Source organism: Kitasatospora setae KM-6054 (genome assembly GCF_000269985.1).
Classification (GTDB): domain Bacteria; phylum Actinomycetota; class Actinomycetes; order Streptomycetales; family Streptomycetaceae; genus Kitasatospora; species Kitasatospora setae.
This window is the reverse complement of record NC_016109.1, coordinates 3,944,221-4,059,168: the sequence shown is the minus strand read 5'-3', so window position 1 is coordinate 4,059,168 and position 114,948 is coordinate 3,944,221. Positions and strand designations below refer to the sequence as shown.

The 114,948-nt window shown below is 74.0% G+C and carries 95 protein-coding genes, 1 tRNA gene and 1 pseudogene (1 of these 97 only partly in view); 58 read left to right on the top strand and 39 right to left on the bottom strand.

What is annotated here, in order from left to right; all coding sequences use genetic code 11:
* Both KSE_RS17920 and KSE_RS17915 read left to right on the top strand, forming a co-directional pair.
* Window positions 1-1,050, top strand: partial view of an amidohydrolase gene (locus KSE_RS17920; RefSeq protein ID WP_014136742.1) — the 3' portion only. Its footprint begins 174 nt before the window's first position; 1,050 of the gene's 1,224 nt are visible here — the last part of the coding sequence; its start codon lies beyond the left edge, outside the window; its stop codon occupies window positions 1,048-1,050.
* Window positions 1,051-1,088: 38 nt separating this feature from the next.
* Window positions 1,089-2,579 (top strand): APC family permease, encoded by a 1,491-nt coding sequence (locus tag KSE_RS17915; RefSeq protein WP_014136741.1) that lies wholly within the window; start codon window positions 1,089-1,091, stop codon window positions 2,577-2,579.
* 63 nt (window positions 2,580-2,642) lie between these two features.
* On the opposite strand, the gene KSE_RS17910 is transcribed toward KSE_RS17915, so the two are convergent.
* Complete coding sequence (locus KSE_RS17910; protein WP_106437678.1) at window positions 2,643-3,899, bottom strand: amidohydrolase; 1,257 nt, start codon at window positions 3,897-3,899, stop codon at window positions 2,643-2,645.
* Between the two features lie 56 nt (window positions 3,900-3,955).
* Window positions 3,956-4,363: a universal stress protein gene (locus KSE_RS17905; RefSeq protein ID WP_081539872.1), complete on the bottom strand. Its 408-nt coding sequence runs from the start codon at window positions 4,361-4,363 to the stop codon at window positions 3,956-3,958.
* Between the two features lie 233 nt (window positions 4,364-4,596).
* Between KSE_RS17905 and KSE_RS17900 the strand changes: the two genes are divergently transcribed.
* From KSE_RS17900 to KSE_RS17865, 8 genes are all read left to right on the top strand, one after another.
* Window positions 4,597-5,112, top strand: a complete 516-nt coding sequence (locus KSE_RS17900; protein ID WP_014136738.1) for a universal stress protein — start codon at window positions 4,597-4,599, stop codon at window positions 5,110-5,112.
* Window positions 5,109-5,510: a hypothetical protein gene (locus KSE_RS17895; RefSeq protein ID WP_014136737.1), complete on the top strand. Its 402-nt coding sequence runs from the start codon at window positions 5,109-5,111 to the stop codon at window positions 5,508-5,510. The genes KSE_RS17900 and KSE_RS17895 overlap by 4 nt, the downstream gene beginning before the upstream one ends.
* A gap of 157 nt (window positions 5,511-5,667) precedes the next feature.
* On the top strand, window positions 5,668-6,507 hold the full coding sequence (locus KSE_RS17890) for an NAD-dependent protein deacetylase (protein WP_014136736.1): 840 nt from the start codon (window positions 5,668-5,670) through the stop codon (window positions 6,505-6,507).
* A gap of 281 nt (window positions 6,508-6,788) precedes the next feature.
* A complete protein-coding gene (kdpF, locus tag KSE_RS41260) occupies window positions 6,789-6,878 on the top strand; it encodes a K(+)-transporting ATPase subunit F (RefSeq protein ID WP_014136735.1) in 90 nt (29 codons plus the stop codon).
* A gap of 1 nt (window position 6,879) precedes the next feature.
* Entirely contained in the window at window positions 6,880-8,541 is a 1,662-nt protein-coding gene (gene kdpA / locus KSE_RS17880) for a potassium-transporting ATPase subunit KdpA (protein ID WP_014136734.1), read from the top strand.
* Window positions 8,541-10,616 (top strand): potassium-transporting ATPase subunit KdpB, encoded by a 2,076-nt coding sequence (gene kdpB, locus KSE_RS17875; RefSeq protein WP_014136733.1) that lies wholly within the window; start codon window positions 8,541-8,543, stop codon window positions 10,614-10,616. Before kdpA ends, kdpB begins: the two co-directional genes overlap by 1 nt.
* Window positions 10,617-10,635: 19 nt before the next feature.
* A complete protein-coding gene (gene kdpC, locus KSE_RS17870) occupies window positions 10,636-11,253 on the top strand; it encodes a potassium-transporting ATPase subunit KdpC (protein ID WP_014136732.1) in 618 nt (205 codons plus the stop codon).
* A gap of 105 nt (window positions 11,254-11,358) precedes the next feature.
* A complete protein-coding gene (locus tag KSE_RS17865; protein WP_014136731.1) occupies window positions 11,359-13,932 on the top strand; it encodes an ATP-binding protein in 2,574 nt (857 codons plus the stop codon).
* A 26-nt stretch (window positions 13,933-13,958) separates the two neighbouring features.
* Here the strand turns inward: KSE_RS17865 and KSE_RS17860 are convergent, their stop codons facing one another.
* The 3 genes from KSE_RS17860 to serS form a co-directional block, all read right to left on the bottom strand.
* Window positions 13,959-14,537, bottom strand: coding sequence for a phosphatase PAP2 family protein (locus KSE_RS17860; protein ID WP_014136730.1), 579 nt, complete (start codon window positions 14,535-14,537; stop codon window positions 13,959-13,961).
* Window positions 14,534-15,856 (bottom strand): diacylglycerol/lipid kinase family protein, encoded by a 1,323-nt coding sequence (locus KSE_RS17855; RefSeq protein ID WP_033259941.1) that lies wholly within the window; start codon window positions 15,854-15,856, stop codon window positions 14,534-14,536. Before KSE_RS17855 ends, KSE_RS17860 begins: the two co-directional genes overlap by 4 nt.
* A gap of 165 nt (window positions 15,857-16,021) precedes the next feature.
* On the bottom strand, window positions 16,022-17,317 hold the full coding sequence (gene serS / locus KSE_RS17850; protein WP_014136728.1) for a serine--tRNA ligase: 1,296 nt from the start codon (window positions 17,315-17,317) through the stop codon (window positions 16,022-16,024).
* Between the two features lie 192 nt (window positions 17,318-17,509).
* Between serS and KSE_RS17845 the strand changes: the two genes are divergently transcribed.
* The gene (locus KSE_RS17845) at window positions 17,510-17,932 is read left to right on the top strand and encodes an SRPBCC family protein (protein ID WP_014136727.1); all 423 of its coding nucleotides are present in this window, start codon (window positions 17,510-17,512) and stop codon (window positions 17,930-17,932) included.
* A gap of 130 nt (window positions 17,933-18,062) precedes the next feature.
* A complete protein-coding gene (locus KSE_RS17840) occupies window positions 18,063-18,518 on the top strand; it encodes a MarR family winged helix-turn-helix transcriptional regulator (RefSeq protein WP_014136726.1) in 456 nt (151 codons plus the stop codon).
* Window positions 18,519-18,554: 36 nt separating this feature from the next.
* Here KSE_RS17840 and KSE_RS17835 read toward each other — a convergent pair whose 3' ends face one another.
* Together KSE_RS17835 and KSE_RS17830 are read right to left on the bottom strand one after the other, a co-directional pair.
* A complete protein-coding gene (locus tag KSE_RS17835) occupies window positions 18,555-19,352 on the bottom strand; it encodes an alpha/beta fold hydrolase (RefSeq protein ID WP_014136725.1) in 798 nt (265 codons plus the stop codon).
* 26 nt (window positions 19,353-19,378) lie between these two features.
* Complete coding sequence (locus tag KSE_RS17830) at window positions 19,379-19,591, bottom strand: DUF4287 domain-containing protein (protein WP_014136724.1); 213 nt, start codon at window positions 19,589-19,591, stop codon at window positions 19,379-19,381.
* 118 nt (window positions 19,592-19,709) lie between these two features.
* Between KSE_RS17830 and KSE_RS17825 the strand changes: the two genes are divergently transcribed.
* The gene (locus tag KSE_RS17825) at window positions 19,710-20,615 is read left to right on the top strand and encodes a hypothetical protein (protein WP_014136723.1); all 906 of its coding nucleotides are present in this window, start codon (window positions 19,710-19,712) and stop codon (window positions 20,613-20,615) included.
* Window positions 20,616-20,763: 148 nt separating this feature from the next.
* On the opposite strand, the gene KSE_RS17820 is transcribed toward KSE_RS17825, so the two are convergent.
* From KSE_RS17820 to KSE_RS17810, 3 genes are all read right to left on the bottom strand, one after another.
* Complete coding sequence (locus KSE_RS17820) at window positions 20,764-21,207, bottom strand: iron chaperone (RefSeq protein WP_014136722.1); 444 nt, start codon at window positions 21,205-21,207, stop codon at window positions 20,764-20,766.
* 162 nt (window positions 21,208-21,369) lie between these two features.
* Window positions 21,370-23,622, bottom strand: a complete 2,253-nt coding sequence (locus KSE_RS17815; protein ID WP_014136721.1) for a heavy metal translocating P-type ATPase — start codon at window positions 23,620-23,622, stop codon at window positions 21,370-21,372.
* 53 nt (window positions 23,623-23,675) lie between these two features.
* A complete protein-coding gene (locus tag KSE_RS17810; RefSeq protein WP_014136720.1) occupies window positions 23,676-23,951 on the bottom strand; it encodes a heavy-metal-associated domain-containing protein in 276 nt (91 codons plus the stop codon).
* A gap of 288 nt (window positions 23,952-24,239) precedes the next feature.
* Here KSE_RS17810 and KSE_RS17805 point away from each other — a divergent pair, with 288 nt between their 5' ends.
* The 4 genes from KSE_RS17805 to KSE_RS17790 all read left to right on the top strand — a co-directional run bounded on the left by KSE_RS17805 (window position 24,240) and on the right by KSE_RS17790 (window position 28,239).
* Window positions 24,240-25,181, top strand: a complete 942-nt coding sequence (locus KSE_RS17805) for a hypothetical protein (protein WP_014136719.1) — start codon at window positions 24,240-24,242, stop codon at window positions 25,179-25,181.
* A gap of 72 nt (window positions 25,182-25,253) precedes the next feature.
* A complete protein-coding gene (locus KSE_RS17800; RefSeq protein ID WP_014136718.1) occupies window positions 25,254-26,654 on the top strand; it encodes an MFS transporter in 1,401 nt (466 codons plus the stop codon).
* Window positions 26,655-26,731: 77 nt separating this feature from the next.
* Window positions 26,732-27,547: an endonuclease III gene (nth, locus tag KSE_RS17795; RefSeq protein WP_014136717.1), complete on the top strand. Its 816-nt coding sequence runs from the start codon at window positions 26,732-26,734 to the stop codon at window positions 27,545-27,547.
* Window positions 27,544-28,239 (top strand): NUDIX hydrolase, encoded by a 696-nt coding sequence (locus KSE_RS17790; protein WP_014136716.1) that lies wholly within the window; start codon window positions 27,544-27,546, stop codon window positions 28,237-28,239. Before nth ends, KSE_RS17790 begins: the two co-directional genes overlap by 4 nt.
* A 15-nt stretch (window positions 28,240-28,254) precedes the next feature.
* On the opposite strand, the gene KSE_RS17785 is transcribed toward KSE_RS17790, so the two are convergent.
* Window positions 28,255-29,043: a DUF4389 domain-containing protein gene (locus KSE_RS17785; RefSeq protein ID WP_014136715.1), complete on the bottom strand. Its 789-nt coding sequence runs from the start codon at window positions 29,041-29,043 to the stop codon at window positions 28,255-28,257.
* A 162-nt stretch (window positions 29,044-29,205) separates the two neighbouring features.
* Here KSE_RS17785 and KSE_RS17780 point away from each other — a divergent pair, with 162 nt between their 5' ends.
* Window positions 29,206-30,390, top strand: a complete 1,185-nt coding sequence (locus tag KSE_RS17780) for a MarP family serine protease (RefSeq protein ID WP_014136714.1) — start codon at window positions 29,206-29,208, stop codon at window positions 30,388-30,390.
* A 149-nt stretch (window positions 30,391-30,539) separates the two neighbouring features.
* On the top strand, window positions 30,540-31,238 hold the full coding sequence (locus KSE_RS17775) for a metal-dependent hydrolase (protein ID WP_014136713.1): 699 nt from the start codon (window positions 30,540-30,542) through the stop codon (window positions 31,236-31,238).
* A gap of 457 nt (window positions 31,239-31,695) precedes the next feature.
* Here the strand turns inward: KSE_RS17775 and KSE_RS17770 are convergent, their stop codons facing one another.
* The 3 genes from KSE_RS17770 to nhaA form a co-directional block, all read right to left on the bottom strand.
* Window positions 31,696-32,664: an alpha/beta fold hydrolase gene (locus KSE_RS17770; RefSeq protein ID WP_081539459.1), complete on the bottom strand. Its 969-nt coding sequence runs from the start codon at window positions 32,662-32,664 to the stop codon at window positions 31,696-31,698.
* Between the two features lie 77 nt (window positions 32,665-32,741).
* A complete protein-coding gene (locus KSE_RS17765) occupies window positions 32,742-33,212 on the bottom strand; it encodes a phage holin family protein (RefSeq protein WP_014136711.1) in 471 nt (156 codons plus the stop codon).
* A 129-nt stretch (window positions 33,213-33,341) separates the two neighbouring features.
* Window positions 33,342-34,634 carry a Na+/H+ antiporter NhaA gene (gene nhaA / locus KSE_RS17760; RefSeq protein ID WP_014136710.1) on the bottom strand — a complete coding sequence of 431 codons (1,293 nt, stop codon included), beginning with the start codon at window positions 34,632-34,634 and terminating at the stop codon, window positions 33,342-33,344.
* Window positions 34,635-34,981: 347 nt separating this feature from the next.
* On the opposite strand from nhaA, the gene KSE_RS17755 reads away from it, so the two are divergent.
* Complete coding sequence (locus KSE_RS17755) at window positions 34,982-36,121, top strand: serine hydrolase domain-containing protein (RefSeq protein ID WP_014136709.1); 1,140 nt, start codon at window positions 34,982-34,984, stop codon at window positions 36,119-36,121.
* Window positions 36,122-36,230: 109 nt separating this feature from the next.
* Here the strand turns inward: KSE_RS17755 and acs are convergent, their stop codons facing one another.
* Window positions 36,231-38,186 (bottom strand): acetate--CoA ligase, encoded by a 1,956-nt coding sequence (acs, locus tag KSE_RS17750; RefSeq protein ID WP_014136708.1) that lies wholly within the window; start codon window positions 38,184-38,186, stop codon window positions 36,231-36,233.
* Window positions 38,187-38,590: 404 nt separating this feature from the next.
* On the opposite strand from acs, the gene KSE_RS17745 reads away from it, so the two are divergent.
* Window positions 38,591-39,052 (top strand): C40 family peptidase, encoded by a 462-nt coding sequence (locus KSE_RS17745; RefSeq protein ID WP_051055272.1) that lies wholly within the window; start codon window positions 38,591-38,593, stop codon window positions 39,050-39,052.
* Between the two features lie 61 nt (window positions 39,053-39,113).
* On the opposite strand, the gene KSE_RS17740 is transcribed toward KSE_RS17745, so the two are convergent.
* Entirely contained in the window at window positions 39,114-41,450 is a 2,337-nt protein-coding gene (locus tag KSE_RS17740; RefSeq protein WP_014136706.1) for a SulP family inorganic anion transporter, read from the bottom strand.
* Between the two features lie 444 nt (window positions 41,451-41,894).
* Window positions 41,895-42,881, bottom strand: coding sequence for an ATP-binding protein (locus KSE_RS17735; protein WP_014136705.1), 987 nt, complete (start codon window positions 42,879-42,881; stop codon window positions 41,895-41,897).
* Window positions 42,882-43,093: 212 nt separating this feature from the next.
* Here KSE_RS17735 and KSE_RS17730 point away from each other — a divergent pair, with 212 nt between their 5' ends.
* Complete coding sequence (locus tag KSE_RS17730; protein WP_014136704.1) at window positions 43,094-43,990, top strand: Fic family protein; 897 nt, start codon at window positions 43,094-43,096, stop codon at window positions 43,988-43,990.
* A 423-nt stretch (window positions 43,991-44,413) separates the two neighbouring features.
* Here the strand turns inward: KSE_RS17730 and KSE_RS17725 are convergent, their stop codons facing one another.
* Window positions 44,414-45,217: an HAD family hydrolase gene (locus KSE_RS17725; protein WP_033259913.1), complete on the bottom strand. Its 804-nt coding sequence runs from the start codon at window positions 45,215-45,217 to the stop codon at window positions 44,414-44,416.
* Window positions 45,218-46,022: 805 nt separating this feature from the next.
* Here KSE_RS17725 and ssd point away from each other — a divergent pair.
* The 7 genes and pseudogenes from ssd to KSE_RS46245 form a co-directional block, all read left to right on the top strand.
* The gene (ssd, locus tag KSE_RS17720; RefSeq protein WP_014136702.1) at window positions 46,023-47,123 is read left to right on the top strand and encodes a septum site-determining protein Ssd; all 1,101 of its coding nucleotides are present in this window, start codon (window positions 46,023-46,025) and stop codon (window positions 47,121-47,123) included.
* A gap of 408 nt (window positions 47,124-47,531) precedes the next feature.
* On the top strand, window positions 47,532-48,878 hold the full coding sequence (locus KSE_RS17715; RefSeq protein WP_014136701.1) for a TadA family conjugal transfer-associated ATPase: 1,347 nt from the start codon (window positions 47,532-47,534) through the stop codon (window positions 48,876-48,878).
* 94 nt (window positions 48,879-48,972) lie between these two features.
* Window positions 48,973-50,055, top strand: coding sequence for a type II secretion system F family protein (locus KSE_RS17710; RefSeq protein WP_014136700.1), 1,083 nt, complete (start codon window positions 48,973-48,975; stop codon window positions 50,053-50,055).
* Window positions 50,056-50,182: 127 nt separating this feature from the next.
* Complete coding sequence (locus KSE_RS17705) at window positions 50,183-50,980, top strand: type II secretion system F family protein (protein ID WP_014136699.1); 798 nt, start codon at window positions 50,183-50,185, stop codon at window positions 50,978-50,980.
* Window positions 50,981-51,050: 70 nt separating this feature from the next.
* Window positions 51,051-51,302, top strand: a complete 252-nt coding sequence (locus KSE_RS17700) for a DUF4244 domain-containing protein (RefSeq protein WP_014136698.1) — start codon at window positions 51,051-51,053, stop codon at window positions 51,300-51,302.
* Complete coding sequence (locus tag KSE_RS17695; protein WP_014136697.1) at window positions 51,292-51,684, top strand: TadE family type IV pilus minor pilin; 393 nt, start codon at window positions 51,292-51,294, stop codon at window positions 51,682-51,684. The genes KSE_RS17700 and KSE_RS17695 overlap by 11 nt, the downstream gene beginning before the upstream one ends.
* Before the next feature lie 3 nt (window positions 51,685-51,687).
* Window positions 51,688-52,044, top strand: a pseudogene (locus KSE_RS46245) (Rv3654c family TadE-like protein); the annotation flags it as partial.
* A gap of 261 nt (window positions 52,045-52,305) precedes the next feature.
* Here the strand turns inward: KSE_RS46245 and KSE_RS17690 are convergent.
* Complete coding sequence (locus KSE_RS17690) at window positions 52,306-54,687, bottom strand: DEAD/DEAH box helicase (protein ID WP_014136696.1); 2,382 nt, start codon at window positions 54,685-54,687, stop codon at window positions 52,306-52,308.
* A gap of 222 nt (window positions 54,688-54,909) precedes the next feature.
* Here KSE_RS17690 and bldG point away from each other — a divergent pair, with 222 nt between their 5' ends.
* From bldG to KSE_RS17590, 19 genes are all read left to right on the top strand, one after another.
* Entirely contained in the window at window positions 54,910-55,251 is a 342-nt protein-coding gene (bldG, locus tag KSE_RS17685; protein WP_014136695.1) for an anti-sigma factor antagonist BldG, read from the top strand.
* Window positions 55,252-55,409: 158 nt separating this feature from the next.
* On the top strand, window positions 55,410-55,829 hold the full coding sequence (locus KSE_RS17680; protein ID WP_014136694.1) for an ATP-binding protein: 420 nt from the start codon (window positions 55,410-55,412) through the stop codon (window positions 55,827-55,829).
* Between the two features lie 322 nt (window positions 55,830-56,151).
* Window positions 56,152-56,826, top strand: coding sequence for a hypothetical protein (locus KSE_RS17675; RefSeq protein WP_041293895.1), 675 nt, complete (start codon window positions 56,152-56,154; stop codon window positions 56,824-56,826).
* A 778-nt stretch (window positions 56,827-57,604) separates the two neighbouring features.
* Window positions 57,605-59,155, top strand: a complete 1,551-nt coding sequence (locus KSE_RS17670) for a DUF7059 domain-containing protein (protein WP_014136692.1) — start codon at window positions 57,605-57,607, stop codon at window positions 59,153-59,155.
* 278 nt (window positions 59,156-59,433) lie between these two features.
* Window positions 59,434-59,934, top strand: a complete 501-nt coding sequence (locus KSE_RS17665; protein ID WP_033259902.1) for a DUF3592 domain-containing protein — start codon at window positions 59,434-59,436, stop codon at window positions 59,932-59,934.
* Between the two features lie 359 nt (window positions 59,935-60,293).
* Entirely contained in the window at window positions 60,294-63,167 is a 2,874-nt protein-coding gene (topA, locus tag KSE_RS17660) for a type I DNA topoisomerase (RefSeq protein ID WP_014136690.1), read from the top strand.
* Window positions 63,168-63,245: 78 nt separating this feature from the next.
* Window positions 63,246-66,413 (top strand): dTMP kinase, encoded by a 3,168-nt coding sequence (gene tmk, locus KSE_RS45860; RefSeq protein ID WP_014136689.1) that lies wholly within the window; start codon window positions 63,246-63,248, stop codon window positions 66,411-66,413.
* Between the two features lie 201 nt (window positions 66,414-66,614).
* Complete coding sequence (locus KSE_RS17650) at window positions 66,615-67,820, top strand: DNA polymerase III subunit delta' (RefSeq protein WP_014136688.1); 1,206 nt, start codon at window positions 66,615-66,617, stop codon at window positions 67,818-67,820.
* Between the two features lie 207 nt (window positions 67,821-68,027).
* Window positions 68,028-69,125, top strand: a complete 1,098-nt coding sequence (locus KSE_RS42865) for a hypothetical protein (RefSeq protein WP_014136687.1) — start codon at window positions 68,028-68,030, stop codon at window positions 69,123-69,125.
* Between the two features lie 234 nt (window positions 69,126-69,359).
* Window positions 69,360-70,964 (top strand): alpha/beta hydrolase, encoded by a 1,605-nt coding sequence (locus KSE_RS17640; protein WP_014136686.1) that lies wholly within the window; start codon window positions 69,360-69,362, stop codon window positions 70,962-70,964.
* Window positions 70,965-71,098: 134 nt separating this feature from the next.
* Window positions 71,099-71,761 carry a leucine efflux protein LeuE gene (gene leuE, locus KSE_RS17635; RefSeq protein ID WP_014136685.1) on the top strand — a complete coding sequence of 221 codons (663 nt, stop codon included), beginning with the start codon at window positions 71,099-71,101 and terminating at the stop codon, window positions 71,759-71,761.
* Window positions 71,762-71,878: 117 nt separating this feature from the next.
* Window positions 71,879-71,955 (top strand) — tRNA-Thr (locus KSE_RS17630).
* Between the two features lie 748 nt (window positions 71,956-72,703).
* Window positions 72,704-73,480 (top strand): phosphotransferase, encoded by a 777-nt coding sequence (locus KSE_RS17620; RefSeq protein WP_014136682.1) that lies wholly within the window; start codon window positions 72,704-72,706, stop codon window positions 73,478-73,480.
* Between the two features lie 438 nt (window positions 73,481-73,918).
* Complete coding sequence (gene dcm / locus KSE_RS17615) at window positions 73,919-75,949, top strand: DNA (cytosine-5-)-methyltransferase (RefSeq protein ID WP_014136681.1); 2,031 nt, start codon at window positions 73,919-73,921, stop codon at window positions 75,947-75,949.
* Between the two features lie 117 nt (window positions 75,950-76,066).
* Window positions 76,067-77,539, top strand: a complete 1,473-nt coding sequence (locus tag KSE_RS17610) for an ATP-binding protein (protein WP_014136680.1) — start codon at window positions 76,067-76,069, stop codon at window positions 77,537-77,539.
* Between the two features lie 64 nt (window positions 77,540-77,603).
* On the top strand, window positions 77,604-80,390 hold the full coding sequence (locus tag KSE_RS17605; protein WP_014136679.1) for a Z1 domain-containing protein: 2,787 nt from the start codon (window positions 77,604-77,606) through the stop codon (window positions 80,388-80,390).
* Complete coding sequence (locus tag KSE_RS17600) at window positions 80,387-81,397, top strand: PD-(D/E)XK motif protein (protein ID WP_014136678.1); 1,011 nt, start codon at window positions 80,387-80,389, stop codon at window positions 81,395-81,397. The genes KSE_RS17605 and KSE_RS17600 overlap by 4 nt, the downstream gene beginning before the upstream one ends.
* Window positions 81,390-83,399 (top strand): AIPR family protein, encoded by a 2,010-nt coding sequence (locus KSE_RS17595; protein WP_014136677.1) that lies wholly within the window; start codon window positions 81,390-81,392, stop codon window positions 83,397-83,399. Before KSE_RS17600 ends, KSE_RS17595 begins: the two co-directional genes overlap by 8 nt.
* Window positions 83,400-83,425: 26 nt before the next feature.
* Window positions 83,426-83,923: a very short patch repair endonuclease gene (locus tag KSE_RS17590; protein ID WP_331457824.1), complete on the top strand. Its 498-nt coding sequence runs from the start codon at window positions 83,426-83,428 to the stop codon at window positions 83,921-83,923.
* On the opposite strand, the gene KSE_RS17585 is transcribed toward KSE_RS17590, so the two are convergent.
* Together KSE_RS17585 and KSE_RS17580 are read right to left on the bottom strand one after the other, a co-directional pair.
* Window positions 83,892-85,121: a response regulator gene (locus KSE_RS17585; protein ID WP_014136675.1), complete on the bottom strand. Its 1,230-nt coding sequence runs from the start codon at window positions 85,119-85,121 to the stop codon at window positions 83,892-83,894. The genes KSE_RS17590 and KSE_RS17585 overlap by 32 nt on opposite strands.
* The gene (locus KSE_RS17580; protein ID WP_014136674.1) at window positions 85,118-87,382 is read right to left on the bottom strand and encodes a sensor histidine kinase; all 2,265 of its coding nucleotides are present in this window, start codon (window positions 87,380-87,382) and stop codon (window positions 85,118-85,120) included. Before KSE_RS17580 ends, KSE_RS17585 begins: the two co-directional genes overlap by 4 nt.
* 245 nt (window positions 87,383-87,627) lie before the next feature.
* Here KSE_RS17580 and KSE_RS17575 point away from each other — a divergent pair, with 245 nt between their 5' ends.
* A complete protein-coding gene (locus tag KSE_RS17575; protein WP_033259899.1) occupies window positions 87,628-88,242 on the top strand; it encodes a hypothetical protein in 615 nt (204 codons plus the stop codon).
* A 255-nt stretch (window positions 88,243-88,497) separates the two neighbouring features.
* On the opposite strand, the gene KSE_RS17570 is transcribed toward KSE_RS17575, so the two are convergent.
* Window positions 88,498-89,274, bottom strand: a complete 777-nt coding sequence (locus KSE_RS17570; RefSeq protein ID WP_014136671.1) for a nucleotidyl transferase AbiEii/AbiGii toxin family protein — start codon at window positions 89,272-89,274, stop codon at window positions 88,498-88,500.
* Window positions 89,274-89,594: a hypothetical protein gene (locus tag KSE_RS17565; protein WP_014136670.1), complete on the bottom strand. Its 321-nt coding sequence runs from the start codon at window positions 89,592-89,594 to the stop codon at window positions 89,274-89,276. The genes KSE_RS17570 and KSE_RS17565 overlap by 1 nt, the downstream gene beginning before the upstream one ends.
* Before the next feature lie 244 nt (window positions 89,595-89,838).
* Between KSE_RS17565 and KSE_RS17560 the strand changes: the two genes are divergently transcribed.
* The gene (locus KSE_RS17560) at window positions 89,839-90,204 is read left to right on the top strand and encodes a DUF6907 domain-containing protein (protein WP_014136669.1); all 366 of its coding nucleotides are present in this window, start codon (window positions 89,839-89,841) and stop codon (window positions 90,202-90,204) included.
* 660 nt (window positions 90,205-90,864) lie between these two features.
* Here KSE_RS17560 and KSE_RS17555 read toward each other — a convergent pair.
* From KSE_RS17555 to KSE_RS17515, 8 genes are all read right to left on the bottom strand, one after another.
* The gene (locus tag KSE_RS17555; RefSeq protein ID WP_014136668.1) at window positions 90,865-91,245 is read right to left on the bottom strand and encodes a winged helix-turn-helix transcriptional regulator; all 381 of its coding nucleotides are present in this window, start codon (window positions 91,243-91,245) and stop codon (window positions 90,865-90,867) included.
* A 687-nt stretch (window positions 91,246-91,932) separates the two neighbouring features.
* Complete coding sequence (gene sigJ / locus KSE_RS17545) at window positions 91,933-92,856, bottom strand: RNA polymerase sigma factor SigJ (RefSeq protein WP_014136666.1); 924 nt, start codon at window positions 92,854-92,856, stop codon at window positions 91,933-91,935.
* Between the two features lie 20 nt (window positions 92,857-92,876).
* Entirely contained in the window at window positions 92,877-94,367 is a 1,491-nt protein-coding gene (locus KSE_RS45855; RefSeq protein ID WP_255518957.1) for a M48 family metalloprotease, read from the bottom strand.
* 48 nt (window positions 94,368-94,415) lie between these two features.
* Complete coding sequence (locus KSE_RS17535; protein WP_014136664.1) at window positions 94,416-94,709, bottom strand: hypothetical protein; 294 nt, start codon at window positions 94,707-94,709, stop codon at window positions 94,416-94,418.
* Window positions 94,706-95,980, bottom strand: a complete 1,275-nt coding sequence (locus KSE_RS43830) for an SPFH domain-containing protein (protein ID WP_014136663.1) — start codon at window positions 95,978-95,980, stop codon at window positions 94,706-94,708. Before KSE_RS43830 ends, KSE_RS17535 begins: the two co-directional genes overlap by 4 nt.
* 78 nt (window positions 95,981-96,058) lie before the next feature.
* On the bottom strand, window positions 96,059-98,440 hold the full coding sequence (locus KSE_RS17525; RefSeq protein ID WP_014136662.1) for a hypothetical protein: 2,382 nt from the start codon (window positions 98,438-98,440) through the stop codon (window positions 96,059-96,061).
* A complete protein-coding gene (locus KSE_RS17520; RefSeq protein WP_014136661.1) occupies window positions 98,437-99,381 on the bottom strand; it encodes a hypothetical protein in 945 nt (314 codons plus the stop codon). The genes KSE_RS17525 and KSE_RS17520 overlap by 4 nt, the downstream gene beginning before the upstream one ends.
* A 150-nt stretch (window positions 99,382-99,531) precedes the next feature.
* The gene (locus tag KSE_RS17515) at window positions 99,532-100,215 is read right to left on the bottom strand and encodes a Crp/Fnr family transcriptional regulator (RefSeq protein ID WP_014136660.1); all 684 of its coding nucleotides are present in this window, start codon (window positions 100,213-100,215) and stop codon (window positions 99,532-99,534) included.
* Between the two features lie 273 nt (window positions 100,216-100,488).
* Here KSE_RS17515 and KSE_RS17510 point away from each other — a divergent pair, with 273 nt between their 5' ends.
* Window positions 100,489-101,349, top strand: coding sequence for an SDR family oxidoreductase (locus KSE_RS17510; RefSeq protein WP_014136659.1), 861 nt, complete (start codon window positions 100,489-100,491; stop codon window positions 101,347-101,349).
* Window positions 101,350-101,380: 31 nt separating this feature from the next.
* Here the strand turns inward: KSE_RS17510 and KSE_RS17505 are convergent, their stop codons facing one another.
* Window positions 101,381-101,980, bottom strand: a complete 600-nt coding sequence (locus KSE_RS17505) for a superoxide dismutase (protein WP_014136658.1) — start codon at window positions 101,978-101,980, stop codon at window positions 101,381-101,383.
* Window positions 101,981-102,133: 153 nt separating this feature from the next.
* Window positions 102,134-103,063: an alcohol dehydrogenase catalytic domain-containing protein gene (locus KSE_RS17500; protein WP_033258422.1), complete on the bottom strand. Its 930-nt coding sequence runs from the start codon at window positions 103,061-103,063 to the stop codon at window positions 102,134-102,136.
* A gap of 134 nt (window positions 103,064-103,197) precedes the next feature.
* On the opposite strand from KSE_RS17500, the gene KSE_RS17495 reads away from it, so the two are divergent.
* Window positions 103,198-103,614, top strand: coding sequence for a winged helix-turn-helix transcriptional regulator (locus KSE_RS17495; RefSeq protein WP_014136656.1), 417 nt, complete (start codon window positions 103,198-103,200; stop codon window positions 103,612-103,614).
* A 35-nt stretch (window positions 103,615-103,649) separates the two neighbouring features.
* Here KSE_RS17495 and KSE_RS17490 read toward each other — a convergent pair whose 3' ends face one another.
* Both KSE_RS17490 and KSE_RS17485 read right to left on the bottom strand, forming a co-directional pair.
* Window positions 103,650-104,492, bottom strand: coding sequence for a siderophore-interacting protein (locus KSE_RS17490; RefSeq protein ID WP_014136655.1), 843 nt, complete (start codon window positions 104,490-104,492; stop codon window positions 103,650-103,652).
* 11 nt (window positions 104,493-104,503) lie between these two features.
* The gene (locus tag KSE_RS17485) at window positions 104,504-105,556 is read right to left on the bottom strand and encodes an ABC transporter substrate-binding protein (RefSeq protein ID WP_014136654.1); all 1,053 of its coding nucleotides are present in this window, start codon (window positions 105,554-105,556) and stop codon (window positions 104,504-104,506) included.
* Window positions 105,557-105,729: 173 nt separating this feature from the next.
* Between KSE_RS17485 and KSE_RS17480 the strand changes: the two genes are divergently transcribed.
* The 4 genes from KSE_RS17480 (at window position 105,730) to KSE_RS42180 (ending at window position 108,952) form a co-directional block, all read left to right on the top strand.
* A complete protein-coding gene (locus tag KSE_RS17480) occupies window positions 105,730-106,761 on the top strand; it encodes a FecCD family ABC transporter permease (RefSeq protein ID WP_014136653.1) in 1,032 nt (343 codons plus the stop codon).
* On the top strand, window positions 106,758-107,783 hold the full coding sequence (locus KSE_RS17475; RefSeq protein ID WP_014136652.1) for a FecCD family ABC transporter permease: 1,026 nt from the start codon (window positions 106,758-106,760) through the stop codon (window positions 107,781-107,783). The genes KSE_RS17480 and KSE_RS17475 overlap by 4 nt, the downstream gene beginning before the upstream one ends.
* 50 nt (window positions 107,784-107,833) lie before the next feature.
* The gene (locus KSE_RS17470; protein ID WP_014136651.1) at window positions 107,834-108,661 is read left to right on the top strand and encodes an ABC transporter ATP-binding protein; all 828 of its coding nucleotides are present in this window, start codon (window positions 107,834-107,836) and stop codon (window positions 108,659-108,661) included.
* A 66-nt stretch (window positions 108,662-108,727) separates the two neighbouring features.
* Window positions 108,728-108,952, top strand: coding sequence for a hypothetical protein (locus tag KSE_RS42180; protein WP_014136650.1), 225 nt, complete (start codon window positions 108,728-108,730; stop codon window positions 108,950-108,952).
* A gap of 23 nt (window positions 108,953-108,975) precedes the next feature.
* Here KSE_RS42180 and KSE_RS17460 read toward each other — a convergent pair whose 3' ends face one another.
* Entirely contained in the window at window positions 108,976-111,408 is a 2,433-nt protein-coding gene (locus tag KSE_RS17460; RefSeq protein ID WP_051055268.1) for a lysylphosphatidylglycerol synthase transmembrane domain-containing protein, read from the bottom strand.
* A gap of 118 nt (window positions 111,409-111,526) precedes the next feature.
* Between KSE_RS17460 and KSE_RS17455 the strand changes: the two genes are divergently transcribed.
* Together KSE_RS17455 and KSE_RS17450 are read left to right on the top strand one after the other, a co-directional pair.
* Window positions 111,527-111,805 carry a hypothetical protein gene (locus tag KSE_RS17455; protein WP_033258421.1) on the top strand — a complete coding sequence of 93 codons (279 nt, stop codon included), beginning with the start codon at window positions 111,527-111,529 and terminating at the stop codon, window positions 111,803-111,805.
* 57 nt (window positions 111,806-111,862) lie between these two features.
* Window positions 111,863-112,357 carry an NUDIX domain-containing protein gene (locus tag KSE_RS17450; RefSeq protein ID WP_014136647.1) on the top strand — a complete coding sequence of 165 codons (495 nt, stop codon included), beginning with the start codon at window positions 111,863-111,865 and terminating at the stop codon, window positions 112,355-112,357.
* A gap of 278 nt (window positions 112,358-112,635) precedes the next feature.
* Here KSE_RS17450 and KSE_RS17445 read toward each other — a convergent pair whose 3' ends face one another.
* From KSE_RS17445 to KSE_RS17435, 3 genes are all read right to left on the bottom strand, one after another.
* Window positions 112,636-113,331, bottom strand: a complete 696-nt coding sequence (locus tag KSE_RS17445) for a class I SAM-dependent DNA methyltransferase (RefSeq protein WP_014136646.1) — start codon at window positions 113,329-113,331, stop codon at window positions 112,636-112,638.
* A 41-nt stretch (window positions 113,332-113,372) separates the two neighbouring features.
* Window positions 113,373-114,104 carry a tyrosine-protein phosphatase gene (locus KSE_RS17440; RefSeq protein WP_014136645.1) on the bottom strand — a complete coding sequence of 244 codons (732 nt, stop codon included), beginning with the start codon at window positions 114,102-114,104 and terminating at the stop codon, window positions 113,373-113,375.
* 72 nt (window positions 114,105-114,176) lie between these two features.
* Window positions 114,177-114,914 (bottom strand): hypothetical protein, encoded by a 738-nt coding sequence (locus tag KSE_RS17435; protein ID WP_014136644.1) that lies wholly within the window; start codon window positions 114,912-114,914, stop codon window positions 114,177-114,179.
* Window positions 114,915-114,948 lie beyond the last annotated feature (34 nt).

Below are 114,948 nucleotides of genomic sequence, written 5' to 3'. Positions count from 1 at the left end.
CTGCTGCCCGCGCTGGTCGACGGGCACGCGCACCTCGACAAGACCTTCCTCGGCGCGCCCTGGCAGCCGCACCGCGAGACGGACGGCCTGCGCGGCCAGATCACCTCCGAGCGGCGGCTGCGCCGCGAGGTCGCCGAGCGGGCGCCGGTCGCCGACCGGGCGGAGGCGCTGGCCCGCCGGATGGCCGCGCTGGGCACCGGCTTCGTCCGCTCGCACGTGGACGTCGACCCGGACACCGGGCTGGACCACCTGTACGCGGTGCTGGAGGCGCGCGAGCGGGTGCGCGAGCTGCTCGACGTGCAGCTGGTGGCGTTCCCACAGAGCGGCGTGGTCGCCGAGCCCGGCGTGGTCGGGCTGCTGGACGCGGCGCTCCGCGAGGGCGCCGAACTGATCGGCGGCCTCGACCCGTTCGGCTTCGACAACGACGTGGACGGCCAGCTCGACGCGGTCTTCGGCCTGGCCGAGCGGCACGGCGCGGGCATCGACATCCACCTGCACGACGGCGGCGAGGCCGGCGCGGCGCAGCTGCGGGCGATCGCCGGGCGGACGGCGGCGCTGGGCCTGGGCGGGAAGGTCGCGGTCAGCCACGCGTACTGCCTGGGGCAGCTGGCCGGGCCCGAGCTCACCCGCACCGCCGAGGCGCTGGCGGCGGCCGGGGTGGCCGTGATGACCAACGGGCCGGCCCGGACGATGCCGCCGGTGAAGCTGCTGCACGGGCGCGGCGTGCTGGTCTTCGCCGGCTCCGACAACATCCGCGACGCGTGGTGGCCGTACGGCACCGGCGACATGCTGGAGCGGACCACGATCATCGGCCTGCAGGGCGACCTGATGACCGACCAGGACCTGCGGCTGGCCGCCGAGTTCGCCACCGGGCACGCCGCCCGGGCGCTCGGCGTCGAGGAGTACGGCATCGCCGCCGGCCGGCCCGCGAACCTGCTGGCCGTCGCCGCGGGCTCGGTGCCCGAGGCGGTCGCCGCCCACCCCGAGCGGCTGCTGGTGCTGCACCGCGGCCGCACCGTCCTGGACCGGCTCGACGGCCCGGCCCGCTGACCCCACCCCCACGCAGGACCCCGGAAGGATCCCCCACCATGTCCCTCACCTCCTCCGTGGGCCGGGCCCCCGCCCCGGCCCAGCCGCCCGACCCGGCCGGGGCCCCGGCCGGCCGGCTGGCCAAGGGCCTGATCGGCACCACCGACCTGGTGTTCTTCGTGGTCGCCGCGGCCGCGCCGCTGACCGTGCTGGCCGGCATCGCCCCGTTCGCGATCGGCGTGGGCGGGGCGTCCGCGCCGGCCGCGTACCTGGTCTCGGGCGCGCTGCTGGTGCTGTTCGCCGCCGGGTTCACCGCGATGAGCCGCTACGTGCGCAACGCCGGCGCGTTCTACGCGTACGTGGCGCGCGGGCTCGGCCGGACCCTCGGCGTGGTCACCGCCTACGTGGCGGTAGTCAGCTACAACCTGATCACCCCGGGCGTGGCGGCCGCGTTCGGCTACTTCGCGGCCGGCCACATCGAGCAGCGCACCGGCGCGCACGTGCCGTGGTGGCTGCTGTCCGCCGGCTGCGTGGCCGTGGTCGGCGTGCTCGGCTGGCTGAAGGTCACGCTGTCGGCGAAGGTGCTCGGCGTGGCGCTGGTGCTGGAGGTGCTGTCGCTGCTGGTGATGGAGGGCGGGGTGCTGGCCGACCGGGGGACGGCCGCGCTCGACCCGGTCTCCTTCGACCCGTCGCTGCTCACCCAGGGCGGCGTGGCGGGCATGTTCGTGCTGGTGATCGGCGCGTTCACCGGCTTCGAGGCGACCGCGATCTACGCCGAGGAGGCCCGCGACCCGGCCCGCACGGTGCCGCGCGCCACCTTCATCGCGATCGGCTTCCTGGCGGTGTTCTACGCCCTGGGCACCTGGATCGTGATGGGCGCGTACGGCACCGACGACGCGGTCGCCCAGGCCCGCGCCGACGGCGGCCCCGACCTGACCTTCCGGGCCGCCGAGCGCTTCGTCGGCCTGTGGCTGTCGGACACCATGCACGTGCTGATCATCGTGTCGGCGTTCGCCTCCGCGCTGGCCTTCCACAACGCGGCCGCCCGCTACCTGTACGCGCTGGGCCGCGAGGGCCTGCTGCCGCGCGGGCTCGGCCGGGTGTCGCCGCGGACCGGCTCGCCCGGGCGGGCGGTGCTGGCGCAGTCGGCGTTCAACGCGCTGGTGATCGGCCTCGGCGGGGTGCTCGCGGTCGACCCGTACCTGGTGGTGCTGCTCTGGTCGAACAGCGTCGGCGTGCTCGGCATCATGGTGATGCAGGCGCTGGCGGCGGTCGCGGTGTTCGCGTTCTTCCGCCGGGACCGGCGCGGGCTGTCCGCGTTCCGGGTGGTCTGGGCACCGCTGCTGGCCGCGGCCGGGCTGGCCGTGCTGACGGTGCTCGCGCTGTTCAACTTCGACCTGCTGACCGGGCGTTCGGGGCTGGTCAACTGGCTGCTGCTGGTGCCGATGCCGGTGGTCGCGGCGGCCGGCTGGCTGGTCGCCCGGCGGATCCGGCGCACCGACCCGGCGCGCTTCGCCCGGCTCACCGAGGTCGACGTCGAACGCGACTGAGCGGGCGCGCGAGCGGCGGTGGCCGCCCTCCGACGAGGGCGGGCACCGCCGCTCCGGCGTGCGTCAGTCCAGCAGCTTCCCGTGCTCGGCGACCACCCGGCCGGCCTTCACCACCAGCTCGCGGGCCGGCAGGTCGACCACCACCTGCGGCACGCACTCGCCGTCCAGCAGCTGGAAGTCGGCGGGCGCGCCGGGCGCCAGGTCGGCCCTCGGCAGGCCGAGCAGCTCGGCGCCGCCGTGCGCGGCCAGCTCCAGGCAGTCGGTCAGCTCGGCGTCGGTGCGGGCGTCGGTGGTCCAGCCGAGCAGGTGCGCCCGGTGCAGCATGTCGGCGTTGCCGTACGGGCTCCAGGAGTCGCGGACGCCGTCCGAGCCGAGGCCGACCGGCACGCCGCGCTCGCGCAGCGCGCGGAACGGCAGCACCTGGTGGGCGGACGGGGCGACGGTGGTCAGCGCGATCCCGGCGTCCGCCAGCAGGTCCGCGAGCCGCTCCCGCTCGTCGGCGGGCAGCTCGGGCAGGCAGAACACGTGGCTGGCCGTCACCCGGCCGCCCAGCCCGGCCGCGGCCGTCCGGGCGGCCAGCTCGCGCAGCGGGCCCAGGCCGGCCGCGCCGCGGTCGTGCAGGTGCACGTCCAGCAGGACGCCGTACCGCTCGGCCAGGCCGAACAGCAGGTCGAACTGCTCGCGGCCGTCCGGGCCGCCGCCGTCGAACCCGGCCGGGTCGATGCCGCCGACCGCGTCCACCAGGCCGGTGCGGGCCGCCTCGGTGAGCAGCTCGGCCGCGCCCGGGGCGCGCAGGACGCCGTGCTGCGGGAACGCCACCGACTGCACGTCGAGCTTCCCGGCCAGCCGCCCGGCGGCCTCCCGCAGGCCGGTGGCGCCCGCCAGGCCGTACGCGGGGGCGACGTCCACGTGCGCGCGGACGGCGCGGGTGCCGCGGGTCACGGCGTGCGCCAGCAGGCGGTGGGCGCGCTCGCCGATCGGGGCGCGCTGGTGCTCGTACAGCTCGACGTCGCCGGCCACGAAGTCGGGCAGGCCGGCGGCCGGGCGGCGGCTGTACCAGGGCTCGCCCCAGCTGGTCTTGTCCGGGTGGATGTGCGCGTCGACCAGGGTCGGCAGCGCGATCCGGCCGCCGCCGTCCACCACGGCGGCCGGCTCGGCGCCCGGCGGGAGCCCGGCGGCCAGGACGCCGTCCACGGCGACCAGGTCGGTGACCGGGCCGCCGAACGGGCGGACCTGGCGGAACAGCGTGACGTGCATGGGGGCGCTCCCGGGCGGTGCCGAGGGCGCGGCGGCCCTCTCCTGACAGGTTTCCGGAACCATTCGAACCGGTTTCGCCTGGGCAGTCAACTCGCTTGTAGAGCAAGTGAGTTGACCCTTCAGGCTGCCCCGGTGAGGACGGTTTCCGGCGCCCGGACGGCCAGCACCGGGCAGCGCGCGTGCGACCGGCAGTACCGCTCGGTGCGGGCCCCGCGCATATGGTGGCGGCGCCCGTCCGCGCCGAGCAGCAGCAGGCCGTCCGGGCCGCCGGCCGCCGCGACCAGCGCCGGCCCCGCCGCACCGGCCGCCACCACCGGACGCACCACCACCCCGCCCGGCCAGCCGCCGACCGCGTGCCGCAGCGCCGCGTCCAGCACCCGCCGCGCCGCCTGCTCCGACGGCTGCCCCGCCAGCAGCGGCACCAGCACCGCCCCGCGCCCCGCCGCCTCCACCACCGCCCGGCGCAACGCCGCCAGACTGCCCGGCGAACCGTCCACCCCGACCACCACCCGCACCCGCTCGGCCATCACCAGCACCTCCTCCCTCCAGTGAACGCCGCCGGACGCCGCCCCGGGCCCGCCGGGCGTCAAGGCGGCGTCGGGAAAGCCCGGACCGGCGTCAGGGAGCCGTCAAGGCCGGACCCGGCGGCCGTTCCGGACGGTCTGCTGGTCACCGGGACGCGGACCCCGGCACCCGGAAGCGCCGGGGTCCGCGCGGCCCGTCACCAGCGAACCTGACAGCGGAAGGGAAGGTACGGCGGATGCGCGTCGTGGTCGGAGTCAGCGGATCGCCCGGCAGCCTGGCCGCGCTGCACCGCGCCGTCGCCGAAGCGCGGCGGGCCGCGGAGCGCGGCGGTGCGGCCCAGGTGCTGGCGCTGCACGCCTGGGAGCCGCCCGGCGGCGAGTTCGGCTACCGGCGCTCGCCCTTCCCGCCGCTGCTGTCCGCCGTCCGCGAGGAGGCCGAACGGCGGCTGCGCGAGGCGGTCGCCGAGACCGGCGCCGACCGGGCCGGCGTGCCCGTCACCGCGCTGACGGTGCGCGCCGCGCCCGCCACCGCCCTGCTCACCGCCGCCGACCGGCCCGACGACCTGCTCGTCCTCGGCCCGGCCGGCACCTGGTGGCACCGCGGCCTGCGCGCCTCCGTCCCGGCCCACTGCGTACGCCGCTCCCGCTGCCCGGTGCTGGTCGTCCCCCGGCCCGAACTCGCGCTGCTCCTGGACGGGTTGACCCGCCGCGCGGTCGACGCCGAACTGCGCGACCTGGTCGCCCGCGGATGAGCGCCGCCGCCCCGCCGCCGCGCCTGCCGGTCGACCTGTCCGCCGTCCTCGCGCTGCTCGCGGGCGCCGCGACCGCCGCCGTCCTCGGCCCGCTCGGCGAACTGCGCCCCGGCTGGTTCGCGCTCACCGCCTTCGCCGCCGCCTGCGCCGCCCTCGGCGCCCGCTCCCGCCCCGCCGCCGCGCCGCTGATCGGCCCGGCCGTCTGGCTCTTCCACAACGGCTTCGCCGAACACCGGCACGCCGAACTCGGCTGGTCCGCCACCGAACCGGCCCACCTCGCCCTGCTCACCGCCGCCGCCCTGCTCCCCGCCCTGCTCCCCGCCCGGCGCCCGGCGCGCGGTCACGTCTTGGAAGCGCTCCCAAGAAAGATCCGTACGCATCTTCTGCACCGGAGGTGAACCGAAGTACAAAGGAAGCGGCGGAAGTTCGGGCTGTGGGGGCCGGAACCTCCGCATCCGGAGCGGCCCGGGCGGTGCGTGGGGGCACCGCTCGGGCCGCACACCCGTCCGCGCCGCCCGCCCGCTCCGGCGCCGTTCGCGGCCGGGGCGTTCCACAATGGACGGCATGAGCGCGTACGAGGACGGACTCCCCGAGGTGGCCCGGCTGCTGGACGGCGGCGGGGTGGTGGTGCTGAGCGGGGCCGGGCTGTCCACCGAGTCGGGGATCCCGGACTACCGGGGGCCGGACGGGGTGCGCCGCAACCGGGCGCCGATGACGTACCAGGAGTTCCTCGCGGACGAGCCGGCCCGCCGCCGCTACTGGGCGCGCAGCCACGCGGGGCGGGCGGTGATCGCCGGGGCCAGGCCGAACGCCGGGCACCTCGCGGTGGCCCGGTTGCGGGCGGCGGGCCGGGTCTCCGCGGTGATCACCCAGAACGTGGACGGCCTGCACCGCGCGGCCGGCACCCCCGACGCGGTCGAGCTGCACGGCGGCCTGGACCGGGTGGTCTGCCTCGACTGCGGCGCCGTCACCGCCCGCGCCGCCCTCGACGAGCGCCTCGCCGCCCTCAACCCGGCCTTCCGGGACGCCGGTTCGCGGATCAACCCGGACGGCGACGTCGAACTGCCGGACGGCCTGGTCGCCACCTTCACCGTCGCCCCCTGCGCGGCCTGCGGCGGCGTCCTCAAGCCGGACGTGGTGTTCTTCGGCGAGAGCGTCCCCAAGGACCGGGTCGAGCACTGCTACCGGTTGGTCGACGAGGGCCGCGCCCTGCTGGTCCTCGGCTCCTCGCTCGCGGTGATGTCCGGCCTGCGCTTCGTCCGCCACGCCGCGAAGACCGGCAAGCCGGTCGCCATCGTCACCCGCGGCACCACCCGCGGCGACGACCTCGCCACCACCCGCCTGGACGCCCCGCTCGGCGCGACCCTGACCGCGCTGGCGGCCGGCCTGGCCTGAGCCGGGAGGGCGCCGGGGCGCGGGCCGGGAGAGCGCCGGGGAGCGGGCCGGGGGCGCGGGCGGCGTCAAGGGGGCGTCAAGGCTGCCGGGGCGGCCGTATGGGGGGCGTCAGGGGACGGGGGAGCGGGGGTTCGCGCTGCTTGGCTCGGGGGTGCCGGCGGAAAGCGCCGGCGTCCGCTCCGAACCACCTTGGTGGATGCCATGTCAGACCTGATCTACGTCGGTGTCACGGTCGCCGTGTTCGCCGTCATCGCCCTGATCGCGCGGGGGGTGGAGAAGCTGTGAGCGCCGAACACATAGCCGGTCTCCTCGTCGCCGCCGCACTCGTCGGCTACCTCGTCCTCGCGCTGATCCACCCGGAGAAGTTCTGACATGGGTCCCACTCTCGCCGGGTGGCTGCAGGCGATCGCCCTGGTCGGCGCGCTGGCCCTCTGCTACCGCCCCCTCGGCGACCACATCGCCAAGCTGCTCACCTCCGCCCGCCACCTGAGAGCCGAGAAGGCGCTGTACAAGGTGGTCGGCGTCGACGCCGACGCCGACCAGCGCTGGCCGGTGTACCTGCGCTCGGTGCTGGCGTTCTCCGCGCTCTCCGTGCTGTTCCTGTACGGGCTGATCCGGCTCCAGACGCACCTGCTGCTCAGCCTGGGCGTGCCGGAGATGGCCGCGCACCAGGCGTGGAACACCGCGATCTCGTTCACCACCAACACCAACTGGCAGTCGTACAGCGGCGAGTCGGCGATGGGCCACCTGGTCCAGATGGCCGGCCTGGCGGTGCAGAACTTCGTCTCGGCGGCGGTCGGCATCGCGGTCGTCGCGGCGCTGATCCGCGGCTTCACCCGCAACCGCACCGACCGGGTCGGCAACTTCTGGGTCGACCTGACCCGGATCTCGCTGCGCCTGCTGCTGCCGCTCGCGGTGCTGTTCGCCCTGGTGCTGGCGGCGAACGGGGTGGTGCAGAACTTCCACGGCTTCGAGCAGGTGACCACCCTGACCGGCGGTCAGCAGTCGCTCCCGGGCGGGCCGGTGGCCTCGCAGGAGGTCATCAAGCTGCTGGGGACCAACGGCGGCGGCTTCTACAACGCCAACTCGGCCCACCCGTTCGAGAACCCGACCGGCTTCACCAACCTGCTGGAGGTCTTCCTGCTGCTGGTGATCCCGTTCGCGCTGCCGCGCACCTTCGGCCGGATGGTCGGCGACCACCGCCAGGGCTACGCGATCGCCGCCGTGATGGGCCTGTTCTGGACGGCCTCGGCGGTGCTGATCACCTTCTTCGAGCACCAGCACGCGGGCAGCGCCCTGCAGGCGGCCGGCGCGGCGCTGGAGGGCAAGGAGCAGCGCTTCGGGGTGGCCGCGTCCGGCCTGTTCGCGGCGTCCACGACGCTGACCTCGACCGGCGCGGTGAACTCCTTCCACGACTCGTTCACGCCGTTCGGCGGCGGGCTCACCGTGTTCGACATGATGCTGGGCGAGATCGCGCCCGGCGGCACCGGCTCCGGCCTGTACGGGATGCTGATCCTGGCGGTCGTGGCGGTGTTCGTCGCGGGCCTGATGGTCGGCCGCACCCCCGAGTACCTGGGCAAGAAGCTCGGCGGCCGGGAGATGAAGTTCGCCTCCCTGTACATCCTCACCACCCCGGCGATCGTGCTGATCGGCGCGGGCACCGCGATCGCCCTGCCCGGCGAGCGGGCCGGGATGCTGAACGACGGCGCGCACGGCTTCTCCGAGGTGCTGTACGCGTTCACCTCGGCGGCGAACAACAACGGCTCGGCGTTCGCGGGCATCACCGTCAACACCGACTGGTACGACACGGCGCTGGGCCTGGCGATGGTGTTCGGCCGGTTCCTGCCGATGGTGTTCGTGCTCGCGCTGGCCGGCTCGCTGGCCCGCCAGCGGCCCGTCCCGGCGGGCGCGGGCACGCTGCCCACGCACCGGCCGCTGTTCGTCGGCCTGCTGTCGAGCGTGATCCTGATCGTCGTCGGCCTCACCTACTTCCCGGCCCTGGCCCTCGGGCCGATCGCAGAAGGTCTCCACTGATGTCCGTCACCGCCCCTGAGGTTCCGGGCCGCGCCGCGGCCGGCCTGCTCGATCCGAAACTGCTGCTCGCCTCGCTGCCCGACGCGGTGCGCAAGCTCGACCCCCGGGTGATGGTGAAGAACCCGGTGATGTTCGTGGTCGAGGTCGGCTCGGTGGTCACCACCGTCGCCGCGATCGCCGACCCGTCCGTCTTCGCCTGGGCGATCACCCTGTGGCTGTGGCTGACCACGGTCTTCGCCAACCTGGCGGAGGCGGTCGCCGAGGGCCGCGGCAAGGCGCAGGCCGACACGCTGCGCCGGGCCAGGACCGAGTCGGTGGCCCGCCGGCTCACCGGCTGGCCGTCGTCCGGGGCCGAGGAGGAGGTGCCGGGCACCGCGCTGCGCTCGGGCGACCACGTGGTGGTCGAGGCCGGCCAGGTGATCCCCGGCGACGGCGACGTGGTCGAGGGCGTCGCGTCGGTGGACGAGTCGGCGATCACCGGCGAGTCCGCGCCGGTGATCCGCGAGTCCGGCGGCGACCGCTCCGCGGTGACCGGCGGGACCAAGGTGCTCTCCGACCGGATCGTCGTGAGGATCACCTCGGAGCCCGGCAAGACCTTCATCGACCGGATGATCGCCCTGGTCGAGGGCGCGGCCCGGCAGAAGACGCCGAACGAGATCGCCCTGAACATCCTGCTGGCCTCGCTGACCGTGGTCTTCCTGGTCGCGGTGGTCACCCTGCAGCCGATGGCGGCGTACGCCGGGGCCCCGCAGTCGACGATCGTGCTGGTCGCGCTGATCGTGGCGCTGATCCCGACCACGATCGGCGCGCTGCTCTCGGCGATCGGCATCGCCGGCATGGACCGCCTCGTCCAGCGCAACGTGCTCGCCATGTCGGGCCGGGCGGTGGAGGCCGCGGGCGACGTCAACACGCTGCTGCTCGACAAGACCGGCACCATCACCCTCGGCAACCGGCAGGCCGCCGAGTTCCTGCCCGCCGCCGGGGTCGGGGTGGCCGAACTGGCCGACGCGGCCCAGCTCTCCTCGCTCGCCGACGAGACCCCCGAGGGCCGCTCGATCGTCGTCCTCGCCAAGACCGGGTACGGCCTGCGGGCCCGCGCCCAGGGCGAGTTGGCGCACGCGGTGTGGGTGCCGTTCACCGCGCAGACCCGGATGTCCGGCGTCGACGCGGACGGCCGCGAGGTCCGCAAGGGTGCGGCCGGTTCGGTCGCCAACTGGGTGACCGGGCACGGCGGTTCGGTCGGCGAGGACGTCGCCGCGCTGGTCGACGGGATCTCCGCCGCGGGCGGCACCCCGCTGGTCGTCGCCGAGCGCGACGGCGGCGGGGGCGTGCCGCGCGTCCTCGGGGTGATCCACCTCAAGGACGTGGTGAAGGAGGGCATGCGGGAGCGCTTCGAGGAACTCCGCCGGATGGGCATCAGGACCGTCATGATCACCGGCGACAACCCGCTGACCGCCCGGGCCATCGCCGAGGAGGCGGGCGTCGACGACTTCCTCGCCGAGGCCACGCCCGAGGACAAGATGGCCCTGATCAAGAAGGAGCAGGAGGGCGGCAAGCTGGTCGCGATGACCGGCGACGGCACCAACGACGCCCCCGCGCTCGCCCAGGCCGACGTCGGCGTCGCGATGAACACCGGCACCATGGCGGCCAAGGAGGCCGGCAACATGGTCGACCTGGACTCCAACCCCACCAAGCTGATCGAGATCGTCGAGATCGGCAAGCAACTGCTGATCACCCGGGGCGCGTTGACGACCTTCTCGATCGCCAACGACGTCGCCAAGTACTTCGCGATCATCCCGGCGATGTTCGCCGGCGTCTACCCGGGCCTGAGCCGGCTCAACATCATGGGCCTGCACAGCCCGACCTCCGCGATCACCTCGGCGATCGTCTTCAACGCCCTGGTCATCGTCGGCCTGATCCCGCTCGCCCTGCGCGGCGTCACGTACCGCCCCAGCGACGCCGGTTCACTGCTGGCCCGGAACATCGGGATCTACGGCCTGGGCGGCCTGGTCGTCCCGTTCGTCGGCATCAAACTCATCGACCTGGTCGTCCGGTTCGTCCCCGGCCTCAACTGACAAGAGAGGAGAACGAGACATGCCCGTCTTCCTGCGCACCCACCTCACCGCGCTGCGGATGCTGCTGGTGATGACCGTGATCCTCGGCATCGCCTACCCGCTGCTGGTCACCGGCATCAGCCAACTCGCCTTCCCGGCAAGGGCCAACGGCTCACTCGTGAAGAGCGACGGCAGACCGGTCGGCTCCGGCCTGATCGGCCAGACCTTCGACCTGCCGAAGGCCGACGGGGCCGCCCCGGACGCCCCGGCCCAGCCCGACCCCAAGTGGTTCCAGCCCCGCCCGTCCGCCGGCGGCTACGACCCGACCGCCTCCGGCGCCTCCAACCTCGGCCCGAACAGCGCCGACCTGCTGAAGGCCGTCGAGGAGCGCCGGGCCGCCGTCGCCGCCTTCGACGGCGTCGACCCCGCCACCGTCCCGCCCGACGCGCTGACCGCCTCCGGCTCCGGCCTCGATCCGCACATCTCGGTCGCCTACGCCCGGGAGCAGGTCAACCGGGTCGCCCGCGAACGCAGCATCCCCGCCGAGCAGTTGAACCGGCTCGTCGACCAGCACACCGACGGCCGCTCGCTCGGCTTCCTCGGCCAGGGCGGCGTCAACGTCCTCCGGCTCAACCAGGCCGTCGCCGACCTCAAGTGACGGCACGTCAGTTCCCCGCGCAGGCCGGCCCGGACGCTCCCCCGTCCGGGCCGGCCGAACGCGTCCCCCGCCGACTCCCGCGTTCCACAGCCGAGAAGAGCCGCCATGCCAGCTGACCCCAGGCCCCGGCCGCACCCCGAGGACCGCCGGCCCGGCCGGCTGCGGGTCTACCTCGGCGCCGCGCCCGGCGTCGGCAAGACCTACCGGATGCTGGACGAGGCGCACCGCCGCCGGGAGCGCGGCACCGACGTGGTGGTCGGCTGGCTGGACACCCACGACCGCCCGCGCACCGCCCGCCTGCTCGACGGACTGGAACAACTCCCGCGCGCCACCCGGGAGTACCGGGGCGCCGAGTTCGCCGAACTCGACCTGGACGGGCTGCTCGCCCGCCGCCCCGAACTCGCCCTGGTCGACGAACTCGCCCACACCAACGTCCCCGGCGGCCGGCACGCCAAGCGCTGGCAGGACGTCGAGGAACTGCTCGCCGCCGGCATCGACGTCGTCACCACCGTCAACATCCAGCACCTCGAATCGCTCAACGACGTCGTCCAGAAGATCACCGGCGTCCCGCAGCGCGAGACCGTCCCGGACGAGGTGGTCCGGCGCGCCGACCAGATCGAACTCGTCGACATGGCCCCGCAGGCGCTGCGCCGCCGCCTCGCCCACGGCAACGTGTACCGGGCCGAACAGGTCGACGCCGCGCTCGCCCACTACTTCCGGATCGGCAACCTCACCGCGCTGCGCGAACTCGCCCTGCTCTGGCTGGCCGGCCGGGTCGACGAGGGCCTGCGCGACTACCGGGCCGCGCACCGGATCGACCGGGTCTGGGAGACCCGCGAACGGGTGGTGGTCGCGCTCACCGGCGGCCCCGAGGGCGTCACGCTGATCCGCCGCGCCGCCCGGATCTCCGACCGGGCCGCGGGCGGCGAACTGCTCGCCGTGCACGTCTCCCGCAGCGACGGCCTGGCCGGCGCCTCCCCGGGCCGGCTCGCCGAGCAGCGGCGGCTGGTCGAGTCGCTCGGCGGCAGCTACCACTCGGTGGTCGGCGACGACATCCCCGAGGCGCTGCTCGCCTTCGCCCGCGCCCGGGACGCCACCCAGCTGGTCCTCGGCACCAGCCGGCGCGGCCGGCTGAACCGCTTCCTGACCGGCCCCGGCATCGGCGAGACCACCGTCGACCGCTCCGAGGACATCGACGTCCACATGGTCACCCACGCCTTCACCGGCCGCGGCCGGCTCCCCCCGCTGGGCCGCCGCCACTCCCGCCGCCGCACCCGTTCGGGATACGCGGCCGGGCTCGCCGTCCCCGTGATGCTGACCGCCGCCCTCTCCCAGGCGCACCACGCGCTGAACCTCACCACCGACGCGCTGATCCTCCAACTCGGCGTCGTCGCCGTCGCGCTGCTCGGCGGCGCGGTCTCCGCGCTGCTCGCCTCACTGGCCGCCTCGCTGCTGCTGAACTACTACTTCATCCCGCCCGTGCACACCTTCACCATCGGCGAGGCCAACAACTTCATCGCGCTCGCCGTGTTCGCCGCCGTCGCCCTGTGCGTGTCGACCGTCGTCGACCACGCCGGACGGCAGACCGCCCGGGCCGCCCGCGCCACCGCCGAGGCGGAGACCCTCTCCACCCTGGCCGGCTCCGTGCTGCGCGGCGCCGACGCCGTCCCCGCCCTGCTGGAACGCACCCGCACCTCCTTCGGCCTGGACACCGTCACCCTGCTCGACCGCGCCACCGGCCGGGCCCTGGACGCCGTGGAGAGCCCCGTGGAGAGCCCCGCCGAGAGCCCCGCCGAGAGCCCCGACACCACCGCGACCGCCGACCCCGTCCACACCACCGACCTGCCCGTCGGCCCGGACGCCCTGCTGCGGCTCACCGGCCGCCGCCTGCCCGACACCGACCAGCGCGTCCTCGCCGCGTTCGGCGCCCACCTCGCCGCCGCCCTGGAACGCGACCGGCTCGCCACCGCCGCCGCCGAGGTCGAACCGATCCGCGCCGCCGACCGGATGCGCACCGCCCTGCTCGCCGCCGTCAGCCACGACCTGCGCACCCCGCTGGCGGCCGCCCTCGCCTCGGTCGGCTCGCTGCGCAGCCCGGACGTCGACTTCTCCGCCGAGGACCGGGCCGAACTCCTCACCCTCGCCGACGAGTCCCTGCACCGCCTCACCCGGCTGGTCGACAACCTGCTCGACCTCAGCCGCCTCCAGGCCGGCGCCCTCACCCCGCACCTGCGCCCCACCCACCTGGACGAGGTGCTGCCCGCCGCCCTCGACGCGCTCGCCACCCCCGACGCGCCCGTCCGCAGCGCCGTCACCGAGGCCGTCCCGCCGGTCCTCGCGGACCCGCCGCTGCTCGAACGCGTCCTCGCCAACGTCCTCGCCAACGCGCTGCGCCACAACCCGCCCGGCGCCCCCGTCCTGGTCACCGCCTCCGCCCACGCCGACCGGGTCGAGATCCGGGTCGTCGACCGCGGCCCCGGCATCCCGCCCGAGGACCGCGACCGGGTCTTCCTGCCCTTCCAGCGCCTCGGCGACACCGACAACACCACCGGCACCGGCCTCGGCCTCGCCCTCTCCCGCGGCCTCGCCGAGGCGATGGGCGGCACCCTCACCGCCGAGGACACCCCGGGCGGCGGCACCACCATGCTCCTCACCCTCCGCGCGGCGGAGACCCCCTGAGCCCTGTCCGGGCGACCCGGGAGCGGTCAGCGGCCCGGCCACCACTCGTCGACGCCCGCCACCACGCTCCCCGCGACCGTCCCCAGCAGCGCGCCCGCGATGACGTCCCCCGGATAGTGGACGCCGGTGTGCACCCGGGAGTAGCCGACCGAGGTGGCCAGCAGACCCAGCGGGGCCGCCGCCCACGGCAGCACCGAGGCCACGCCGGCCGCGAACGCGAACGCGGACGCGGTGTGCCCGGAGGGGAACGACGCCGACTCCGGCATCGGCACGAACCGCGCCTGCGGCACCTTGCCGGCCTCCCGGTCCGGCCGCTTGCGCCGGGCCAGCGACTTGCCCAGCAGGTTCGCCGTCGCCGAGGCCACCGCCACCGACGCCAGCCCGACCGCCGCCGCCCGGCGCGGCCGGCCCGGCACCAGGGCCAGCCCGCAGGCCAGGGCGATCGAGATCTTCGAGTGGTTCGCGGCGGTGGAGAGCTGCCGCAGCCGCTCGTCCAGGGTCGGGGTCGGCGTCGCGGCCACCGCCGCGTACACCGCCAGGTCCACCGCCGACAGGTCCTCCACCACCCGCCGCCCGGTCGGCACCCACTGGTTCAACGCCTTCACCGCACACCGCCGTTCGTGTCCACCCGGCCCGACGCGAGGTGCGCCAGCCGGCTCCATCTCAGGGGCGGCACGGGCGCCACCGTGCCCGGCCGCTCGCGCGGGACCCGGACCCGCAGCGCGCCGGGCCGGATCACGCAGCGCACCGGCACGTCCAGCTCCAGGGCTTCGCCGTCCACCGCGACGGGGATGGTCGCGACGTCCGCCGTCACCACCACCTCGCGGCCGACCAGCACCGTCACCGCCTCCGCACTCGTACCACGCAGCGCCAGGTCCGCGGCCTGCGCCGCGCCGTCCACCCGGACGCCCAGCACGCCGAGCCGCCCGAGGTCCATCCGGGAGCGCCGCCCGGGGTCGAGCAGGTCGCCCGCGTCGTACGGGTTGTTGCTGACCAGCACCGCCTGCGGGTCCTCCAGCCGTTCCCCGCCGGTCTCGGCGGTCAGCCGCGCGCCCGCGTAGCCGACCAGCAGGTCCGGCAGCATGGCGAGGACCGTGGCGGCCTTCGCGTCCCGGTACTCGGGGTTGCGGACGACCTCCGCGTAGGTGCCGAACGAGACGTTGTTGACGAAGGCCCGGCCCGCGACCTCGCCCAGGTCGACCCGGAGCTCGACGCCGTCGGTCAGCGCGTCCAGGCAGCGGGCCGGGTCGTTGCGGTCCAGGCCGAGGTCGAGCGCGAAGTGGTTGCGGGTGCCGGCCGACACCACCAGGAACGGCAGCCCGTGCCGGGCCGCGACCTGCGCGACCAGCGCCTGGGTGCCGTCGCCGCCCGCCACCCCCAGCAGGTCGGCGCCGTCCGCGACGGCCCGCTCGGCCAGCTCGGTGACGTCCTGCTGGGCGGACGGGTCGAGCAGCACCACCTCCGCGCCCAGCTCACGGGCCCGCCCGGCCAGGTCGAACTTCTCGACCTTCCCGCCGCCGGACTTCGGATTCATGATCAGGACGGGGCGGCGCGGCGGATCGACCTCCCGCTCCGGCATCTCCCGGGTGTGCCGCGCCGAGCGCAGCGCCGCCCGGGCCAGCGCCAGGCCGACCGCCCACAGCGCCAGCGCGCCCAGCACCCACGGCCACGTCCCGCCGCCCACGTACAGCGCCAGCGCGCCCGCCGGGGCGGCCACCGCCAGCAGCACGCCGAACCAGCGCACCGGCCCGCGCCGCGACAGCGCCCACCACACCCCGACGGCCATCAGCACCAGGGCCGCCGCCCCGACCGCCACCACCAGGGCCCCGCGCAGCCCCGCCCCGGCGGCCAGCAGCAGCACCGCCGCCAACCCGCACCCGATCGCCGCCCTCGCCAGCCACACCGGCTTCGCCGCCTCTCCCATCCACCGACGGTAACGCGGTGTCAGCTACCCCGCCCGGCAGGACGCACGCCCTCCCCGTGCCCTTTCTCCGCTCTTCCCGCCGCGCCCCCGCCCGGTGCCCGGACACGCCGACGGCGCGCGGCACCGCGCCGCGCGCCGTCAACTCCCTTGCCGCTCCGGCCGGTCCTACTCCTCGACGGGGGTGCCGTCGGCGGCGATCCGGGCGAAGCCGAGGTACGGGTGCAGGGCCTTCGGCAGCAGCACCGAGCCGTCCGCCTGCTGGTGCTGCTCCAGCACCGCCGCGATGGTGCGGGCCAGCGGCAGGCCCGAGCCGTTGATGGTGGCGGCCGGGGTCGGCTTGCCCTTCTCGTCGCGGGTGCGGATACCGGCCCGGCGGCCCTGGAAGGTGCCGAAGTCCGACACCGAGGAGATCTCCCGGTAGGTCTCCTGACCAGGCAGCCACACCTCCAGGTCGTAGGTCAGCTGCGCCGAGAAGCCGGTGTCACCGGCCGCCAACGCGACGACCCGGTAGGCGAGTTCGAGCTCCTGCAGGCAGGCTTCGGCGTGCGAGACCATCAGCTGCATCTGCTCCCGGGCCTGCTCGGCCGCGCAGATCCGCACCATCTCGACCTTCGAGAACTGGTGCATCCGGATCAGCCCGCGGGTGTCCCGCCCGTAGGAGCCGGCCTCCGAACGGAAGCACGGGGTGTACGCGGTGAGCGCCAGCGGCAGCTCGGCCGGCGGGACGATCTCGTCCGCGTACAGGTTGGTCAGCGGCACCTCGGCGGTCGGGATCAGGAACAGGTCCCGGTCCGCGACGCCGGTCTTGAACAGGTCCTCCTCGAACTTCGGCAGCTGGCCGGTGCCGGTCATGGTGCGCCGGTTCACCAGGTACGGCACGGCGTGCTCGACGTACCCGTGCCGGCGGGTGTGCACGTCCAGCAGCAGCGAGGCGATCGCCCGCTCCAGAGCGGCGCCGGCGCCGCGCAGCACGCTGAAGCGCGAGCCCGACAGCTTGGCGGCCCGGCCGAAGTCCAGGATGCCCATCGCCTCGCCGAGGTCGACGTGGTCCTTGGGGGTGAAGTCGAAGCGCGGCGGCTCGCCGACCCGGCGCAGCTCGCGGGCGTCCGCGTCGGAGAAGCCGTCGGGGGCCTCGTCGTCGGGCAGGTTGGGGATGGTCAGCAGCAGGTCGGTCAGCTCCTGCCGGACCTGCTCCAGCTCCGCCTCGTTCTGCTGGACCTGCTCCTTGAGCGCCCGGGCGGTCTCCTTCAGCTCGCCGACGTCCCCGCCCTGCTTCGCGGTGCGCTGCACCTCCTGGGCGACCTGCTTCGAGCGGGCCCGCAGCTCGTCGCCGGCCTGGATGCCGCTGTTGCGGCGGGACTGCAGCGCCTCCAGCGCGGACAGGTCGAGCGTGTAGCCGCGACGTGCCAGAAGCCGGACGGCTTCGTCCCCCAGGTCGATCAGGACGCGGGCATCATGCATCGGAGTCGGTTCTCCTCTGGTCTGTCCCAGCGGCTCCCGCCGGGTCGAATTCGTCCCGACCGTAGCAGGGCGGGGGAAAACGGTGCAGTGCCTTTCCGGGCCGCCGTCCGCCGTCCGGGGCGCCCCTTGCAGAGATGATCCCCGCAGGGATAATCTCCGCATAGATGAAGTCGAGTGCAAGGGGGAACCGCCATGTGGCAGCACGAGTACACCGCCGAGACCGCCGCCGCTCCGCACGCCGTCTGGGCGGTGCTCAGCGACCTGGACCACTGGACGGACTGGGACACCTCGATGGAGGCCGTCGCCCTGGACGGCCCGTTCGAGGTCGGCGGCACGGTCACGATGACCCCGATCGGGCAGGAGCCGATCGTCTCCGTCATCACCCGGATCGAGCCCGGACGCGCCTACGCCGACCGCACCGGGTTCGGCGGCGCCGTGCTGGACTTCTCGCACACCCTCACCGCCCTCCCCAACGGCGGCACCCGGGTGGTCCACCGCCTGGAGATCACCGGCCCGGACGTCGACCGGCTCGGCCCCGAACTCGGCCCGATGATCACCGAGGACTTCCCGGAGGCGATGGCCGCCCTGCTCGCCCGCGCCGAGCGGGTGGCCTGACCGCCTGAAACGTACGACCGCCCGGAACGTACGCTCCCCAGAGCGCACGACCGCCCCGGACGACCGCCCGCCCGTGACGACCGCCCGGAACGCACGACCCGACCCACCGGAACCCACGAAGGAGCGCGCCATGGACGGACTGGTCGAAGGCCCGGCTAACAGCCCCGGCTTCTGGCTGTGGCACACCACCCTGCGCTGGCAGCGCGAGGTCGCCGCCGCCCTCGCCCCCTACGACCTGACGCACCCGCAGTTCGTACTGCTCTCCTGCGCCTGGTGGCTCAACGAGCAGGGCGCCGTCCCCAACCAGCAGGAGCTCTCCGCGCAGGCGGGCACCGACGTCCGGACCACCTCCCAGGTGGTCCGGAAGCTGGAGGCCAAGGGCCTGCTCGACCGCACCACCGATCCGGACGACACCCGGGCCCGCCGCCTGCGCATCACCCCGCGCGGCACCGCCCTCGCCCGCGCCGCCGTCCCGACCGTCGAGGCCGTCGACCGCGCCTTCTTCGCCCCCGCCGCCCACGGCACGCCCGCCCTTGACGGCGACGGCCTCAGCCGCCTGCTGCGCCGCCTGGTCGACGCGCCCTAGCCCGGGGGAGGGGCCGGCCGGCGCGGCCCCCGCGGCTCAGCCCCGGGCGATGAACCCGGCCACCATCGGCCCCAGCACGTCCGGCGCGACCTCGTGGGTCTGCCCCGCCAGGGTGCGGTACTCCGCGCCCGCGGCGGCGGCCGTCGCGGCGGCCGCGTCGCGCAGCAGGGCCGGGCTGTCCCCGCCGTCGGCCACCAGCACCGGCACCGGCAGCCCGGCCAGCAGGGCGCCCGGCACCGGCGCGCCCTCCGCCCCGTCCAGCACCTCAGCGTCGTTGACCAGGGTCGGCGCCACCGCCACGAAGGCCGGCCAGACCGGCGACTCGCGCAGCTGGGCGACCATCGGCTCGGGCGAGCCGACGAAGGTCATGAACCGGGCCACCGCGTCGCCCGGCTCGCCCGCCAGCACGTCCCGCTCGACGCCCGCCCGGTACTCCTTGAACCGGGCCCGCTGCTCGTCGGTGGTGCTGAACGGCGGCTCGTACGCCACCACCCGCTCCACCCCGATGCCGGACCCGGCCGCCCGCAGCGCCAGCGCCGCGCCGGAGGACACGCCGAGCAGCGTCGCCCGGCCGCCCGCCGCCGCGACGACCGCCGCCAGGTCCTCCACCTCCCGCTCCACGGCGTACGGCCCGCCCGAGCCGCTCTCGCCGCGCCCGCGCCGGTCGTAGCTGAACACCCTGTGCGCACCGGCCAGTTCGGCGGCCAGCGGGCCGGAGGGGCCGAACGCGCGGTGGCACATCGCGCCGTCCACGACCACCACGGCCGGGCCGGCGTCACCCGCCACCTGGTAGGCGATCCGGGTGCCGTCGGCGGAGGTCACGTACTCGGTCATTCCCACTCCCTGCTGGATGTCGGTGGTCACTTGGCGGCGGCGAGGTGGTACGCGACCAGCGCGTTGGCGTGGCCGTGCCCCAGCCCGTACTCGGACTTCAGCCAGGCGACCAGCTCCATGTGCTTGGTCAGCGGCGAGTCGCCGATCAGCTGCTGCCACTCGGCGATCGGGCGCCCGTACTTCTTCTCGATGGAGGGGAAGTAGCTGGCCGGTCCCTTGACCTGCTGCTCGGTGCTCATCTCGCGCGTCTCCGTCCGTTCCGCCTGCTCCGTGCTTGCTGTCACAGGAGAAGACGGGCCGCCCCGGCGGAACTCATCGGTCCTCGCGGAACTTTTTCCCGGCCCGTACGGTCGGGCCATGGCACGCATCGACGACAGCACGATCGAACGGGCAGCCGACTACCTGTGGACGGCGGGCCGGGTCCTCGAACAGCGGCGTTTCGCGCACCTCTTCGGCCCCGCCCCAGACCCGGCCGGTGTCCTGGCCGCCCTGGACGCCTACCGCACTCCGGACGGCGGCTGGGCGTATGGCCTGGAACCCGACGTCCGGGGGCCCGCCGCCCAACCCCTCGCGGCCGGCGCGGCCGCCCGGATCCTCGCCGAGGCCGGCGCCCTGGACGGCCCGCGCGGCACCGAACTCTGCGACTGGGCGAGCACCCTGACCACCGGGCGGGGCGGCGTCCCGGCCGTCCTGCCGAGCCTGCGCGACTACCCGCACCCGCCCTTCCTGCCGATCGCCGACGACCCGCCCGCCGAACTGCTCTCCACCGGCCAGATCGCCGCCCCGCTGCTCCGCTCCGGCCTGCGCCACCCCTGGCTGACCGGCGCGGAAGCCTTCTGCCGCCACGCGATCGAGACCATCGGCACCACCCACCCGTACGAGGTGATCACCGCCGTCGGCTTCCTCGACGCCGCCCCCGACCGGGCCTGGGCCGCCGAACAGGCCGCCCGCCTCGGCGAGGCGGTCCGCGAACAGCGCCTGGTGCTGCTCGACCCGGCCCACCCCGAGCGGGTCCGGCTCGCCCCCGGCTACGCGCCCGGCGAGTTCCACCTCCCGCACGACTACGCGCCCCACCCGGACAGCCTGGCCCGCGCCTGGTTCACCGACACCGAGCTCGAACGCGGCCTCGACCACCTCGCCGCCCGCCGGCTCCCGGACGGCGGCTGGCCGATCAACTGGGCCCGCTGGTCCGCCGCCACCGAGAACGAGGCCCGCCCGGGCGTCACGCTGTCCGCCCTGCTCACCCTCCGCGCGTACGACTGACCGCCCCGCGCGCTCGGAGCGCGCGGCGGGGGCGGCGGGGGCCGTCCACCGTCCACGGCTGGACGTCAGTCAATTGACGAACGCAAGCGCGACCGGCCGTCATCAGTTCATTGATGACGGCCGGTCGGGTTGATTCATATCCGCCCGTTCAGGAGACGGCGCGCTTCAGCAGCTCGGTGATCCGGGCGGCCTCCGCCTCGCCCAGGTCGGCGATCGCGAAGTAGGTCGGCCACATCGCGCCGTCGTCCAGCCTGGCGTTGTCGCTGAAGCCGATCATCGCGTAGCGGGACTTGAACTTGGCGGCGCTCTGGAAGAAGCAGACCGGCTTGCCGTCGGCGTTGTTGTAGGCGGGCATGCCGTACCAGGTCTTCGGGGCGAGCTCCGGCGCGGCCTCGGCGACGAGTTCGTGGAAGCGCCGGGCCAGCACCCGGTCCTCCTCCGGCATCTCCTCGATCTTCTCCAGCAGGTCCTTCTCGGCCTCGGCGGCCTTCGCCGCGGCGGACGCCCGCTTGGACTCCGCCTTGAGCTCCTTGGCGCGCTCCTTCATCGCCGCGCGCTCGTCCGCCGTGAAACCCTCGTGCTTCTCCGCCATGACCGGTCCTCCCGTTGCCGTTCCCGTTCCCTGCTGACGTCTTCGATCCTAGGAACGGAGGGCCCTCCCCGGCTTCTCGGAAACTGACCGGGTCCGGCCCGGGACGATTCCCGGGCCGGACCCTGTGGCCGTGGCTGTGGCCGTGCGGTTCGGCGGTTCCGCTCAGCGGGCCCTGAAGGTCCGCAGCCGCAGGCTGTTGCCGACCACGAAGACGGAGGAGAAGGCCATGGCGGCGCCGGCGATCATCGGGTTGAGGAGTCCGGCGGCGGCGAGGGGGAGGGCGGCGGTGTTGTAGGCGAAGGCCCAGAACAGGTTGCCCTTGATGGTGGCGAGGGTGCGGCGGGCGAGGCGGATGGCGTCGGCGGCGGAGCGCAGGTCGCCGCGGACGAGGGTGAGGTCGGCGGCTTCGATGGCGGCGTCGGTGCCGGTGCCGAGGGCGAGGCCGAGGTCGGCCTGGGCGAGGGCGGCGGCGTCGTTGACGCCGTCGCCGACCATGGCGACGGTGCGGCCCTCGGCCTGGAGGCGCTGGACGGTGGTGACCTTGTCCTCGGGGAGGACTTCGGCGATCACGTCCCGGGCGGGGATGCCCACCTCGGCGGCCACCGCTTCCGCCACCAGGCGGTTGTCGCCGGTGAGCAGGATCGGGCGCAGGCCCAGGGCGCGCAGTTCGGCGACGGCCTCGGCACTGCTCGGCTTGACGGCGTCGGCGACTTCCAGGACGGCCCGGGCCGCGCCGTCCCAGCCGACCGCGATGGCGGTGCGTCCGGCCCGCTCGGCGGTGGTCTTGGCGGCGGCGAGGGCGGCGGGCAGGTGCTGGGCCCGGTCGGCGAGCAGTGCTTCGCGTCCGGCGACGACGGTGTGGCCGTCGACGGTGCCCTGGACGCCGAGGCCGGGGATGTTGGTGAAGTCCTCGACGGGGGGCAGGTCGCCGAGGCGTTCGCGGGCGGCGGTGGCGATGGCTTGGGCGATGGGGTGTTCGGAGGCGTGTTCGAGGGCGCCGGCCAGCCGCAGCGCCTCGTCCTCGGTGGTGCCGTCGGCGGTGTGGAGGGCGAGCAGGGTCATCCGGCCGGTGGTGACGGTGCCGGTCTTGTCGAGGAGGACGGTGTCGGCCTTGCGGGTGTTCTCCAGGACTTCGGGGCCCTTGATCAGGATGCCGAGTTGGGCGCCGCGGCCGGTGCCGACCAGCAGGGCGGTGGGGGTGGCCAGGCCGAGGGCGCACGGGCAGGCGATGATCAGCACCGCGACGGCGGCCGTGAACGCGGCGCTCCAGCCCTCGCCGGTGCCCAGCCAGTAGCCCAGGGTGGCCAGCGCCAGGGTGATCACGATCGGCACGAACACGCCGGAGATCCGGTCGGCCAGGCGCTGGGCGGCGGCCTTGCCGTTCTGGGCGTCCTCGACGAGTCGGCCCATCCGGGCGAGTTGGGTGTCGGCGCCGATCCGGGTGGCCTCGACGACCAGCCGGCCGCCCGCGTTGACGGTGGCGCCGGTGACGGTGTCGCCGGGCCCGACCTCGACGGGGACGGACTCGCCGGTGAGCATCGAGGCGTCCACGGCGGAGCTGCCCTCGACCACGGTGCCGTCGGTGGCGATCTTCTCGCCGGGGCGCACTACGAACCGGTCCCCGACCGCCAACTGCCCGACCGGCAGGCGGACCTCGCGGCCCTCGCGCAGCACGGTGACGTCCTTGGCGCCGAGTGCCAGCAGGGCCTTCAGCGCGGCGCCCGCGGTCCGCTTCGAGCGGGCCTCGAAGTAGCGTCCGGCCAGGATGAACGCGGTGACGCCGGCCGCCGCCTCCAGGTAGATGTTCGAGGAGCCGTCCGAGCGGGCGATGGTGAACTCGAAGCCGTGCCGCATCCCGGGCATGCCCGCGTCGCCGAAGAACAGCGCCCACAGCGACCAGAGGAACGCGGCGCCGGTGCCGAGCGAGACCAGGGTGTCCATGGTGGCGGCGCCGTGCCGGGCGTTGGTCCAGGCGGCCTTGTGGAACGGCCAGGCGGCGTAGGTGACCACCGGGGCGGCCAGGGTCAGCGACAGCCACTGCCAGTTGTCGAACTGGAGGGCGGGCACCATCGCCATCGCGATCACCGGCACGGCCAGCGCGACGGCCGCCACTAGGCGCTGCCGCAGCGGCGCCAGTTCGTCGGCCGGTGTGGCGCCGTCCGCCTCCGGCGCCGCGGCCGGCGGCTCGGGGAGCGCGGCGGTGTAGCCGGTGGCCTCGACGGTGGCGATCAGGTCGGCGACGTCCACGGGCCCGTCGACGACCACCTTGGCCTTCTCGGTGGCGTAGTTGACGCTGGCCCGGACGCCGTCCATGCGGTTGAGCTTCTTCTCGATCCGCGCGGCGCAGGACGCGCACGTCATGCCGCCGATGCGGAGTTCCACCTCGGTGGAGGCGGGTGCTGCCTGGGTGGTCATCAGGGCTCCTCGTGGTCTCTCCCCGGACGGCGCCGGGGTGCTGCGGGTGTCTCTCAGGCCCGGCCGGTCAGCTCGTAGCCGGCCTCGTCGACGGCGGCGCGCACGGCCGAGTCGTCCAGCCCGGCCGCCGAGTCGACGCTCACCAGGCCGTTCCGCACGTCGACCCGGACGGCCCGCACGCCCTCCAGCGCGCCGACCGCCTTGCCGACGGCCTGCTCGCAGTGGCCGCAGGTCATCCCGGCGACGGTGAAGACGGTGGTGACGGCGGCCGGGTCGACGGTCGCGGTCTCGGTGGTGGAGCAGGTGCCGTTGGTGGAGCAGCAGGACATGGGAACCTCCGGTGTGGTCCTCCAATACCCAGTGGGGGTATCGGCTCTCGTGTCTCCAGTTATACCCCCGGGGGGTATGCAGCGCAAGCACTGATTCCGCCCGCCCCGCTCCTGGGGGAATTTCCGACCCCCATCGCACCCCGCCTGAGCTGCATCGATGCGGGCTGTGCGGATGCCGTCGCCCCGCCGCCCTGGTTGACGCATACCCCCCAGGGGTATCTACTCGCTGCGTCGGAACGCCCCGGAACCTCCGGGAGCGACCCCGCGCCACACCCACGGGAGCGCACCATGAACACCGCCCTCAAGGTCACCGTCTTCACCGCCGGCCTCGCCGCCGCCTTCACCGCCGCCTACGGCGTCGGCCACGCGGTCGGCCCCGCCCCGGCCCCCGCCCGGCCGCACGCCGCCCACGCCGCGCACGGCGCCCAGGGCGAGGAGCCCGCGGCCGCCCGCGGCGACCACCAGGTCGGCGGCCTGCAGATCGCCGACCGCGGCTACGTCCTCAGTCTGCAGCGCACGATCGTCCCGGCCGGCGGCCCGACCGAGCTGAGCTTCCGCGTCCTCGCCCCGGACGGGAGCCCGCTCACCGAATACCGGCCGTCGCACGAGAAGGAGCTGCACCTGATCGTCGCCAACCGCGACCTCACCGACTTCCAGCACCTGCACCCCGTCCGCGCCGCCGACGGCACCTGGACCGCCCCGGCGACCCTCCCCGAGGCCGGCGACTACCGGGTCTTCGCCGACTTCACCCCGGCCGCCGAGACCGACCCGCTCACCCTCGGCGCCGACCTGCGCGCCGCCGGCGACTACCGTCCGGCGGCCCTCCCGCAGACCGGCCGCACCGTCACCGTCGACGGCTACACCCTCACCCTCGCCGGCGAGCTGACCCCCGGGCGGCCCGGCCGCCTCGCCTTCACCGTCTCCCGGGACGGCCGCCCGGTCACCGACCTCGACCCCTACCTCGCCGCGTACGGCCACCTGGTCGTCCTGCGGGCCGGCGACCTCGGCTACCTGCACGTCCACCCCGAGGGCGCGCCCGGCGACGGCGCCACCGCCCCCGGCCCGGAGGTCGACTTCACCGCGACCGCCCCCAGTCCGGGCGAGTACCGCCTCTTCCTCGACTTCCGGCACGGGGGTGCCGTCCACACCGCCGCCTTCACCCTCACCGCCGGCGCACCCGCGCCCACGGGCGCCCCCGCCTCCGCCTCCGCCCCGGCCCACCAGCACTGACGGGCCCCGTTCGGCGCACCCGCCCGTCCCCCGCATACCCCCTCCCGGTATATCTGCAGAGGAGCCCCGACCATGTCCGACCCCAGCGCACCACCCGCACCGCGCCGTTGGACGGCGCTCGCCCTGATCGCCCTCGCCCAGTTCGTGGTCATCATGGACACCTCGATCATCGGCGTGGCCCTGCCGGAGATGCGCTCCGCGCTCGGGTTCTCCCAGGAGAACCTCTCCTGGGTCTTCAACGCGTACGTGATCGCCTTCGGCGGCCTGCTGCTGCTCGGCGGCCGGCTCTCCGACCTGTTCGGCGCCCGGCGGGTCTTCGCCACCGGCTGGGCGGTCCTCGCCGCCGGCTCGCTGCTGGCCGGCCTGGCCGGCACCGCGGGCGTCGAACTGGCCGGCCGCGCCGTCCAGGGCGCCGGCTCCGCGCTGATCGCCCCGGCGGCGCTCGCCCTGCTGATGGCGCTCTTCGGCCCGCGCCCGACCGAACTGCCCCGGGCCATCGCCCTGTACGGCGCGGCCGCCCCGGCCGGCGGCACCGCGGGCGTGTTCCTGGGCGGCCTGATCACCCAGTACGCCAGCTGGCCGTGGGTGTTCTGGATCAACGTGCCGGTGGCGCTGGCCGTGCTCGCCGCCGTCCCGGCCGTGCTGCCCGCCGGGACGGCCCGCCGCGGCACGGTCGACTGGCTCGGCGCGGCCACCGTCACCGCCGGACTGGCCGTCACCGTCTTCGCGATCGTCCGCGCCCCGCAGGCGGGCTGGGGCTCGGCCGGGACCTGGCTGGTGCTCGGGGCGGGCCTGCTGCTGACCGCCGGGTTCGTGCTGCTGCAGTCCCGCCGCCGCGAGCCGCTGATCCGGCTCGGCATCTGGCGCGCGCCGAACCTGGCCGGGGCCAACCTGGCACAGCTGCTGATGGCGGCGGCCTGGATCCCGATGTGGTTCTTCCTCAACCTCTACCTGCAGCAGGTGCTCGGCCTGGGGGCCTTCGCCTCGGGCGCGGCGCTGCTCCCGATGACCGCCGCGATCATGCTGATGATGATCGTGCTGGCGCCCCGGCTGATCGCCCGCTTCGGCCCCAAGCCCCTGGTCGTCACCGGCCTCGCCGCCCTCGCGGCCGGCATGTACGGGCTCTCGCTGGCCTGCCCGGACGGCAGCTTCGCGGTCGACGTGCTGCCCGCCTCGCTGCTCGCCGCGGTCGGCATGTCGCTGGCCTTCATCCCCTCCCTCGGCACCGCCCTGGCCGTCCCCGACCCCGCCGAGGGCGGCCTCGCCTCCGGCATCGTCAACACCTCCTACCAGGTCGGCTCCGCCCTCGGCCTGGCCGCCATGACCGCCGTCGCCGCCGCCGACGGCGCCCGCGACCTCACCGACCCGGCCGCCCTCACCCACGGCTTCTCCGCCGCCTTCCGCGGCGCCGCCGCCCTCGCCCTCCTCGGCGCCCTGGCCTCCCTCCGCACCCTCCGCTCCCGCCCCCGCTGATCCCCACCGCTCCGGCGGCGGCCGGGCCGTGGCCGATTCCCGGCCGTGGCCGGGCCGCTTCGGCGTAGCCTTCGTGCATGGCAGAGAGCAAGGCCGCGAAGGCCGGGCGGAAGAAGCCCGAGACGCACCTGGGGATGGTGCGGCGGGCCCGCAGGATCAACCGGGAGCTGGCGGAGCTGTACCCGTACGCGCACCCGGAGTTGGACTTCGACGGGCCGTTCCAGCTGCTGGTGGCGACGGTGCTGTCGGCGCAGACCACCGACCTGCGGGTGAACCAGACGACGCCGGCGCTGTTCGCGAAGTACCCGGAGCCGGAGGACCTCGCGGTGGCGGTGCCGGAGGAGCTGGAGGAGATCATCCGGCCGACCGGGTTCTTCCGGGCGAAGGCGAAGTCGCTGATCGGGCTGGCGATCGCGCTGCGCGACCGCTACGACGGCGAGGTGCCGCGCACGTTGGAGGACCTGGTCACGCTGCCGGGCGTGGGCCGGAAGACCGCGAACGTGGTGATCGGCAACGCGTTCGGCGGGGCCGGGATCACCGTCGACACCCACTTCGGACGCCTCGCCCGCCGCTTCGGCTGGACGGTCGAGGAGGACCCGGAGAAGGTCGAGGCCGACGTGATGGCGATCTTCCCGAAGTCGGAGTGGACGATGCTCTCGCACCGGGTGGTGTTCCACGGCCGCCGGGTCTGCCACGCCCGCAAGCCCGCCTGCGGGGCCTGCCCGATCGCGCCGCTGTGCCCGTCGTACGGGGTGGGGGAGACCGACCCGGAACGGGCCCGGAAGCTGCTCAAGTACGAGCTGGCCGGTCAGCCCGGCCAGCGGCTGCGGCCCCCGGCGGACTTCCCGGGTGAGGCGGCGGCGGGCGCGGCGGGTGTGGGGGAGGGCTCGTGACGGCGCCCGCGCTGGTCCGGGACGGCCTGCCGGCGTGGCTGGTGCCGGTGCGGGAGGCCGCCGAGCGGGCGGTGCCCGAGCAGTTGAGCCGGTTCCTGCCGCCGGCCGAGGGCGGTCGCCCGTCCGCGGTGCTGATGCTGTTCGGCGAGGGCCCGGCCGGTCCCGACCTGCTGCTGATCGAGCGGGCCCGCAGCCTGCGGTCGCACGCGGGGCAGCCGTCGTTCCCGGGCGGCGCGCTGGACCCGGAGGACGGCGACCCGGCGGGCGGCGGTCCGCTCGCGGCGGCGCTGCGCGAGGCGGTCGAGGAGACCGGCCTGGACGCGTCGGGCGTGCAGCTGTTCGCCCGGCTGCCCGCGCTGTACATCCCGGTCAGCGGGTTCGTGGTGACGCCGGTGCTGGGCTGGTGGCGGGTGGAGTCGCCGGTCGCGGTGGTCGATCCGGCGGAGACCGGCGCGGTGTTCCGGGTGCCGCTGGCCGAGCTGGCCGATCCGGCGAACCGGGCGAAGCTGCGCCACCCGTCGGGGTTCACCGGCCCGGCGTTCCAGGTGGCGGGCCGGCTGGTGTGGGGCTTCACGGCCGGGGTGATCGACCGGGTGCTGCACTTCAGCGGCCTGGAGCGGCCCTGGGACGACCGGCGCACCGTCGAGCTGTCCGAGGAGGCCGTGACGCTCGCGCAGCGCCACGGCTCCTGACCCGGGGCCGGGCCCTCAGCGGTTCGGCGGCGCCGTGGTCGACACGCTGCCGCCGTCCTCGTACGAGTCCCAGTCGGTGGTGACCGAGCTCGCCGCCGACCCGATCACCCCGAGCACCAGGTAGACCACCAGCAGCGCCTTCGCGGGCCCGGTCAGCACCAGCGGCCGGGTCGCGGAGCGGGTCGGCTCGGAGTCGGCCGGGTCGCCGAACACGGCCTTGGGGTAGGCCGGGGTGAGCAGCAGCAGGTACGCCTGGAACCGCATCCAGTAGCGCAGCACCGCCGCGGTGGCCTCGTAGAGCGCCTGCGGCATCCGGCCGAGCACCAGGACGATCAGCCAGCTGACGAAGGACAGCGCCCACCAGCCGGTCAGCAGCAGGCCCTCGACGATCGCGGCGGGGATCGCCAGCAGCAGCCGGAAGAACACCGCGAGCCGGTTCAGCGGGCCGCCGGGGCGCAGTTCGATCCGGATCGGGTGGTCCAGGGCGTCGAACCGGAACGGCGGGTAGCGGTCGGTGAGCAGCAGTGAGGAGCCGTGCACCCGGGTCGCGTAGCCGAGGTAGCCGCTCAGCCAGTCGGCGGCGAAGCGCGGCAGCCGGCCGCCGAACAGGGCGCCGAACCAGCCGATCACCACGACGACGAAGGCGACCAGTGACAGCACCCACAGCACCACGTACTGCGGGACCAGCAGCAGCAGGCGGAGCAGGACGGTGAGCCGGTTCTGCGGGCCGGGCGGGGGCATGTCCAGGGCGGGCTGGAACTCGGTGCGGTCCACCACGGGGACGTCCCACCTGGGTTGTTCCACGGTTCGGCTCCTGATCGCCGGTCGCGCCGGCCGGCGCGGCGCAATGGTCGGATGGTCAGACCGTCCCAACTTCCGGGGCCGGGCCGCCCGCCGGGTTGACCCGATCGGGCGACCGCCGGGGAGCGCTGTCCCCCGCCTGGCGGGACGTGGGAGGGTGTTCGGGTGAATGTCCTGGATCTGCTGCTGATCGCCGCCGCGCTCGGCTTCGCCGTGTCCGGCTATCGGCAGGGGTTCGTGGTCGGCGCGCTCTCGGTGCTGGGGTTCCTGGGCGGCGGCCTGGTCGCCGTCCAGTTGCTGCCGCTGCTGCTGCGCCACCTCTCGCCGGGCACCACCGCGTCGGTGGTGGCGGTGGTGGTGGTGATCGTGCTGGCGGCGATCGGGCAGGCGGTCACCACGCACTTCGGGTGGAAGCTGCGCGGCCGGATCGGCCGGGGCAGGGTGAAGACCCTGGACGCGGTCGGCGGCGCGCTGGTCAACGTGCTGTCGATGCTGCTGGTGGCCTGGCTGATCGGCTCGGCGCTGGCGGGCACCTCGCTGCCCACCGTCTCCAAGCAGGTCCGCAGTTCGACGGTGCTCGGCACGGTGCAGGAGGCGCTGCCGGACAGCGCCCCGAACTGGTTCTCCGACCTGAGCCAGGACCTGGCCCGCAACGGCTTCCCGCAGGTGTTCAACCCGTTCGAGCAGGAGCCGATCACCGAGGTGGAGCCGCCCGACCCGGAGCTGGCGAACAGCCCGGGGGTGCTGCGGGCCAAGGGCTCGCTGGTGAAGGTGCTCGGCACGGCGACGGCCTGCGGCAAGACCCTGGAGGGCTCGGGCTTCGTGTTCGCCCCGCACCGGGTGATGACCAACGCCCACGTGGTCGGCGGCGTCGACGAGCCGACCGTGCAGATCGGCGGCACCGGGCAGCTGTACGACGCGACGGTGGTCCGCTACGACTGGCAGCGCGACATCGCGGTGCTGGACGTCCCGAAGCTGAACGCCCCGCCGCTGTCCTTCGCGGGGGAGGCCCGCTCCAACGACTCGGCGATCGTCGCGGGCTTCCCGGAGAACGGCGCGTTCAACGTCCAGCCCGCCCGGGTCCGCGGCCGGATCCAGGCCAACGGCCCGGACATCTACCACCGCGGCCAGGTCGTCCGGGACGTCTACTCGGTGCGCTCGCTGGTCCGCCAGGGCAACAGCGGCGGCCCGCTGCTCACCCCGGACGGGCAGGTGTACGGGGTGGTGTTCGCCAAGTCGCTGGACAGCTCCGACACCGGCTACGTGCTGACCGCCGCCGAGGTGCGGGAGGACGCGGTGCAGGGCGCCGGCGCCGCCGGGAAGGTCAGCACCGAGGGCTGCGCGCTGTGACCGGCCGGGCGCCGGGCCCGTCCCCGCTGGCGCCGAACACGCTCTGACGGACCGTCCGCCGCTCCTGGTAGCGTCGGCCGAGCTCACCCGAACGGCCGAACCGGGCCGCCCGCGGCAGGAGCCCTCCGGGAGGTCGGACACACGTCATGATGGGTCACTCGCACGCGGTCAGCGGCGCTCTGCTGTTCGCGGCCACCGCGCCGTTCGTCCCGCCGCTGATCGGCATGCACCTGCAGCCGGCCGACGTGCTGATGGGCACCGTGCTGTGCGCGGGCGCGGCCCTGCTGCCGGACCTGGACCACCACGACGGCACCATCGCCAACTTCCTCGGCCCGGTCTCCAAGGTGCTGTGCCGCTTCGTCGGCTGGGTCTCGGGCGGGCACCGGCACGCCACCCACTCGCTGCTGTTCGTCGCGCTGATGGGCGCGGGCAGCTGGGCCGGGATCACCTTCGTCGGCCGCTGGTTCACCATCGGCCTGTCGTTCTTCCTGCTCGCGATGGCGATCAAGGCGCTGCGCCTGCACCCGCCGGGCCACGGCGCCGCCTCCTGGGCGACGGTGGTCGGCCTGGCCGCGCTCGGCACCTTCGGCATGCTCACCTGGCTGCCCAACGCCCCGGGCTGGCTCCCGTACGCGGTGGCCCTGGGCACCCTGGCGCACCTGCTCGGCGACTGCCTGACCAAGCAGGGGTCGCCGCTGCTGTGGCCGCACAAGGAGCGCTACGAGATCGTGCTGATCAAGCGCACCGGCAACGACATGGAGACCAAGGTCCTGGTGCCGGTGATGACGGTGGCGACCTTCGGCCTGCTGCTGTGGTCGACCGCGATCTCGCCGGGCGTGCTGGGCTGAGCGCCGCCGCCCGGACGGTGCGAACGGCCGGGGCCGGTACGGAACTCCTCCGTACCGGCCCCGGCCGTCTCCGTGTCGGTCGGCCCTGCGGCCCTCCGCGCGGACCGGGCCCGCGCGGGCCGGGGGCGCTGTCACCCCTCCCGGCGGAGCCGGGCGCCGACCCAGCGGGCGCGCCGTCCGATGATCCTGGGAATGCCGAGCCGGTATCCCGCGCCGCGTGGCGTCCGCCCGGTGGGCTCGTCGGGCCACTCCGGCTGCGGGGCGTGCTGCTGCGAGCTGCTGCTGCCACGGCGGCGTCGGCGCGGCTGGGCTTCTCGATCGGGCATCCAGGTCATACCGGAGGGATTCCCCTGGGCCGCCCGGAGTAACCGCCGCCGAGCCCGCCGACTGGCCTATGCGCTTGTCATATGAACGCAGCCAACTGGACCGGGACGGGGGACGGTTGGCCCCCGGCCGCTCAGTCCCCCTGGTGCTGCCGGACCCACTCGATCAGCTCCGCGGTGAACTCCTCCGGGACCTCCTCGTGCGGGAAGTGCCCGACCCCCGGCAGCAGCCGCCACCGGTACGGCGCCGACACGAACTCGCCCGCCCCCAGCGCCGTCCGCGACAGCAGCACCGGGTCGGAGGCGCCCTGCACGTGCAGCACCGGCGCGGTGATCTGCTTCTTCATCCGCCGGGCGAACTGGATGCCGTCCGGCCGCGCCATCGACCGCATCAGCCAGCGGTACGGCTCGATCGAGCAGTGCGCGGTGCTCGGCACCTGGATCGCCTTCCGGTACGCCGCCACCGCCTCGGCGGGCAGCATGTTCGGGCCGGTCCAGGCCCGCAGGTACTCGCCGACCAGCGCCCCGTCGTCCGCGACCAGCCGGCGTTCCGGGATCCACGGCCGCTGGAAGCCCAGCACGTGCTCGAACGCGGCGATCTGCCGGCGGTCGGTCAGCAGCGCCCGGCGCAGGTGCCGCGGGTGCGCGGCCGAGACCACCGTCAGGCTGCGGATCACCGAGGGGCGCATCACCGCCGCCACCCAGGCCAGCGTGCCGCCGGTGGCGTGCCCGACCAGGTGCGCCTGCCGCTCGCCGAGCGAGCGGATCACGCCGGTGACGTCCAGCGCCAGGTTGCCCGGGTCGTAGCCGCGCGGGGTGCGGTCCGAGCCGCCCATGCCGCGCAGGTCCAGCGCGACCGCCCGGAAGCCCGCCGCGGCCAGCGCCGTCAGCTGGTGCCGCCAGGCCCACCAGTACTCGGGCCAGCCGTGCACCAGCAGCACCAGCGGGCCCTCGCCGAGCTCGGCGATGTGGAAGCGCGCGCCGTTCGCCGCCAGGTCCCGGTGCGTCCACGGTCCGGCCGAGCGGACCTCCCACGGCTCCCCGGGCGCGGGCGGGACGGGGACGGGAGTGGTCTCATCCACTGGCTTCTGGTCCAACGACATACCCGCAGCCTGTCACATCCGCACTCCTCGCACCCGCCCGGCACTCACCCACGCGCGCAACCGTTACCGGCCGGTGCTCACCGGATCCGGCCCAGCGCCCGGTCGATCTCCTCCTTGGTGGCCGGCCGCGGCCGGGCGTTCTTCAGCACCTCGGCGGTGGCCTGCGCGCCGGCGATGGTGCGCTCCGGCTTCTTGATCTTCTTGAAGTAGCGGATCATCATCACCGCCAGCAGCGCGGCGATCAGCACGTACGCCCCGCCGACGATGGTGAACGACCAGCCGGTGGTGATGCCCAGCGCCTGCAGGCCCCAGGCGAAGCCGAAGGAGAACATCGGGACGGCCGCCAGCGCCACCACGCCCGCCACCACGCCGGCCGCGGTGCCGATGCCGCCGCGCACCACGTCGGCCTTGATCTCGGCCTTGGCCAGCGCGATCTCGTCGTGCACCAGGCTCGACAGTTCGGCGGTGGCGTCGGCGAACAGCTCGCCGACGGTCCGCTCGCCCTCGTGCGGGGTGCGGCCGTTGGGGGGTGCGGCTCCTGCGGCCATCGGGAGGTCTCCGTTCGACGGGCTGGGGTGAAGCGTCCTGAGCGTGCGTCACGCGAGTGCGTGTCAGCTCAGCATCATGCCCCTACCGGCGAGTCGGACACCACTCCGGGTCCCCGCCCGGGGGGTGTGTCACCGCTGCTGTTGGTACACATCGGGGATGCCGTCGCCGTCCTCGTCCCGGTCCTCGTCCGCGCACAGCTGCCGGTAGTACCGGTTGCGCCGCTTCAGCAGCAGGGTGCCGACCACCGCGCAGGCCAGCGAGCCGACCAGCACGGCCTCCTTGCACAGCGCGGCCAGGTGGTGGTCGTCCGGGAAGGCCAGGTCGCTGATCAGCAGCGAGACGGTGAAGCCGATGCCCGCGACGGTGGCCAGCGCCACCATGTCCGACCAGGTCAGCTGCGGGTTCAAGGCGGCCCGGGTGTGGCGGGCGGCCAGCCAGGTGCCGCCGAAGATGCCCACCGACTTGCCGACCAGCAGGCCGATCACGATGCCCAGCGGGGCCGGCTGGGTGAACACCTCGCCCAGGATCTCCGCCGACACCGGCACGCCCGCCGCGAACAGCGCGAACACCGGCACCGCCAGCCCCGCCGACAGCGGCCGCACCAGGTGCTCGATGTGCTCGCCGGGGGAGTGCTCCTCGCCCTCCTCGCGGTGGCAGCGCAGCAGCAGGCCCATCGCCACGCCCGCCACCGTCGCGTGCACCCCGCTCTCGTGCATCAGCGCCCAGATCACCACCGCCAGCGGCACGTACAGCCACCAGCCGCGCACCCCGCGTCGGTGCAGGAACCAGAACAGCACCAGCCCGGCCAGCGCGGCGCCCAGCGCCCAGAACTCGATCCCGGACGAGTAGAAGACCGCGATGATCAGGATCGCGATCAGGTCGTCCACCACCGCCAGGGTCAGCAGGAACGCCCGCAGCGCGGACGGCAGGTGACTGCCCACCACCGCCAGCACGCCCAGTGCGAAGGCGATGTCCGTCGCGGTCGGGATCGCCCAGCCCGCCGGATGCCCGTTCGGCGCCGCCGCGTTGACCACCGTGTACAGCACCGCCGGCAGCAGCACCCCGCACACCGCCGCCACCACCGGCAGCGCCGCCGCGCTCGGCGTGCGCAGCTCCCCGGCCACGAACTCGCGCTTCAGCTCGATGCCCGCCACGAAGAAGAAGACCGTCAGCAGCCCGTCCTGCGCCCAGGACTCCAGCGGCAGGTTCAGGTGCAGCGGCCGACTCGGCCCGACGGTGTACTCCAGCACCGCCTCGTACGCGTGCGGCCACAGGTTCGCCCAGAGCAGCGCGAGCGCGGCGGCGGCCAGCAGCAGCACGCCGCCGACCGTCTCGGTGCGCAGCGCGTCGGTCAGGTAGCGGCGCTCGGGCAGCGACAGCAGGCCGAGGAACTGGCGGCGGTCGTCGGACGGGCTGGCCACGGTGGTGGACCTCCTGGGGCGGCGGCGTGCGGACACACGGGTGGTGCGGTGCCGACCAGACTTCCCGGCGCGCCTCAGGTTCTTGATGGTTCCTTGACATCCTACGGCGCGCGGCAAGCGGCCAACCGGTTCGCCCTACTGTATGGGGGTTCGGGAGGGTTCGGCGGGCGGTCCGCGGCGCGCCGGTCCGGACGGGTCCGGCGGCCGGCCGGGTCCCGAGGCCGGCCGCCGGCCGTGGCCGGTTGACCCGGATGGGTTCGGCCGGATGCGGACGATCCGCCGCGTTCCTAGGGTCGGCCGCAGAAGCGGGCCGCCGAACGGGCGCCCGCCCCGTCGTGGAGGAAGCGATGCCCACTCAGGAGACCGAACCCATACCGGTGCAGGCCGCGGGTCCGCAGGAGAGAGGAGCCGTGGGCGCCGACACCGCCCAGCCCCCGTTAGCCGATCCGGACCTCGACCACCTGCTGCGCCCGCTGTTCGCCGCCGCCGCGCCCGAGGGCGGCCTGGCCGTCGCGGTGATCCGCGGCTCCGAGCGCACCGTCGCCTGCCGCGGCTACGCCGACCGGGCCGGGGAGCGCCCGGTGCGGGCCGACACCAGGTTCGAACTCGGCTCGGTGACCAAGACCTTCACCGGTCTGCTGCTCGCCGACATGGTCGCCCGCGGCGAGGTCGGCTACGACGACCCGATCGACCGCTACCTGCCGCTCGGGGCGGTGCCCGGCTACCCGCACGAGCGCCCGATCACCCTGCTGCACCTGGCCACCCACACCTCCGGGCTGCCCCGGCTGCCGGTCGGCCTCACGCCCGCCGCGGTGCCCCGCTGGTTCACCAGCCCGTACGCCACGTTCAGCGCCGCGCACCTGCTCCGGGCGCTGCCCCGGACGCCCGTGCGCGGCACTCCGGGCACCCGGGTGCGGTACTCCAGCCTCGGCGCCGGACTGCTCGGCCTGGTGCTGGAACGGGCCGCCGGGCAGCGCTACCAGGAACTGCTGGCCGGGCGGGTCTGCGAGCCGCTCGGGCTGGTCGACACCTCCTGCGGCACCGGCCGGGACGAGACCACCGGCTACCGGCGCGGGCGCTGGATCCCCTCGTTCAAGGTCCCGGCGCTGCCCGGCGCGGCCGCGCTGCGCTCCACCGCCGACGACATGCTGCGCTACCTGCAGGCGCACCTCGCGGTGGACGCGGTGCCGATCCCGGAGCGGACCGGCGCGGCGGCCAGCCTGCGCACCGCGCTGCGCGAGGTCTGCCTGCCCCGGGTGGCCCGGCGCGGCTCCGGGCAGCGGATCGGCCTGAGCTGGCAGCACCGCCCCGCCGAGGAGGACCGGGAGGTGGTCTTCCACCAGGGCTCCACCGGCCGCTGCACCGCCTTCGTGGGCTTCGACCGGGCCGCGCAGACCGGCCTGGTCGCACTGGCCGGGCCGCTCGCCACCGGGCGCCGCCGCTTCGCCCAGACCGCGTACGACACGCTGCGCGCGCTGGCCGGCTGACCCGCCGGTCGACCTGCCGGCCGGCCCGTCCGCCGGTGGGTCCGTGGAACGGACCGGGCCCCGCTCCGCTGCGCGCGGAACGGGGCCCGGTGCGGTGCCCGGCGGTGGATCAGCCCTCGGCGCCGGCGGCCGGCAGCTGGGACTGGATCAGGTTCATCACCGAGGAGTCGGCCAGCGTGGTGGTGTCGCCCACCTCGCGGCCCTCGGCGATGTCGCGCAGCAGGCGGCGCATGATCTTGCCGGAGCGGGTCTTCGGCAGCTCGGAGACCACCTTGATCTGCTTCGGCTTGGCGATCGGGCCGAGCGTCTTGCCGACGTGGTTGCGCAGGTCCGCGATCAGCTCCTCGCTGTCCGCGGCGGTGCCGCGCAGGATCACGAAGGCCACGATCGCCTGGCCGGTGGTGGCGTCGGCCGCGCCGACCACGGCGGACTCGGCGACCGCCGGGTGGCCGACCAGCGCCGACTCGACCTCGGTGGTGGAGATGTTGTGGCCGGAGACCAGCATCACGTCGTCCACCCGGCCGAGCAGCCAGATGTCGCCGTCCTCGTCCTTCTTGGCGCCGTCGCCAGCGAAGTAGCGGCCCTCGAAGCGCGACCAGTAGGTGTCGACGTAGCGCTCGTCGTCGCCCCAGATGGTGCGGAGCATGGACGGCCACGGCTCGGTCAGCACCAGGTAGCCGCCGGAGCCGTTCGGCACCTCGCGGGCCTCGTCGTCCACCACGGTGGCGGCGATGCCCGGCAGCGCGCGCTGGGCGGAGCCCGGCTTGGTCTCGGTGACGCCCGGCAGCGGGCTGATCATGATCGCGCCGGTCTCGGTCTGCCACCAGGTGTCGACGATCGGGGTCTTGCCCGCGCCGATGTGCTCCCGGTACCAGACCCACGCCTCGGGGTTGATCGGCTCGCCGACCGAGCCCAGCACCCGCAGGCTCGACAGGTCGAACCCGGCCGGGATGTCGTCGCCCCACTTCATCCAGGTGCGGATCAGGGTGGGCGCGGTGTAGAGGATGGTCACGCCGTACTTCTGCACGATCTCGAACATCCGGCCCTGGTGCGGGGTGTCCGGGGTGCCCTCGTAGATCACCTGGGTGGCGCCGTTGGAGAGCGGGCCGTAGACGATGTACGAGTGGCCGGTGACCCAGCCGATGTCGGCGGTGCACCAGTAGACGTCGGTCTCCGGCTTGAGGTCGAAGACCGCGTTGTGGGTGAAGCTGGCCTGGGTGAGGTAGCCGCCCGAGGTGTGCAGGATGCCCTTGGGCTTCCCGGTGGTGCCCGAGGTGTAGAGGATGAACAGGGGCTGCTCGGCGTCGTGCGCCTCGGGGGTGTGCTCGGCGGACTGGCCGTCGACCAGCTCGTGCCACCAGACGTCGCGGCCCTCGGTCCAGGCCACCTCCTCGCCGGTGCGGCGCACGACCAGGACGTTCTCCACGCCGTCGACCTTGGTCAGCGCCTCGTCGATGGCCGGCTTGAGCGCGGACGGCTTGCCGCGGCGGTAGCCGCCGTCGGCGGTGATGACGAGCTTGGCGTCGGCGTCCTTGATCCGGGAGGCCACCGCGTCGGCGGAGAAGCCGCCGAAGACCACCGAGTGCGCCGCGCCGATCCGGGCGCAGGCCAGCATCGCGACGACCGCCTCGGGGATCATCGGCAGGTAGACGGCGACCCGGTCGCCCTTGGCGACGCCGAGCGACTCCAGGGCGTTGGCGGCCTTGGAGACCTCGTCCTTGAGCTGCGCGTAGGTGATCGCGCGGCTGTCGCCGGGCTCGCCCTCGAAGTGGATGGCGACCCGGTCGCCGTTGCCGGCCTCGACGTGGCGGTCCACGCAGTTGTACGCGACGTTCAGCTTGCCGTCGGCGAACCACTTCGCGAACGGCGGGTTCGACCAGTCCAGGGTCTCGGTGGGCTCGACCGCCCAGCTCAGCCGGCGGGCCTGCTCGGCCCAGAAGGCCAGCCGGTCCTCGGAGGCCTGCGCGTAGGCGTCGGCGGTGACGTTGGCGGAGGCGGCGAGCTCCGCGGGCGGGGCGAAACGCCGCTCCTCCTTGAGCAGATTGGCCAGGCTCTCGTTGCTCAACGCGCACTCCTCATCGAGTCTCAAATACCGGGGAACCCCGTGCGGAGGGATTGTCCCGTGTGTCCCAGCGCACAGCTCACCAGGCCAACGGCTCCGTTGACAAGAGCTGCCGGGAAATTGGTGTAGACCTTTGATCGAAGCAGGGCTCCGCCGCAGGTGGACGCGGGCCCGGCCGCCCGGCCGACCCTCCCGACGTCTTCCCGTCCCCCGGGCCGGTCAATCCCGCACGGTGCCTTGACGCCCCGGCTCGCCGGTACTCCACTGCGAGTGAGCATGCCATCACCGTGCGAGACGAAGACGGGGGTACCACCATGCCCGACACCCCTTCCCCCCTCCCTCTCCCCACTCCTTCCTCCGGTCCTTCCTCCTCCGCGCCCCTCCCCGGCGACTTCGCGGTCGTCCGGATGGGCGGTAGTAGCGGCCGGCTGATCCGGATCGGCCAGTTCCTCAACGGCGACGGCTTCGCCGACTACGAGCACGCCTTCGTGTGCGTCGGCGACGGACAGCTCGTCGAGGCCCAGCCCGGCGGCGCGGTGCTCCGCCCGCTCTCCGAGTACGACGGCCGCCCGGCGCTCTGGTCCACCGGGCGGATCCCGCTCACCGATGAGCAGCGCGCTGCCGTTGCCGCGGCCGCCCGCTCCTGCCTCGGCACCCCCTACAGCTTCGCCGACTACCTGGCCCTCGCCGCCGTCCGACTGCACCTGCCGGGCGGCGCCCCGCTACGGCGCTTCGTCGCCAGCACCAAGCACATGATCTGCTCCCAACTCGTCGACCAGTGCTACCAGGACGCCGGGGTCCACCTCTTCACCGACCACCGCTGGCCCGGCTACGTGACCCCGGCCGACCTGGCCCGGCTGCTCTCCTGAGCCTGGCTGTTCTCCTGGCCCCGGCCACCGTTCCTGTCGGTGGCGGCCGGGGCGGCGGTGCTCAGGCCGCCAGGTCCTGCTCCGGCTCGACCCGCGCGTGCACCGGGGCGAAGCGGCCGGTCCGGGCGTCCAGCACGTACGCCTGCGCCGTCGCGAAGTCGAAGTACATCCCGACCAGCCGCAGCGAGCCGTCCGCTACCCGGCGCTCCACCGCCGGGTTGGCCAGCAGTTGGTCGAGCTGCTGCACCACGTTGGTGACGCAGAGCTGCTCCACCACGTCCACCGCGGGGCGGCCCTCGAACTCGGCGGGGGCGCGCCGCAGGCGGTCCAGCGAGCTGCGGCCGTTGCGCAGCCAGCGGGCCAGCGCACTGGGTGGCCCGGCCGCCTCGGTGACGCCGTCCAGCAGGGCCTTCATCGCCCCGCAGCCGGAGTGCCCGCAGACCGTGATCGAGGCGACCTCCAGGACCTCCACCGCGTACTGGACGGCGGCGGCCACCGAGTCGTCCGCCGCGCCCGGCTCGTAGGGGGCGGGCACCAGGTTGCCGACGTTGCGGACGGTGAACAGGTCACCCGGGCCGGAGCTGGTGATCATGCTCGTGACCATCCGGGAGTCCGCGCAGGTCAGGAAGAGCTGCGACGGCGTCTGCCCGTCCCGGGCCAGCCGGGCGAGCTCCTGGCGGACCAGCGGGGCGGTGTGCAGCTGGAAGCCGCGGACGCCGTCGAGCAGGCGCACGTGCGGGTCGTCCTCGTTCTGCTCGATGCAGTGGTGGCCGACCCAGGGCGTCCAGGCCCGGCAGCGGTGCGGCCCCGGCGAGCTGCCCACGCGGACGGTGCCGTCCGGGTCCAGCACGTCCTTCGACTGGCGCTCCGTCACCATCGCGACCTGCGCGCCGGTCGCCTGGTGGCCGGAGCGCCAGGCGTGCAGCGCCTCGAACGCGGCGTGGTCCAGGAACGAGCCGTCGTGGTGGACCGTCACCCCCGCCCCGGCCGGGATCCGGCCCAGCGCCCGGCTCAGCTTGGGCACGGCGGCGAACGTCAGCGGGCCGTGGGTGCGGACGGTGTACGAGCCGTCGTCCCCGGCCAGCACGTCGACGTGCGCGCGGGTCAGCCGGTAGAGGGCGAGCAGCATGGCGACCGAGCCGCCGAGCAGCACCCCGAGCGGGACGCCGAGCAGCACCACCCCGAGCACGGTGGCCAGGTACACCGGGAACTCGCGGTGCCGGTGCACCCGGCGGATGTGCGCGAAGCTCACCATCTGCACGCCGACCACCAGCACCAGCGCGGCCAGCGCGGCCAGCGGGATCCGCCGCAGTCCGGCGGTCAGCGCCAGCGCGGCGACCAGCACCCAGCAGCCGTGCAGCACCGCGGAGGCCCGGGTGGCCGCGCCGGCCTGCACGTTGGCCGTGGAGCGGACGGCGCCGCCGGCCACCGGCAGGCCGCCGAGCAGCCCGGAGAACAGGTTGGAGGCGCCCTGCGCGCGCAGCTCGCGGTCCAGGTCGCCGCTGCGGCGGGTCATCCGGTCGACCGCGACGGAGGACAGCAGCGACTCCACGCCGGCCACCGCGGCGACCGTCAGGACCAAGCCGAGCAGCGCCGCCCAGTGGCCGGACAGCAGCGCGAGCGGTGGCAGCGCGAAGAACTGGTGGTGCTCCCAGACCGGGAGCTCGACCCGGGCCAGCCGCAGTTCGGCGATCAGCGACAGCGTGGTGGCGGCGGCCACCGCGATCAGCGCGGCGGGCAGCCGGGCCAGCCGGGCGCCGATCCGGCCGGCCGCCCCCGGCAGCCGGTCCAGCCGTGGCCAGCCGTACAGGATCGCCAGCGCGAGCAGGCCGACCAGCAGCGCCGGCGGGTGCGGCCCGGCCAGCTCGCCCGGCAGCGAGAGCAGGTCGGCCAGCGCCGAACTGTGCGGCGTGCCACCGAGGATGACGTGGAGCTGGGCGATCGCGATGGTCAGCCCGACACCGGCCAGCATGCCGTGCACCACGGCCGGCGAGACCGCGAGCGCGGCCCGGGCCACCCGCAGCGAGCCGAGCAGCAGCTGCAGCAGGCCGGCGGCGACGGTGACCAGGCAGGCGGTCGACCAGCCGTACTGGGCGATCACCCCGGCGGTGACCACCGTCAGCGCCGCGGACGGGCCGCTGACCTGGAGGTGGGTGCCGCCGAGGAAGCCGGCCACCAGGCCGCCGACGGCGGCGGCGACCAGGCCGGCCGTCAGCGGGGCGCCGGTGGCGAGGGCGATGCCGAGCGAGAACGGCACCGCGATCAGGAAGACCGCGAGGGAGGCGGGCAGGTCGTGCGCCAGCAGGGTGCGGACCCGGCCGGCGGGCGCGCCGCCCTGCGGCGGGGCGTGGTCGGTGGTGTCGGAGGCGATGGGTGCGCTGGAGACGTCGATGGTCATGGGGGACTTCCCGTCTTCTTCCGGGGGAACGAACGCAGTCAGGTCCGGCGGGTGTGCCTGGTCGGATCGGCTGTCGTGGGTCACAGCGGGTGTGGCGGGTGTGGCGGACGGCCGGGGCGGGACAGCCGTGGTGGGTGACGCGAGGGGCGGCGCGGTGGCGGGCGCGCGGCGGCGACGGCCTGCGGCGACCAGGGTGCGGACACCGGTGCTCAAGAGAGGCTTCAAGAGCTGGTAAACCGAGAGTAATGGAACCTTTGCACAGCGTGTGCTTCGAGTGCCAGTACAAATAGGGGCGTTCACCACATCGTGTGGCACCCGGCCGGGGCGGGAATTTCCCGCCGGACCCGCGCTCGGGGCCGCTCGGGCCTGCCCGGGCCTGCCCGGATGCGGCCGAGGGGCCGGCTCGCCATCACGGCGGGCCGGCCCCTCGGGGGCGGGGGCGGGTCAGACTCCGGCGGTGCTGGCCCGCTCGGCGCCCAGTACGTAGTCCGGGTCGACCTGGGTGGCCAGGTCGATGCCGACCTTGGCGTTGCCCCAGCTCTCCGCGTTGCGCAGGTGGAAGCGGACGGCCTGGGCGCTGTACCGGCGCGGGTCGCGCAGGCCGTGGGAGGAGTCGGCGGCGGTCCGCAGCCGGGCCAGCACCTCCCGGTTCGCGGGCTCAAGCTCGCGCAGCGGCGGCTCGTCCCCGCGCTCCAGCCGGCGCACCCAGCCGGACTGCCCGAAGCAGGCGTACAGGTCCTCGCCGACCTCGCGCTGCAGGAAGTCCAGGTCGTCCGGCCCCTGCACCTTGTTGCCGATCACCCGCAGGTGGACGTCGAAGTCCTGGGCGTACTCCTTGTACTGGCGGTACACCGAGACGCCCTTGCGGGTCGGCTCGGCGACCAGGAAGGTCAGGTCGAAGCGGGTGAACAGGCCGGAGGCGAAGGAGTCGGAGCCGGCCGTCATGTCGGTGACCAGGTACTCGTCCGGGCCGTCCAGCAGGTGGTTCAGCAGCAGTTCCACCGCGCCGACCTTGGAGTGGTAGCAGGCCACCCCGAGGTCCTCCTCGGTGAACGCGCCGGTCGCCATCAGCCGCACCGAGCCCTCGTCCAGCGCGACCGGGCGGGCGCAGGCCGCGTACACCGGGTTCTCCTCGACGATCCGCAGCAGGCGGGAGCCCGGTCCGGGCGGGGTGGTCTTGATCATCTCCTCGGCGCAGTGGATCAGCGGGTTGTCGCCGCGCAGGTACTCCTTGATCTCCGGCAGGTGCGCGCCGAGCGAGGGGAGTGCGGCGGCCTGGCCGTCCGTCAGGCCGAGGGCCGGGCCGAGGTGCTGGTTGATGTCGGCGTCGACGGCGACCACCGGGTGGCCGGCCGCGGCCAGGTGGCGGATGAACAGGGCGGACAGGGTGGTCTTGCCGCTGCCGCCCTTCCCGACGAAGGCGATCTTCATCTCTGAGTCTCCGGCTCTCTGGGCTCTGGCGTCCGTCGGCCCTTGGCGGCCCGGATGCTTGTTGACGCTTGTTGGAAACCGTTATCGTCACCGATTAGTGGCCATGCTAGCGGTGGTTTGGGGTGCTGCACGCAGGGGAACAGATGATTGCCACGAAAGGGTGACCCGGGGTTGCCTCCCGGTCGCCCGGTGGATTCATTACTCTCGGGTAGGTGACCACAGGAACTGACCCGCTCGCCCCGCTGGCCCAGCTCGCCGGGGTCCCCGAGGCCGTCGCCGAAGTGCGCAAGAACGTCGACCGCCTCTACGGGCACCGCGTGATGCGGCGCCGGGCGGGCGAGGTGACCTCCGAGTCCGCCCTGCGCGGCGCCCGCGCCTCGGCCGCCCTGGACGGCGCCGACTGGCCGCTGGAGGAGGTCCGCCGCCGCACCGACTTCGGCGCCGACGCCGAGGCCCGCACGGTCGGTGCCGCGCTGCGGCTGTCCGCCGAGGCCGGCCAACTGCTCAGCGTCTGGCGCACCTCCCCGCTGCAGGTGCTGGCCCGGCTCCACCTGCTCGCCGTCGGTGACGGCGACCCGGCCGCCGGGCGCCCGCGCCACGACGGCGAACCCGCCGCGCCGCTCTTTCCGCGCGAGCTCGCCGCCACCGAGGGCCCGGCTTCCGACGGCCCGGCTTCCGGCGGACCCGTCGGCGAACTCCCGCCACCGCCCCCGCCCGCCGAGGTGGCCGCCCGACTCGACCAGCTCGCCGGGCTGCTCGCGGCCCGCGCCGAACGTCCGACCGGCGGCGCCCCCGCCCTGGTGGTCGCCGCCGTGGTGCACGGCGAACTGCTCGCGCTGCGCCCCTTCGGCTCGGCCAACGGCCTGGTCGCCCGGGCCGCCCAGCGGATCGTGCTGATCGCCGAGGGCCTGGATCCGAAGGCGATCTGCCCGGCCGAGGTCGGCCTCGCCGAACTCGGCACCGCCGCCTACCGCCGGGCCCTGCTGGGCTACCTGGAGGGCACCCCCGAGGGCCTGTCCCGCTGGCTGGCGCACTGCGCGGCCGCGCTCGGCCTGGGCGTGCGGGAGAGTACCGCGGTGTGCGAGGCGATGCAGCGCGGCATGGTCTGACCGGCTTCGGCGGGGCCAGCCCCGGGCCGGCCGGAACGGGGTTGCGGCGGCGCCCGAGGACTCCGGGCGCCGCCGCTGGCACGGAGGCCGGGTGACCAGGGCATGCACCGTTTCAGTGCCCATCAGGCGGGGTCCTGTTCCCGTTCGCCTGGTGCGGCGGCCCGTCAGCGGGTCGGCTGCATGTGGGTGCCCGATTGTCCGTGCGTCGGTCCGTGGGCCTGAACTGCGTTGTCGGTTCGACCTCTTGGGGTCCTGACCGGGTCTCGCGGGCCGTAACCCATTTCTACCTCAGATCCACCGAAAGAGGAACCCGAAAAAGGCGCCTTTGGCAGTTCATATAGCGGATTGTCCGATTCGGCGGACCGGCCGGGCCCTCGAACGGGCCCGGCCGGTCCGCGGCCGTCCGGCGCGGAACGCGGCGGTTCAGGCCGCGGCCGGACGCCGCCGGCGCGCGCTGTACCAGAGCACCCCCGCGGTCAGCACCGCCGCGCCGATCGCCACGGCGGCCACCACGGAACGGCTCGGGGCGTGGAACTCGGGCAGCCTGCGGGTCAGTTCGACCGGCCGACTGAACGCCAGCACCGGCCACTCGCGGGCCGTCGCCTCCTTGCGCAGCGCTCGGTCCGGGTTCACCGCGGCCGGGTGGCCGACCGCCTCCAGCATCGGCAGGTCGGTCGACGAGTCGCTGTACGCGTAGCAGTTGGCCAGGTCGTAGCCCTCCCGCTCGGCCAGCTCGCGGATCGCCGCGGCCTTGTTCTCGGCGTACGCGTAGTACTCGATCTCGCCGGTGTAGCGCCCCTCCTCGACGTGCAGCCGGGTGGCGATCACGTGGTCCGCGCCCAGGAGTTGGCCGATCGGCTCGACCACCTCGGAGCCCGAGCTGCTGACGATCACCACGTCCCGGCCGGCCGCGTGGTGCTGCTCGATGAGCGAGGCGGCCTCGTCGTAGATGAGCGGGTCGATCATGCCGTGCAGGGTCTCCGCGACGATCTCCCGGACCTGCTGGACGTTCCAGCCCCGGGTGAGCGCGGAGAGGTAGGCCCGCATCTTCTCCATCTGGTCGTGGTCCGCGCCGCCGACCAGGAAGATGAACTGGGTGTAGGCGCTCTTCACCACCGAGCGGCGGTTGATCAGGCCGCCCTGGTAGAAGGGGCGGCTGAACGCGAGCGCGCTGGACTTGGCGATGATCGTCTTGTCGAGGTCGAAGAAGGCGGCGGTGCGGGGCACGCCGTAGCCGCCGCGGTCCGCGGGGCGGGCCGGGGCGGAGTCCTGGTCGGCGTCGGTGGTGGCGTCGGCGGCAGCGGTTCCGGTGGCGGTGTCGGTCACGGCCTCGCTCCCGACCGCGGTCTCGCTGTCGGCCTCGGCTCCGGGGGTGGCGGCGGTCTCGGCGCCCGTGTCGGACCCGGCGTCGGCACCGCGGTCGGCGAAGTCGGCGTTCTCGTCGGCGTTCTCGGTGGTGTCCACGGGAACCGAGGATAGAGGGGCGGCCAAAAGGGAGGGCCATTCGGTGGACCCGCGGGCATGCGGGTTTGTGTTTCTGGCCGGTCGGGTACACCATGGAAGTCACGGATCGTTCGCGCGACCGTGCTAACCCGGTCCGGCTCCTCCCCCCCGAGCCGGGCCGTGGATAGACGACCCCCGCTCTCCCCCCCCGGCGGGGGTCGTCGCATGTCCGGGCCCATTTCCCTTGGTAGTTGAGCCTCCAGGGAGCGGTGGTGCCGGTGGGCGCGAGGGGTGCTCCAGTGGCCCGAGAGCCGCTGTCGAGGTTTCTTCGCACTCCAAGTTTCTGTCACTCTGAGTAGTTGTGCGAGTGTCATATCGGCATGCCTGACGCGTCAATTCCGAACTGCTTTAGCCCCCGTCCGAGTGACCCGAGTTATCCACAGGGGCGAGTTATCCACAGGCAATCGGAAGTCGGCTGACGCATTCCGCACCGTCCTTCACCGTGGTGTCCACGACGCCGCGCGGCGACCCTCCGGGGCACCGCGTCCGACGCGTCGTCAGACCGTCCCCGCACCACGGGAGGACCGCCTTGTCCGCTGCAGCCACCGATCCGCACGCCACCGCGCCCGAGCCCCCGCCCGGGCCGCTGATCCTCACCGGCGACGACGCGCTCGCCGAACAGCTCACCCGCCTGTGCGCCGCCGCCGGGGCCGAACCACGGCTGCTCAGCGGCGCCCCGCCGCCCGTCCGGCTGTGGGAGGCCGCCCCGCTGGTGCTGGTCGGTGACGACCTCGCCGAGCGGTGCGCGGGCCTGCCGCGCCGACCCGGCGTCCTGCTGCTCGGCCTCGACCTCGACGACGGGGAGATCTGGGTCCGGGCCGTCCGGCTCGGCGCCGAGCACGTGCTCTTCCTGCCGGACGCGCAGCCCTGGCTGCTCGACCGGATCGCCGACGCCACCGAGGGCGTCGGGCCACCCGCGCTCACCGTCGCCGTGCTCGGCGGGCGCGGCGGCGCCGGAGCCTCCACGCTGGCCTGTGCCCTCGCGGTCTGCGCCGCCCGGGCCGGGCACCGCACCATGCTGATCGACGGCGACCCGCTCGGCGGCGGGCTCGACGTCCTGCTCGGCGCCGAACAGGCCGACGGGCTGCGCTGGCCCGACCTGGCCGCCTCCCGGGGGCGGATCAGCGGCGCGGAACTGGCCAGGGCGCTGCCCGAGCCGCACCGGCTCAGCGCCCTGTCCTGGGACAGGTCGGACACCCTGGCCATCCCGGCCGAGGCCATGGACAGCGTGCTGGCGGCCGCCCGCAGACGCGGCGGGCTGGTCGTCCTCGACCTGCCCAGACAGCTCGACGCGGCCGCCGCCCGGGCCCTGGAGCAGTCCGACACCGGGCTGCTCGTGGTCCCCGCCGAACTGCGCGCCCTGGCGGCCGCCGACCGGGTCACGGCGGCCGCCCGGATGCGGCTCACCGACCTGCGGGCCGTCGTCCGCACTCCGGGCCCCTCCGGCCTCACCGCTGCCGACGTCGCCCGCGGGCTGCGCCTGCGGCTGGCCGGAGAGCTCGCCCCCGAGCCGGGCCTCGCCCTGGACGTCGAACGGGGCGTCCCCCCGGGCCTGCGGGAGCGCGGGCCGCTGGCCCGGTTCTGCGGGCGATTCCTGACCGAAGCGATGCCGCCCGTCGTGGCGGCCTGAGGAGCAACCATGACCAACCACCTGCACGCCGTCGATCCCCGAGCCGCCGGTTCCCGAGCCGTGGACGTTCGAGCCGTGGACGTCCGAGCCGTGGACGACCGTCGCTCCGACGACCGTCTCGCCGACCCGCACGATTCGTACGACCCGCATGACCCGCATGACCCGCACGGCGCGGACGGCCGCGCGGGAGAGGGGCGCCAGGGGCAGCAGGGCGACCAACGGGCCTCCAGGCGGCCGATCGCCCGGGCCCACCGCCGGATCGCCGTACCGCGCCCCCGCCGCCTCTCCAATGCCCCCTCAGGGCCCGCGGAGGAGGCGCTGCCGGTCGGGGAGGGGCCGCCCGTCCCCGACCGGCGGCACGCACCTCCGGTGCGCTTCCTGGTGCGGCGTCAGCCGCATCAGGCACCGGTGGCCGCCGGGCCGCCGGTCGGTCCGGGGGCCGGACCGACCCCGGGCGAGGCCGCCGAACTGGTGGACGCCGTCCGGATCCGGCTCGCCGAGGCGGGTGCGGCTCCCACCGCCGGGTCGGTCGCCGCGGCCCTGCGCGCGGCCGGGCCCCCGCTCGGCGGGGCCGACGTGCTGAACGCGGTGCGCGACCTGCGCGCCGAGATCGTCGGCGCCGGGCCGCTCGAACCGCTGCTGGCCGAGCAGGGCGTCACCGACGTCCTGGTCAACGGTCCCGACCGGATCTGGGTCGACCGCGGCCGAGGGCTGGAACGCGCCTCCCAGGTGCGCTTCCCGAACGCCGACGCGGTCCGTCGGCTCGCCCACCGGCTGGCCACCGCCGCCGGGCGCCGCCTCGACGACGCCCGGCCCTGGGTGGACGCCCGGTTGCCCGACGGCACCCGGCTGCACGCCGTCCTCCCGCCGATCGCCGCCGACTGCACCCACATCTCGCTGCGCACCAGCCGCAGCGAGCCCTTCACCCTCCCCGAGCTGGTCGCCGCCGGCGCGCTGCCGCCGTCCGGGGCCGACCTGCTCACCGCCGTCCTGCGGGCCAGGCTCTCGCTGCTGGTCTCCGGCGGCACCGGCAGCGGCAAGACCACCCTGCTCGCCGCCCTGCTCGGCCTCGTCCCCGACGACGAGCGCATCGTGCTCGCCGAGGACTCCGCCGAGCTGCGCCCGGACCATCCGCACGTGGTCCGGCTGCAGTCCCGACCGCCCAACCAGGAGTCGCTGGGTGAGCTGACCCTGCGGGACCTGGTCCGGCAGGCGCTGCGGATGCGGCCCGACCGGCTGGTCGTCGGCGAGGTCCGCGGCGCCGAGGTGGTCGACCTGCTGGCGGCCCTGAACACCGGCCACGAAGGCGGTTGCGGCACCGTCCACGCCAACACCGCCGCCGACGTGCCCGCCCGGCTGGAGGCCCTGGGCGCGCTCGCCGGGCTGGACCGGCACGCCCTGCACAGCCAGCTCCGGGCCGGCCTCGACACGGTCGTCCACCTCGGCCGGGACCGCGCCGACGGCCGCCGCCGGGTCACCGGCCTGCACCTGCTGGCCGGCGGGCCCGACGGACTGACCGCCACCACCGCGGCCGTCCACTTCGACCGCGGTGGCCGGGCCCGCCCCGGCCCCGGCTGGGCCCGCCTGCGGGAGCTGTGCGCCGAACGCGGCGTCGACCTGCCGCCGCACCCCGAGCCGTCCGGGGCGGACCGGTCGGACCAGCCGGACGGCGCTGCCGGGCCCATCGAGGCCACCCATCCGACCGGACCCATCGGGCGCGCCGAGCCCACCGAGCCGTCCGGGGGCGGGACATGACGCTGAGGTGGCTGGAGTGCGGCTGGGTGTTCGTGCTGTGCGTGATCGGGGCGGTGGCGTGGCATCTGCTGCGCTCCGCGGTCAGGAGGCCGTGATGGCGGTGCCGGGCGGGGTGATCGGCGGGTTCGCGGCGGCTGGCGCGCTCCAGTCGTACGGCGCGGCCTGCGGGGCGAGTCTGACCGGAGTGACCGCCGGGTTGGTGGGCGGGCTGTTCGGGACGGCCTGGCTGCGCGCGCTGGGCCGCCGGGCCCGCGGCTCCGGCCGGATGCGGCGGTTGCTGAGCGGGCGGCGGGGCCCGCACGGCCGGGCGTGGGAGCGGGCACGGGTGCGGGCGCTGTGGCGGCGCCGGTGGCCGGGCCGGCTGGTGCCCGAACTGCTGCTGCTTCCGCTCGGGGCGGCGGCCGGGCACGCCACCTCCTCGGTGCTCCCGGTGCTCGGGGCGGCCTGCGGGGTGGTCCCGCTCCGGCGCTGGCGGGCGGCGCGGCGGACGCTCCGGGCGGCGCGGCGGCGGGCCGCGGCGGTGATCGACCTGTGCACCGGTCTGGCGGCCGAACTGCGCGGCGGCGCCACGCCCGAGCAGGCCATGCACACCGTGCTGGCCAGGGCCGCCCCCGAGTGGGGCCGTCGCCTCGGCGCCGAGCCGGCGGCCCGGCTGGCGGCGGGCCGCTACGGGGCGGACCTGCCGGCGGCGCTCCGGCTGGTGGCCGAACTGCCGGGAGGGGAGGGCGCGGCGGCGATGGCGGCCTGCTGGCGGGTCAGCACCGAGAGCGGCAGCGGGCTGGCGGACGGTCTGGAGCAGGTCGCGGAGGCGCTGCGGGCCGAGCGGGCGCTCAGCGAGGAGATCGCGGGTGAACTCGCGGGCCCGCGCACCACGGTGGCGGTGCTCGCCGTGCTGCCCGCCGTCGGCCTCGGCCTGGGCGCGGCACTCGGGGCCCACCCCGTCCACGTCCTGCTGCACACGCCGGCGGGCCTGCTCGGGTTGCTGGTCGGGGCCGTCCTGGAGGTGGTCGGGATCGTCTGGACGGCCCGGATCGTCCGGTCCGCGGAGGACACCCCGGTCCGTCCCCGCCCGGTACGGGCCGCTGCCGCCGGTTGCGGGATCTCCCGGACGCGCCGCGATCTCCGGGGCGCGGCCCGGCCGTCCCCGGCGGGAGGCCGGGTGCACGGGTGGGAGTGAACACGGCTGCTGGGCGCGGGCGGTGGGGCATTCGGGCGCCACCACGGGTTCCGGTCTCTCCGAGACCGGGTCGGAAGCGGGCGGTCGATCGGTCGGCGACCGGGGAGAGACGGAGAGAGGCGGCGGGATGAGCGGGTCGGTGGTGCTGGGGTCGGTGGCGGTCGCGGGGCTGGTCGGGGAGGCGCTGGTGGTGAGGCGGCGGCGGACGGCGCGGCGGCGGGTCGCGTGGTGCGTGCCGGTCGGCTCGGCCGCCGGGGCTCGGGACGGTGCGCCCGGGCGGACGGCGGTGGCGGTCCGGCGGGTGCTCGGGTGGCTGTCGGGCGAGCGGCCGCTGGCGCTGCTGCTGGGAGCTGCGGCGGGGGCGCTGGTCGGCGGCCGGGCCGGGCTGGTGGCCGGTCCGCTGGCCTGCTGGGCGGCCTGGCGGCTGCTGCCCCGGGTGCGGTCGCCGGACGAGCGCCGCCGGGCGGCGGAGCGCGACTGGCTGGTCCGTCAGCTCCCGCTGACCGCCGAGCTGTTGGTTGCCTGCCTCGGGTCGTCCGGCTCCCCGGCCGAGGCGGCCGCCGCCGTCGCGGACAGCGTCCCGTCCCCGATGCGGGAGCGGCTGTCCGGGGTCGCCGCTCAGCTCGCCCTCGGCGCCGAGCCGGAGCACTGCTGGGAGCAACTGGCCGCCGACTGCCCGCCGTTGGCCCCGCTCGCCCGCTGCCTGGCCCGCACCAGCCTGAGCGGTGCCCCGCCGACCGCCGCGCTGGCCGGACTGGCCCAGGCCCAGCGCGCGGCCGCCGCCCGGGCGGCGCACGCCCGGGTCCGGCGGGCGGGCGTGCTGGCGACCGCGCCGCTCGGGCTCTGCTTCCTGCCCGCGTTCGTGCTGATCGGGGTGGTGCCGGTGGTCACGGGGCTGACCACCGCCTTCTCCCGGCACCTGTGAGTCGGGCCGACCCGTTCCGTCGGCCCGCCCCACGCCTTCCCAAGTCCAGATCCGTAGAAGGGGTTCCACCATGATGAAGTTCGTACGCGCCGTCCGGCCGACCGCCGCGGTGCTCGTCGTCCACAGGCTGGCGGGCTGGTTCCGCCGGCGGTACCGGAGGGTGGCGGCCGGCCCGCCGGACGCCGGGATGAACACCGCCGAGTACGCGATCGGCACCGTCGCGGCCTGTGCCTTCGCCGCCGTGCTCTACAAGGTGGTGACCAGCGAAACGGTCTCCGGCGCGTTGTCCGGGCTGCTCGAACGGTCCCTGCATGGGGTCTGACCGGAGGGCGGCGGACAGCGGGATGGTCACGGCGGAGACGGCGGTCGGGCTGCCCGCCCTGGTGCTGCTGGCGGCGATGCTGACCTGGGGCGTGGTGGCGGCCGGTGCCCAGATCCGCTGCGTGGACGCGGCCCGGGTCGGCGCCCGGGCCGCCGCCCGGGGCGACGCCGACGCGCTGGCCCAGGCCGTCGCGGCGGCCCCGCGCGGCGCGAAGGTCGCCATCGACCTGGACGCCACCACCGCCCGGGCCACCGTCGAGGCCCCCTGCCCCGGCCCGGGCCGCCTCGCGGACCTGCTGTCGGTGCGGCTCACGGCCGCGGCGGTCGGTGCCAGGGAGGACGTGCCGTCCGAGGAGGTCGGGCGGATGACGGGTGGTCAGTGAAGCGTGGCGACCGGCGGGGACGGAACGGAAGCGAGGTGGTGCGTGGTGCGGGGGAGTGGAACGCCGCCGTCGGACGTGGCGGGGGAGCGGGGTTCGGCGACGGTGTGGCTGGTGGCCCTGGGGTCGCTCGGGGTGGTGGTCTTCTCGGCCTGCCTGATGCTGGGCACGGTGGTGGCCGCCCGCCACCGGGCGGAGTCGGCGGCCGATCTCGCGGCCCTGGCCGCCGCCGACCGGCTGCTGCTCGACGAGGACGGCGGCTGCGGACGGGCCGCGGAGCTGACCCGGGCCCAGGAGCGGGCCGAACTGGTCTCCTGCCGGGTGCTCCCGGGGCAGGACGCGGTGGAGGTGGTGGTCCGGGTTCCGATCCGGGGCGTACCGGTGCCGCTGCCCCCGGCCCGGGCCCGCGCCAGGGCGGGCCCGGTCTGGGCCTGGGGCGAGGAGGGCGCCGAGGGGCCGGCCCTCCCCGATCGGCGCGGAGCCCCGGGTGCCCCGGGTGCCTTGAGTGACCAGGACGATCCTGGTGGCCACGGCCACGGCCACGGCGGCGGCCACGGCGGCGGCGGTGGCGGGCGGTCGGTGGATTCAGCGGGAGCCGGGGCGGAGAGGGCCGTGGTGGGCGGGTCAGTCCTTCCCGGCCGGATCAGCCGGATCAGCTGGATCAGCCGGGCTGACCGGGCCGGCCGGGTTGGTCGGGGCGCCGGACAGGAGGGCGGTGAGCAGGCGGATGGCGGCGGCCTTGTCGAGCGGTTCGTTGCCGTTGCCGCACTTCGGGGACTGGACGCAGGACGGGCAGCCGCGGTCGCACTCGCAGGCGGCGATGGCGTCCCGGGTGGCGGTCAGCCACTCGACGGCGCGGCGGAAGCCGCGTTCGGCGAAGCCCGCGCCGCCGGAGTGGCCGTCGTACACGAAGACGGTCGGCAGGCCGGTGTCGGGGTGCAGCGGGACGGAGACGCCGCCGATGTCCCAGCGGTCGCAGGTGGCGAAGAGCGGGAGGAGGCCGATGGAGGCGTGCTCGGCGGCGTGGGCCGCGCCGGGGAGCTGGTCGAACGGGATCAGCGCGTCCAGGAGTTGGTCCTCGGTGACGGTCCACCAGACGGCGCGGGTGCGCAGGGTGCGGGGCGGCAGGTCGAGCTTGCTCTCGCCGAGGATCTGGCCGGTGGAGATCCGTTTGCGGAGGTAGCCGACGACCTGGTTGGTGACCTCCACCGAGCCGAAGCTGAGCCGGGCCTCGCCCCACTCCTCGGTGGTGTCGGTGGACAGGATGGCGATCGAGGTGACGTCCCGGGCGGAGGTCGTGTACGGCGGGTTCGCGGGGGTGACCAGGGCGACCGAGGAGTCGAGGTCGAGTTCGCGGACCAGGTAGGTGCGGCCCTGGTGCAGGTGCACGGCGCCGGTGTGCACGGCGGTGTGCGCGGCCTCGGCGTCCACGGTGCCCAGCAGCCGTCCGGTGTCGGCCTCGACGATCTGCACGGGGCTGCCGCCGCTGCCGCGCAGGTCGACGCCGTCGGCGGCGCGCTCGCGGCGGGTCCAGTACCAGGAGCCGTCCGGGCGCCGCCGGAGCAGGCCGCGCCGTTCCAGTACCGGCAGCAGCGGTGCGGCGGACGGGCCGAACAGCTCCAGGTCGCTGTCGGTGAGCGGGAGTTCGGCCGCGGCGGCGCACAGGTGCGGGGCGAGCACGTGCGGGTTGTCCGGGTCGAGGACGGTCGCCTCCACCGGGGTGGCGAACAGGGCCTCGGGGTGGTGGACGAGGTAGGTGTCCAACGGGTCGTCCCGGGCGATCAGCACCGCCAGCGCGCCCTGGCCCTCCCGGCCCGCGCGTCCGGCCTGCTGCCACAGCGAGGCCCGGGTGCCGGGGTAGCCGGCCAGCAGGACGGCGTCCAGGCCGGAGACGTCCACGCCGAGTTCGAGGGCGGAGGTGGAGGCGAGGCCGAGCAGCCGGCCCGAGTGCAGGGCGCGTTCCAGGGCGCGGCGCTCCTCGGCGAGGTAGCCGCCGCGGTAGGCGGCGACCCGGGCGGCGAGCGGCTGGCCGAGCTGCTCCTGGGCCTGCAGGGCGACCAGTTCGGCGGCCCGCCGGGAGCGGACGAAGGCGACCGTCCGGGTGCCGCCGTGCACCAGGTCGGTGAGCAGGTGGCCGGCTTCGGCGGTGGCGCTGCGGCGGACGGGCGCGCCGTGCTCACCGGTGTTCTCGGTCAGCGGCGGCTCCCAGAGCGCGAACACCATCGGGCCGCGCGGCGAGCAGTCCTCGGTGACGGCGGTGGCGGGCAGGCCGGTGAGCCGTTCGGCGGTGACGGCGGGCTCGGCGGTGGTCGCGGAGGCCAGCAGGAAGGTCGGCGAGGAGCCGTAGCGGGCGCACAGCCGACGCAGTCGGCGCAGCACCTGGGCGACGTGCGAGCCGAACACACCGCGGTAGGTGTGGCACTCGTCGACCACGACGTACCGCAGCGTCTTCAGGAAGGAGGCCCAGCGCGGGTGGGCGGGGAGCACGCCGCGGTGCAGCATGTCCGGGTTGGTCAGCACGTAGGACGCGTACTGGCGGACCCACTCGCGCTCCTGCGGCGGGGTGTCGCCGTCGTAGAGCGCGACCCGGACGCGGTCGGGGACGAGTTCGGCGGCCCGGCGGCGCTGGTCGGCGGCCAGTGCCTTGGTCGGGGCCAGGTAGAGGGCGGTCGCGCCGCGCCCGTTGCGGGCCTCGGTGCCGGTCAGCAGGTCGCTGAGCAGCGGGGCGAGGTAGCCCAGCGACTTGCCCGAGGCGGTGCCGGTGGCGATCACCGTGGTTCGGCCGGCGGCGGCCAGGTCCATCGCCTCGGCCTGGTGAGCCCAGGGCAGCACCACGCCGAGCCCGGAGGCGGCCGCGACCACCTCCTGACGGATTCCTTCCGGCCAAGGCGCATACCGGGCCTCCCGGGCGGGCAGGTGCTCCGTATGGGTGAGGCGGTCCGACCTGCCGCGCCCGGTGGAAAGGGTCGCGAGCAGGGCCTCGGGCTGGTGTTGACGGGGCGGCATGAAGACCCAGTGTGTCACCGGCGTGACGGAGAATCGCTGTTAACCATCGTGCGCCCGTGGTCGCAGGTGGTTGAATGAAGCCCGTGACGGCCGCACGGCCGAGAGCCGCGACGCCGAGGCTCCGACCTGCCGGTTCGCCGCGCCCCGGCCCTGCGACCTCGCGGTGGCAGCCGTCGGGTTGAAGATCGCAATGACGTAGCAAGGCAAGGTGCTGGAGGTTCCGTGGACCTGTCCCTGTCGACCCGTACTGTCGGCGATCGCACGGTCGTCGAGGTTGGCGGCGAGATCGATGTGTACACAGCCCCCAAGCTGCGCGAGCAGCTTGTCGAGCTCGTCAACGACGGCAACTACCACCTGGTCGTGGACATGGAGGGCGTCGACTTCCTCGACTCCACCGGCCTCGGCGTGCTGGTCGGCGGTCTGAAGCGGGTGCGTGCGCACGAGGGTTCGCTGCGCCTGGTGTGCAACCAGGAGCGCATCCTCAAGATCTTCCGGATCACCGGTCTGACCAAGGTGTTCCCGATCCACAACTCCGTGGACGAGGCCGTCGCCGCGACCGACTGACGATCCGTCGTCGATCGGCCGTCCCAACCGCATCACTTCGATCGACCGCCGCCGGTCGGCGGGGCCCGCTGCCCTGCCCGACCGGCGAGGTCGGTGTACCCGCCTCCGCCGTGCGGGCCGGTGTGTCCGGCGGCGGGGAGCAACCCCGGAGGGGAGACATGGCAACCGTCGAACTTCGATTCAGCGCGCTTCCCGAGCACGTGCGCACCGCCCGGCTGGTGGCAGCCGCGGTGGCCAGACGGGCCGGGGTGGACGAGTCGGTGCTCGACGAGTTGCGCCTTGCCGTCGGCGAGGCCTGCTCGCGCGCGGTCGCGCTGCACCAGCGCAACGGCGTGGGCGGTGCCGTCCGGGTGGCGCTGACCGAGCAGGAGAAGCGGTTCCTCATCGAGGTCGCCGACGAGGCCGGGCCGGCGCACGCCGCCGGTGCCGCCGCGACGGCCGGGGACCCGGAGGACGAGGACGCGCTCGGCCTCGCGGTGATCACCGGACTGGTCGAGGATGTCGAGGTCGGCAACGGCTCCGACGGCGGCGTGATCCGGATGAGCTGGCCGGTCACCCCGGTGTCCGTCACCGTCTGAGGCGGTCGGCGGGTCGGCGGGTCGGCGGGTCGGCGGCTGAGGCCGCTGAGGTCGCTGAGGCCCTTCGAGGGGGGCTGGTTCGAGTCCGGTCCGGCTGGTGCCGTCGGTGCCGCCGTGCGTGCTTTCCGCACCGTCCCGCAGCGGGTCGTTCCGCGCGGGGCGGTGCTTCGGTGTGCCCCGGTCCGCCGCCCGCCCGCGCGGGGGCGGCGCTGAGCTGGGCCGATGTCGCGGGCCGCGGCCTTCCCGGCGGAGTGCCCCGAGCGGGCGTGTAGGTTCAGCGGGGGATGCCCGGAGCCGGGTGTCAGTGACCGAAAGGGCCCCGGTGAAGAAGCGACTGGTGACCGTCCCCGCGCTCGGCGCGCTGCTCGCGCTCGCCGCGGTCGGCTGTTCCGCGGACGACTCCTCGGCGAAGCTCGACGGCTGGGCGAAGAGCGTCTGCGACGCGGCGAAGGACCCGATCGCGCAGTCCCGGGCGGCCCTAGCGGACACCGCGGACGTCAAGACCGGCGAGTCCCCCGCCGACCTGCAGAAGCGGCTCTCCGTCGACCTCGCCTCGCTCGCCACCACCAACCAGCAGCTGGCCGACGCCGTGCAGAAGGCCGGCGCCCCGAAGATCGGCGACGGGGCGAAGGTCCAGCAGGACGCCGTCAACGAGCTGAAGCAGGTCTCGCAGGGCTACCTGGACGCGCAGAAGAAGCTCGACGGGCTGACCAACGCGGACCAGGCCAAGTTCGCGGACGGGCTGCGCAGCGTCGGCGACCAGGTGCAGCAGCTCTCCCAGGTGTCCACCTCTGCGCTGGCCGCCCTGCAGAGCGGCGACCTGGGCGACGCGATGAAGAAGCAGCCCGGCTGCAAGGCCGGTAGCGCCGACACCGGCGGGTCCGCCGCCAGGCCGTCGGCCGGTGCGACCGGTGCGACCGGTGGCGCGGCCCCCGGCGACAGCGCGTCCCCGGCTGACTCGGCGGCGTCCGGAACGCCCGCGCCCGCCAAGAGCTGACCCCGCGGCGCCCGCTCGCGTCGGGCCCGGTCGTGCCTGGCCTGCGCTGGCCCGTCCTGCTCCGCTTCGAGTCGGGCGGGGGTTGGGCGGAGCTGTGTGGTTTCCGGGGCAGTGTGTCCCCGGCCGACCGGTGGGTGCGGCGGTGTCCGGCACGTCCTCGGCCGCCAGAGGGCTGACCCCGCGGCGCCCGCTCGCGTCGGGCCCGGTCGTGCCTGGCCTGCGCTGGCCTGTCCTGCTCCGCTTCGAGTCGGGCGGGGGTTGGGCGGAGCTGTGTGGTTTCCGGGGCAGTGTGTCCCCGGCCGACCGGTGGGTGCGGCGGTGTCCGGCACGTCCTCGCCCGCCAGAGGGCTGACCCCGCGGCGCCCGCTCGCGTCGGGCCCGGTCGTGCCTGGCCTGCGCTGGCCCGTCCTGCTCCGCTTCGAGTCGGGCGGGGGTTGGGCGGAGCTGTGTGGTTTCCGGGGCAGTGTGTCCCCGGCCGACCGGTGGGTGCGGCGGTGTCCGGCACGTCCTCGCCCGCCAGAGGGCTGACCCTGCGGCGCCCGCTCGGGTCCGACCCGGTCGTGCCTGGCCTGCGCTGACCCGTCCTGCTCCGCTTCGAGTCGGGCGGGGGTTGGGCGGAGCTGTGCGGTCCCCGGGTGACAGCGCGTTCCCGGCCGACCCGGGGAGGTCGCGGTGTCCGGTAGGCCCTCGCCCGCCGGGGCTGACCCCGTGCGGTCCGGGGCGGGGCCGGCCTGGCCGGGCGGCGCGGTGTGGGCTCGGGACGGGGGAGAATGGCGGTGTGACGAACAGCCCCGCTCTTGACGCCGACCGGATCGCGGAGTTCCGCGAGGCGCTGCTGCGTGCCTCCTTCACCGCTGACGGACTGCTGGACCTGCTCGGCCCGACCGCGTACGCGGCGCTGGCCCGCAGCGAGGCCGTCCCCGCGCTGCGGGCGACCCGCGGCGGCTCGCCGCTGGAGACCCTGGTGCGGCTGTTCCTGCTGCAGCGGGCCGTGCCCCGGGCCGCGGCCGCCGCCGCGCTGCCGGCCGACGGCCTGCTCGACGGGCTGCTCGCCGACGGCTGGCTGAGCGTCGAGGGCGACGGCGAGGGTGCCGAGCTGCGCGCCACCGTGGACGTGCGGCCGTACGCCGACGAGGTCGCCGGGCTGCCCAGCGCGGACGCCTGGGTGGTCTCCGACCTGGGCTGCGCCGTCGGCGGCGCGGGCGGGATCGGCTCGGGCCGGACGGCCGCCGGGGTCGAGCGGCGCGACCTGGTGCTCGGCGTCGGCGGGGCGTCCACCACGCTGGCCAACCTGACGGTGCGCCGCCCGGTGCGCGAGGTGCTGGACCTGGGCTCCGGTTCCGGCGTGCAGGCCCTGCACGCGGCCCGGCACGCCCAGCGGGTCACCGCGACCGACCTCAATCCGCGCGCCCTGCACTTCACCCGGCTGACCGCCGCGCTCTCCGGCTTCGAGCGGGTGGAGACCGCCGAGGGCAGCCTGTACGAGCCGGTCGGCGACCGCCGCTTCGACCTGATCGTCTCCAACCCGCCGTTCGTGATCTCCCCGGCCGGCCGGTTCACCTACCGGGACGGCGGGATGGCCGGCGACGAGCTGTGCCGCAGCGTGGTCCGCGGCGCGGCCGCCCACCTGGAGCCCGGCGGCTACTGCCAGCTGCTGGCGAACTGGCAGCACGTCAAGGGCGAGGACTGGCGCGACCGGCTGGCCGGCTGGGTGGCCGGCACCGGCCTGGACGCCTGGGTGGTGCAGCGCGAGGTGCAGGACGTCGCCCAGTACGCCGAGCTCTGGCTGCGCGACGGCGGCGACCACCGCGGCGAGGAGTACACCGCCCGGTACGAGGAGTGGCTGGACGGTTTCGAGGCGGCCGGCGTCGAGGCCGTCGGCTTCGGCTGGATCACCCTGCGGGCCTCCGGCGCGGCCGAGCCCGTGGTGCGGATCGAGGAGTGGCCGCACCCGGTCGAGCAGCCGCTCGGCCCGCACATCGAGGAGTGGTTCGCCCGGCAGGACTTCCTGCGCGCGCACGACGACGCCGGGCTGCTCGCCGCCCGCTACCTGCTCGCCGACGAGGTCGTCCAGGAGCAGATCGGCGACCCCGGCTCGGAGGACCCGGAGCACGTGGTCCTCCGGCACAACCGGGGAATGCGCCGGGCCACCAAGGTCGACACGGTCGGCGCGGGCTTCGTCGGCGTCTGCGACGGCACCCTCGCCGCCGGGGAGATCGTCGACGCGATCGCCCAGCTGCTCGGCGAGGACCCGGCCGAGCTGCGCGAACGGGTGCCCGAGTCGCTGAGGCTGCTCACCGAGCAGGGGTTCGTCGAGCCGGTGCGCTGAGTCCCGCTAGGCTGCCCGGTCCAGCCCGGCCCCGTTCCGGGCCGGGGCGCGGCGGCGGTGATGTTGATCACCGGGCGGGGCGGGAGCGGGGGCGGCCGGGGTGACCGGGGTGCCCCGGCGTCGTTGGAGGCGGTGGCGGCCCGCGCGGGTCCGCGCGGCGCGTTCACCTCGGCGTTCCCTCTGCGTGGCCGGGCGTACTCCGGGTGTCCGCCGCCGGTTGTCCACCGGGTGCCATCGTGCTGTCCACAGGCTGTGGACGCGCTGCGGGGGAGGACCGGGTGGAGACGCCGACGACGCTGGTGGGCGGGGCGGTCCTGACGGTCTTCGGGAGCGCGCTGCTGCTCTGGTGCGCCGTGGAACTGCGCCTTCGCCACCACCTGCGGCGGCGTGGCGTGCCCGCCACCGCGCAGGTGGTGGCCGACCCGGACTCCGTCGGCGCGATGGACGGCAGCCCGCTGCTGTCGTACCCGGTGGAGGCGCCGGGCAGTTCGGTCGGCGCCGGTTCCGGGACGGTGCACGAACTGCGTCCGGTCTTCGGCGAGGCCGAGCCGCACTGGTTGGTGCTGGCCCGGCCGCGCGGCAACACGCCGTTGCGGCGACCGGTCCGGCTGGCCCCGGGCGCGGCCGTCCAGGTCGCCTACGACCCGCGCCGCCCGGACCGGGTGGTGCTGGCCGCGCACGAGGAACTGCCCTCGCTGCCGGCCGACCTGTTCTGGGCGCTGCTCGCCACGTCCGCGCTGGCCGGCGGCCTGACGCTGCTGGCGGTCGGGCTGCGCTGACCCGCCCGGCGCGGGGCGGGAAGCGGCCCGCCCGGGCTCCGCGAAGGGCTCCGCGAAAGGCCCCGGGCAGGCTGTGGGCAGGTCGCGGGAAGGGCTCGCGGCGGCCCCGGCGGCGGGTTCCGGCCGTGCGGCGGCGGGCCCGGCGGGGCGGGGTGCGGGGCGTGGTTGCCGGGGAAAGACATGCCCCGGGGCCTGCCATCGGGTTACCGTTCGAGTGGCGTCGGTCGGCCTTGCCGGTGAAAAAGCAGGATCCGTCCGTTTGACAAGGGTGGCCAGGGTACGGTCACACTCCGCTGGTGGGGCCGTCGCGCTGCGATGACCCAGGAGCTTTGGTAAACGACCGGGAGAGAAGAGCGAAGGTGTCCCCGAGCAGCGAGACCGCGCACGGCAAGCGACTCGTCATCGTCGAGTCGCCGGCCAAGGCGAAGACGATCAAGGGCTACCTCGGCCCCGGCTACATCGTCGAGGCCAGTGTCGGTCACATCCGGGACCTGCCCGGTACGGCCGCCGAGGTCCCGGACGAGTACACCGGCGAGGTGCGCCGTCTCGGGGTCGACGTCGACCACGACTTCGCCCCGATCTACGTGGTGAACCCGGACAAGAAGTCCCAGGTCACCAAGTTGAAGTCGCTCCTGAAGGAGTCCGACGAACTCTTCCTCGCCACCGATGAGGACCGCGAGGGCGAGGCCATCGCGTGGCACCTGCAGGAAGTGCTCAAGCCCAAGGTGCCGGTGCACCGGATGGTCTTCCACGAGATCACCAAGGACGCGATCCAGGAGGCCGTGCGCAACCCGCGGCACCTGAACAAGCGCCTGGTCGACGCCCAGGAGACCCGCCGCATCCTGGACCGCCTCTACGGCTACGAGGTCTCCCCCGTGCTGTGGAAGAAGGTCATGCCGAAGCTCTCGGCGGGCCGCGTCCAGTCGGTGGCCACCCGCCTGGTGGTCGAGCGCGAGCGCGAGCGGATCGCCTTCACCTCGGCCTCGTACTGGGACCTGGTCGGCACCTTCGGCACCGGCCGCACCGCCGCCGGCGCGGCCGACCCGGAGTCGTTCGGCGCCCGGCTGGTCTCGGTCGACGGCAAGCGGGTCGCCACCGGCCGCGACTTCGGCCCGGACGGCCGGCTGAAGAGCGCCGCGACCACCCTGCACCTCGACGAGCAGGCCGCCCGCGGGCTGGCCGCCGCGCTGCAGCAGACCGCGTTCAGCGTCCGCAGCGTCGAGTCGAAGCCGTACCGCCGCTCCCCGTACGCGCCGTTCCGCACCACCACGCTGCAGCAGGAGGCCAGCCGCAAGCTGGGCTTCGGCGCGAAGCGGACCATGCAGGTGGCGCAGAAGCTGTACGAGAACGGCTTCATCACCTACATGCGCACCGACTCGACCACGCTGTCGGAGACCGCGATCACCGCGGCCCGCGCCCAGGTCACCCAGCTGTACGGGGCCGACTACCTGCCGTCCGCGCCGCGCACGTACGCCTCGAAGGTGAAGAACGCGCAGGAGGCGCACGAGGCGATCCGCCCGTCCGGGGACCGCTTCCGGACGCCCGCCGAGACCGGTCTGGGCGGCGACGACTTCCGGCTGTACGAGCTGATCTGGATGCGCACCGTCGCCTCCCAGATGAAGGACGCGGTCGGCCAGTCGGTGACCGTGAAGGTCGGCGGCCGGGCCGCCGACGGGCGGGACGCCGAGTTCTCCGCCTCCGGCAAGATCATCACCTTCCACGGCTTCCTGAAGGCGTACGTCGAGGGCGCCGACGACCCGAACGCCGAGCTGGACGACCGCGAGCGCCGGCTGCCGCAGGTCGCCGAGGGCGACCCGCTGGCCGCCGAGCGGCTCACCCCGGAGGGCCACGCCACCAAGCCGCCGGCCCGCTACACCGAGGCCTCGCTGGTCAAGGAGCTGGAGGACCGGGAGATCGGCCGCCCGTCCACCTACGCCTCGATCATCGACACGATCATCAACCGCAAGTACGTGTTCAAGAAGGGCACCGCCCTGGTGCCGTCCTTCCTGTCCTTCGCGGTGGTCAACCTGCTGGAGAAGCACTTCGGCCGGCTGGTCGACTACGACTTCACCGCGAAGATGGAGGACGACCTCGACCGGATCGCGGCCGGCCAGGCCGAGTCCGTGCCGTGGCTCAAGCGCTTCTACTTCGGCGCGGGCGAGGCGGGCGGCGCCGTCGGCGGTGCCGCGGACGCGGGCAACGGCGACGGGGACCACCTCGGCGGCCTGAAGGAGCTCGTCACCGACCTGGGCGCGATCGACGCCCGGGAGATCAGCTCCTTCCCGGTCGGCGACGGCATCGTGCTCCGGGTCGGCCGCTACGGCCCGTACGTCGAGCGCCCGGCGCCCGAGGGCGAGACCGGCCAGCGGGCCGACGTGCCCGAGGACCTGCCGCCGGACGAGCTGACCGTCGAACTGGCCGAGGAGCTGTTCGCCAAGCCCAGCGGCGAGCGCGAGCTCGGCACCGACCCGGTCAGCGGCAACCCGCTGGTCGCCAAGGCCGGCCGGTACGGCCCGTACGTCACCGAGGTGCTGCCCGAGGGCACCCCGAAGACCGGCAAGAACGCGGTCAAGCCGCGCACCGCCTCGCTGTTCCAGTCGATGGACCTGGACACCGTCACGCTGGAGGACGCGCTGAAGCTCCTCTCGCTGCCGCGGGTCGTCGGCGCGGACGCCGAGGGCAACGAGATCACCGCGCAGAACGGCCGCTACGGCCCGTACCTCAAGCGCGGCACCGACTCGCGCTCGCTCACCAGCGAGGACCAGCTGCTCTCCATCACCCTGGAGGAGGCGCTGGCCATCTACGCCCAGCCCAAGCAGCGCGGGCGGGCCGCCGCGGCCGCCCCGCTGAAGGAGCTCGGCAACGACCCGGTCAGCGAGAAGCCGGTGGTGGTCAAGGACGGCCGGTTCGGCCCGTACGTCACCGACGGGGAGACCAACGCGACGCTCCGCAAGGACGACGAGGTCGAGACCATCACCCCGGAGCGGGCGTTCGAGCTGCTGGCCGAGAAGCGGGCCCGCGGGCCGGTGAAGAAGGCCGCCAAGAAGGCGCCGGCGAAGAAGGCCGCGGTGAAGAAGACCGCCGCGACCAAGACGGCGGCGAAGAAGACGGCGGCCGCGAAGACCACCGCGGCGAAGAAGACCGCGACGGTGAAGAAGACCGCGGCGAAGAAGACGGCGGCGGTGAAGAGCACCGCCGAGGCCGCCCCGGGCGGCGGTTCCGAGGAGAGCTGACGGACGCTCCGTAACGGGCCTGTTCGAATCCGGGCAGGCCCGTTAAGCCGGAGCACCCGCACTCGCTACGCTGACCGTATGACGAGCGAGGAGCTGCCCCCCACCGCACGCGCCGCCTCCCCGGGACTGCCCGAGGTGGCCCCGGCCGGGACGCCCGGTGAACGGGCCAGGGCGCTGCTGCGGCTGCGGCCCTACCGGAAGCTGTGGACCACCCAGCTGCTCGGCGGCGCCGCCGACCGGCTGTCCGTCCTGGTGCTGGTGCCGCTCACCGTGGTGGCCGCCGTGCTCGGCGGCCAGTTCGGACACGGCTACCGGGCGCTCGCGCTCGCCGTCGCCGCGCTGTTCGCGGCCCGGCTGCTGGCCACCGGCCTGATCGGCGCGGCCCTGCTCGGCCCGGGGCACGCGCTGGTCGGCGGCCGGCTCGACCGGCGCTGGAGCCTGCTCGGCGCCGACCTGTTCCGCGCCCTGCTGATCGGCCTGGCCCCCTGGTGGACGGTCTGGTCGCCCGGCTCGGCGACCTGGCTGCTGCTCGGCACGGTCTTCCTGGCGGGCGCCGCCGAACGGGTCTGGACGATCGGCAAGGCCGCCGCCGTCCCCGGCCTGCTGGCCGTGCCCGAACAGCAGGGACCGCCGTCCGCCGCCGCGCTGGACGCCGTCCGCACCCTGGACGCCCGCACCGGTTGGGCCGCGCTGCCGCTGGCCGCCGGCGGACTGGTCGCCCTCACCCTGGTCAACAACGTGCTCGCCGCGGCCGGCCTGGAGTGGCTGCACACCCACCAGCTCACCGCCGCCGCGCTCGGCGCCGCCGTGCTGTTCGCCGTCAACGCCGGGCTGCTGTACCTCCAGGAACTGCCCGCCGGGGCGAGCGCCGCGCCGCGCTCCCCGCTGCAGGGCCTGCGCGCGCCCACCGACGCGACGCCCGGCCCGTCCCTGAAGAAGGGTCGCACCGGCGCCGCCCCGTACTTCACCTTCTCGATCGCCGCCGCCTACGCCTCGATGGCCGGCGTCGCCGCGCTCGGCCTGCTCACCGCGGGCGGGCACCTGGCCGGGCCGATCGGCTACGGCCTGCTGGTGCTGGCCGCGGCCGGCGCCCCCGCGGTCGGCATCCGGCTCAGCCGGGCCACCCTGCCCGGGCTGTCCCGCCGCCGGCTGCTGGCGCTCGGCCTGGTCACCTCCGGGGTGGCGCTGATCCTGGCCGGCCTGGTCCTCGACTTCGTCCTGGTGCTGCTGTTCACCGTGCTGGCCGGCCTGGCCGCCGGCGTGGTCATCGCCACCGGGCGCGGGCTGCTCGCCCAGGAGATCGAGGAGATCCGGCTCGGCAAGGTCACCGAGCACCTGTACGCGGTGCTGCGGACCGTGGTCGGCGGCGCGCTGGTCGGCATGCCGCTGCTGGCCGCCGCGTACGGGGAGGTCTCGCTCGGCCGGGTCGGCCGCGGCCACTTCACCTTCATCCACGACGGCGCCGCGCTCGCCGTCTCCACCGCCGGGCTGCTGACCCTGGTGCTGGCCGCCGTCGTGCTGCTGAAGACCGACGACCAGCGCGGCGTCGTCCCGTTCGGCCGCGAGCTGGCCCAGGCCGTCCGCGGCCGGGCCGAGGTCGCGCCGCACCGGGCGGCCGGCAAGGGCTACTTCATCGCGCTGGAGGGCGGCGACGGCGCCGGCAAGTCCACCCAGGCGCAGGCGCTGGCCGAGTGGATCCGGGCCAAGGGCCACGAGGTCGTCCTCACCCGCGAGCCCGGCGGCTCCCCGATCGGGCAGCGGCTGCGCGCCCTCGTCCTGGACGTCGGCAACACCGGCCTCTCGCACCGGGCCGAGGCGCTGATCTACGCCGCCGACCGGGCCGAGCACGTCGAGAACGTGATCCGCCCGGCGCTGGAGCGCGGCGCGGTCGTCCTCACCGACCGGTACATGGACTCGTCCATCGCCTACCAGGGGGCCGGCCGCGACCTGGCCGCCACCGAGGTCGCCCGGATCTCCCGCTGGGCCACCGGCGGACTGGTCCCCGACCTGACCGTCGTGCTCGACGTCGACCCGACCGCCGCCCGGGACCGCTTCACCGAGGCGCTCGACCGCCTGGAGTCCGAGCCCACCGAGTTCCACCAGCGGGTCCGCTCCGGGTTCCTGGCGCTCGCCGCCGCCGACCCCGCCCGCTACCTGGTCGTCGACGGCACCCAGTCCGCCGCCGCCGTCACCACCGCGATCCGGCACCGGCTCGACCGCGAGCTGCCGCTCTCCGACCAGGAGAAGGCCGCCAAGGCCGAGCAGGAGCGCAAGGCCCGCGAGGAGGCCGCCCGGCGCGCCGCCGAAGCCGAAGCCGCCCGCAAGGCCGCCGAGGAGGCCGAGCGCAAGCGCCTCGAACTGCTGGAGCAGCTCCGCGCCGAACAGGCCGAGAAGGACCGGCTCGCCGCCGAGGAGAAGGCCCGCGCCGAAGCCGAGGCCGCCCGCAAGGCCGCCGAGGCCGCCCGGATCGCCGCCGAGGCGGAAGCCGCCCGGCGCGCCGAGCAGGACGCCAGGCGCCGCGCCGAGGAAGCCGCCCGCGCCGAGGCCGCGGCGGAGGCCGCCCGCGAGGCCGCCGCCGAGGAGGCCGCCCGGGCCGAGATCGCCCGCCGGCGCGAGCTCCAGCGCGAGGAGCAGCGGCGGCGCGCCGAGGAGGCGCTGCAGCGGGCGGAGGCGGCGCGGCGGGCCGAGGAGGCGGCGCTGGCGGCGGAGGCCGCGGCGGCTTCGGCGACTCCGGGGGCTTCGGCGGCTGTTCCGGCGGTCGAGGAGACCGCGGTGCTGCCGAAGGTCGCGGCGGAGACGGACGCGGAGACCACCCGGGAGCTGCCCAGGCCCGTGCTGGACGAGCAGGCGGCTCCGGCCGCGCCGACGGCCCCGGCGGCCGCTCCCGCCGTCGACGAGACCGCGGTGCTGCCGAAGGTCGAGGACGGCGCGGGCGCCGCGGACGTCGAGGAGACGGCCGTGCTGCCCGCGGTGGACCCGACCGCCCGGGTGCCGAAGGGGCTGTTCCGGGACGAGGACGACTCCGCGCGGACCCGCGAGCTGCGGCCCCGCCCGGACTGGGCGGAGGAGACGCCGCTCGACGACCTGCCCAGCCTGACCGACAGCCTGCTCGGCTCCCGCGAGGAGTGGGCCCGCTGGGAGGCGGAGCCCGAGAGCGGGGCGGACGGGACGGACGGGTCGGCGCAGCAGGACCAGCAGGCGCAGCAGCCGCAGCGGAAGGGCGGCTGGCGGCGCCGCAAGGACTAGCGCAGGACCGGCGCAGTGCCGGCGCAGTGCCGGCGCCCGGGCGGGGGAGCCGCGCGGTGCGTACGGCGTAGCGAGGCCGCGGGGGCCGACCGCCCCCGCGGCCTCGCCGTGTTCGGGCCGGTGGCCCGTGCGGGTGGGGGCGGTGTCTCCGGGCGGGGTTAGGCTCGGCGGGGCGGTGGGATCGGCGAGGAGGAGCGCGGCGTGAGTGTGTGGGACGACCTGGTCGGGCAGGACCGGGTGGTCGAGCAGTTGCAGGCGGCGGCGCGGGCGGCCCGGGCGAGCGTGCTGGCGGGGCGCGGCCAGGCTCCGGCCGGGAACGCCTCGCTGATGACGCACGCCTGGCTGTTCACCGGCCCGCCCGGCGCGGGCCAGGTGACGGCGGCGCGGGCGTTCGCGGCGGCGCTGCAGTGCACCAGCCCCGACCTCGACCTGGGCGGCGTCCCGGGCTGCGGGTTCTGCGACGGCTGCCACACCGTGCTGTCGGGCAGCCACGCGGACGTGAAGCAGGTCCGGACGGACGGCCTGTCGATCGGCGTCGGCGACATGCGCGACCTGGTGCTGCGGGCGGCCAGCTACCCGACCGGCGGCCGCTGGTCGGTGATCCTGGTGGACGCGGCGCACCGGCTGACCGAGGCGGCGGCGAACGCGCTGCTGAAGGGCGTCGAGGAGCCCTCGCCGCGGACGGTCTGGCTGCTGTGCGCGCCGTCCGTGCAGGACGTGCTGCCGACGATCCGCTCGCGCTGCCGGCTGCTGGTGCTGCGCACCCCCGCCGCGGAGGCGGTCGCCGACATGCTGGTGCGGCGCGACGGGGTGGAGCCGGCGGCGGCCCGGGTGGCGGCGCTGGCCGGGCAGGGCGACATCGACCGGTCGCGCCGCCTGGCCGTGGACGAGCAGGCCCGCGCGCGCCGGGCCGAGGTGCTGCGGATCCCGCTGGAGGTGGCCGACCTGGGCGGCTGCCTGGCGGCCGCCCAGCGGCTGGTGGACACCGCGAAGGCGGACGCCGAGGCGCTGGCCGAGACCCAGGACGCCCGGGAGACCGAGGACCTGCGGGCCGCGTACGGCGCGGCGGAGGGCGGCCGGGCGCCGCGCGGCATGGCCGGGGCGGTGAAGGAGCTGGAGAAGCGGCAGAAGAGCCGGGCCACCCGGACCCGCCGCGAGACGCTGAACGTGGCCCTGGGCGACCTGCTCGGCTTCTACCGGGACGTGCTGGCCCTGCAGCTCGGCGCGGGCGGCGCGCTGGCCAACGACGACCAGCGGCCGGCCCTGCAGCGGGTGGCCGGCGAGGGCGCGGCGGAGAACACGCTGCGCCGGATCGAGGCGGTGCTGGCCTGCCGCCGCGCGCTGGACCGGAACGTGGACCCGCTGCTGGCGGTCGAGGCGATGACGGTGGCGCTGCGGGCGGGCTGAGGGCTGAGGGTTGAGGGCGGGGCGCGGGGCGGTGGGGCGCGTGGTCGGCGCCGGGCTCCGTTGCGGCAGCCGGGCGTCGCTCGTTCGAGTGAACGTGCCGAGACGCCCGTACCGCTCCCGGGTCAGCGGGCAGGTGGTCTTGCACCCTGTGCACTGACCACGCGCTCGCGTCCGGCGGCCGGTCCTTCCCCGAGGTGGTGCGTCCCCATGCCCCGTTCGCTCCTCGTCCTGTTGTTGCTGGTGGCTGCGGTGGCGGGCAGTTGGCTGGCCCGTTCGGCGATGGCGCGCTGGCGGGACCTGCGGGCCGCGCAGACGTACGAGCTGGTGGCGGAGGCGCGGCCGGTGCTGGTGCGGGCGGGGGCGGCGGCGCTCTGCCTGACCTGCGTGAGCGCGCTGGCGGTGGCGGTGCTGCTGGGGGAGCGGGGCGGGCGCGGGGCGGTGCGGGTGGTCGCGGCGGAGGCGGGCAGCGCGGACCGGGCGGCGGTGCCCCCGGCCCCGACCGTGGTGTCGGCGTCGGCCTCGGCTGCGGGGTCGGCGTCGGCCGCGGGGTCGGTCGCGCCGGTGGCGTTCGCGAGCGTGGGCCGGGTGGCGGGCGGGGAGCTGCTGCAGGGCTCGGTGCCGGGGCCGGACGGGCGGGCCCGGGCGGTCCGGGTGTGGCTGCCGGCCGAGTACGGGCAGCGGACGGCGGAGCGGTTCCCGGTGATCGTGCTGCACTCCGGTACGCCCGGGCGGACGGCCGACGCCGACCTGCCGGACGTGTTCGACGGCGTGGCGGCGGCCGTGCAGCAGGGCAAGGCGCGTCCGTTCGTGGTGGTCGCCCCCGAGGCGCCCGGCGGCACCGGGCACCCCTGCGACCTGCTGGCGGCCGCCCCGCAGGCGGTCGCGGACGACCCGGCGCTGCGCTCGGCGGTCGGCGCGTCCTTCCGCACCCTGCCGGCCGGCCCCGCGGGCTGGAGCGTGCTCGGCGTGGACGGCGGCGCGCCCTGCGCGGCGGCGGCCGGGCTGTCCCGTCCGGACCTGTACGGGGCGGCTGCGGCCGTCTCCGGCCGGTACGACGCGCGGGCGCTGGCCGGGGCGGCGGCGGAGGCGCCCGCGGCGGCCGAGGCGCGGCTGCTGCTGGCGGCGGCGAAGCGGGACGCGGACGGGCAGAGCTCCGGGCGGGCCGTCCAGACGGCCCTGCGGGACGCCAAGTCGCGGGCGCGGATCCGCACGTCGGAGGTGGTGCAGGACTACACGCCGGAGCGGGAGCGGCTGCGGCTGGTGCGGGCGGCGGTGCAGTACCTGGCGGAGCAGCTCGCCAAGTAGCGGGGGCGGGGCGGAGGCGGGGTTGGCGCGCCTGAGCCGGGGCGCGGAGCTGGGCGCGGGGCCGGGGTTGGGCCGTTCGGCGTGCGGTGTGGTGCGATCGGCGGTGTGATGATCGGCCGGCCGGGGTGGTGGGCGGGGCGAGTCGCCGGGCGGGGCGGCGGTCCCCGCTAGGCTCGGGCTTCCCGATGCCGGCCCCGGTCGCCGAGCCGTCCCCAGGGGAGAGGACCCACCGCCATGACAGTCGCCCGGACCCGTCGGCTGCTGCCCGCCGCCGCGCTGGCCGCCGCCGTGTCGCTGCTGCTGGCGGGCTGCACCTCGGGGCACCCGGCCGCCTCCGGGACCCCGTCCGGCACCCCGGGCCAGTCGACGGACAGCGTGCCGGGCGTCCCGGCCGCCGGGGCCACCCCGCTGGAGCCGCTGCCGGCCGAGCCGGCCGCCGCCCTCGCCCCGTACTACGCGCAGAAGTTGGGCTGGCAGGCGTGCGACTCCGGCTTCGAGTGCGCCACCTTCAAGGTGCCGCTGGACTACGCGCACCCCGGGGACGGGCGCGAGGTGGAGCTGTCCGCCGTCCGCAAGCCCGCGGGCGGCACGGGGCACCGGATCGGCTCGTTGCTGCTCAACCCGGGCGGTCCCGGCGGTTCGGCGGTCGACTACGTGGAGCGGGTCGCGGCGCGCTACGACGCGGGCGTCCGCTCCAGCTACGACCTGGTCGGCTTCGACCCGCGCGGGGTCGGCCGGTCCGCCCCGGTCACCTGCCTGACCGGCCCGCGGATGGACGCCTACACCGCCACCGACCTCACCCCCGACGACCAGCGCGAGATCGACGCGCTGGTGGCCGCCGACCAGGAGTTCGCGGCCGGCTGCCGGGCCGAGGCGGGTGAGCTGCTCGGCCACGTCTCCACCGTCGAGGCGGCCCGCGACATGGACGTGCTGCGGGCGCTGGTCGGCGACCGGAAGCTCAACTACGTCGGCAAGTCGTACGGCACCTTCCTGGGCGCGACGTACGCGGGCCTGTTCCCCGGCAAGGTCGGCAAGGTCGTCCTGGACGGCGCGATGGACCCCTCGCTGGACGCCGCCACCGGCAACCTCACCCAGGCCGGCGGCTTCGAGACCGCCTGGAAGGCGTTCGCCAAGGACTGCGCGGGCCGCGACGACTGCCCGCTGGGCCGCAGCGAGCAGCAGGCCGGCACCGAGCTCACCGCGCTGTTCGCGCGGCTCGACGCCAAGCCGCTGCCCACCGACCAGAACCGCCCGCTGACCGAGTCGCTGGCGCTCACCGGCGTCGCCCAGGCGATGTACGCCGAGACGCTCTGGTCCTACCTGCGCGAGGCCCTGACCACCGCGCGGGCCGGCGACGGCAGCGGACTGCTCAAGCTCTCCGACAGCTACTACGGCCGCGACCGGGACGGCGGCTACGAGAACCTGATGTACGCCAACATGGCCGTCAACTGCCTCGACCTGCCCGCTCCGTTCGCCGACCCGGCCGCGGTCGCCGCCGCCGTCCCCGCCTTCGAGAAGGCCGCCCCGCACTTCGGCCGCGACATGGCCTGGATGGCGCTCGGCTGCGCGTACTGGCCCGACAAGGCCACCGGCGCCCCGCACACCATCCGGGCGGCGGGCTCCGACCCGATCGTGGTCGTCGGTACCACCCGCGACCCGGCCACCCCGTACGCCTGGGCGAAGTCGCTGGCCGGACAGCTGGAGGCCGGGCGGCTGCTCACCTACGAGGGCGACGGGCACACCGCGTACCAGCGGCAGAACGCCTGCGTCGACGGCGCGATCAACGGCTACCTGCTCGGCGGGGAGGCGCCCGCCAACGGGAAGGTCTGCAAGGACTGAGCGACCGCCGGACGGGCGGTGCGGGGCGGCAGCGGGACTGTCAGGAGTGTTCCTGCTCGAAGGGGCTGGCAGCTACCATGGCGCAGCCCCTTCGGCGTACCCCGATCCGCCCCGCCCGCTCCCTGGAGACCGCAGTGCTCGGAGTCCACGACCTGGCCACCTACGTCCTCGGCGCACTGGCCATCGTCCTGCTGCCCGGACCCAACTCCCTCTACGTGCTCTCCGTCGCCGCCCGCAAGGGCATACGCACCGGCTACCGCGCGGCCTGCGGCGTCTTCCTCGGCGACCTCGTCCTGATCAGCCTCACCGCGCTCGGCGCGGCCTCCCTGCTCCGGACCAACCCCGCGGTCTTCGCGGTGGTCAAGTTCGGCGGCGCCGCCTACCTGCTGTGGATCGGCTACGGCATGCTGCGGGCCGCCCGCCAGATGTGGCGCGAACGCGCCCTCGCCGTCGCGGACGGCGCCGCCGCGGGCACGAGCGCGGACGACGCGAACGGTGAGCGGCCGTTCCGCCGGGCACTGGTGATCAGCCTGTTCAACCCCAAGGCGATCCTCTTCCTGCTCTCCTTCTTCACCCAGTTCGTCGACCCCTCCTACGGCGCCCCCGCCCTCTCCTTCGCCCTCCTCGGCGGCGTCCTGCAGACCTTCTCCTTCCTCTACCTCTCCCTGCTGATCTTCACTGGCACCACGCTCGCCAACGCCTTCCGCCGCCGCAAGCGCCTCTCCGCCGGCCTCACCTCCTCCGTCGCCGTCCTCTTCGCCGGCTTCGCCGCCAAGCTCGCCGTCTCCTCCGCCTGACCCCGCCCGGCCCGACCCCGCCAGGGCCCGCGTACGGATCACCACCGGAAACTGTGTAGACTGGCGCGCGTTGCCGATGCGACCCTTACCCCCTGCGGTCGGGTCACTGACAGCGGTGCCGCCTTAGCTCAGTTGGCCAGAGCAACGCACTCGTAATGCGTAGGTCATGGGTTCGAATCCCATAGGCGGCTCCATCGTGAACCCCAGGTCAGGCCCCTGACCTGGGGTTTTTTTACGTTCTGTTGGCCATGGAGCGAGTGCCCGATTTGTCGGCCAAACCAATGCATGCCAGATGCATCGGGATTTGATTACAGCGCGTAGCTTCGGAAGGGCGACACCCCAAAGGTGTAGCTCTGGCCTGCACTTTCTTGCCCCTTGCGGATGCTGGTGGCCAGCACTGCGTGTAACCATAGCTCCTGAACTTGCCCGAAACTTGCCCGGACTGGCAATGATCATGAAATGGGTCGGGAACGTCTGCTGTGGTCGCAATCAATCCCTCGTCGCTTTGAGTGACCTCTTTCCGGGGATGTTGCTGAAAGGATCAAGCTCGATGACCTCGCAGATGGCGGCCTCGAAGGCGCCCACGGTCGAGCGCATCAGTGGGAGCCTGTGGACGGGTGGCCGCTCCCAGGCCAAGGCCCGCGCCCACGGTGCCCGTAGGCCCCCATCGACGGGCACTACCCGCATCGGCCGAACCCACCATCTGTCGGACACCCCTCTCCGGCGACCCAGCCGAGGCGGCGGTCATCGGGAATATCGCTCTTGACGACGTCGGCCGCGTCCGCTGCCGCCGCGCAGCCACCGACCTCACTCGCTTCGGCAACCTCGCCACCCAGCATCATGCCCCTAGCACCGACGAGCTCAACGCCAGGATCAAGAAGGCCCTGACCGCATGACCACCACCGCGGCCGTCCAGGCAGGCCGGACCCGCCTCGTCCAGGATTGCTGCCTGGTCGGCCTCGAAGCCGCCCGCCAGGCAGAGGTGATCCGACTGGGCGGAACGCCCTCCGGCGCCTGGCCGGCAGGATTGCCGCCCGGATCTCCCGCGAAGGTCAGCACAGAGCCGCGGCCCGCAAAGTCGCCGTCGCCCGCTGGTTGGCGGCCAACGACGTACCGGCGGTGCGGCCGATCTCCGAGCTGGAGCAAGCCGTCGACGCCGGGGGTCGCGCCATCACATTCTGGCAGGAGCTTCCGTCGCACCGCCCCGGTATCATCACCGACCTGGCCCACCTCCTCCGCCGGCAGCACACGCTCCCCGTGCCCACCGACATCGACCTCGGCCACCTGGACCCGTTCGTACGGCTTGCGGAGCGTATTCAGGAGGCCGGCCTCGACCCGGAAGCGCGGGCGTGGCTCGTCAACCGCTTGGACCTGCTACGCGGAGCCTGGGTCGACCTACCGGCCGGTATGTCGGATGCCGTCATCCACGGTGACGCCTGGCCTGGCAACGTAGCCGTCCTCGACGACGGCACCGCCCTCCTCCTCGACTTCGAATGCACCTCAGTCGGTCCCCCTGAATGGGAGGTCACCAGCACCGCCGTGTCACGCGGCACTTTCGGCGAGCTCGCCGAGGCCGACTACCGAGCGCTCTGCCGCGCATACGGTGACGCTGACGTCCAGTGCTGGTCGCGCTACCCAGTGCTTCCGGACGCACGTGAGCTCAGCCTCGTGTGCTTCGCCCTCCAATCCGCATGCCAGCATCCCCACGCAGGCCAGTAAGCTCGACTGCGCCTGGAGTGCTTGCGCGGACAACGCGGGCCCCGACCGTGGCGATGGACGGCAGTTCCGTAGGCCGCGGTGCTTCCGTGGTCTCTTGGGAAGGGTCCGACGCATGGCTGTGGAGGATGGTGAACCGGCCAAGGCCGATCCGGCAGTGTTGGGCCGCCTGGCGTGACACTCGTGACCTCGGGCTTCTGCTGTCGTTTGGCTGACGAGCGGCACTCCAGAAGGTCAGTCACTGAATTCCGGACATTCCTGCAAGATGTCACTGCCATCCCATAGGCTCGGCTCGGTCGCGGACACGACGGGCGAAAGAGGTGCCGTCCTACTCCCCGGTATCATGTGAAGTAGATGCCGAGTCAGGCGGCTGGCAGGCCATCCGACCATCGAATCTCGGGCTCGGATTCTTGCCCTCACCAGTAGTTCCGTGATCTCCTGGTGGTCGTTCTCGTCGTCGGTGTGGAGGTTCGTACTGTGGCCAAGCAGGTCTACGGCGTCCCACTTGAGCGGAGCGACTACCTTCCGCTCGTGGCGCACCAGGACAGCTGCCGTCGCGAGGACTTCCCCAAGTGGCTCGAATCGTTCGGAGCCGACAAGCGGCTCGCCCTTGATCTTTTCTCCGGCGCGGGCGGGCTTAGCCTTGGACTGACCCGGGCTGGCTGGACCCTCGCGGCAGCGGTGGATCATAGTGGTCCTGCTCTCGAGACACATGCCGCGAACTTCCCGGGCATGAGCCTGGATGTCGACCTGGGTGAGCCAGCTGCGCTGGAGGAGCTCCTCACGCTCCTGCAGCCCGCCGCCGGTCGAATCGACCTCGTCGCAGGTGGTCCTCCCTGCCAGCCGTTCAGCCGAGCCGGGCGCAGCAAGATCCGTGACCTCGTCGAGAACCACGGGCGCAACCCTGTCGACCTCCGGAAGGAGCTCTGGCGGTCGTACCTGCGCATCATCGAGGTGGTCAAGCCTCGGGCGGTGCTCATGGAGAACGTCCCCGACATGGGACTCAGCGACGACTTCCGAGTGGTCCGGTTCATCGAGCAGCGCCTGGAGAATGCCGGTTACGCAACGCAGGTCCGTCTCGTGGACGCCTGGCGGTATGGCGTGCCCCAGCACCGGAAGCGGCTCATCCTTCTCGCCCGTAACGACGTCGAGCAGTTCGACTGGGAGCCCGACCAGGAACCGGTCACCCTCCGCGAAGCCATCGCAGATCTGCCGCCGCTGCTCGTCGCCACGGAGGAGTACGCGGGCGGACGCCCGTACATCCTGCCGACCGAGCGTGTGGGCGTCCGGCGGACCCCGTACGTGCCGTCGCCGGCCCCTTCCGCGTTCGTCGCCAAGATGCGCGAAGGTGTGGAGCAGGACCAGTCCGAGGAAGTCGTCTGGGATCACATGACCCGACGCGTACGGAAGGACGACTGGGAGATCTTCTCGACCATGGAGTCGGACACGCTCTACTCCGCAGTCGACGAGTCGCTTCGCCGTTACAGGGCCGACAGCTTCACCGACAAGTACAAGAAGCTCGACTGGGCGCAGCGCAGCCGGTCCATCACTGCGCACATCGCCAAGGACGGCTACTGGTACATCCATCCGGACCAGAACCGGACGCTGACGATCCGGGAGGCGGCGCGCATCCAGACGTTTCCCGACTGGTTCCGGTTCGCTGGCACGCGCAGTGACGCCTTCCGCCAGATCGGTAACGCAGTGCCGCCACTCCTCGGTGAGGCTGCTGCCAGGGTCCTCCGCCCGGTGCCGGGGAAGGTCTCCGAGAACGGCCTGGAGTCCCGGTGGAGTCGGATCCGCACTGAGCTGGACGGCTGGGCCGCAAAGCGTCGGCGGTCGGACGAATGGGTGAACCTTCCTGGTCGGCACCTGCCCCAGTTGACGGCCGCGGTCGTCGCGCTGCTCTCCGGAACGCGGCTGCAGCAGGCCCAACTGGAGGCTCTTGCCGACCAGGTCCGCGGCGTGAAGGTGCTGTCCCCGCAGAAGGTCGCCGTGCTCAAGGAGCTCGCTCCCACGCCTGCGGCACGTGCCCGGATGGAACGGCTGGAAGCAGTGGTCGGTCTCCGCCGGATCTGGGCCTCACGGGAGCACCAAGACGAAGTCGTGAGACTGCTCGAGATGAAGCCTGCCGAGCAGTCGCTGTTCAAACTCCTGAACGGCGACGACGTGCTCTGGATCGGGCAGGGGGCGCTTCGCGTCGCGGCACGTCTCAACGGTAGCGACTCGGACCGTACGAACCGTCTGAGTGACGGGCGTGTCGATCTCGTGCGGATCGTCGGCTCGGGAGACAACGCCCCCCTACGTATGGCCAGTCTTCGTCTGATCGGCAATACGGTCTGCCGGGCCCGGAAGCCCGCGTGTGGCAGTTGTCCTGTGAGCGCTTTCTGCTTGGGCCAGGAAGAGGACTCTGAGGGACTCCGGGAAGCCCCGGCCGGCGACGAGAGCGCCCGAGTGGCTGCGAGCGTGAGCTGAGTCACCGTCGATGCGAGCGAGGCCCCGGCAGGCAGGTGACCCGGTAGGTCGGGATCCCGTTGCCGTGTTCGCGAGGACCCGAGATGGCTGGCCTGGGAGAGATGGGGTGGACGACAGGTGACCTACGAACTGGCTCCTCCGGAACCGGCCGGACTCATCGCCACGCTCAGTTCCCTCGGCTACTCCTTGCCTGCCGCCGTGGCGGACCTCGTAGACAACAGCATCTCGGCGGAGGCCGTCGAAATCGATGTCGACTTCACCTGGGCTGGTTCGGAGACGTGGATCTCCGTGGCTGACGACGGGACCGGCATGTCCCCGGCCAAGCTGGCCACGGCGATGACTGTGGCGGCCCGTGGCCCCCAGGCGGAGCGGTCCTCAGGGGACCTCGGCCGGTTCGGGGTGGGACTGAAGTCCGCCTCGTTCTCGCAGGCGAGGCAGCTCGTCGTCACCTCGTGCGTGTCGGGAGGGTGGCACACGCGCTGTTGGGATCTGGACCTCGTCGAGTCGACGGGCGAGTGGCGACTGCTCAGCCAGGTCGACGACGAGACCGAAACGATCCTGGCGCGCCTTCGGGCTGGCCGGCGAAGGGGCACTGTCGTGCTCTGGCGACGGCTCAACGGGTACGCGGAAGCGTCGGAGCGCGACACGCGGCTACAGAGGCAGTTCTACGCGGAGGCCCGACGCGTCGAGGGGCATCTGGCCATGGTCTTCGCCCGCTACCTGACCGGCGTCGGCAGACGTCGGTTGAGGCTCTCGGGCACAGCGGTGAAGGCATGGGATCCGTTCCTTGCCCACCATCCGTCCGTGCTCCGTCTCCCACCCGAACGGCATCCGGTCAACGGCGGCGAGGTGAGGATCGAGGCGTTCGTCCTTCCCAGTGCCCAACGGCTCACCACCGCGGAGCACGAGAGTGCCGGGGGCCCCAGCGGGTGGCTCGACCAGCAGGGCTTCTATGTCTACCGCCGTGACCGACTGATCCTTGCCGGCGACTGGCTGGGACTTCGGGGTCTACGCAAGGAGGAGAAGTACAACTTGGCGCGGATCGCGGTCGACGTCCCGGCGGAGGCCGACGTCGACTGGAGTGTCGACGTCAGGAAGTCCAGCATGGTTCCGCCCGTCGCGCTGCGCCCGATCCTGGAGCGCATGGCCCGTGCGACACGGGACCGAGCAGCGGACGTGCTGAGGCATCGAGGGTTGGTCGCCGCCCGCACCCACGGGGACCCGCTCGTCTACCCGTGGCTGGTCAACAGGAGCGACGGTCGGCTGACCTGTCGGATCAACCGCAGCCATCCCCTCGTCCAGTCCGTGCTGAAGACGGGCGGGACCGAAACCGCGCGGGTGCGTGCACTCCTCCGACTTCTCGAGGAGACCGTCCCGGTGGCTACGCTGCGGGCGATGCACGAGATGGACACCGAGGACGATCCGGAGCCGTTCGGCGGCTCTACGGCCGAAGCGGACGTCGACGTCACGGAGGTGGCCCAGCAGATCTTCGAGTCTCTGGTGGCTGGTGGGCGCTCACCCGACGCGGCAAGGGACAGGCTTCGTACGCTCTCGCCCTTCGACCAGCTCAGTGGCTTCTGGAGTTCGTGAACACGGACCGCCAGCCGACCGTAGCCTTGCAACCGACATCACTCGACCGATCCGGAGGCCGATCATGGGTGACTCTCCCAACGAGCCCCTCAGCCGGGCCATTCGGCTGGTGCGCGGGTTCCTGGACCACGGTCGGCAGCCGACCCAGGACGAGGTCGAGGAAGCGGTCGACATGGTCTCCATCATGCTGGCGCGCAGAGGCGAGCAGCTGGACCGCGCCGAGCTGCTCAAAGAGGTGGAGACGCTGGTCACCGTGTTCCAGGAGCGGTCCCTGGGGCTGTCGGACCCGAAGGGGCACGAGGCGTGGCTCCAGGAAGCGAAGGTGGACCGCTCCTGGGACTTCTGGGAACGCTACCGCTGGTTCCTGGAGGACGTGAAGAAGCTCCCTCTCTCGGTGGTCCGTCGCCTGGACCAGACCACTGACGACGTCCTCGGTCAGTTGGAGGACCCACGTCGCCAGGGGCCCTGGCGACGAAGGGGCCTTGTCATCGGACAGGTCCAGTCCGGCAAGACCGGCCAGTACATCGGCCTGGGAGCCAAGGCGGTCGACGCCGGCTACCAGTTCATCGTCGTGCTGGCCGGTATCCACAACGACCTACGCAGCCAGACGCAGCTCCGCATTGACGAGGGGCTGCTGGGCTTCAACACGCAGTACCAGATGCGGGCCAACGAGCCCGGGCGGACGCGCGCCATGGGCGCTGGGCGTATGCCGCTCCAGGGGCGCAAGAGGTTGGACATCGCCTCTCCGACCAACAGCCGCGAGGACGGGGACTTCGGACGGAAGGCCGCAGCGACCATCAACTTCCCACTCGGCCGGTTCCCCGTGGTCCTCGTGGTGAAGAAGCACTGGCGCATCCTGGAGTACCTGCGGAACTGGGCAGTCGACGTGCAGGGGACCGAGCTCGCCGACGGGGGGAAGATCGTCCAGGACATTCCCCTCCTGGTGATCGACGACGAGGCGGACAACGCCTCGATCAACACCGTGAAGGACCCGGACGCGGACCCGACGAAGACGAACCAGGCGATCCGTGAGCTTCTCAACTCCTTCGAGAAGTCGGCCTACGTCGGCTACACGGCGACACCCTTCGCCAACATCTACATCGACCCCGACGCAGAGCACGAGAAGGCCGGGGAGGACCTCTTTCCCGAGAGCTTCGTGCGCAGCCTCCCCTCCCCTTCCAACTACCTAGGCCCTGAACGGGTCTTCGGTCTCCAAGTCGCGGACGACGACGAGCCGGACGTCGTGCCGCTGCCCCTCGTCCGGCACGTCCGGGACGCGGAGGGCTGGCTCCCCCTGAAGCACAAGGCGAGCGCGAACGTGAAGGGGGAGGCACCCGCGTCGCTCCGGGACGCGGTGATGGCGTTCGTCCTGACCTGTGCCGCGCGACGCGCACGTGGGCAGATCCGGGTGCACAACTCGATGCTGGTGCACGTGACCCGGTTCACGCGGGTTCAGGGGCAGGTCCACGAGCAGGTGGACGACCTCCTGCGTCATCTCCGCGACGTGCTGCGTGACCGCTACGGTCGCGGCGCGGAGCTGTTGGCGGACTTCCGACAGCTGTGGGAGGAGGACTTCGAGCCCACTTCGGACTGTTTCGACCCTGACGAGGCACTGCCTCTGACCTGGGAGAAGGTTGAGGCTGAGCTCTTCGACGCACTGAAGAAGATCACCGTCAAGTCGATCAACGGAACCTCCCAGGACGTGCTCGACTACCACGAGCACAGGAGGATCGGCCTGTCCGTGATCGCCATCGGAGGCCAGAAGCTCTCCCGGGGGCTCACCTTGGAAGGGCTCACCGTCAGTTACTACCTCCGCTGGGCGAACACGTACGACAGCCTCCTGCAGATGGGCAGGTGGTTCGGGTACCGGCCCGGTTTCGAGGACCTGTGCCGCCTGTACACCACGCCCGAGGTGCAGGCAGCGTACGTCGAGGTGACGTCGGCGGCGGACGAGCTCCGCCGCGAGGTGGAGGAGATGTCCACGCTCGGGCTCACCCCCCGGGAGTTCGGCCTCAAGGTCCGTGCCTCTTCTCTGGGCCTCATGGTCACGGCCGCCAACAAGATGAACAACGGCAAGCGTGTCCTGCTCAGTTACTCCGGGGAAGGGCCGGAGACCGTCATCTTCGATCTCGGGACCCAGGCACTGCGCCACAACCTCCAGTCCCTCGAACAGCTCGTCAGGCAGCTCGACGTCCTGAGTTCTCCTGAGGTCGACGGTCGTAGCGGGACCGTGACATGGACTGGTGTCAACCCGGACCGTGTGGCCGCCTTCCTCGCCGGCTACCGGGCCGACCGGATGGCACAGCGGGTGCGCCCGCGTCTGATCGCGGACTACATCGAGCAGTGTGCCCGGAACGGCGAGTTGGGCAGTTGGACCGTCGCACTCGTCAGCAGCTCCCAGGCGGCCTCCACGCTGTTCGTCGGGGGCCACGAGGTGGGGCCGGTGCGACGGGCCGCCCTGAACGAGGACTTCCGTGGGGAGGGCCGGTACACCATCCGACGGGTGCTCAGTCCCGTGGACGAGCAGCTCGACCTGGACGAGGGGCAGGTCGAGCGGGCGTTTGATGCGACCAAGGCAGAGGCGCGGGAGAGGGAGAGGCCCAAGGAGCCGAAGGAGCCCTCAGGGGTCTACCTGCGTCGGCAGCGGGATCCCGGAAAGGCGCTCCTGTTGCTCTACCCGATCATCGTGGCCGCAGAAGAGGGAAGCGAGACGAACACGCCGACCTACCTCGTGGGTTTCCAGGTGAGCTTCCCCGTGTCCGAACGCCACGTACGGACGGAGTACCTGGCGAACAGGATCTACCTGCAGGAGGACATCTATCCGCTCGACGCGGGGGAGGACGGCGAGTGAGCGTCACAGAGGAGGACTGGACTGAGCTCGAGACGCCGCAGGGAGCGCCGGGGCGCTCGCAGCGGCGGTTGTACCCGTACTCGCCGGTCGACATACACCTGTCAGTGGGTCATCCGAACGGCGACCGGATGCTGGTCATCTCGTCTGACGCGCATTCGGCAGGTCACGTCGTGAGGACGGTCCAGCACCTTCCGCGTACCGCCGGGATCGAGATCCAGCTCAACGCGGTGTCCCGCCTTGAGTACGAACTCAGACTCGTACTCAAGGCAGGCGAACTCCGAGAGGTGTTCAACCCTCTGGTCACCGACGTTGCCGAGACGGCGAGTCTCGCCGTCGACGCTGCTGGGGCGCTGTCCGCCGCAGTCGAACGCTACGAGCGGTGGCAGGACCTGCTTCGAACCGTGGGCAGCACCGGGCTGACGCCAGAGGCTCGGCGCGGCCTCGTCGGCGAGCTCGTCGTCCTGAGGGACAGGCTCCTCGGCGTGCTCCCGGACCTGGAAGCGGTCGGGGCATGGGCCGGCCCCACCGGGGCCAACCAGGACTTCCAACTGGCGCGAGTCGCGCTGGAGGTGAAGACCAGCACGGCCAAACGACCGCAGACGCTCCGGATCGCGAGCGAGAGGCAGCTTGACAGTACCGGGGTGCCCGCGCTGCTGCTCTGCCTGGTCTCGTTGGACGAGCGGCAGGGCGGATCGGGGCAGAGCCTCAACCAGGTGGTCGACGGTGTCCGGCGCAGACTCGCGGGCTCCGCAGCCCGCGCGCGGTTCGACGGGGCGCTCACGCAGGCCGGCTACCTGCCGGGACACCGCGAACTGTACGACGAGCACCGGTACACCCTGCGCGACATGCGCTTCTGGCATGTCAGGGATGAGTTTCCCCGTCTGGTGGAGTCCGACCTGCCGGAAGGGGTCAGTGACTGCCGCTACCACGTGGCGGTCGGCGGTCTGGAAGACTACCGAGCCACGGACGACGAAGTCGCGGCGCTGACCGGGGGAACCGATGGCTGAGCAGGACCTGTCCGAGTACGCGAGGAGCCTCGTCGCGGACGTGCAGGCGACGGCGGAGGCGGAGGGTTCGACGACCCATCCGGCGGTCTTCACCGCCCGCGTCCTCTACGACCTGGAGCAGGCGGGGGTGCTGGAGAACCCCTTCTCGGCGTACCACTCCGGGCGGGGTTTCGAGGTATACGGCTACGGGGTCAGTACGGACGGCACCACGCTGGACCTGTTCGTCACGGAGTTCGATCTCGCACCGCTCGACCGCAAGGCGACCAAGGCGCAGATGGACGCGGCCTTCAAGCGGCTCCTCGGCTTCGCCAGGCGCTGCCGGGAGGGGCTGAAGCAGTACATCGACGAGTCGTCCGACGTGCACGACATGTGCGAGGCGGTGGACAAGGCGCTGAGCGAGGTCGCCCGTATCCGCCTCTTCTACCTCAGCAACAGGATCTGCACCGCCTCCGAGGTGCCGCCGACGGAGTTCGACGGGTTGCCGGTGAGCCGCGAGGTGTGGGACCTTGCACGGCTGCACAGGAACGAGACGTCCGGCTCGCTCGCCGAGCCCATCATGGTCGACTTCGACCCACCGCTTCCGTGTGTGCTGACTCCCAGTGACGAGCCTGACCACTCGGTCGTGCTCGGAGTGATTCCCGGCAGCACGCTGGCCGACCTGTACGAGTCGCACTGGACGCGGCTGCTCGAACTAAACGTGCGATCGTTCCTCCAGGCCCGGGGCAACGTCAACCGCGGGATCCGGGAGACCATCCTCAAGGCGCCAGGGCGCTTCCTGGCCTACAACAACGGAATCACGGCCACCGCGACCGAGGTCGGGTTCGTCCGGGACTCGGAGGGCCGGCCGACCCACGTCAGCAGTGTCCAGGGGCTGCAGATCGTCAACGGTGGGCAGACCACCGCCTCGCTCTACTACGCTCGGGCGCGTGACCGGGCCGACCTGTCCCACGTACAGGTCCAGATGAAGCTGACCAAGGTGGCGCCGGAGCGCCTCACGGACATCGTCAAGCGCATCTCGGAGTACTCGAACACACAGAACCGGGTGACCCAGGTCGACTTCAGCTCCAACGACGCCTACCACGTCGACGTGCAGCGCTACACCCGTTCTCTCTGGGCGCCTGCCGCCGACGGCAGCACCCAGGAGACGCACTGGTTCTACGAGCGGGCCCGCGGCCAGTACACGGACGAGTTGACGAAGGCCCAGACTCCGTCCCGTCAGAAGAAGTTCAAGCAGATCAACCCCCTCAAGCAGAAGTTCACCAAGGCCGACCTGGCCAAGTACGTGCACTCCTGGGAGCAACTGCCGCATCTGGTGGGTCGAGGTGCCCAGAAGAACTTCGTGGAGTTCACCATCCGGCTTGCGGATGATCCCCCCAAGGTCGACGTCCAGTACTGCCGGCGGGTCATCGCGATGGCGATCCTCTTCAAGGCCGTCGACAAGATCGCCGGCGTCCACAAGGCAGCCAGTCACAAGAGCCTGGTCACGACCTACACGATGGCCAGGTTGTCGCTCGCCGCGGGACGCCGCATCGACCTCGACCGAATCTGGCACGAGCAGCGGATCTCGCCTGTCCTGGAGGCGGCGATCGACTCGCTCTGCCCGTTGGTCATGAAGACGGTCCTCAGGCCGCAGCGGGGCAACAACGTCGGCGAGTGGGCGAAGAAGGGGGACTGCTGGGACGCGGTCTCCCGGGTGTCGTGGACGGTACCGGGGGAGCTGGAACAGGAGCTCCGGGAGGTTCCCCTGCACGCTGCGAGCCTGTCTGTCGGAAGCGACGTGGCCACGGAAGGGAGGGAAGCGGAGCTTCTCGCCGTTCCCGTCGACGAGTGGTTCGCGATCGCCCGATGGGCGAAGGAGACACATAGTCTTGACCCGTGGCAACGGCAGCTGGTCCAGGCAGTGGGTCGGCGCTTGGAACTCGACGAGAAGGTGCCCGTGACCCAGGCGTCCCAGGCACTGCACACGCGGAACGAGGCGTTGGGGCTCGGCTTCAGGCCGTAGGGGCGGGATCCGGCATGTACGCCTAGGTGTTTCGGTTGGTGGCCAGCTGTGACCGGGTCGTCCAACTCACAGGAGGTCGCGTGACCGGCTGGGTGAGCACCGAGAAGAGCGCGCACCTGAAGGGGCGGCGGTCCCGGGACACGAGCCCCGAGATCGCTCTACGGCGTGCCGTCCACCGACTCGGGCTCCGCTTTCGTCTGCAGCGGAAGGTGGCCCGGAGGTGCACCGCCGACTTCGTCCTGCCGCGGCACAGGGTGGCTGCCTTCGTCGACGGCTGCTTCTGGCACGGCTGTCCGGCCCACGGTCCCAGCGACTTCCGCGGTCCCAACGCGGAGCGCTGGGCGGATAAGCTGGAAGCGAACCGGGCCCGCGATCTGCGCAACACGGTTGCAGCCGAGGCGGCGGGTTGGGTTGTCGTACGGGTGTGGGAATGCGAGATTCGGCAGGACGTGGAGGCGGCTGCTCGTAAGATCGCAGCCGCCTGCGTCCGCACTACGACCTCGGCTCCGATGAGGGGTCGGTGAGGCCCGGCTGTGTACGAGGCGTTGCTGTCCCTGGTGCCGGTTCGCTGGTGAGCCGAATCTCGAGGCTGGTGAAGTCGATGTCGGGTGTGCCGATTCGACCGACCGTGCGACTGTGTGCCGTCAGGAATGCCTCCGCGAACGGGCTGTCGAGAGTCGCGACGCGCTTCCACTCGCCCGACTCGAGGTGGCGTCGGATGTCAGCCAACGGCACGGAGCTCACGTCCTCGAAGTCGACCACGAGGTCCGGGATGTTCAGGTACTTGGGAAGGACCCGGTACCGATTGTGATCGGTTCTGAAGATCCTCTGCAGTGCCTGCTTGTTCTTCCCGTTCCGGGTGGCGTCCCACGTCCTGAATGGGGCAGACTCCCTGATCTCGGCAGCGCGCGCGAGCCGCACGAACTCGACCTTCGCCTGTCGGGCTCCGGCTTCTCCAGCAGACGCCTCGTCCTCGTACAGGTCGCAGGCCGGAGTGAGCACCAACCACCACTGACCTTCGCTCGTGCTGACGAGGTCGGCAGCCGTCAGGTGTGAGGTGACCGGGGGGTTGAGGTAGACCCGGGCGGCGGACGAGTGCGCGACCACGCTTCCCACGCCGCTCCCGATGACGCTGTCCAGCTCCTGGACGGCGCTGTCCTTCAACCACGCGGACAGGCGGTGCACCAGGACGAGCGCGGTCTCGCTCATGTCCGTCGTCGCCATCTGCTCCCAGTTCGGCGCGATGACATCCCTCAGGAACGTGCTGAGCTGGCGGTTGACGAGGTCGCTGATGAGCCGGCTGAGTGCCGGCACCCCGCATGTAAGGCCGTCGCGCACAGCCTGCGTGACGTCGGCCAGCCTGTTCTTGTGGACGACTTGGACGAGGGGCGGGGCCGCTAGGTCCTCGACCTGTCCGGGCACGGCCGTGCAGAAGACGACGGGAACCCAGCGGATACCGGCAACCCTGTCGTACAGGTAGCGTCCCCGCGCGGCACTGTCCGTCCCGGTACTCTGGCCGGAGCTGTCGCGGACGTCGAGGACAACCAGATCGAAGTGCTCCTTCGCGAGGCGTGCTTCTGCGTCGTCGAAGCGTTCCTCGATCTCGCACTCGATCGACCCAAGGTCCGCCAGCTGCCGCTGCAGCATCTTCTCGAGCCGTACCGCCAAGTCGTGCTCGTCATCCACGATGAGCAGACGAAACACCGACTCCCCCGTCGTCACCCGACACTCCTCCTCAATGTGGCCCTGAAACAAGCCCCAGGCAGCGGTCCTTCGGACATCAACGCGAGATCACCGTCGTAGAAGTCCTGGACGACGCTCCCTGCGATGCTCAGTCCCAGGCCGATTCCGTCTTCCTTGTCGCTGAAGTACGTGTCGAAGATCAGGTCTCTGATCTCCTCGCGGACTCCCGGCCCGCTGTCGCTGACCACGATCTCGACAGAGCCGTCCGGCAGGCGACCTGTGTCGATGCGTACCTGACGCTCTTCGTTCTCCTCCTGAGTGGAGAGCCAGAAGAGCGCGTTCCCGACGAGGTTGACGATCACCTGGTTGACGTCACCAGGATCCAGGGTGACCATCGCGTCCTCCCCCCCGATGACGAGGTCGACGTTCAGCTTCTTGATCTCGCCCTCGTACACGGAGACCGCCTCGCGGATCGTCTGCTGCAGCGAGATGCTCCGCGGACGTCCCCGGCGTCGCCCGCTGAGCGGCTGGATCCGTGTGAACAGCCGGTCCAGCGCCTTCTCCTGTGAGGCGAAGCCAGCATGGATGTCGCGCAGCTCGTCCTTGAGAGGTTCACGGTCCGAGGGGATGCCGTTGACCAGGTCGTCCAGCTCCTGGAGGACGTACGCTATGCGCGTCAGGGCCGAGCGGCCGTCATGCAACACGACGTCCACGAGCGTTCCGAGAGTGGCCAGCCGGGAGAACTGCGAGAGGATCTCCTGGACCTTCTTGACGCTCTCGTTGATCGTCTCGGTCGCCTCGTCGAGAGCTCGTCCCAGGACGGCGTCATCTGCGTAGCGCTCCCCGACTACCTTGCGCAGTGGCTCCAGATTGAAGGAACTGAAGACGCCGTGGCCGCGGTCACCGCCGGCGCCTGACGGATGCCTCGGTTGCCCACCCGGAGCTGCTTGCTTGCGCCTTACCCGGTACCGCTCGGTCTCCAGAGCGGAGACCGCGGTGGTCAGGACCTTCTTCAGGTCCTCGTACTCCTTGCTGTCGATGAGCCCTTCCCGGTGGGAACGGTCCTGCAGCCCGGGGTTGCCGTCGGCCGTGATGTAGACGAAGCCCGCGACCTGGTTGTTGGAGAAGCGCATAGTCGGGTTGTTCACACGCCGCTGGTCGAACTCCAGCCAGTCGTAGCCAGGCTCACCGAAGGGCTGGACGCGGAATCCGTCGCGGTAGAGGGCGACTCCGCTGTTGCCACGGATGAGCTTGCGAACCTCGGAGATGTTCCTGGCGCCGACGTCCAGGTCCACGATCCGGCGCAGGGACTGCGCTTCGAGGTCCCACGCGCGGATGTCGACCTCCAGAGGGCCACAAGCAGGTCTCACCGCTTCGCTCGGCAGCCTGAGGTCCACCTCGGTCGTGGACTCCTCCGCAGCGAGATACAGCGTGAACCGGCCTCTTCCCTCGGCGTCAACGGCGCCCGTCAGGCGGTAGTCAGGGTGCGCCAGGGCCTCGCTCGCAGCGACGAAGCCGGAGTGGTGCTCCAGTTCCCCGGAAGGCAACTCCAGGAAGATGGCGAAGTCCGGCGTCTCAGGAGCGCTCAGCTCGGTCGGAGCAGGTGGGGGCAACAGTCTGGAGAGCGACCGCTTGAGCAGCGTGACGGTGTAGTCGTCCCATGTCTGCCGCAGCCCGTTCAGCCTCATCAGGGTTCCGTGCGGGGACCCGTCTCCACCCCAGGGGTTGCTGACGCGGGTACTCGCGGACGCAGCGCCTGCGCCGTACCTCTCCAGGAGGTCGTCCAGCAGCAGGTCTGCCTCTCCCCATGGCGCGAAGACGGCAGGATCACCCACACGCCAGTTGACGGGGACCTGGTCTAGATACGACTCTCCTTCGACGAAGTCGCCCCAGTTGATCAGGAGGGTGGTCTCCGAGCCGTCGACACGTCGAGTGGTGAGTTCGGTGACCGAGGCGAGACGCGCTGCGGAGAAGCGACCGATGCCCTTGGCGCCGAGGACGCGCCGGCCCAGGCTCTCGCTGCGTGGAGCACGCTGCCGGAACGAGGTCGCGATTTCCAGCCACGTGCCGCGCACCGTGTCCGGAGACATGCCGTGACCGTTGTCCCAGACCTCGATGGCCCCCTGGCCTTCGACCAGCGGCCCGATGAAGCGGATCAGCACGAGGCTGGCGTCAGCGTCATAGGCGTTCTTTACGAGCTCGGTGAGGGCGACGCGCTCGTTGCTGATCAGTTCCTCTCCGAGGGTGCTCATGAGCCGGGCGCGCGGCCTCAGGTACACCTCGTCGCCGCCTACGTCCACACCCACCACCTGTCGGTCAGTCGCGCCCGCAAGTCCCCCGAGCGCAGGGAGTTCCCACGGATCTTACTCCGCCGACGTGCCTCAGTTTCCGTACTGTCGCCGACAGGTGTTGACGCCTCTGCCTGCGTGTGCCGGGGGCAGGGGCTATCGGCCTTGCAGAGTGGTGGGTGGATAGCGCGTTCGCCGGTGGCTGGAAAACAGTGGAACGTCCGCCAGCCGTCGGTGTCGTCCGCAACGATGACCCCATGATCCCTGAATTCCGCGTGGACGTGGACCTCGACTACGACCTAGACACCCTACGTACCGACTTGGACGCCGAGGACGTAGCCCAGGGCTTCACCGAGCATCACGAATACGAATGCATGGGGCTTCCCAGTTGGGATGACGCCTTGGGGTGCCTGGCCAAGGAGAGCTCCCTCCTGGCTCGCGCAGAGAAGTCGGATTCCGCGGACGGAGTAGGAGCCCTCCTGGACGAGCTGAGGGAGGCCGACGACATCGGCCACGCCGAGCTCACCGGGATCGTGTTCAGCAACAACGACCCCGGCGTGGCGGGCCTCAGCGCAGCGCTGAGCGCCGCTCGCGTCGTCACCTTCTACTCCTGCTCCGCCGGGGGATACCACCATGCCAAGTACCCGACGGTTGGTGCCGTCCCGGACCGGGCCCGTGCCGAGCTCCTCGTGGACCTGATCCGGAAGAGCGGCTGTGGGGTGGGCCAGAGTGACGGCCGCTGGTACATCTACGGCCGCAGCGTCTGGCAGACCCACGCCCTCGCAAAGTCGATCGTCGACTCCCGCGAGCTCTTCGACGTGCTGCCGGCCCCGGCCTGGACTGAGGGGCTTCAGGAGGTGTTGGACGACTGAGTGAGCCTGTTCGAGCGGCGCAGATGACCCCACCCCCACCGAGATCCGGCGCCTTCTGGCAGCTCGACCTGAACACGGTTCTCCAGGCCACACTCACACCGTGATGGTCCTGCTGGGGCCGCCACCATCAGGCTCGAGCTCGCCGCTGCTACTGCATGCGGCGCGGGCGGCACCGCCAGGTGGGTCACCGTGGTCCGCACCGTCCGCCGCAGGTGCGGTAGACGCTTGAAGTCCGTCGGCTGATACCGGAACATCTCACCGATGACGGTGAAGCCGACCATTGTCTCGGGGCGGGTCCGACGGCGGCGTCGGTTCAGCAGAAGGTGCGAGCTGGTTGCCGGACCGGGTGGAACGGGCGCGGGCCGCCGCGCTGCGGGAGCTGCTCTCGCCGGGCCGCGGCAATTGTTCGCGCCAATTCAGGAAGGTACTGCGGATGGCCGCTGCACGGTCGGTGTCGAAGCCGTAGGCGGCGAACTGGCGGTCGTTGAAGCGCTGGACGCTGGCGAACATGTCGGCGAGGACGGTGGTGTCGAAACCGCCGTCGCGTTCCTCGGCCAGCTCGATCAGGCGCTCGCGGGTGTATCCCGCGGTGAGCAGGCCGTTGACGTCGATGAAGTCGCGGGCCTCGGCGCGGGAGAACAGGGCGGTCATTTTGCCCGCTGCGACGTCGTCGGGGTGCAGGACCGGTCCGAGCACCCCGTTGACGGGTGGATGGGAGAGGAATTCCGCGACGAGTTCCACCTTCGCCTCCCGGCCGGTCGCGGGATCGGTCACCCGGAGGCGTACGTAGGTCTCCGAGGTGGTGGCAGCCTCCGCGCCCAGACCCGCGTCTTGGAGCGCGGCCACGACGCGCGCTGTTGCGGCCGGCATTTCGTCCCTGCGGTCGAAGGGCGTGAACAGGTCGACGTCGTCGCTGAGCCGGTTGACGATCTGGTGGGCTTGGACGGCGTAGCCGCCCGCGAGGGCGAACCCGAAGTCGTCAGCGAGGGCAGCGAGGCAGATCCGGATCAGTCGCGCGTGCAACTCGTCCACTACGCCGCCGTCGCCTCACGGCTGAGCTGGGGGAAGCGCTGCTCCCACCTGGCCCGTGCGGGCGCGGGGATGATCAGGTGGGGCCACAGCCGCTGCAGGGTGGCACCGTCGAGGTGATCCCGAAGGTCCGCTGCGGACTCTGCTTCGCGGACGACGCGTTCGTACATGACGGCGAGGTCTGCGTCGTCGTCAAGGTCGTAGGCGTACTCCGGGCCCCAGTCGAGGTGGCGGGGCAGCCTGACGAGGCCGTGCACCGGGCCTGTCAGCTCCGACAGGGTGTCCGGGACGGCATAGGGCTTTGCCTCGGCGTACCTGCTCACACCACCAGAATGCCCTATCCCGCCCCTGGGAAGCAGACTCTCGGCAGACTGAGTCGAGTGGGCGAGAGTTGCCGGAGCAATCCGCCTTGCTGTTCGCCGCAACGACTTCTACTGGACCTCACTCCAACGAGTGATGCATGTCGCGGGTGCGTCGGTGGAGGTCTGGCGGGACGTTGCAGAGTGGCCGTAGACGGATTGGCCCTGCTGTGTGGGGCCCCAAGCGGAGCCCAGAGGAGGTCCCTCGATGGAGAGCACGTCAGGTATACCAACGGAAGCTAGTACTGGGTCAGCCTGCCCGGAGTGGTGCGACGGCGGACATCGCGAGCCGTCCGACTGGCACTACGGCTCGGCCCTGCTGTTGACCGCTCCGGGCAGCGAGGGACAGCCCGCGCCAGCGTTGCTCAAGGTGGCGCTCATGGGAGAAGCCGACCCGAAGACGCCTGGGCAGATCCTGCCGTCCGTCGATGTGGAGGGCATGGAGGAGCAGGCGCTGGACGCGGCAGGGCTGGAAGTGCTGATAGCGCGGTTCGAGCGGTACGTGACAGAGCTGAGAGAGTTCCAGTGTCGCTACGGCGCGATCGCGCGTGCCGCCCAACACTGCGCTGCATGACGGATGGGGGAGGCCCCACGACCGGCCACATCAAACACTCTGAGTGACAGACCCTGCGCCGGCCGGGCAGGAAGAAACAGGGAGAGGCTATGGGATTCCTCCGGAGCAACTTGCCCGGAACTTGCCCGGGAGTATCCATAGCCGTTCGGGACTGACCGAACCGTCTGGGACTGGCCGTCACGGTTGGACATGCTCTGACCAGGAAAAACTGGGACGCGGGCCCGCCGGTTGGGACTGGTCGCCGGGTGATCAAGTGTCCTCGTAATGCGTAGGTCATGGGTTCGAATCCCATAGGCGGCTCAGAGAAGGCCCAGGTCACATAGCCCGTGACCTGGGCCTTTGTCGTTTCTCGGGTGAGGGGTGGGGCGGTCCGACAGCGCAGGGAAAACGGGGGTGCCTGGCTTCTGAGGCACGGATCGAGGGCAACGGAAGGATCGCCGCCGCGGATGCTGGACGGCCGGCTGTCCCGGACCTCCTCGGCCAGGCTGTCCACCGAGACGACCTGCCCCGGCCGGGCAGCAGCACGGTGAGGATGGTCCGTTGGTGCGGCCCCCACCGAGACCTTCTGCCCGTCGGCGACCTCCGTCAACGGGCTCGCGGGCGGCCGGTCGTCTGCGCTCCTTCGGCTGCCCGAGGGCTTGTCGGCACCGGCCGGGGGGCTCAGGGGCCGGCGGAGTCGAAGGCGGTGCGGGCGCGTTCGACGGCGGGGAGGTGGCTGGTGGACCAGTCGGTGAGGGCGGCGAAGAGGGGGGCCAGGCTGAGGCCGAGGGGGCTGATCTCGTACTCGACGCGGGGCGGGACCTCGGGGTGGTAGGTGCGGACGACGAGGCCGTCGCGTTCGAGCTGGCGCAGGCGCTGGGTGAGGACCTTGGGGGTGATGGCGCCGACGTTGCGGTTGAGTTCGACGAAGCGCTGGCGGCCGTGGTGGTGGAGGGTCCACAGGATGGGGGTGGTCCAGCGGCTGAAGACGATGTCGAGGACCGGGGTGATCGGGCAGGCCCGGGGGACGTTCGGCGGCGGGGTGCTGTCAGGTGCGGTCACGGCGGGGCCTCCCGGCGGGTGGGGGCTTGTGGGGGAGCTACTTTACGCAGGCGGTGGCGGTGAGGTGATCGGCCCAGGTGGCGGCCGCGGGAGCGGAGCCAGTCGGCGGCGAGGTCGGTGGCGAGGCGTGTCTCGGGGTCGGCGAAGTCCGGGGTGTGGCCGGTGGGTTCGGCGAGGGCGGGGGCGACGAGGTGGGCGGCGACCTTGCCCGGGTGGACGGGCTGGACCGGGGTGGCGGAGAGCACCGGCAGGACGGGGAGGCGCCGAGGGCGGCGAGCAGGCCGTCCAGGAGCTGGGGGAACTGGGCGGCCCGCAGATTGGTCCAGCCCTGGCCGGACGCGGTGAGGAGCCGCTCGCCCTCCAGCTTGGTCCGGTAGTAGCGCGACGGGACCCGGTCGACGCCGACGATCCAGATGTTGACGACGTGTCGGACACCGGCCCGACTGGTGGCGGAGGGCGGGCAGGTCGTGGGCCGGGTGGCGCGGGTCGCTGGTGTAGTGGATCACGGTGTCGACGCCGGCCAGCGCCTCGTCCGGGCCGGTGCCGGTGGCCAGGGCGTGGCGCAGCACCTCGCGGCCGAGGACGCCGGTCGCGCCGGTGACGAGAAGGGGGCGGGAGGAGGGGGACGAAGGGGAGGAGGCGGAGGAGGGGGAGGGCGCGGGGGTCTCACCGGAGAGGACCGGATGGTCAGCGGTTCTGTGACAGGGGGCGGTGCCGGTGCGCGTAGTGGGCGAGTTTGTCGGGGTTGCGCAGGATCCGGACGGCGGTGACGCCGTCCGGCCCGGCCTCCAGCAGGCCGACGGAGGTGAGCGCGTCGCCCTCCCAACCGAGCAGCACCGGGCCGCCGTTGGCCTCGGCGAGTTCCAATCGGACGCCGTCGGTGAACCGTTCGAACAGGCCGGCCAGGAAGCGGGCGGCGCTGGTCCGGCCGTGCACCGGCCGGAGCGCGGCGCGGGCCCTGCCGCCGCCGTCCGTCCAGACCACGACCTGGGCGGCGAGGAGTTCTTCGAGCTGCTCCAGGTCGCCGTCGGCGGCGGCCCGCAGGAAGCGGGCGAGCAGGGCGGCGGCCTGTTCGGCGTCGGCCGGGCCGGTCGGCGGGGCTTCGGCGGCCAGGCGGGTGCGGCCGCGGTGGTAGAGCTGGCGGGCGGCGGCCTCGGTGCGGTCCAGGACGCCGGCCACCTCCCGGTGGCTGTACCCGAAGGCGTCGTGCAGGACGACGGCGGCGCGCTCGGGCGGGGAGAGCCGCTCCATCATGGTGAGCACCGCGAACGAGACGGCCTCGCGCTGCTCGGCGCGCTCCAGCGGGCCGAGCGCGGCGCCGGCCACCGGCTCGGGCAGCCAGGTGCCCGGGTACTCCTCGCGCCGGGCCCGGGCCGAGGTGAGCCGGGTCAGGCAGAGGTTGGTGAGCACCTTGTTCAGCCAGGGCCCGGGCGCGGCCACCTGTCCGGTCTCGGCGCCGTGCCAGCGCAGGTAGGCGTCCTGCACGGCGTCCTCGGCCTCGGCGGCCGACCCGAGCATCCGGTACGCGAGGGAGAACAGCCGCGGCCGGTGCTGCTCGAACTCCCGTGCGGCCTCTTCCCGTTCCGGGGTCGGCCGGTTCGCCTGGTCCATGGGGACCACGCTAGGACACTTCACCTCGGGGGCGTCTCCGGCGTCCCCGGCGTCCCGCGGTCGGTAGCTAGGGCGGCCGCGGCCTCCGGGGGCAGGAACGCGGCCAGCCGGTGGAGGCGTGCTTCCAGGTCGGTGTGCGGGGTGCGAGGCGGAGGGGAAGCGGGGGGAGCGGGTGGGGGCGGCGGTGGGTGGCCGCCCGGGCTCCAGGCCGGTGGGGGCGGCGGCCCGGGGGGCCAACCGGGGGCCCAGCCGGGAGGCGGCGGCGGGGACCGGGGCGGTGCGGCGGGGGCGGGGCCCTCGGTCCGGAGACGGTGCCGCTCCTGGAAGAGGACGGCCGCGAGTTCGGTGCCGAAACGCAGCACGACGGCGTAGTCGTCGGCCTTCTCCTCCGCGCGCCGCCTGAGCAGGGTGGTGAAGACGGGGGCCAGGGCGGCGGTCAGCAGCAGCCACCACACGTGCTCCAGGTCCAGCAGGTCCAGCAGGAAGAGCGGGAGCACCGCCACCAGGAGGCAGCCGCAGCCGACGCCGACCGGGTGCCGTGAGCCGAAGAGGCCCGACACCGCGCGGACCGCGGCGCGGGCGACCGTACGGGCCGGCAGGCCGTACCAGTCGGCGAGCAGTGCCGCCCAGGTGTGGCCGCCGACGTGGTGGCCCAGCTCGTGGGCGAGGATCGCGGCGAGCTGGGCGTCCGTGAGGCGCTCCAGCGCGAGCCGGGTCACGCCGACGATGTGGCCCGCGGTGGCCGTCGAGTTCAGCTCGGGCTGGTCCTGCACCCACAGTTGGTACCGGGTGGGGTCGACGCCCGCGCGGTAGGCGACCTCCTTCCACACCACGGACAGCCGGTGCCACTCGGCGGGAGCGGGCTCCCGCAGGCCCATCCGGCGGGCGATCAGCTGCTCCGTGGAGGGATGGAAGACCAGCGCTCCCGAGCCCAGCCAGAGCAGCGGCAGCACCGTGCCCAGCACCGGGTCCACCATGACGGTCACCACGGTCACCACGAACAGGCTGATCAGCGCGGTCGGCAGGGCGGCCACCAACTGGGCCAGCGCCGCCTTGTCGGCGCCGCGCTGGAAGGTCTGCAGGTAGGCCCGGCCCGAGTGGAAGTGGAGGTCGTTGGTGGCGGCGGGGGAGGTGTGGGGCGGGTCGAGGGGCGGTGGTGGAGGGGGAGCGGACGGGGCGGCAGGGGGCGGGGAGGGCGCGAACGGGGGCCGGGGCGGTGGCAGTGGGGGCGGCGGCGGAGGTGGAGGCACGGGGGTCGCTGCCGGGCGGGCCGGCTGGTCCACCAGGGGCACGGGGACGGGAGCGGGAGCGGGGGCGGGAGCAGCGGGCGACGTCGGGTAGCTCGGCGCGTCGCCCGGGTACGGCGGTTCGTCGCCGGGATAGGCGGGGGCGTCGCCGGGGTACGGCGGTTCGTCGCCGGGATGGGTAAAGGCGTCGCCGGGATAGGCGGGCGCGTCGCCCGGGTACGGCGGGAAGGCGGTGGGGCGGGCGGAGTCTGGGCTGTGCGGCATGGCGGAGGGTCTCCTCGGACGGGAAGGAGCCGGGGCGGGCGGCGGAGTTCAGCCGATCAGGAGCGAACCCGGGAGCAGGACGAGGGCGGCGGCGAAGAGGACGATGCCGACCCGCAGCCACCAGTACGTGCCGGCGACGATGCTGCTGATGTCGACCAGCGAGGTGAGGATCCCGACCAGGGCCGCGCCCGCGATGCCCTGGGCCCCGACGAGTACCGAGCCCTTGGTGTCGATGCGGGCCGACTCCTGCCGGAGGTCGGCCAACAGGCTTTCGGCGCGGCGGAGTTCGAGTGCGGGCAGTCGAGGGTCGGGGATGGTCCCGGCGTCGTGGGCGGTGCTCATCGGCTGGGCGGCGGGGTGGGGATCCGCTGGTCGAACGGCGGTGTTCCGGCGCGGGGGTCCGGTCCCGGGGCCGTCGGCGGTTCGGCCGGAGTGGGCGGTTCGGCCGGAGCCGGCGGGGCGGCGGCCGGGACGGGCGGGGCGTCCAGCAGGGTCGGGGGCGCCGCCGGGGGCGCGGGGACGGCCGGCGGTTCGGCCGGGGGCGGTGGGGCGAGCGGCGGGGGCGGGGTGGCGGGGCTGCCGCCGGAGGTGAGTTTCGCGCTCAGGACTTCCCGGATCACGCTGGCGGCGAGACGTCTGGGTTCGTCGAGCTGGTGCTCCTCCAGGCCGCCGGGGCCGCCGCCGAGGGCCTGCATCGCCATGCTCAACTGGTTCTGCATCAGCTGGAGTTGGTCCTGCCGGAGGTTGTCCATGACGAGCCGGGCGTCCTCGGGGTGGCGGGCCAGGTGGAAGGCCATGGCGGCGGGGCCGCCCTGGGCGAGCCAGTACGAGTAGTACTCGATCTTCTTGGCCTCCAGCTCGTGGCGCTCCAACTCCTGTCTGGCCCCGGCGAGCTGACGGTGGTGGTCCTGCTCCTGGCGCTGCAGTTCGACCTGGTGCCGCTGCCGGTCGACGGTGAGGGCGTGGATGGTCTCCAGTTCGGCGGCCTCCATCCGCAGGGCGTGTTCGGGGACGAGCTTGCGGCGGGCGAATTCGAGCTGCCGGATCTCCTGGGCGTGCTGCTGGCTCTCCTCGTCCTGGCGGATCTGGAGGCCGTACCGGATCTGCAGGCCGGCCGAGGCGCCGATCGGTCCGGCCTGTTCCAGCGCGCGCTGGGCGGCCTGTTCGGCGCCGGCGCTGTCCGTCATGGGGTACTGCCGGAGGACGGGACGGACGGCGTCGTCGACGGACCGGCGGATCAGGGCGATGACGTCGCGCTCGCCGCTGGCGACGAAGGCGGCGGGGGAGGTGACCTGCCAGCTGCACTCCAGCACCACGTCGAAGCGGAAGGCGTCGTTGTCGCTGGGGAGTCGGAGGACGTCCGAGGCGTCGTGCACGCCGGTGTCGACCTCGTAGACGCTGGTCCAGCCGCGGGTGGCGAGGTCGTTGCGGCTCGGCCGGTTCGGCGGCAGGTAGGTCTCCAGGCCGCCCTGGGCGGTGGTGAACACCAGGGCGTAGTCGATCCTGGTGTTGCGCAGCGCCCGGAACCACGCCAACTGCTGGATGGTCACGACGGGGTCGGTGAGCCGGGTGTCCCGGTTGGCGCCCTGCGACCACTGCGGCTGCCTGTACATCTCGGTTTCTCCTGGGGTGGGACGGGGTGGGACTGGATGGAACGGAGGGCGGAGGGCGGGGACGGGAGACCCGGCGGGTCAGCTCGGCGCCGCGGGCGCGGGCGCGGGCCGGAGCAGGGCCGCGCGCAGCCGGGCGGTGTCGGTCGGCGGCGCGTCGGCCGCCCGGGGCAGGTGTTCGAGCAGGTAGTCGAGCCGTTTGGCGTCCTCGGTGGAGACCGCCAGCATCGGCAGCAGGTCGGCCAGGGCGTCCTCGGCGTCGGGGTCGGTGCCGGCGGCGGTGACCCACCGCCGCATCGCGTTCAGGCCGTAGGCGGAGTAGGTGGGGTCGTTGAGCAGGGTCCGCCACAGCGCGGCGACGGTCTGCCGGAGCAGGGCGCCGGGGGTGCCGGGGGCGGTGTCGGCGCGGGCGAACAGGTCGAGCAGCAGGGGGCGTCCGGTGTCCTGGGGGCCGTCGGACGGTTCGCAGGCGTGCAGGACGGTGAGCAGGACGAAGGTGCGGAGCAGGCCGGTGCGGGCCAGCGGCACCAGGTCGCTCCACAGGGCGGCGGCGCCGGGGAGGTCGTCCTCCTGGGCGGAGCGCTGTCCGGTGGCGAGCAGGATCGAGGCCGCGGACTGGGCGAGCTGGTCGAGTTCGGCCATCCACTCCTCGGGCGGCTCGCCCTGCCGGAGGCGTTCCCGCTGGCGGTCCTCGATCGCGCGGACGGCGTCGGTCAGGGCGGCGACCGCCTGTTCGGGGAAGGAGTCGCCGATCAGGGCGTAGCCGCGGATCGAGGTCCAGCGCAGCCGGTGGTTCCCCTCGGCGGACCAGGCCCGCAGGACGCGGGGGATGTGCGGGGTGCCCGGGTGGTGGGCCAGGGCGAGGGCGTTGGCGGCGGCCAGCCGGGAGCGGAAGCTCCGGTCGGCGGCCCAGGGCTGGATCAGCAGCGCCATGGTGGAGGCCAGGTCGGTGTGGGCGAGGACGGCGGAGACGAAGGCGGCGCGGGTGCGGACCAGCGGGCGCGGGTCCTGGGCCAGGCCGCGGAGCCAGTCGACCAGCGCGGGGCGGGCCGAGGGGTGGCCGTTCCAGACCTCGCGCAGCAGGGCGGGGGCGGTCAGCCGGTCCCTGAACTGGATCTTGTTCTGGAGGACGGTCCCCCACTCGGTCTCCTCGGACTCCTGGTAGCGCTCGGCCCGAGCCAGTTCGATCCGCCGCGCGCTGGAGGTGCCGAACACCGGGATGCCGGCCGGCTGGTGGGGGTTCTCGATCCGCTGGAGCAGGGTGAAGAGCACGTCGCCGAGTTCGGCGGCCAGCGGGTAGGGGGCGTCGTCGAACGCGGCCAGCGAGATCAGGAACGCCTTGTCGTGGATCGTGCAGTCCTCGCCGTCGAACCAGGTCCGCACCTGCTGTTCGGCCGCGTGGTGCCCGAGGGCGGCGAGCCGGTCCGCGCTGATCCGGCCGTGCGAGAAGTCGGCGACCTGCCCGGCGAACCAGACCAGTTCGGCCATCGGGCGCGGGTGCCCGATCATCGACCGGACCGGGTCGAGGGCGAGCAGCCGCTCGGTCTCGACCGGGTCGATCCGCAGGTGCGCCAGCCGGCCGCGCAGGAAGTCCGCCGGGACCGGGGGCAGCCACGGTACGGGGGGCAGGGCGCCGTGGACGGTCGGGTGCGGGCCGACCAGGACGACCAGGTGGCCGCCCTCGGCGTGCAGCCGTTCACTGAGCGCCCGCAGGTGGTGCTCGCGCAGCGGCCGTGCCGCGTCGGCGGTGTAGTCGGGCAGGACGTGCCCCCAGCCGGCCCGGAGCTCCCCGGCCAGCCGGCCGGGCGGCAGGCTCGGGTCCAGCGTCCGGTACCGGGTGCTGCCGACGGTGCGCAGCAGCATCAGCGCGGCGGTGCGGCGGCCGGTCTCGGCGGAGCCGGAGAGGACGACGACGCGGTGCTCGCGGAGCCGGTCCAGCGCGGTGTCGAACGCGTCCGGCGCCGGGGGGCCCGCCCCGGCCGGGGGTTCGGGGGCGGCGGGCCGGACGAACCCGGCCGCCACCGCGTCGACCTCGGCGGTGGGGATCTCGCCGGAGCGCTCCTCGGCGTCCTCCCCGAAGCGGTACTCGATCTTGCTGCCGCCGAGGATGACGTCGCCGAAGACCTGGCCGCCGCTGACGCCGTGCTGGTCGCCGCCGACCATGGAACCGCCGAACCGGGCGGACGGGCCGAGGAAGAAGCCGGGGGTGTGCCGCAGCAGGTCGCGCCGGGAGCTCCAGGCCTGCTCGGGGCTGGGCTCGGGGCTGGACTCGGGGTGGGACCCGGGGTGGGCGGCCGGTTCACCGGCGGGTCGGTCGGCGGGGGCGGCGGCCGGCTCGGCCGCGGGTGGGGCGGCACCGGCTGCCGCGCCCGCCGCCGGGGGCGGGGGCGCGGCCGGGGAGGGCGGCGGGGCCGCGGGCGGGGACTCGTGGTGGTGGTGCCTGGCGTTCGGTGCGGCGCTCATCGCGACTCTCCTTCGGCCGACGCGGCCGACGCGGCCGACGCGGCCGACGCGGCGTCCGCGGCGTCCGCGGCGCCCGTGCGGTCCGTGCCGGCGGTGCCGTCCGTGGGGTCCGTGGGGTCCGCGGCGTGCGGGCGGGCCGGTTCCCGGTGGCTGCCGCCGAGGACGACGTCGCCGGTGACCCGGCCGCCGCTGACGCCGTGCTGGTCGCCGCCGACGAGCGAGCCGTGCACCACGGGCGGTGCTCCGTGGAAGTGGAACACCGCGCCGGTGCGGACGGGTTCGGCGTCGGTGGGCGCGGATCCCGGGGCGGGCCGGCGGTGCTGCTCGGCGGCCGGGCCGGCGGCCGGGCCGGGGGCGGCGCTGCCGAGGTGCAGCCAGGCGGACACCGTGCCGTTCTTCACGGGGGCGTCGACCGGGGTGAAGGACTCGGGCCGGACGCCGCGGTGCCCGTGCCGGACCACGCCCTGGTAGACCGGGTCGCTGACGGCCAGCACGCAGGTGTCCCGGCCGCGTTCGGCGAGCGCGGTGCGGAGCGCGTCCGCGTCGAGCAGCCGGCACGCCTGGTTGAGGTCGTGGCCGACCAGGCCGCCGGCGGTGCCGACCTGCGGGTCGTGCGCGACCTCGCCGGCGGCGAGGACCATCCGCAGCCGCAGTTGGGCGCTGCTGGATGCCAGCCGGTTGTGGTCGTGGAGGAGTTCGGGCGTGAGGGTGAGCAGGGAGCGGAGCATCGAGGTCTTCGGCACGTCCGGGCTGAGCAGCACGATCAGTCCGTCGCCCCGGTCCTCGCGGTACTGCTGGCTGGGTTCGACGCCCGCCGCGACCAGGGTCCGGTCGACGACCAGCCGCAGGGCGCGGCGCAGCACGGCCTGTACGACGTCGTCGCGGCGGCTGAACCGTTCGATGTCCAGGAGCAGGATCGTCCGGTTGAGGGGCTCGGGCATGGCTGCCTTCCGTCGCAGTGCCGGGCCGGTGCGGCCCCTTCGGGCAGTGCGAAGATCCCAGCCGGGCGGGGAGCGGGGCGACGGAGGACGGCACACCGGTGGTGTGACCGCGTGCACAGAGCGGGCGGGGCGGGCCCGGGGCGGGCCGGTTCAGCCGGTGGCCCGGCCCGCCATCCGGCGCAGGACCTCCGGTTTCAGGACGACGAGGCCGCGGCGCCCGGTACGGACGATGCCGCGTTCGCGCAGGCCCTTCAGCAGGCGGGCCACGGCCTCCCGGGAGGCGCCGACCGAGCCGGCGAGTTCGCTCTGGGTCAGGCCGGGGGAGAGCTGCCCGTCCTCGCCGGCGTCCTGCCCGTGGGTGTGCAGCAGTTCCAGCAGGAGCAGGGCCAGCCGTTCCTGGACGCTCAGTGCGGCGAACTCGACCCGGCGCCGGTCGCTGTCCCGGGTGCGGTCGGCGGTGAGTGCGAGCAACTGCCGGGTCAGGGCGGGGCGTTCGTCGAGCAGCCGGGCGAAGGTCGCGGCGTCGATCGCCAGCGCCTCGGTCGGGGAGAGCGCGGTCACGGTCGCGGCCCGGGCCCGCCCGCTGACCGCGGCGGCCTCGCCCACGATGTCGCCGGGGCCGCGCAGGGCGAGCAGCGCCTCGTACCCGTTCGCGGACGCCGAGGTGACCTTGGTCCAACCGGAGAGCAGGACCAGCACGTGCGAGGAGGGTTCGTGTTCGCGGAGCAGGACCTGCCGGGCCGGGAAGGCGAGGCGGCCGCCGGCCGCCTTCAGGGCCGCCCAGTCGGCGGGTTCCAGCCTGGCCGCGAAGGGCACCCGGTCCTCGAACTCCACCCCGAAGCCCCCTGTTCGGCTGTGCGGCGCCGGGCCGCGGGTCACCGCTGGGAGGAGAGATTACGGCGTATCCGGCGCCGTTGGCGTCCGATGCGGGAAATCGTCCGGGCGGGTACCGGGCGGGTGCTGGGTGGGTGCCGGGCGGGGTGGTGCGGGGTAGTCACTTTCTTCTAGGTACCTACTGTCTTTCGGATGCTAACTTCGTTTCGGCGGGCGGCGAGAAGCGCCGAACGGATCGTCAACAGGCATGATTGACAAGGGAGTTGTGGGCAAATGATCGTGGTGACGGGGGCAACCGGGAACGTCGGCCGGCCGTTGGTCGCGGAGTTGGCGGCGGCGGGGGAGCGGGTGGTCGCGGTGTCGCGGAGCGTGGCGGCCGAGGGGCTGCCGGACGGGGTGGTGGCGCTGCGGGCCGATCTGGCGGGTCCGGCGGGGCTGGGGGCGCTGCCGGCGGGGGCGCGGGCGCTGTTCCTGATGCTGGCGCCGGAGATGAACGCCCCGGGGCCGGACGCGGTGCCGGCCGCCGCGCTGCTGGAGTCGGCGGCGCGGGCGGGGGTGCGCCGGGTGGTGCTGCTCTCCTCGCTGGTCACCGGCACCCGGCCGGACGAGACCTGGCACGGGCGGATGGCCGAGTTCGAGGCGGCGGTGCGGGGCAGCGGCCTGGAGTGGACGATCCTGCGGCCGGGCCCGTTCGCCAGCAACGCCTACGCCTGGGCGGAGTCGGTGCGCGAGCGGCGCACGGTGTCCGCGCCGTTCGGCGGGGTCGCGCTGCCGGTGCTGGACCCGGCGGACGTGGCGTCCGTCGCGGCGGCGGCGCTGCGCGACGGCAGCGGCGAGCACGTCGGGCGGGTGTACGAGCTGACCGGCCCGGAGGCGATCGGTCCGCGCCGGCAGGCCGAGGTGCTGGGCGAACTGCTGGGCGAGGAGGTCGGGTTCGTCGAGCAGACCCGCGAGGAGGCGCGCGCCGAGCTGGTCCGCTTCATGCCGCCGCCGGTGGTGGACGGCACGCTGGAGGTGCTGGGCGCGCCGCTGCCCGCGGAGTCCGCGCCCCGGCCGGACGTCGAGCGGGTGCTGGGGCGTCCGGCCCGGTCGTTCGCCGCGTGGGCGGCGGGGGCGCTGCCGGCGTTCCGCTGAGCCCCCGCCGCCGTCCGTCCGCCGGCGGCCGTCAGCCCTGGGTGGCGGCGTACCGGGCGCTGACGTCCTGCCAGTTGACGACGTCCCAGAGCCGGGTGACGTAGTCGGGGCGGACGTTGCGGTACTGCAGGTAGTAGGCGTGCTCCCAGGCGTCGAAGGCGAGCAGCGGGGTGGTGCCCTGGCCGACGTTGCCGTGGTGGTCGTAGACCTGCTCGACGATCAGGCGCCCGCCCAGCGGCTCCCAGGAGAGGATGCCCCAGCCGGAGCCCTGGACGCCGACGGTGGCGGCGGTGAGCTGGCCGCGGAACGCCTCGAAGGAGCCGAAGTGCTCGGTGATCGCGTCGGCGAGCGCGCCCTCGGGCCGGTCGCCGCCCTCGGGGGAGAGGTTCTCCCAGAACAGCGAGTGCAGCACGTGGCCGGAGAGGTGGAACCCGAGGGTCTTCTGCAGGCCGACCAGCGAGCCGAACTGCTCCTTGTCGCGGGCCTCGGCGAGCTGTTCCAGGGTCTGGTTGGCGCCGTTGACGTACGCCAGGTGGTGCTTGGAGTGGTGCAGCTCCAGGATCTCGGCGGACATCGCGCGCTCGAGGGCGGAGTAGTCGTACGGGAGGTCAGGCAGCGTGTAGGCACCCATGGCTGAGCAGCCCTTCTCGATCGACGGAAGGTCAGTTGCGAGTGCCACCTTATTGCAAGTCTATTGCAGGAGCAGTAGCAGGGCATTAAGGCTCGGTGTCACCGGCCGGCCGGGCCCCGGTCCGGCGGTGCCCGGGGCCCGGCCGGCCGGCGCTCACGGGACCAGGACGATCCGGCCGCGCACGCCGCCCGCGGCGAACAGCGCGTGCGCGGCGGCGGCCTCGGCCAGCCGGAAGGTCCGGGCGACCCGCAGGGTCAGCCGGCCCTCCTCGACGTCGGTGACCAGCGCGGCCAACCGCCCGGCGTCGGGCGCCTGCTGGACGGTCTCCACCGTGATGCCGCGCTCGGCCTCCGGCGCCGCCGGGGCGAGCAGCGCGGCGAAGCGGCCGCCGTCGCGCACCGCGCCGATCAGGGGGGCGCCCAGCGCGGCGGCGTCGACCACGCCCGCGACCCCCGCCGGGGCGAGCGCCCGGATCCGCTCGGCGGCGCCGTCGCCGCGCTCGACGAAGCGCGCCGCGCCCAGCTCGCGCACCAGCCGCTCGTCGGCGGCGCCGGCCACCGCGACGACCTCGGCGCCCTTGGCGGCGGCCAACTGCACCGCGTAGCCGCCGACCCCGCCCGCCGCGCCGGTCACCACGACGAGGTCGCCGGCCGAGACCGCCAGCGCGTCGACGGCCAGCGAGGCGGTGGTGCCGTTCAGCGGCAGGGTGGCGGCCGCCTCGACGCCGGCGCCGGCCGGGGCGGCGGTCACCGCGTCGGCGGGCAGCACCACGTACTCGGCGTGGGTGCCGGCCACGGTGGCCAGCCACGGGGAGAGGCCCACGACGGCCTGGCCCGGGGCCGGTCCGCTCACGCCGCCGCCCAGCGCGTCGACGGTGCCCGCGACGTCCAGACCCAGCACGTACCGGTCCCGCTTCGGCAGGTACGCCGTCAGGTGGCCCGCGCGGGCGAAGACGTCCACCGGGTTGAGGGCGGCGGCCCCGACCCTGATCCGGACCTCGCCCGGGCCGGGCTCGGGCAGCGGGACCTCGGAGAGTTCGAGGACCTCGGGCCCGCCGAAGGTGCCCACGGTAACTGCGCGCATCACAACTCCTGGATTCTCACGCCGAGTTCGGCAGAGGGGAACAGCGCTCCAGCGCCGTGCAACTAACTTATGGAGAGCAGCTCTTCATGAGCCAGTAGGCACCGGAAAGTGCCCAGGACACCAGGAGGAGAGTCATGGCCACGCAGTCCGCGGCCCAGCGGCGGGCGGCGGCGAAGACCGTCTACAACGCCTTCGTCGCCGCCTGCCCCACCCGGCAGCTGTTCGCCACCATCAGCGACAAGTGGGTCGGTCTGGTGCTGGTCGCCCTCGCCGACGGCCCCCGGCGGTACGGCGAACTGAACGCCCTGATCGCGGGCGTCTCCTCGAAGATGCTCACCCAGACCGTGCGGACCCTGGAGCGCGACGGCCTGGTCACCCGCAGCGTCACCGCCGGCGTGCCGGTCCGGGTCGACTACGCGCTCACGCCGATGGGGCGCAGCCTCTTCCCGGTGATGCTCGCGGTCAAGGACTGGGCCGAGGGCCACCTGGACGAGGTGCTCGCCGCCCGCGCCCGCTACGACGGCGCGGCGGCGGCCCCCGCCGGGAGCTGAACCGCCCGCCCCGGGAGCCCGGGGCGGCCGGTGGCTCAGGACCGTCCGGCGGACGCCTCCGCGCGCAGCCGGTCCTCGGACGCGCCGCGCCGCCAGTAGCCGGAGAACGCCACCGCCCGCCGGTCGACGCCGCGTTCGCGCACCAGGTGTCGGCGCAGCTCCCTGACGGCGCCGGCCTCGCCGGCGATCCACGCGTACGGGGTGCCGGGCGGCAGGTCGGCCGCGCGCAGGGCGGGCGGCAGGCCGGAGGGCGCGCCGGGGGCGCGGACCAGCCAGTGCAGCTCGGCCCCGTCCGGGGCGGCCAGGTCCTGGATGTCGGCGGCGTCCGGCACCTCGATCCACACCAGCGCGCGGGTGCCGGCCGGCAGCCACTCCAGGATGCCGCCGGCCGCGGGCAGCGCGGTCTCGTCGGCCAGCAGCAGCACGAAGTCGGCGTCCGCGGGCGGCCGGAACGCCACCGAGCGGTTGTCGGCGACGGCCGGCCCGAGCAGCACCACCCGGGCGCCGGGCCCGGCCGCGGCCGCCCAGGCGGAGGCCGGCCCGGCCTCCGGCCCGGTGCCGTGCAGCGCGAAGTCGACGTCCAGCTCCGGGGGTTCGGCCCGCTGCGCGCGGACCGTGTACGAGCGCAGCACGGCCCGCTCGTCCGCCGGGAGCGCCCGCCAGGCGGCGAACCAGCCCTCGCCCTCGGCGTACGGGAGGTTCGGCTCGGCCTGCCCGGGGTGCGGCAGGAACAGCGAGCAGGACTGGTCGCGCCCGCCGCTCGCGAAGGAGCGCAGCGCCCCGCCGCCGAAGGTGACCCGCAGCATGGTCGGGCCGAGCCGCCGGGTGCGCACCACGTGCGCCGGGAAGAAGTCGAACTCCGGTGTCCGGTCGGTCACTCGACCGCTCCTCAGGCCAGCTTGCGGGACTGCCGGATCGCGGCGGTCAGCCGCTCGACCAGCGGCGCGAACCCGGCGTACGAGAAGCGCGGCACCGCGTCCCACGGGGTGATCTGCCCGGCCCGGACGGCGGGCAGTTGGCCCCAGGCGGGCTTGGCGGCCAGGTCCTCGGGCTGGAGGGCGGTGGCGCGCTGGTCGAGCAGCAGCAGGTCGGCCGGGTACTTTCCGGCGTTCTCCCAGCTCAGGCCCTCGTAGTAGTCGCCGCCGTCGGTCTTCTCCGGCTGGATGAACTCGACGCCCAGCTCGGCGAAGTAGATCAGGTCGCAGGAGATCTTCGGGTTGGAGACGTAGAACAGGTCGGGACTGCCCGAGCAGGCCATCACCTTGACGCCGCCGGCCGCCTTGACCGCCTGCCGCAGCTCCTCGGACGCCTTCTCGAACCTGGCCTTGGCGTCGACCGCCTTCGGCGCCTTCGGGTCGGCGCCCAGCGAGGCGGCGAGCTCGGCGTAGCGCTCGATCGGCCGGGTGATCGGCACCCGGCCGGTGGAGACCAGCACCTGCGGGGCGAGCCGCAGGATCTTGTCCTTCGACTCGTCCGGCACGTACCAGTAGGCGCCCGGGTCGTACATGTGGGTGACCAGCAGGTCGGGCCGCAGGGCCGCGTACTTCTCGATCGAGAACTCGCCCCAGGCGTTGCCGATGACCGCGACCTTGTCCACGTCCAGGGCGCCGGCCTGCGGGTCGGCCTTGCCGTCGGCGGTCCTGGTCTCGCCGAAGACGCCGACCAGCTGCCGGTCCAGGCCGAAGTCGGCGAGCGCGGCGGCCGCGCCGGTGAAGGCGACGATCCGGGACGGGACGCGCTCGGCGGTGAGGGCCTGCGGGCGGTCGTCGGTGAACGACCACGTGCCGCTGCCCGTGCCGCCGCCCGTGCCGCCGCCCGTGCCGCCGCCCTCGGCGGAGGTCTTCCCGCCGGAGGAGCCGCAGGCGGCGAGGACCGCGCCGAGGGCGGTGGCGCCGCCCGCGGCGAGCAGGCCGCGGCGGGTCGGGCGGGGGGAAGACGGCATGGCGGTACCTCGGTTCGGGTGCTGCGGGGCAGGGGAAGCCGCACGTCGGAGGGGGTGCCGGCGTGCGGGGCCCGGCGGCGGCCGCCGGGGTTATGTAGGTTAACCTAACCTAAGTTGCGGTGCGGGGGTCCTCCGGGTCCGCCGACCCGATCCCCGACCGATCCGGAGCACCCTTGAGCACCACCGGCTCCCTCCCGATACCCGGCGCCGCCCCTGCCCGCCGCGGCTCACCCCGCGCCCTCGGCCTGGCGGCCGGCCTGCTCGTGCTGCTCGCCGTCCTGGTCCTCAGCCTCGGCCTCGGCGCCCGGCCGCTCGGCCCCGCCGAGGTCTGGCACGGCCTGCTCGACCCGGACGCCCCCGGCTACACCGCCGTCCACGAGATGCGGCTGCCCCGCACCCTGCTCGGACTCCTCGCCGGCACCGCGCTCGGCCTGGCCGGCGGCGTCATGCAGGCCCTCACCCGCAACCCGCTCGCCGACCCCGGCCTGCTCGGCATCAACGCCGGCGCCTCCGCCGCCGTCGCCACCGCCGCCACCCTGTTCGGCGTCACCTCCTTCGCCGGCCACGTCTGGTGGGCGCTGGCCGGCGCGGCCCTGGTCTCCGCCCTGGTGTACGCCGTCGGCGGCGGCCGCGGCGCCACCCCCGCCCGGCTCGCGCTGGCCGGCGCCGCGCTCAACGCCACCCTGTACTCGTACGTCAGCGCCGTGATGCTGCTGGACACCGCCTCGCTCGACCGGATGCGCTTCTGGACGGTCGGCTCGCTCGCCGACGCCAGGACCTCCACCGTGCTCGGCATCCTGCCGTTCGTCGCCCTCGGCACCCTGCTCGCGCTCGCGCTGGCCCGCCCGCTCAACGCGCTCGCGCTCGGCGACGACACCGCCCGCGCCCTGGGCGCCCGGCCCGCCGCGACCCGCGCCGCCGCGATCGCCGCCGTCACCCTGCTCTGCGGCGCGGCCACCGCCGCCTGCGGCCCGATCGTCTTCGTCGGCCTGATGGTCCCGCACCTGGTCCGCGCCCTGACCGGCCCCGACCTGCGCTGGCTGCTGCCCTACTGCGCCGTCCTGGCGCCCGTCCTGCTGCTCGGCGCGGACGTCCTCGGCCGCGTGCTGGGCCGCCCCGGCGAACTCCAGGTCGGCATCGTCACGGCCGTCCTCGGCGGCCCGTTCTTCCTGTACTTCGCACGACGGGGAAAGGCCCGCGCATGAAGACCCTGAGGCTCTCCCGGTTCTCGGTGCGGTACCGGCCGCGGGCGCTGGCCGCGTGCCTCGGGGCGCTGGCGGTCGCGCTGGGGGCCGGGGTGCTCGCGCTCGGGCGCGGGGACTACCCGATCCCGCCCGGGGAGGTGCTGCGGACGCTGTTCGGCGGGGGCACCGCGGCGGAGGACTTCGTCGTCAACGAGCTGCGGCTGCCCCGGGTGGTGACGGCGCTGCTGGTGGGCGCGGCGCTGGCGCTCGCGGGCGCGCTGTTCCAGACGCTGGTGCGCAACCCGCTGGGCAGCCCGGACGTGCTGGGGTTCACCCAGGGCGCGGCGACCGGCGCGCTGCTGGTGGTGGTGGCCGGCGGGTCGAGCGCCGCGCTGGCGGGCGGCGCGGTGGCGGGCGGGCTGGCCACCGGGGCGCTGGTGTACGGGCTGGCGTGGCGCGGCGGGATGCAGGGGGCCCGGCTGGTGCTGGTCGGGATCGGCACGGCCGCGATCCTGACCGGCGTCAACGGCTACCTGCTGACCCGCACCCGGCTGATGGACGCGGCCCGGGCGGTGCTCTGGCTGACCGGCAGCCTGGACGGCCGGGGCTGGGAGCAGGCCCGGCCGCTGGCGCTCGCGCTGGCGGTGCTGGTCCCGGTGGTGCTGCTGGGCTGCGGTCCGGCGCTGCGCGCGCTGGAGCTCGGCGACGACGCGGCGAGCGGCCTGGGCGTGCGCCCGGAGCGGGTGCGGACGCTGCTGCTGGGCGCGGCGGTGCTGCTGGCCTCGCTGGCGGCGGCCGCGGCCGGGCCGGTGAACTTCCTGGCGCTGACCGCGCCGCAGCTGGCCCGCCGGATCACCCGCTCGCCGGGCCCGAACCTGGCCGCGTCGATGTGCGTGGGCGCCGCGCTGCTGGTCGGCGCCGACCTCGCCGCGCAGCAGCTGCCGGGCGGGCGCCACCTGCCGGTCGGCGTGCTGACCGGCGTGCTGGGCGGCGGCTACCTGGTCTGGCTGCTCGCCTCCCAGCGCCGGGCGGGCCGGCTGTGAGCACCGCGCGGCACGACCCCCCGTCCCCCCTCTCCCGAACGGAGCCCCCGATGGCCCAGTCCGAACCGCGGCTGGCCGGCCGCGACCTGACCCTCGCGTACGACGGGCGCACCGTCGCCGAGGGCCTGACCGTCGAGGTCCCGGACCACTCGTTCACGGTGGTGGTCGGCCCGAACGCGTGCGGCAAGTCGACGCTGCTGCGCGCGCTGTCGCGGACCCTGCGGCCGGTGGCCGGGCAGGTGCTGCTGGACGGGCGGTCGATCGCGACGCTGCCCGCCCGGCAGGTCGCCCGGACGCTGGGCCTGCTCCCGCAGTCCTCGGTCGCGCCGGACGGCATCACCGTCGCCGAGCTGGTCTCCCGGGGCCGCCACCCGCACCAGGGCGTGCTGCGCCAGTGGTCGGCCGAGGACGAGCGGGTGGTCGCCCGGGCGATGGCCGACACCGGGGTCGGCGACCTCGCGGACCGGCCGGTGGACGCGCTCTCCGGCGGCCAGCGCCAGCGGGTCTGGATCGCGATGGCGCTGGCCCAGCAGACCCCGCTGCTGCTGCTCGACGAGCCGACCACCTACCTGGACATCGCGCACCAGGTCGAGGTCCTCGACCTGTGCGCCCGGCTGCACCGGGAGCAGGGCCGCACCTTGGTCGCGGTGCTGCACGACCTCAACCAGGCGGCCCGCTACGCCACCCACCTGGTCGCGCTGCGCGACGGGCGGCTGGTCGCGGCCGGCCCGCCGGGCGAGGTGGTCACCGCCGCGCTCGTCGAGGAGGTCTTCCGGCTGCCCTGCCGGGTCGTCCCCGATCCGGAGACCGGCACCCCGCTGGTCGTCCCGGCCGCGCCCCGCCCGGCCGCGCCCCGCCCGGCCGCCGCCGGGGCCTGAGGCCGGATCCGGGACCCGCCGCCGCAAAGGTGCGGGTTCGGCCGGGTCCGGTCGGATACTGGCGTTATGCGTGTCAATGCGGAGAACCCGGAGTATCCCGAGGACGAGGACGAGCTGTCCCCGGCCGTGCTGGACGCCGCCGACCAGGACCGGGCGGCGGTCGAGCCGGAGGTGGACGACCTGGAGGTGTTGCGGCAGCGGCGCGATCGCGGCGCGGAGCCCGCGGACGAGGGCGACGCGGTGGAGCAGGTCCGCGAGGTCCCGCTGGAGGACGAGGACTACCGCGAGTAGCCCGGCCGGGCGGCGGCCGGCCCTCAGACCTGGCCGCGCCGCTTCAGCCAGGCGAAGGCGATCCAGCCGGGCAGGATCGGCAGGATGAAGGTCAGCAGCCGGAACAGCAGGACGGCCGAGGCCGCGCTGTCCTGGTCGAGGTGCCCGGCGGCCACCAGCAGCGGGGGCATCAGCAGTTCGACGCCGCCCAGGCCGCCGGGCGTCGGTGCCACGTTGCCCGCCGCGTTGCCGGCCAGGAAGGCCATCGCGACGGCGTTGAAGCCGGGGGCCTGCCCGACCGCGCGGACGCAGCAGTACAGGCACAGCACGAAGCACATCGACACCAGCAGCTGCCCGGCCACGCCGGTGGCCAGCCGGCCGGGCCGCTGGGCCAGGTCGAGCAGCCGGGGCAGCACCTCGGCGCGCAGCGGCCGCAGCAGGGTCTGGGCGCGGCGCCGCAGCGAGGGCACCGCGGCGACCGAGGCGGCGATCACCGCGCTGACCGCGAGGGCCAGCCAGAGCACCCAGCCGCTGGGCAGCACGGCGGACTCGCCGCCGGCCGCGGCGGCGTCCACCCCGGCCAGCGCGCCGAACACGGCGAGCTGCAGCATGTGCAGGACCAGGCCGAACAGCTGGCTGACGCCGATGCTGGACATCGCCTGCGCGGTGGGGATGCCCGCGCACTGCAGGTAGCGGGTGTTCAGGGCGAGGCCGCCGACGCCGCCGGGCGCGACCACCTTGACGAAGGCGCCGGCGGTCTGGACGGCCAGGGTGGAGCCGAACCGGAGCCGCTCGGGCACGAAGCCGCTGAACGCGAAGGTCGCCACCGGGTAGCTGACCGCGGCCCACAGCACCGCGCCGGCCAGCCACAGCGGGTCGGCCCCGGTGACCACCGAGACGGGGTTGCGGAACTGCAGCAGCGCGTAGCCGACCGCGAAGCAGGCGACGACGTTCAGCAGGGTGCGCGGGCGCAGCCGCTCCAGCCGGACGGGGACGGCGATGGCCTGCGGGGTCTGCCGCTGCACCTCGGCGCGCAGGTCGGCGGCCAGCGTCTTGTGCCGGGCGAGCGCGGCCCGGGTGTCGCGGGCCAGCGCGATCGGCTGGAGCAGCGGCAGCGCGGTGCCGACCGGCCCCGGCCCGAGCACCTCGACGGCGGCCCGGACCGCCCGGCGCGGCCCGGCGTGCACGGCCAGGACGGCGAGCAGCCCGGCGACGTCCAGGCGGAGCAGCAGTTCGCCGGCGGCGATCTCGCCGTGGGCCAGCCCGACCAGGTGGACCTGGCCCTCGGCGTCCAGCAGCACGGTGTGCGGCGACACCGTGCGGTGCGCGATCCGGCGGCGCTGGAGCAGGGCCAGCTGCCGCCAGGCGTCGCGGAGTTCGGCGTCGGTGGGCCCGGCGGGGCGGTCCGGGTCCTGGGCGGGGTTCTCGTCGAAGAGTTCGGCGAACGGCCGGGCGTCGATCCGCCGGTAGGCGACCAGGGCGGCGTCCGGACCGAGTTCGACCACCGCGACGGGGGTGCGGGTGCGGGCCCCGGCGGCGGTGGCGGCGTGGCCGAGCAGGGTCTGGTGCTCCAGGCCGGCCCGCAGCGGGCGCAGGCCGAGCGGGCGGGGCGCGGTGCGCAGCCGCAGCGCCAGCCAGAGGTGGCCGAGCAGGCCGCTGGCCTGGGCGTGCCGGTCGAGCAGGTGGACGTCGAGTTCGGGGCGGCCGTCGTGCTGGGTGACCAGGTAGCGGCTGGGGCCGAGGGCGAGCACCGTGTGCGGGCGGACGCCGGTGCCGGCCAGGGCGGCGGCGATCTGCTCCTCGGTGGGCGTGCCGACGGGCTCGCCGACGGCGTACCGGGCGGCGTGCGCGGTGGTCCAGCCGAGCAGCAGCGCGAGGACCAGCGACAGCGGCGTGGCGTACCCGGTGACCAGGCCGGACAGCCCGGACAGGCCCAGCGTGACGCCCAGCGCGGTGCGCCAGCGGCGCCGCCCGGCGGTGCCGACGGCGGTCATGAACGCCAGGACCGGCGCCAGGTGCCCGTACACCGGCTCGGTGCTGCCGGGGAGGTCGGGCAGCCGGTGGGTCAGCGTGGTGCCGGCGCCGATCAGCAGGTCCAGGCCGAGCGAGAGGCCGTAGGCGAGGACGGCGGCGAGCACGCCGTCGGCGACCCGGCGGCCCTCGCCGCCCAGCATCCGGTCGACGGCGAAGGCCAGCGGCACGGTGAGCAGCGCGGCGCCGCACAGCGCGGCGGTCAGCTGGGGCGGCGGCCAGGGCAGCAGCTCGACGCCGCGGGACACGTCGAGGTCGAGGCCGAGCGCGGAGGAGCGGGCGTAGCCGGCCAGCAGCAGCACCAGGACGATCCAGCACGTCCCGGCGGCCAGTCTGATCAGCGCGGCGGGGTGGCGGACGCGCTCGGCGCGCCCGGCCGGCCGCCGCCGCGGGGGCGGGAGCGGAGCAGAACCCTGGGATTCGTCGGCTTGTATCACCGTGGCCACGCGGCATGGTCCCACACCGCCCTGCCCCCGATCCCGCCGTTGCGGTACGGGAGTTCACGCGTCGAGGTGTATACGCCCCGATATCGGGCATATCGGACTGATGAAGGGAGGTCGGCTGATGACCAAGCGATCGACCGACAGGATGACCAGGCTCCGCCAGGGCACCCAGGAACTCCTGGAGCACCGCGGCATGGCCGCCGACCCGGCCGCGCTCGCCCCCCGGACGCACACCGACAACGCGTTCGCCGCCCGTACCGGCCCCTACTACGGCGACGCGGTGTTCAGCCACGGCGGGCGCCGGATGCCCGCGACGGCCGGCCCGGCCGACGGGCCCGCCGCCCACACCGACCTGCCGGGCCACCGGCACCGCGGCGCGGAGCGGCATTCGGCGCACTGAACCCCGGCGGGGTGGGAGAGTTGGGGCCGTCAACTCCCGCCCCGCCGAAGGAGTGCCATGTCCGACGCCCCCGAGTTCGCCTCCCGCGAGGAGTGGCTCGCCTCCCTGCACCGGGTGTACGCCGCCGCGGGCTGCCTGATCACCGCCCCCGACGGCCGGGTCCTCATCGTCAAGGCCGGGTACCGCGACGCCTGGCAGTTCGTCGGCGGCACCGTCGACCTCGGCGAGAACCCCCGGCAGTGCGCGACCCGCGAACTCCACGAGGAGACCGGGCTGCGCCGCGAGGCCGGCGAACTACTGGCCGTCGCCTGGACCAACGCCGGCCCCGAACTCGACCACCCCGCCTGCCACTTCCTCTTCGACCTCGGCGTCTTCCCGGCCGACACCCCCATCACCCTGCCGCCCGGCGAGCTCGACGCCCACCGCTGGGCCACCGTCCCCGAAGCCCTCGCCCTGCTCGGCCCGGCCCGCGCCCTCCGCCTCGAAGCCGGCCTCGCCGCCCGGGCGGACGGCCGCACCCGACTGGTGACCGCACCGAACTCGGGCTTCTAACGGCGCGCGGTCGGGAGCGCGCGGAAGCGGAACACGAGGAGGCCCGCCACGCCCCCGGCCACGTGCGCTTGCGCCGTGCTCCCGCCGGGCCCGTCGCCGCCCAGGGCTCGCGCCCGTCGTCGGCCAGGGCTTGCCCGCCGCCGTCAGCCGCCGACCAGGGCCCGCGCCTGCTGCGCGTGCTCGGCTGCGCCCGCTGCCCGTCAGGGCTTGCGCCTGCCGCCGTCCGCTGCGCGCGCCTGGCTGCGCCGGTGCCGTGATCCCGCCGGGCCCGTCGCCCGTCAGGGCTTGCGCCAGACGTACGCCGCCGAGACCGGGTGGCCGCGGTGGCGTTCCCACTTGGGCTTGAGCGCGGTCCACTGGTCGCCGACCACCTCCTCGCGCATCTCGGCGAGTTGCCAGCCCGCCGCGAGGCCGGCGGTGAGGTGGTCGCTGACCAGGTGGATGTGGGTGGTGATGGCGATCGGGCCGGTCGGGCCGTCGTAGTGGGTGGGCATGCCGGCCGCCATGATGAAGGCGGGGTGCAGGCCGACCAGCACGAACAGGCCGCCGGGGCGGACCAGGCGGTGCGCCTCGCGGTAGAGCGGGGCGAGGTCGGCGAGGTGCTCGTCGACGAGCGAGCAGGCGGCGAGGTCGTAGCCGCCGCCGGGCAGGCCGGTGGCGGCGAGGTCGCCCTCGACCAGGGTGCGGTGGGCGCCGCGGGTCCGGGCGCGGGCGAGCATCTCGGGTGTGAGGTCGACGCCGTCGACCGCGCCGACGCCGCGGGCGCGCAGCCAGGCGCCGGTGCGGCCGGTGCCGCAGCCGAGGTCGGCGGCGGTGGCGGCGTCGGCCCAGCGCGGGACGGCGAGCCGGGCCAGCACGTCGGTGTCCATCGCGTCCTGGACGGTGTCCTCGTAGCTGTCGACCCATCCGGCGTAGCCGGTGCGGACGTCGACGGTGGGGTAGCCGCGGGTGTCGAACGGGGAGAAGTTCGTCATGCCGGGCAGTATCGGCGGCGGTCCGGCCGCGCCGCGAGCGGTTATCCGAGCAGCCGGGCCCGGACGGCGGCGACGTCCGCGGCGGGCAGCCAGTCCTCGGCGTCGAACTCGGCGAGGACGTCGTGCACGGCCCGCGCGGGGGTGGTGCCGGCGTCGGCGAGCACCCGGGCGATGCCGGCCTCCTCCTCGGGGCGGTCCAGGATCGTCCACAGCGGGCGCAGGTTGGCGGCCGACAGCAGGTAGTCCTCGGCGATCGCGGCGGGGGTGGCCCCGGCGAGCGCGAGCAGGACGAGGGCGGCCAGGCCGGTGCGGTCGCGGCCGGCGCCGCAGTGCACCACGACGGTGCCGGGGCGGGCCCAGGCGACGGCGGCGACCAGTTCGGCGACGGCCTGCCGGCAGTGGTCGAGGTAGGGGCGGAAGGACAGCGGGGTGCCGTCCAGCGCGCCGAACCGGGCCCACCAGTCGGGTCCGGCCAGCGCGTCGAGCGGGACCCGCACCAGGTCGAGACCGTCCGGGAAGGGCAGCAGCGGCCGGTACTCGGCCGGGTCGCGCAGGTCGACGACGGTGCGCACGCCGTACGCGAGCAGCGTGTTCTGGCCCTCGGCGGTGAGCCGGTCCAGGTTGTCGGCGCGGACCACCGCGCCGGTGCGGGTGGTGCGCCCGTCGACGGTGGGCAGCAGGCCGAGGTCGCGGACGTTCAGGCAGCCGTCCCAGTCGAGCTGCCGCGTCTCGTGCGGTATCGCCGCCGTCCCCGTCACGCCGTCCCCCGCCATCTGCCAGCCCCCCGTGCCGTGTTCGCCCCGTGTGTCACACCGGTGCCGCTGCGCACCGCCACTGACAGGGACTCAGTCCGCTTCCGGTTGGTTCCCGGCGGTTCCTTCGGGTTCGTCGTCCCGACCGTCCTCCCGGGGGGCTTCCCCGGTGAACTCCCAGAGTGCCCGCCCGAGCGTGTCGAGCACCCGGACGGCGCCGAAGCGGGCGTCCCGGGCGGACAGGAAGCCGCGCGCGGCGCCCGCCAGGACGGCGTGCGCGGCCGGGTCGTGTCGGCTCCAGGCGCCGTGCAACTCCAGTGTCCCGTCGAGGAGTTCGGCGCGCTGGATGCGGGCGACGGCGGCTGCCGCGAGGGCGCCGTTGACGCCGTCCAGCTCGGCCTGGCCGAGGTAGTGCTCGCGGTCCTCGGCGCGCAGCCGACGGCGCAGTTCGGGCAGCGCGTAGCCGCGCACGGCGGCCACCGAGTCCTCGACCGCGATCAGCCAGCGCGGGCCGGGCGCCACCTCCCACCAGACCTCGCCGCCGACCGGCAGCAGCTCGCCGATCGGCGCGTGCCAGCGCTCCAGCCCGGTGGGGGAGTTGGCGTCGGGGCGGATGCTGCGCCGGTCCCAGGCGGCCTTGTCGGTGACGGAGAGGTTCACCGTGTACCGGACCCGCCCGTCGCCGGGCACCGCGCGCACGCCGAGCACCGCCCAGCGTTCGTGGTCCGGTAGCGAGAAGGAGTGCCGCCAGCCCTGGAAGCCGAGTCCGCGCAGCGCGGGCGCGAAGTGGTCCCGGATCCCCGTGGTGTACAGCTCCTGGGCGGTGCGCATGCCGGATCCGGCCTCCTGGTCCGATGGGGGAAGT

Excerpts from the sequence above, each read along its gene's own strand:
- KSE_RS17815 (WP_014136721.1), bottom strand. The coding sequence starts at position 23,622 with ATGACCACCCAGGCAGCACCCGCCTCCACCGAGGTGGAACTCCGCATC.
- serS (WP_014136728.1), bottom strand. The coding sequence starts at position 17,317 with ATGCATGATGCCCGCGTCCTGATCGACCTGGGGGACGAAGCCGTCCGG.
- KSE_RS17495 (WP_014136656.1), top strand. The coding sequence starts at position 103,198 with ATGGCCACGCAGTCCGCGGCCCAGCGGCGGGCGGCGGCGAAGACCGTC.
- KSE_RS17905 (WP_081539872.1), bottom strand. The coding sequence starts at position 4,363 with ATGGCCGAGCGGGTGCGGGTGGTGGTCGGGGTGGACGGTTCGCCGGGC.
- KSE_RS42865 (WP_014136687.1), top strand. The coding sequence starts at position 68,028 with ATGCCCCGTTCGCTCCTCGTCCTGTTGTTGCTGGTGGCTGCGGTGGCG.
- KSE_RS17475 (WP_014136652.1), top strand. The coding sequence starts at position 106,758 with ATGAAGACCCTGAGGCTCTCCCGGTTCTCGGTGCGGTACCGGCCGCGG.
- KSE_RS17470 (WP_014136651.1), top strand. The coding sequence starts at position 107,834 with ATGGCCCAGTCCGAACCGCGGCTGGCCGGCCGCGACCTGACCCTCGCG.
- kdpA (WP_014136734.1), top strand. The coding sequence starts at position 6,880 with ATGGGTCCCACTCTCGCCGGGTGGCTGCAGGCGATCGCCCTGGTCGGC.
- KSE_RS17455 (WP_033258421.1), top strand. The coding sequence starts at position 111,527 with ATGACCAAGCGATCGACCGACAGGATGACCAGGCTCCGCCAGGGCACC.
- KSE_RS17805 (WP_014136719.1), top strand. The coding sequence starts at position 24,240 with ATGAACACCGCCCTCAAGGTCACCGTCTTCACCGCCGGCCTCGCCGCC.
- KSE_RS17825 (WP_014136723.1), top strand. The coding sequence starts at position 19,710 with ATGGCACGCATCGACGACAGCACGATCGAACGGGCAGCCGACTACCTG.
- KSE_RS17855 (WP_033259941.1), bottom strand. The coding sequence starts at position 15,856 with ATGGGAGAGGCGGCGAAGCCGGTGTGGCTGGCGAGGGCGGCGATCGGG.
- KSE_RS17830 (WP_014136724.1), bottom strand. The coding sequence starts at position 19,591 with ATGAGCACCGAGCAGCAGGTCAAGGGACCGGCCAGCTACTTCCCCTCC.
- KSE_RS17525 (WP_014136662.1), bottom strand. The coding sequence starts at position 98,440 with ATGAGCGCCGCACCGAACGCCAGGCACCACCACCACGAGTCCCCGCCC.
- KSE_RS17520 (WP_014136661.1), bottom strand. The coding sequence starts at position 99,381 with ATGCCCGAGCCCCTCAACCGGACGATCCTGCTCCTGGACATCGAACGG.
- nth (WP_014136717.1), top strand. The coding sequence starts at position 26,732 with ATGGCAGAGAGCAAGGCCGCGAAGGCCGGGCGGAAGAAGCCCGAGACG.
- KSE_RS17440 (WP_014136645.1), bottom strand. The coding sequence starts at position 114,104 with ATGGCGGGGGACGGCGTGACGGGGACGGCGGCGATACCGCACGAGACG.
- KSE_RS17770 (WP_081539459.1), bottom strand. The coding sequence starts at position 32,664 with ATGTCGTTGGACCAGAAGCCAGTGGATGAGACCACTCCCGTCCCCGTC.
- KSE_RS17765 (WP_014136711.1), bottom strand. The coding sequence starts at position 33,212 with ATGGCCGCAGGAGCCGCACCCCCCAACGGCCGCACCCCGCACGAGGGC.
- KSE_RS17705 (WP_014136699.1), top strand. The coding sequence starts at position 50,183 with ATGAGCGGGTCGGTGGTGCTGGGGTCGGTGGCGGTCGCGGGGCTGGTC.
- KSE_RS17810 (WP_014136720.1), bottom strand. The coding sequence starts at position 23,951 with ATGTCCTGCTGCTCCACCAACGGCACCTGCTCCACCACCGAGACCGCG.
- KSE_RS17895 (WP_014136737.1), top strand. The coding sequence starts at position 5,109 with ATGAGCGCCGCCGCCCCGCCGCCGCGCCTGCCGGTCGACCTGTCCGCC.
- KSE_RS17910 (WP_106437678.1), bottom strand. The coding sequence starts at position 3,899 with ATGGTTCCGGAAACCTGTCAGGAGAGGGCCGCCGCGCCCTCGGCACCG.
- KSE_RS17890 (WP_014136736.1), top strand. The coding sequence starts at position 5,668 with ATGGACGGCATGAGCGCGTACGAGGACGGACTCCCCGAGGTGGCCCGG.
- KSE_RS17535 (WP_014136664.1), bottom strand. The coding sequence starts at position 94,709 with ATGAGCACCGCCCACGACGCCGGGACCATCCCCGACCCTCGACTGCCC.
- KSE_RS17745 (WP_051055272.1), top strand. The coding sequence starts at position 38,591 with ATGGGCGGTAGTAGCGGCCGGCTGATCCGGATCGGCCAGTTCCTCAAC.
- KSE_RS17820 (WP_014136722.1), bottom strand. The coding sequence starts at position 21,207 with ATGGCGGAGAAGCACGAGGGTTTCACGGCGGACGAGCGCGCGGCGATG.
- KSE_RS17505 (WP_014136658.1), bottom strand. The coding sequence starts at position 101,980 with ATGGGTGCCTACACGCTGCCTGACCTCCCGTACGACTACTCCGCCCTC.
- KSE_RS17700 (WP_014136698.1), top strand. The coding sequence starts at position 51,051 with ATGATGAAGTTCGTACGCGCCGTCCGGCCGACCGCCGCGGTGCTCGTC.
- KSE_RS17640 (WP_014136686.1), top strand. The coding sequence starts at position 69,360 with ATGACAGTCGCCCGGACCCGTCGGCTGCTGCCCGCCGCCGCGCTGGCC.
- sigJ (WP_014136666.1), bottom strand. The coding sequence starts at position 92,856 with ATGGACCAGGCGAACCGGCCGACCCCGGAACGGGAAGAGGCCGCACGG.
- KSE_RS17435 (WP_014136644.1), bottom strand. The coding sequence starts at position 114,914 with ATGCGCACCGCCCAGGAGCTGTACACCACGGGGATCCGGGACCACTTC.
- KSE_RS17485 (WP_014136654.1), bottom strand. The coding sequence starts at position 105,556 with ATGCCGTCTTCCCCCCGCCCGACCCGCCGCGGCCTGCTCGCCGCGGGC.
- KSE_RS17450 (WP_014136647.1), top strand. The coding sequence starts at position 111,863 with ATGTCCGACGCCCCCGAGTTCGCCTCCCGCGAGGAGTGGCTCGCCTCC.
- KSE_RS17695 (WP_014136697.1), top strand. The coding sequence starts at position 51,292 with ATGGGGTCTGACCGGAGGGCGGCGGACAGCGGGATGGTCACGGCGGAG.
- KSE_RS17595 (WP_014136677.1), top strand. The coding sequence starts at position 81,390 with ATGGCTGAGCAGGACCTGTCCGAGTACGCGAGGAGCCTCGTCGCGGAC.
- KSE_RS17800 (WP_014136718.1), top strand. The coding sequence starts at position 25,254 with ATGTCCGACCCCAGCGCACCACCCGCACCGCGCCGTTGGACGGCGCTC.
- KSE_RS17680 (WP_014136694.1), top strand. The coding sequence starts at position 55,410 with ATGGCAACCGTCGAACTTCGATTCAGCGCGCTTCCCGAGCACGTGCGC.
- KSE_RS17840 (WP_014136726.1), top strand. The coding sequence starts at position 18,063 with ATGGACGGACTGGTCGAAGGCCCGGCTAACAGCCCCGGCTTCTGGCTG.
- KSE_RS17605 (WP_014136679.1), top strand. The coding sequence starts at position 77,604 with ATGGGTGACTCTCCCAACGAGCCCCTCAGCCGGGCCATTCGGCTGGTG.
- KSE_RS17735 (WP_014136705.1), bottom strand. The coding sequence starts at position 42,881 with ATGAAGATCGCCTTCGTCGGGAAGGGCGGCAGCGGCAAGACCACCCTG.
- KSE_RS17510 (WP_014136659.1), top strand. The coding sequence starts at position 100,489 with ATGATCGTGGTGACGGGGGCAACCGGGAACGTCGGCCGGCCGTTGGTC.
- KSE_RS17710 (WP_014136700.1), top strand. The coding sequence starts at position 48,973 with ATGGCGGTGCCGGGCGGGGTGATCGGCGGGTTCGCGGCGGCTGGCGCG.
- KSE_RS17740 (WP_014136706.1), bottom strand. The coding sequence starts at position 41,450 with ATGACCATCGACGTCTCCAGCGCACCCATCGCCTCCGACACCACCGAC.
- KSE_RS17900 (WP_014136738.1), top strand. The coding sequence starts at position 4,597 with ATGCGCGTCGTGGTCGGAGTCAGCGGATCGCCCGGCAGCCTGGCCGCG.
- kdpB (WP_014136733.1), top strand. The coding sequence starts at position 8,541 with ATGTCCGTCACCGCCCCTGAGGTTCCGGGCCGCGCCGCGGCCGGCCTG.
- KSE_RS17445 (WP_014136646.1), bottom strand. The coding sequence starts at position 113,331 with ATGACGAACTTCTCCCCGTTCGACACCCGCGGCTACCCCACCGTCGAC.
- kdpC (WP_014136732.1), top strand. The coding sequence starts at position 10,636 with ATGCCCGTCTTCCTGCGCACCCACCTCACCGCGCTGCGGATGCTGCTG.
- KSE_RS45855 (WP_255518957.1), bottom strand. The coding sequence starts at position 94,367 with ATGCCGCACAGCCCAGACTCCGCCCGCCCCACCGCCTTCCCGCCGTAC.
- KSE_RS43830 (WP_014136663.1), bottom strand. The coding sequence starts at position 95,980 with ATGTACAGGCAGCCGCAGTGGTCGCAGGGCGCCAACCGGGACACCCGG.
- KSE_RS17755 (WP_014136709.1), top strand. The coding sequence starts at position 34,982 with ATGCCCACTCAGGAGACCGAACCCATACCGGTGCAGGCCGCGGGTCCG.
- KSE_RS17500 (WP_033258422.1), bottom strand. The coding sequence starts at position 103,063 with ATGCGCGCAGTTACCGTGGGCACCTTCGGCGGGCCCGAGGTCCTCGAA.
- KSE_RS17690 (WP_014136696.1), bottom strand. The coding sequence starts at position 54,687 with ATGCCGCCCCGTCAACACCAGCCCGAGGCCCTGCTCGCGACCCTTTCC.
- KSE_RS17835 (WP_014136725.1), bottom strand. The coding sequence starts at position 19,352 with ATGACCGAGTACGTGACCTCCGCCGACGGCACCCGGATCGCCTACCAG.
- KSE_RS17915 (WP_014136741.1), top strand. The coding sequence starts at position 1,089 with ATGTCCCTCACCTCCTCCGTGGGCCGGGCCCCCGCCCCGGCCCAGCCG.
- tmk (WP_014136689.1), top strand. The coding sequence starts at position 63,246 with ATGACGAGCGAGGAGCTGCCCCCCACCGCACGCGCCGCCTCCCCGGGA.
- KSE_RS17775 (WP_014136713.1), top strand. The coding sequence starts at position 30,540 with ATGGGTCACTCGCACGCGGTCAGCGGCGCTCTGCTGTTCGCGGCCACC.
- KSE_RS17575 (WP_033259899.1), top strand. The coding sequence starts at position 87,628 with ATGATCCCTGAATTCCGCGTGGACGTGGACCTCGACTACGACCTAGAC.
- KSE_RS42180 (WP_014136650.1), top strand. The coding sequence starts at position 108,728 with ATGCGTGTCAATGCGGAGAACCCGGAGTATCCCGAGGACGAGGACGAG.
- KSE_RS17845 (WP_014136727.1), top strand. The coding sequence starts at position 17,510 with ATGTGGCAGCACGAGTACACCGCCGAGACCGCCGCCGCTCCGCACGCC.
- KSE_RS17560 (WP_014136669.1), top strand. The coding sequence starts at position 89,839 with ATGGAGAGCACGTCAGGTATACCAACGGAAGCTAGTACTGGGTCAGCC.
- KSE_RS17865 (WP_014136731.1), top strand. The coding sequence starts at position 11,359 with ATGCCAGCTGACCCCAGGCCCCGGCCGCACCCCGAGGACCGCCGGCCC.